The sequence below is a fragment of the Nocardia huaxiensis genome (assembly GCF_013744875.1).
GTDB classification, from domain to species: Bacteria; Actinomycetota; Actinomycetes; order Mycobacteriales; family Mycobacteriaceae; genus Nocardia; species Nocardia huaxiensis.
On the sequence record NZ_CP059399.1, the window covers coordinates 1,780,297 to 1,893,843 of the forward strand.

The 113,547-nt window shown below is 68.0% G+C and carries 112 protein-coding genes (2 of these 112 cut by a window edge); 70 read left to right on the plus strand and 42 right to left on the minus strand.

The window, feature by feature from the left end; all coding sequences use genetic code 11:
• The 3 genes from H0264_RS08045 to H0264_RS08055 form a co-directional block, all read left to right on the plus strand.
• Positions 1–863 carry the 3' portion of a 3-hydroxybutyryl-CoA dehydrogenase gene (locus H0264_RS08045; protein ID WP_181583385.1) on the plus strand. The gene continues 10 nt to the left of window position 1, outside the view, so the window shows 863 of its 873 coding nt (coding positions 11–873); its start codon lies off the left edge, out of view; it ends in the stop codon at positions 861–863.
• A gap of 179 nt (positions 864–1,042) precedes the next feature.
• Positions 1,043–3,355: a 5-methyltetrahydropteroyltriglutamate--homocysteine S-methyltransferase gene (gene metE, locus H0264_RS08050; protein ID WP_181583386.1), complete on the plus strand. Its 2,313-nt coding sequence runs from the start codon at positions 1,043–1,045 to the stop codon at positions 3,353–3,355.
• Between the two features lie 110 nt (positions 3,356–3,465).
• Positions 3,466–5,334, plus strand: a complete 1,869-nt coding sequence (locus H0264_RS08055; RefSeq protein WP_420832043.1) for a hypothetical protein — start codon at positions 3,466–3,468, stop codon at positions 5,332–5,334.
• Here H0264_RS08055 and H0264_RS08060 read toward each other — a convergent pair.
• Positions 5,297–5,545 carry a hypothetical protein gene (locus H0264_RS08060; RefSeq protein ID WP_181583388.1) on the minus strand — a complete coding sequence of 83 codons (249 nt, stop codon included), beginning with the start codon at positions 5,543–5,545 and terminating at the stop codon, positions 5,297–5,299. The genes H0264_RS08055 and H0264_RS08060 overlap by 38 nt on opposite strands.
• A 303-nt stretch (positions 5,546–5,848) precedes the next feature.
• On the opposite strand from H0264_RS08060, the gene H0264_RS08065 reads away from it, so the two are divergent.
• Positions 5,849–6,046, plus strand: coding sequence for an antitoxin (locus tag H0264_RS08065; protein WP_244976132.1), 198 nt, complete (start codon positions 5,849–5,851; stop codon positions 6,044–6,046).
• A 127-nt stretch (positions 6,047–6,173) separates the two neighbouring features.
• Here the strand turns inward: H0264_RS08065 and H0264_RS08070 are convergent, their stop codons facing one another.
• The 3 genes from H0264_RS08070 to H0264_RS08080 are packed head-to-tail and all read right to left on the minus strand — an operon-like array spanning position 6,174 to position 8,724.
• Positions 6,174–6,422 carry a hypothetical protein gene (locus H0264_RS08070; RefSeq protein ID WP_181583389.1) on the minus strand — a complete coding sequence of 83 codons (249 nt, stop codon included), beginning with the start codon at positions 6,420–6,422 and terminating at the stop codon, positions 6,174–6,176.
• A 57-nt stretch (positions 6,423–6,479) separates the two neighbouring features.
• Positions 6,480–7,625 (minus strand): AI-2E family transporter, encoded by a 1,146-nt coding sequence (locus H0264_RS08075; RefSeq protein ID WP_181583390.1) that lies wholly within the window; start codon positions 7,623–7,625, stop codon positions 6,480–6,482.
• A 46-nt stretch (positions 7,626–7,671) separates the two neighbouring features.
• A complete protein-coding gene (locus H0264_RS08080) occupies positions 7,672–8,724 on the minus strand; it encodes an NAD(P)-dependent alcohol dehydrogenase (RefSeq protein ID WP_181583391.1) in 1,053 nt (350 codons plus the stop codon).
• A gap of 106 nt (positions 8,725–8,830) precedes the next feature.
• On the opposite strand from H0264_RS08080, the gene H0264_RS08085 reads away from it, so the two are divergent.
• Together H0264_RS08085 and H0264_RS08090 are read left to right on the plus strand one after the other, a co-directional pair.
• Entirely contained in the window at positions 8,831–9,562 is a 732-nt protein-coding gene (locus H0264_RS08085) for a ZIP family metal transporter (protein ID WP_181583392.1), read from the plus strand.
• A 146-nt stretch (positions 9,563–9,708) separates the two neighbouring features.
• Positions 9,709–10,836, plus strand: coding sequence for a S1C family serine protease (locus H0264_RS08090; protein ID WP_181583393.1), 1,128 nt, complete (start codon positions 9,709–9,711; stop codon positions 10,834–10,836).
• 10 nt (positions 10,837–10,846) lie between these two features.
• Here H0264_RS08090 and H0264_RS08095 read toward each other — a convergent pair whose 3' ends face one another.
• From H0264_RS08095 to H0264_RS08125, 7 genes are all read right to left on the minus strand, one after another.
• A complete protein-coding gene (locus H0264_RS08095) occupies positions 10,847–11,413 on the minus strand; it encodes a vitamin K epoxide reductase family protein (protein WP_181583394.1) in 567 nt (188 codons plus the stop codon).
• Positions 11,410–12,240, minus strand: coding sequence for a thioredoxin domain-containing protein (locus H0264_RS08100; protein WP_244976133.1), 831 nt, complete (start codon positions 12,238–12,240; stop codon positions 11,410–11,412). Before H0264_RS08100 ends, H0264_RS08095 begins: the two co-directional genes overlap by 4 nt.
• Before the next feature lie 120 nt (positions 12,241–12,360).
• Positions 12,361–13,212: a polyphosphate kinase 2 family protein gene (locus H0264_RS08105; RefSeq protein ID WP_181583395.1), complete on the minus strand. Its 852-nt coding sequence runs from the start codon at positions 13,210–13,212 to the stop codon at positions 12,361–12,363.
• A 49-nt stretch (positions 13,213–13,261) separates the two neighbouring features.
• Positions 13,262–13,942 carry an ESX secretion-associated protein EspG gene (locus H0264_RS08110; RefSeq protein ID WP_181583396.1) on the minus strand — a complete coding sequence of 227 codons (681 nt, stop codon included), beginning with the start codon at positions 13,940–13,942 and terminating at the stop codon, positions 13,262–13,264.
• A gap of 264 nt (positions 13,943–14,206) precedes the next feature.
• On the minus strand, positions 14,207–15,448 hold the full coding sequence (locus H0264_RS08115; RefSeq protein ID WP_181583397.1) for a saccharopine dehydrogenase family protein: 1,242 nt from the start codon (positions 15,446–15,448) through the stop codon (positions 14,207–14,209).
• Positions 15,449–15,457: 9 nt separating this feature from the next.
• The gene (locus H0264_RS08120) at positions 15,458–16,894 is read right to left on the minus strand and encodes an ABC1 kinase family protein (RefSeq protein WP_181583398.1); all 1,437 of its coding nucleotides are present in this window, start codon (positions 16,892–16,894) and stop codon (positions 15,458–15,460) included.
• A 128-nt stretch (positions 16,895–17,022) separates the two neighbouring features.
• The gene (locus H0264_RS08125) at positions 17,023–17,688 is read right to left on the minus strand and encodes a TetR/AcrR family transcriptional regulator (RefSeq protein ID WP_231083535.1); all 666 of its coding nucleotides are present in this window, start codon (positions 17,686–17,688) and stop codon (positions 17,023–17,025) included.
• 203 nt (positions 17,689–17,891) lie between these two features.
• On the opposite strand from H0264_RS08125, the gene H0264_RS08130 reads away from it, so the two are divergent.
• The 6 genes from H0264_RS08130 (at position 17,892) to H0264_RS08155 (ending at position 23,463) form a co-directional block, all read left to right on the plus strand.
• Complete coding sequence (locus H0264_RS08130; RefSeq protein WP_181583399.1) at positions 17,892–19,232, plus strand: DUF445 domain-containing protein; 1,341 nt, start codon at positions 17,892–17,894, stop codon at positions 19,230–19,232.
• A gap of 130 nt (positions 19,233–19,362) precedes the next feature.
• Positions 19,363–19,902: a helix-turn-helix domain-containing protein gene (locus tag H0264_RS08135; protein ID WP_244976134.1), complete on the plus strand. Its 540-nt coding sequence runs from the start codon at positions 19,363–19,365 to the stop codon at positions 19,900–19,902.
• The gene (locus H0264_RS08140) at positions 19,899–20,573 is read left to right on the plus strand and encodes a heparin-binding hemagglutinin (RefSeq protein WP_181583400.1); all 675 of its coding nucleotides are present in this window, start codon (positions 19,899–19,901) and stop codon (positions 20,571–20,573) included. The genes H0264_RS08135 and H0264_RS08140 overlap by 4 nt, the downstream gene beginning before the upstream one ends.
• 105 nt (positions 20,574–20,678) lie before the next feature.
• On the plus strand, positions 20,679–20,969 hold the full coding sequence (locus H0264_RS08145) for a DUF2516 family protein (RefSeq protein ID WP_181583401.1): 291 nt from the start codon (positions 20,679–20,681) through the stop codon (positions 20,967–20,969).
• 226 nt (positions 20,970–21,195) lie between these two features.
• Positions 21,196–22,212, plus strand: coding sequence for an alpha/beta fold hydrolase (locus H0264_RS08150; RefSeq protein ID WP_181583402.1), 1,017 nt, complete (start codon positions 21,196–21,198; stop codon positions 22,210–22,212).
• 240 nt (positions 22,213–22,452) lie between these two features.
• Positions 22,453–23,463 (plus strand): alpha/beta fold hydrolase, encoded by a 1,011-nt coding sequence (locus H0264_RS08155; RefSeq protein WP_181583403.1) that lies wholly within the window; start codon positions 22,453–22,455, stop codon positions 23,461–23,463.
• Between the two features lie 126 nt (positions 23,464–23,589).
• On the opposite strand, the gene purU is transcribed toward H0264_RS08155, so the two are convergent.
• Together purU and H0264_RS08165 are read right to left on the minus strand one after the other, a co-directional pair.
• Positions 23,590–24,480, minus strand: coding sequence for a formyltetrahydrofolate deformylase (gene purU / locus H0264_RS08160; protein ID WP_181583404.1), 891 nt, complete (start codon positions 24,478–24,480; stop codon positions 23,590–23,592).
• Between the two features lie 164 nt (positions 24,481–24,644).
• On the minus strand, positions 24,645–25,196 hold the full coding sequence (locus tag H0264_RS08165) for a GNAT family N-acetyltransferase (RefSeq protein ID WP_181583405.1): 552 nt from the start codon (positions 25,194–25,196) through the stop codon (positions 24,645–24,647).
• Between the two features lie 72 nt (positions 25,197–25,268).
• Between H0264_RS08165 and deoC the strand changes: the two genes are divergently transcribed.
• A complete protein-coding gene (deoC, locus tag H0264_RS08170) occupies positions 25,269–25,928 on the plus strand; it encodes a deoxyribose-phosphate aldolase (RefSeq protein ID WP_420832044.1) in 660 nt (219 codons plus the stop codon).
• 50 nt (positions 25,929–25,978) lie between these two features.
• Here deoC and H0264_RS39170 read toward each other — a convergent pair whose 3' ends face one another.
• Positions 25,979–27,112 carry an LmeA family phospholipid-binding protein gene (locus H0264_RS39170; RefSeq protein ID WP_181583407.1) on the minus strand — a complete coding sequence of 378 codons (1,134 nt, stop codon included), beginning with the start codon at positions 27,110–27,112 and terminating at the stop codon, positions 25,979–25,981.
• A gap of 113 nt (positions 27,113–27,225) precedes the next feature.
• On the opposite strand from H0264_RS39170, the gene H0264_RS08180 reads away from it, so the two are divergent.
• Positions 27,226–27,828, plus strand: a complete 603-nt coding sequence (locus H0264_RS08180) for a hypothetical protein (protein ID WP_181583408.1) — start codon at positions 27,226–27,228, stop codon at positions 27,826–27,828.
• 117 nt (positions 27,829–27,945) lie between these two features.
• Positions 27,946–29,466, plus strand: a complete 1,521-nt coding sequence (locus tag H0264_RS08185; protein WP_181583409.1) for a hypothetical protein — start codon at positions 27,946–27,948, stop codon at positions 29,464–29,466.
• 6 nt (positions 29,467–29,472) lie between these two features.
• Here the strand turns inward: H0264_RS08185 and H0264_RS08190 are convergent, their stop codons facing one another.
• From H0264_RS08190 to H0264_RS08200, 3 genes are read right to left on the minus strand one after another with little or no spacing between them, the layout of a single operon-like run.
• Positions 29,473–30,291 carry a class I SAM-dependent methyltransferase gene (locus H0264_RS08190; RefSeq protein WP_338040136.1) on the minus strand — a complete coding sequence of 273 codons (819 nt, stop codon included), beginning with the start codon at positions 30,289–30,291 and terminating at the stop codon, positions 29,473–29,475.
• Positions 30,261–30,776, minus strand: a complete 516-nt coding sequence (locus H0264_RS08195; RefSeq protein ID WP_181583410.1) for a DUF2505 domain-containing protein — start codon at positions 30,774–30,776, stop codon at positions 30,261–30,263. Before H0264_RS08195 ends, H0264_RS08190 begins: the two co-directional genes overlap by 31 nt.
• A gap of 31 nt (positions 30,777–30,807) precedes the next feature.
• Positions 30,808–31,293 carry a DUF2505 domain-containing protein gene (locus tag H0264_RS08200; protein ID WP_181583411.1) on the minus strand — a complete coding sequence of 162 codons (486 nt, stop codon included), beginning with the start codon at positions 31,291–31,293 and terminating at the stop codon, positions 30,808–30,810.
• 41 nt (positions 31,294–31,334) lie between these two features.
• Between H0264_RS08200 and H0264_RS08205 the strand changes: the two genes are divergently transcribed.
• The 3 genes from H0264_RS08205 to H0264_RS08215 all read left to right on the plus strand — a co-directional run bounded on the left by H0264_RS08205 (position 31,335) and on the right by H0264_RS08215 (position 35,284).
• Positions 31,335–32,429: a UDP-N-acetylmuramate dehydrogenase gene (locus tag H0264_RS08205; RefSeq protein ID WP_181585368.1), complete on the plus strand. Its 1,095-nt coding sequence runs from the start codon at positions 31,335–31,337 to the stop codon at positions 32,427–32,429.
• 79 nt (positions 32,430–32,508) lie between these two features.
• Positions 32,509–33,729 carry a L,D-transpeptidase gene (locus H0264_RS08210; RefSeq protein ID WP_181585369.1) on the plus strand — a complete coding sequence of 407 codons (1,221 nt, stop codon included), beginning with the start codon at positions 32,509–32,511 and terminating at the stop codon, positions 33,727–33,729.
• Positions 33,730–34,066: 337 nt separating this feature from the next.
• Positions 34,067–35,284, plus strand: coding sequence for a non-ribosomal peptide synthetase (locus H0264_RS08215; protein WP_181583412.1), 1,218 nt, complete (start codon positions 34,067–34,069; stop codon positions 35,282–35,284).
• Positions 35,285–35,314: 30 nt separating this feature from the next.
• Here the strand turns inward: H0264_RS08215 and H0264_RS08220 are convergent, their stop codons facing one another.
• The 3 genes from H0264_RS08220 to H0264_RS08230 all read right to left on the minus strand — a co-directional run bounded on the left by H0264_RS08220 (position 35,315) and on the right by H0264_RS08230 (position 38,322).
• A complete protein-coding gene (locus tag H0264_RS08220) occupies positions 35,315–36,184 on the minus strand; it encodes a beta-ketoacyl-[acyl-carrier-protein] synthase family protein (RefSeq protein WP_181583413.1) in 870 nt (289 codons plus the stop codon).
• Positions 36,185–36,270: 86 nt separating this feature from the next.
• Positions 36,271–37,440 (minus strand): beta-ketoacyl synthase N-terminal-like domain-containing protein, encoded by a 1,170-nt coding sequence (locus tag H0264_RS08225; protein ID WP_181583414.1) that lies wholly within the window; start codon positions 37,438–37,440, stop codon positions 36,271–36,273.
• Positions 37,441–37,587: 147 nt separating this feature from the next.
• A complete protein-coding gene (locus H0264_RS08230) occupies positions 37,588–38,322 on the minus strand; it encodes an SDR family NAD(P)-dependent oxidoreductase (protein ID WP_181583415.1) in 735 nt (244 codons plus the stop codon).
• A gap of 48 nt (positions 38,323–38,370) precedes the next feature.
• On the opposite strand from H0264_RS08230, the gene H0264_RS08235 reads away from it, so the two are divergent.
• The 12 genes from H0264_RS08235 (at position 38,371) to H0264_RS08290 (ending at position 53,253) form a co-directional block, all read left to right on the plus strand.
• A complete protein-coding gene (locus tag H0264_RS08235) occupies positions 38,371–39,195 on the plus strand; it encodes an alpha/beta fold hydrolase (RefSeq protein ID WP_181583416.1) in 825 nt (274 codons plus the stop codon).
• 119 nt (positions 39,196–39,314) lie between these two features.
• Positions 39,315–40,664, plus strand: coding sequence for a D-inositol-3-phosphate glycosyltransferase (gene mshA, locus H0264_RS08240; RefSeq protein ID WP_420832084.1), 1,350 nt, complete (start codon positions 39,315–39,317; stop codon positions 40,662–40,664).
• A gap of 26 nt (positions 40,665–40,690) precedes the next feature.
• Positions 40,691–41,197, plus strand: a complete 507-nt coding sequence (locus H0264_RS08245; RefSeq protein WP_181585370.1) for a type III secretion system chaperone family protein — start codon at positions 40,691–40,693, stop codon at positions 41,195–41,197.
• Between the two features lie 7 nt (positions 41,198–41,204).
• Positions 41,205–42,086: an ROK family protein gene (locus H0264_RS08250; RefSeq protein ID WP_181583418.1), complete on the plus strand. Its 882-nt coding sequence runs from the start codon at positions 41,205–41,207 to the stop codon at positions 42,084–42,086.
• Between the two features lie 4 nt (positions 42,087–42,090).
• Positions 42,091–42,828 (plus strand): phosphoglyceromutase, encoded by a 738-nt coding sequence (locus H0264_RS08255; protein ID WP_181583419.1) that lies wholly within the window; start codon positions 42,091–42,093, stop codon positions 42,826–42,828.
• A gap of 264 nt (positions 42,829–43,092) precedes the next feature.
• Positions 43,093–45,144, plus strand: a complete 2,052-nt coding sequence (locus H0264_RS08260) for a CocE/NonD family hydrolase (RefSeq protein WP_181583420.1) — start codon at positions 43,093–43,095, stop codon at positions 45,142–45,144.
• A gap of 168 nt (positions 45,145–45,312) precedes the next feature.
• Positions 45,313–47,352, plus strand: coding sequence for a CocE/NonD family hydrolase (locus H0264_RS08265; RefSeq protein ID WP_181583421.1), 2,040 nt, complete (start codon positions 45,313–45,315; stop codon positions 47,350–47,352).
• Positions 47,353–47,445: 93 nt separating this feature from the next.
• On the plus strand, positions 47,446–48,936 hold the full coding sequence (locus H0264_RS08270) for a serine/threonine-protein kinase (protein ID WP_244976135.1): 1,491 nt from the start codon (positions 47,446–47,448) through the stop codon (positions 48,934–48,936).
• A 70-nt stretch (positions 48,937–49,006) separates the two neighbouring features.
• Positions 49,007–50,194, plus strand: a complete 1,188-nt coding sequence (locus H0264_RS08275; protein WP_181583423.1) for a DUF7373 family lipoprotein — start codon at positions 49,007–49,009, stop codon at positions 50,192–50,194.
• Positions 50,191–51,714 carry a serine/threonine-protein kinase gene (locus H0264_RS08280; protein ID WP_244976136.1) on the plus strand — a complete coding sequence of 508 codons (1,524 nt, stop codon included), beginning with the start codon at positions 50,191–50,193 and terminating at the stop codon, positions 51,712–51,714. The genes H0264_RS08275 and H0264_RS08280 overlap by 4 nt, the downstream gene beginning before the upstream one ends.
• Positions 51,701–52,900, plus strand: coding sequence for a serine/threonine-protein kinase (locus H0264_RS08285; RefSeq protein ID WP_181583424.1), 1,200 nt, complete (start codon positions 51,701–51,703; stop codon positions 52,898–52,900). Before H0264_RS08280 ends, H0264_RS08285 begins: the two co-directional genes overlap by 14 nt.
• Entirely contained in the window at positions 52,819–53,253 is a 435-nt protein-coding gene (locus H0264_RS08290; RefSeq protein WP_181583425.1) for a hypothetical protein, read from the plus strand. The genes H0264_RS08285 and H0264_RS08290 overlap by 82 nt, the downstream gene beginning before the upstream one ends.
• A gap of 3 nt (positions 53,254–53,256) precedes the next feature.
• Here the strand turns inward: H0264_RS08290 and H0264_RS08295 are convergent, their stop codons facing one another.
• Entirely contained in the window at positions 53,257–53,955 is a 699-nt protein-coding gene (locus H0264_RS08295; protein WP_181583426.1) for an NADPH-dependent F420 reductase, read from the minus strand.
• Between the two features lie 89 nt (positions 53,956–54,044).
• On the opposite strand from H0264_RS08295, the gene H0264_RS08300 reads away from it, so the two are divergent.
• From H0264_RS08300 to H0264_RS08310, 3 genes are all read left to right on the plus strand, one after another.
• Positions 54,045–54,428, plus strand: coding sequence for a winged helix-turn-helix transcriptional regulator (locus H0264_RS08300; protein ID WP_244976137.1), 384 nt, complete (start codon positions 54,045–54,047; stop codon positions 54,426–54,428).
• Positions 54,429–54,594: 166 nt separating this feature from the next.
• The gene (locus tag H0264_RS08305) at positions 54,595–55,845 is read left to right on the plus strand and encodes a sensor histidine kinase (protein WP_181583427.1); all 1,251 of its coding nucleotides are present in this window, start codon (positions 54,595–54,597) and stop codon (positions 55,843–55,845) included.
• Complete coding sequence (locus H0264_RS08310; RefSeq protein ID WP_181583428.1) at positions 55,842–56,531, plus strand: response regulator transcription factor; 690 nt, start codon at positions 55,842–55,844, stop codon at positions 56,529–56,531. Before H0264_RS08305 ends, H0264_RS08310 begins: the two co-directional genes overlap by 4 nt.
• 104 nt (positions 56,532–56,635) lie before the next feature.
• Here the strand turns inward: H0264_RS08310 and H0264_RS08315 are convergent, their stop codons facing one another.
• From H0264_RS08315 to H0264_RS08325, 3 genes are all read right to left on the minus strand, one after another.
• On the minus strand, positions 56,636–56,986 hold the full coding sequence (locus H0264_RS08315; RefSeq protein ID WP_181583429.1) for a hypothetical protein: 351 nt from the start codon (positions 56,984–56,986) through the stop codon (positions 56,636–56,638).
• A 201-nt stretch (positions 56,987–57,187) separates the two neighbouring features.
• A complete protein-coding gene (locus H0264_RS08320) occupies positions 57,188–57,760 on the minus strand; it encodes a hypothetical protein (RefSeq protein ID WP_181583430.1) in 573 nt (190 codons plus the stop codon).
• Positions 57,761–57,875: 115 nt separating this feature from the next.
• Entirely contained in the window at positions 57,876–58,682 is an 807-nt protein-coding gene (locus H0264_RS08325) for a DUF3109 family protein (protein WP_181585373.1), read from the minus strand.
• Positions 58,683–58,802: 120 nt separating this feature from the next.
• On the opposite strand from H0264_RS08325, the gene H0264_RS08330 reads away from it, so the two are divergent.
• From H0264_RS08330 to H0264_RS08370, 9 genes are all read left to right on the plus strand, one after another.
• On the plus strand, positions 58,803–59,798 hold the full coding sequence (locus tag H0264_RS08330) for a Ppx/GppA family phosphatase (RefSeq protein ID WP_231083515.1): 996 nt from the start codon (positions 58,803–58,805) through the stop codon (positions 59,796–59,798).
• Positions 59,795–61,813 (plus strand): hypothetical protein, encoded by a 2,019-nt coding sequence (locus H0264_RS39440; RefSeq protein ID WP_181583431.1) that lies wholly within the window; start codon positions 59,795–59,797, stop codon positions 61,811–61,813. The genes H0264_RS08330 and H0264_RS39440 overlap by 4 nt, the downstream gene beginning before the upstream one ends.
• A 14-nt stretch (positions 61,814–61,827) precedes the next feature.
• Positions 61,828–62,751 carry a sugar phosphate isomerase/epimerase family protein gene (locus H0264_RS08340; protein WP_420832046.1) on the plus strand — a complete coding sequence of 308 codons (924 nt, stop codon included), beginning with the start codon at positions 61,828–61,830 and terminating at the stop codon, positions 62,749–62,751.
• Positions 62,752–62,869: 118 nt separating this feature from the next.
• On the plus strand, positions 62,870–63,772 hold the full coding sequence (locus tag H0264_RS08345; RefSeq protein WP_181583432.1) for a thioesterase family protein: 903 nt from the start codon (positions 62,870–62,872) through the stop codon (positions 63,770–63,772).
• 27 nt (positions 63,773–63,799) lie between these two features.
• On the plus strand, positions 63,800–64,618 hold the full coding sequence (proC, locus tag H0264_RS08350; RefSeq protein WP_181583433.1) for a pyrroline-5-carboxylate reductase: 819 nt from the start codon (positions 63,800–63,802) through the stop codon (positions 64,616–64,618).
• Between the two features lie 218 nt (positions 64,619–64,836).
• Entirely contained in the window at positions 64,837–65,082 is a 246-nt protein-coding gene (locus H0264_RS08355) for a helix-turn-helix domain-containing protein (RefSeq protein WP_181585375.1), read from the plus strand.
• Positions 65,083–65,287: 205 nt separating this feature from the next.
• Positions 65,288–65,389, plus strand: a complete 102-nt coding sequence (locus H0264_RS08360; RefSeq protein ID WP_003402602.1) for a 30S ribosomal protein bS22 — start codon at positions 65,288–65,290, stop codon at positions 65,387–65,389.
• 145 nt (positions 65,390–65,534) lie between these two features.
• Positions 65,535–66,632 carry an NAD-dependent epimerase/dehydratase family protein gene (locus H0264_RS08365; RefSeq protein ID WP_181583434.1) on the plus strand — a complete coding sequence of 366 codons (1,098 nt, stop codon included), beginning with the start codon at positions 65,535–65,537 and terminating at the stop codon, positions 66,630–66,632.
• Positions 66,629–67,642: a lysophospholipid acyltransferase family protein gene (locus H0264_RS08370; protein WP_181583435.1), complete on the plus strand. Its 1,014-nt coding sequence runs from the start codon at positions 66,629–66,631 to the stop codon at positions 67,640–67,642. The genes H0264_RS08365 and H0264_RS08370 overlap by 4 nt, the downstream gene beginning before the upstream one ends.
• A gap of 229 nt (positions 67,643–67,871) precedes the next feature.
• Here the strand turns inward: H0264_RS08370 and H0264_RS08375 are convergent, their stop codons facing one another.
• A complete protein-coding gene (locus tag H0264_RS08375) occupies positions 67,872–68,837 on the minus strand; it encodes an HAD family hydrolase (RefSeq protein WP_231087173.1) in 966 nt (321 codons plus the stop codon).
• 182 nt (positions 68,838–69,019) lie between these two features.
• Between H0264_RS08375 and H0264_RS08380 the strand changes: the two genes are divergently transcribed.
• From H0264_RS08380 to H0264_RS08400, 5 genes are all read left to right on the plus strand, one after another.
• The gene (locus H0264_RS08380; RefSeq protein WP_181583436.1) at positions 69,020–69,280 is read left to right on the plus strand and encodes a glutaredoxin family protein; all 261 of its coding nucleotides are present in this window, start codon (positions 69,020–69,022) and stop codon (positions 69,278–69,280) included.
• A 285-nt stretch (positions 69,281–69,565) separates the two neighbouring features.
• Positions 69,566–70,333, plus strand: a complete 768-nt coding sequence (locus H0264_RS08385) for a redox-sensing transcriptional repressor Rex (protein ID WP_181583437.1) — start codon at positions 69,566–69,568, stop codon at positions 70,331–70,333.
• The gene (locus H0264_RS08390) at positions 70,330–71,781 is read left to right on the plus strand and encodes a glutamyl-tRNA reductase (RefSeq protein ID WP_181583438.1); all 1,452 of its coding nucleotides are present in this window, start codon (positions 70,330–70,332) and stop codon (positions 71,779–71,781) included. The genes H0264_RS08385 and H0264_RS08390 overlap by 4 nt, the downstream gene beginning before the upstream one ends.
• A gap of 8 nt (positions 71,782–71,789) precedes the next feature.
• Positions 71,790–72,869 (plus strand): hydroxymethylbilane synthase, encoded by a 1,080-nt coding sequence (gene hemC / locus H0264_RS08395; protein WP_420832085.1) that lies wholly within the window; start codon positions 71,790–71,792, stop codon positions 72,867–72,869.
• A complete protein-coding gene (locus H0264_RS08400; RefSeq protein ID WP_181583440.1) occupies positions 72,866–74,428 on the plus strand; it encodes a bifunctional uroporphyrinogen-III C-methyltransferase/uroporphyrinogen-III synthase in 1,563 nt (520 codons plus the stop codon). The genes hemC and H0264_RS08400 overlap by 4 nt, the downstream gene beginning before the upstream one ends.
• A 171-nt stretch (positions 74,429–74,599) precedes the next feature.
• On the opposite strand, the gene H0264_RS08405 is transcribed toward H0264_RS08400, so the two are convergent.
• Both H0264_RS08405 and H0264_RS08410 read right to left on the minus strand, forming a co-directional pair.
• On the minus strand, positions 74,600–74,908 hold the full coding sequence (locus H0264_RS08405) for a hypothetical protein (RefSeq protein ID WP_181583441.1): 309 nt from the start codon (positions 74,906–74,908) through the stop codon (positions 74,600–74,602).
• 130 nt (positions 74,909–75,038) lie between these two features.
• Entirely contained in the window at positions 75,039–75,377 is a 339-nt protein-coding gene (locus tag H0264_RS08410) for a DUF4189 domain-containing protein (RefSeq protein WP_181583442.1), read from the minus strand.
• A 367-nt stretch (positions 75,378–75,744) separates the two neighbouring features.
• Here H0264_RS08410 and H0264_RS08415 point away from each other — a divergent pair, with 367 nt between their 5' ends.
• Positions 75,745–79,857, plus strand: coding sequence for a serine protease (locus H0264_RS08415; RefSeq protein ID WP_181583443.1), 4,113 nt, complete (start codon positions 75,745–75,747; stop codon positions 79,855–79,857).
• 3 nt (positions 79,858–79,860) lie between these two features.
• Here H0264_RS08415 and H0264_RS08420 read toward each other — a convergent pair whose 3' ends face one another.
• Both H0264_RS08420 and H0264_RS08425 read right to left on the minus strand, forming a co-directional pair.
• Positions 79,861–80,214, minus strand: a complete 354-nt coding sequence (locus H0264_RS08420; RefSeq protein ID WP_181583444.1) for a DUF4189 domain-containing protein — start codon at positions 80,212–80,214, stop codon at positions 79,861–79,863.
• A 117-nt stretch (positions 80,215–80,331) separates the two neighbouring features.
• Positions 80,332–81,042 carry an RNA polymerase sigma factor gene (locus H0264_RS08425; RefSeq protein ID WP_181583445.1) on the minus strand — a complete coding sequence of 237 codons (711 nt, stop codon included), beginning with the start codon at positions 81,040–81,042 and terminating at the stop codon, positions 80,332–80,334.
• A 168-nt stretch (positions 81,043–81,210) separates the two neighbouring features.
• Between H0264_RS08425 and H0264_RS08430 the strand changes: the two genes are divergently transcribed.
• Both H0264_RS08430 and H0264_RS08435 read left to right on the plus strand, forming a co-directional pair.
• The gene (locus H0264_RS08430) at positions 81,211–85,467 is read left to right on the plus strand and encodes a serine protease (protein WP_181583446.1); all 4,257 of its coding nucleotides are present in this window, start codon (positions 81,211–81,213) and stop codon (positions 85,465–85,467) included.
• A 163-nt stretch (positions 85,468–85,630) separates the two neighbouring features.
• Positions 85,631–86,038 carry an ArsR/SmtB family transcription factor gene (locus H0264_RS08435; protein ID WP_181583447.1) on the plus strand — a complete coding sequence of 136 codons (408 nt, stop codon included), beginning with the start codon at positions 85,631–85,633 and terminating at the stop codon, positions 86,036–86,038.
• Here the strand turns inward: H0264_RS08435 and H0264_RS08440 are convergent.
• Positions 85,980–86,645: an RNA polymerase sigma factor gene (locus tag H0264_RS08440; RefSeq protein ID WP_181583448.1), complete on the minus strand. Its 666-nt coding sequence runs from the start codon at positions 86,643–86,645 to the stop codon at positions 85,980–85,982. The genes H0264_RS08435 and H0264_RS08440 overlap by 59 nt on opposite strands.
• Positions 86,646–86,826: 181 nt before the next feature.
• Here H0264_RS08440 and hemB point away from each other — a divergent pair, with 181 nt between their 5' ends.
• From hemB to H0264_RS08460, 4 genes are all read left to right on the plus strand, one after another.
• Positions 86,827–87,804 (plus strand): porphobilinogen synthase, encoded by a 978-nt coding sequence (hemB, locus tag H0264_RS08445; RefSeq protein ID WP_181583449.1) that lies wholly within the window; start codon positions 86,827–86,829, stop codon positions 87,802–87,804.
• A gap of 2 nt (positions 87,805–87,806) precedes the next feature.
• Complete coding sequence (locus H0264_RS08450; RefSeq protein WP_181583450.1) at positions 87,807–88,343, plus strand: hypothetical protein; 537 nt, start codon at positions 87,807–87,809, stop codon at positions 88,341–88,343.
• 274 nt (positions 88,344–88,617) lie between these two features.
• Positions 88,618–89,121, plus strand: coding sequence for a hypothetical protein (locus tag H0264_RS08455; protein ID WP_181583451.1), 504 nt, complete (start codon positions 88,618–88,620; stop codon positions 89,119–89,121).
• The gene (locus tag H0264_RS08460) at positions 89,121–89,357 is read left to right on the plus strand and encodes a hypothetical protein (RefSeq protein WP_181583452.1); all 237 of its coding nucleotides are present in this window, start codon (positions 89,121–89,123) and stop codon (positions 89,355–89,357) included. The genes H0264_RS08455 and H0264_RS08460 overlap by 1 nt, the downstream gene beginning before the upstream one ends.
• 143 nt (positions 89,358–89,500) lie before the next feature.
• Here the strand turns inward: H0264_RS08460 and H0264_RS08465 are convergent, their stop codons facing one another.
• Positions 89,501–89,893, minus strand: coding sequence for a hypothetical protein (locus H0264_RS08465; protein ID WP_244976138.1), 393 nt, complete (start codon positions 89,891–89,893; stop codon positions 89,501–89,503).
• A 275-nt stretch (positions 89,894–90,168) separates the two neighbouring features.
• Here H0264_RS08465 and hemL point away from each other — a divergent pair, with 275 nt between their 5' ends.
• The 7 genes from hemL to H0264_RS08500 all read left to right on the plus strand — a co-directional run bounded on the left by hemL (position 90,169) and on the right by H0264_RS08500 (position 97,263).
• The gene (gene hemL / locus H0264_RS08470) at positions 90,169–91,488 is read left to right on the plus strand and encodes a glutamate-1-semialdehyde 2,1-aminomutase (RefSeq protein ID WP_420832047.1); all 1,320 of its coding nucleotides are present in this window, start codon (positions 90,169–90,171) and stop codon (positions 91,486–91,488) included.
• Between the two features lie 383 nt (positions 91,489–91,871).
• Positions 91,872–92,477, plus strand: coding sequence for a histidine phosphatase family protein (locus H0264_RS08475; protein ID WP_181585378.1), 606 nt, complete (start codon positions 91,872–91,874; stop codon positions 92,475–92,477).
• On the plus strand, positions 92,474–93,097 hold the full coding sequence (locus H0264_RS08480; RefSeq protein ID WP_181583454.1) for a TlpA disulfide reductase family protein: 624 nt from the start codon (positions 92,474–92,476) through the stop codon (positions 93,095–93,097). Before H0264_RS08475 ends, H0264_RS08480 begins: the two co-directional genes overlap by 4 nt.
• A 2-nt stretch (positions 93,098–93,099) precedes the next feature.
• Positions 93,100–93,915 (plus strand): cytochrome c biogenesis CcdA family protein, encoded by an 816-nt coding sequence (locus tag H0264_RS08485; protein ID WP_181585379.1) that lies wholly within the window; start codon positions 93,100–93,102, stop codon positions 93,913–93,915.
• Positions 93,915–95,564 carry a cytochrome c biogenesis protein ResB gene (gene resB / locus H0264_RS08490; RefSeq protein ID WP_181583455.1) on the plus strand — a complete coding sequence of 550 codons (1,650 nt, stop codon included), beginning with the start codon at positions 93,915–93,917 and terminating at the stop codon, positions 95,562–95,564. The genes H0264_RS08485 and resB overlap by 1 nt, the downstream gene beginning before the upstream one ends.
• Positions 95,565–95,566: 2 nt before the next feature.
• Positions 95,567–96,547, plus strand: coding sequence for a c-type cytochrome biogenesis protein CcsB (gene ccsB, locus H0264_RS08495; RefSeq protein ID WP_181583456.1), 981 nt, complete (start codon positions 95,567–95,569; stop codon positions 96,545–96,547).
• Between the two features lie 125 nt (positions 96,548–96,672).
• A complete protein-coding gene (locus H0264_RS08500) occupies positions 96,673–97,263 on the plus strand; it encodes a Uma2 family endonuclease (protein ID WP_181583457.1) in 591 nt (196 codons plus the stop codon).
• A 156-nt stretch (positions 97,264–97,419) separates the two neighbouring features.
• On the opposite strand, the gene H0264_RS08505 is transcribed toward H0264_RS08500, so the two are convergent.
• Positions 97,420–98,019, minus strand: a complete 600-nt coding sequence (locus tag H0264_RS08505; protein ID WP_181583458.1) for an HD domain-containing protein — start codon at positions 98,017–98,019, stop codon at positions 97,420–97,422.
• 74 nt (positions 98,020–98,093) lie between these two features.
• The gene (locus H0264_RS08510; RefSeq protein ID WP_181583459.1) at positions 98,094–98,489 is read right to left on the minus strand and encodes a hypothetical protein; all 396 of its coding nucleotides are present in this window, start codon (positions 98,487–98,489) and stop codon (positions 98,094–98,096) included.
• A gap of 331 nt (positions 98,490–98,820) precedes the next feature.
• Here H0264_RS08510 and H0264_RS08515 point away from each other — a divergent pair, with 331 nt between their 5' ends.
• The gene (locus H0264_RS08515) at positions 98,821–99,219 is read left to right on the plus strand and encodes a peptidase inhibitor family I36 protein (protein WP_181583460.1); all 399 of its coding nucleotides are present in this window, start codon (positions 98,821–98,823) and stop codon (positions 99,217–99,219) included.
• A gap of 129 nt (positions 99,220–99,348) precedes the next feature.
• Positions 99,349–100,407, plus strand: a complete 1,059-nt coding sequence (locus H0264_RS08520; protein ID WP_181583461.1) for a DUF8017 domain-containing protein — start codon at positions 99,349–99,351, stop codon at positions 100,405–100,407.
• A gap of 12 nt (positions 100,408–100,419) precedes the next feature.
• Here H0264_RS08520 and H0264_RS08525 read toward each other — a convergent pair whose 3' ends face one another.
• Both H0264_RS08525 and H0264_RS08530 read right to left on the minus strand, forming a co-directional pair.
• On the minus strand, positions 100,420–100,608 hold the full coding sequence (locus H0264_RS08525; RefSeq protein WP_181583462.1) for a hypothetical protein: 189 nt from the start codon (positions 100,606–100,608) through the stop codon (positions 100,420–100,422).
• A gap of 71 nt (positions 100,609–100,679) precedes the next feature.
• Entirely contained in the window at positions 100,680–100,913 is a 234-nt protein-coding gene (locus tag H0264_RS08530; RefSeq protein WP_181583463.1) for a BldC family transcriptional regulator, read from the minus strand.
• Between the two features lie 226 nt (positions 100,914–101,139).
• Here H0264_RS08530 and H0264_RS08535 point away from each other — a divergent pair, with 226 nt between their 5' ends.
• Both H0264_RS08535 and cds1 read left to right on the plus strand, forming a co-directional pair.
• Positions 101,140–101,448, plus strand: a complete 309-nt coding sequence (locus H0264_RS08535; RefSeq protein WP_231083498.1) for a DUF4229 domain-containing protein — start codon at positions 101,140–101,142, stop codon at positions 101,446–101,448.
• Positions 101,445–102,530 (plus strand): L-cysteine desulfhydrase Cds1, encoded by a 1,086-nt coding sequence (gene cds1 / locus H0264_RS08540; RefSeq protein ID WP_181583465.1) that lies wholly within the window; start codon positions 101,445–101,447, stop codon positions 102,528–102,530. Before H0264_RS08535 ends, cds1 begins: the two co-directional genes overlap by 4 nt.
• Before the next feature lie 37 nt (positions 102,531–102,567).
• On the opposite strand, the gene H0264_RS08545 is transcribed toward cds1, so the two are convergent.
• Positions 102,568–103,446, minus strand: coding sequence for an MmyB family transcriptional regulator (locus H0264_RS08545; protein ID WP_181583466.1), 879 nt, complete (start codon positions 103,444–103,446; stop codon positions 102,568–102,570).
• A 176-nt stretch (positions 103,447–103,622) separates the two neighbouring features.
• Between H0264_RS08545 and H0264_RS08550 the strand changes: the two genes are divergently transcribed.
• The 4 genes from H0264_RS08550 to H0264_RS08565 all read left to right on the plus strand — a co-directional run bounded on the left by H0264_RS08550 (position 103,623) and on the right by H0264_RS08565 (position 105,180).
• On the plus strand, positions 103,623–103,874 hold the full coding sequence (locus H0264_RS08550; protein ID WP_181583467.1) for a hypothetical protein: 252 nt from the start codon (positions 103,623–103,625) through the stop codon (positions 103,872–103,874).
• A gap of 84 nt (positions 103,875–103,958) precedes the next feature.
• A complete protein-coding gene (locus H0264_RS08555) occupies positions 103,959–104,180 on the plus strand; it encodes a helix-turn-helix domain-containing protein (RefSeq protein WP_181583468.1) in 222 nt (73 codons plus the stop codon).
• Positions 104,180–104,767 (plus strand): Clp protease N-terminal domain-containing protein, encoded by a 588-nt coding sequence (locus tag H0264_RS08560; protein ID WP_181583469.1) that lies wholly within the window; start codon positions 104,180–104,182, stop codon positions 104,765–104,767. The genes H0264_RS08555 and H0264_RS08560 overlap by 1 nt, the downstream gene beginning before the upstream one ends.
• 35 nt (positions 104,768–104,802) lie before the next feature.
• A complete protein-coding gene (locus H0264_RS08565; RefSeq protein ID WP_181583470.1) occupies positions 104,803–105,180 on the plus strand; it encodes a phage holin family protein in 378 nt (125 codons plus the stop codon).
• Positions 105,181–105,191: 11 nt separating this feature from the next.
• Here the strand turns inward: H0264_RS08565 and H0264_RS08570 are convergent, their stop codons facing one another.
• Together H0264_RS08570 and H0264_RS08575 are read right to left on the minus strand one after the other, a co-directional pair.
• Complete coding sequence (locus tag H0264_RS08570; protein ID WP_181583471.1) at positions 105,192–106,064, minus strand: 1,4-dihydroxy-2-naphthoate polyprenyltransferase; 873 nt, start codon at positions 106,062–106,064, stop codon at positions 105,192–105,194.
• A gap of 39 nt (positions 106,065–106,103) precedes the next feature.
• Positions 106,104–106,562: an SRPBCC family protein gene (locus H0264_RS08575; protein WP_181583472.1), complete on the minus strand. Its 459-nt coding sequence runs from the start codon at positions 106,560–106,562 to the stop codon at positions 106,104–106,106.
• A 103-nt stretch (positions 106,563–106,665) separates the two neighbouring features.
• On the opposite strand from H0264_RS08575, the gene H0264_RS08580 reads away from it, so the two are divergent.
• Positions 106,666–110,523, plus strand: coding sequence for an AfsR/SARP family transcriptional regulator (locus tag H0264_RS08580; protein WP_181583473.1), 3,858 nt, complete (start codon positions 106,666–106,668; stop codon positions 110,521–110,523).
• Position 110,524: 1 nt separating this feature from the next.
• Here the strand turns inward: H0264_RS08580 and H0264_RS08585 are convergent, their stop codons facing one another.
• The 4 genes from H0264_RS08585 to menE all read right to left on the minus strand — a co-directional run.
• Positions 110,525–110,737 carry a response regulator transcription factor gene (locus H0264_RS08585; protein ID WP_181583474.1) on the minus strand — a complete coding sequence of 71 codons (213 nt, stop codon included), beginning with the start codon at positions 110,735–110,737 and terminating at the stop codon, positions 110,525–110,527.
• Positions 110,738–110,874: 137 nt separating this feature from the next.
• Positions 110,875–111,714: an ABC transporter permease gene (locus H0264_RS08590; protein WP_181583475.1), complete on the minus strand. Its 840-nt coding sequence runs from the start codon at positions 111,712–111,714 to the stop codon at positions 110,875–110,877.
• On the minus strand, positions 111,711–112,718 hold the full coding sequence (locus H0264_RS08595) for an ATP-binding cassette domain-containing protein (RefSeq protein ID WP_181583476.1): 1,008 nt from the start codon (positions 112,716–112,718) through the stop codon (positions 111,711–111,713). Before H0264_RS08595 ends, H0264_RS08590 begins: the two co-directional genes overlap by 4 nt.
• A gap of 367 nt (positions 112,719–113,085) precedes the next feature.
• Positions 113,086–113,547: the final stretch of an o-succinylbenzoate--CoA ligase gene (menE, locus tag H0264_RS08600; RefSeq protein ID WP_181585380.1), read on the minus strand. 675 nt of this gene lie beyond the right edge of the window; 462 of the gene's 1,137 nt are visible here — the last part of the coding sequence; the start codon falls outside the window, past its right edge — the gene reads right to left on this strand; the stop codon is at positions 113,086–113,088.

The window sequence follows — 113,547 nt, forward strand, 5'->3', positions numbered from 1 at the left end:
AAAAGATTCAGCGCGTCGGCATCATCGGTGCCGGACAGATGGGTGCGGGTATCGCCGAAGTCTGTGCTCGGGCGCATGTCGATGTCCTCGTTTTCGAACAGACCCGTGAGTTGGCCGCTGCCGGGCGTGCCCGCATTCTGCGGTCGCTGGACCGCGGGGTGTCCAGTGGCAAGATCACCGAGCGGGAGCGCGAGCAGGCCGCCTGGCGGCTGCGCTTCACCTCGGATCTGGGCGATTTCGCCGACCGTCAGCTCGTGGTCGAGGCCGTGCTCGAGAACGAAGAGGTGAAGACCTCCATCTTCGCCGAGCTCGACAAGGTCGTGACCGACCCGAACGCGGTGCTGGCCTCCAACACCTCCTCCATCCCGATCATGAAGATCGCCGTGGCCACCAACAACCCCGAGCGGGTCGTGGGCATGCACTTCTTCAACCCGGTTCCGGTGCTGCCGCTGGTCGAGCTGATCACCACGCTCAAGACCTCGGACTCGGTCACCAAGCGCGCCGAGCAGTTCGCCTCCGACATCCTCGGCAAGCAGGTCGTGCGCTCCGCCGACCGCTCCGGCTTCGTCGTCAACGCGCTGCTGGTGCCGTACCTGCTCTCCGCGATCCGCATGGTCGAATCCGGTTTCGCCACCAAGGAAGACGTCGACAAGGCCATGGTGCTGGGCTGTGCCCACCCGATGGGCCCGCTCGCCCTGACCGACCTGGTCGGCCTCGACACCGTGAAGTCCATCGCCGACTCCATGTACTCCGAGTTCAAGGAGCCGCTGTACAGCGCTCCGCCGCTGCTCATGCGTATGGTCGAAGCGGGTTTGCTGGGCAAGAAGACCGGCGCGGGCTTTTACCAGTACGACCGCAAGTAATCGGCACGCGGGTACAGGTTTGCTGGACCCCCGCGACGCATAAGCTGGCAAACAGAAGGGCCGGTGACACCGGCCGGCCCACTCCGGGCTGAGCAACGCCCGGTACACAGGGCGCAAACTGTGCGGCGTCCACCTCTGGTGGGCGCCGCACAGGCAACTAAAGGAGGAGTGGCGCGCTCATGGCCAACGTCACCGACGGCTTCGGATCGAGCATCCTGGGCTACCCACGCATCGGTCAGCATCGGGAACTCAAGCGGGCGCTGGAGTCCTACTGGCACGGCACACTCTCGCGCGACGAATTGGTCGCCGTCGGCCGGGAGATTCAAGAGAGCCAGTATCTGGAGCTGGCCGCCACCGGGCTCACCCAGGTGCCCGGCAACACCTTCTCCTACTACGACCACATTCTCGACAACGCGCTGCTGTTCGGCGCGGTCCCCAAGCGGTTCGAGGCCGAACGAGAAGCCTTGCACCCCTTGGACTTCTACTTCCTGATGGCGCGCGGCCGGCCCGACCTGCCGCCGCTGGAGCTGGTGCGCCTGCTGAACACGCCGTACCACTACCGGCAGCCCGAACTCGATCTCGACACCGAATTCTCGCTGCACCCCGAGGCACTGCTCGAGGAGTTCGACCGCGCCAAGGCCGCCGGCATCGAACTGCGCCCCGTGGTGCTCGGCCCGCTGTCGCTGCTGCTGCTGTCCAAGACCGGACACGTCCCGGGCGAAACCGAATTCGACAAGCTGGTGCTGCTCGACAAGCTGCTACCGGTGTACGAGGAACTGTTCGAGATCCTCGCCAAGCGCGGAGCCACCTGCGTGCAGTTGGACGAACCCTGCTTCACCAGCGACCGGTCGCCGTCCACCATGGAGCTGTTCGAGAAGACCTACCAGCGCTTCGGCAAGGCCCCGCTGCGCCCGCGCATCCTGGTCACCGGCCAGTACGGCGACTTCGGTGAGGCCATCGAGATCCTGGCGCGCACCAAGATCGAGGCCATCGGACTCGACCTGGCCAGCTACCGGATCGTGCCCGAGGAACTCGCCAAGATTCCGGGCATCTCGCGCAAACGCCTGTACGCGGGCGTGATCAGCGGCACCAATGTGTGGCGCGCCGACCGCTACGTGACGCTGGAGTACCTCAACGCGCTGTCCAAGGTGTGCCCGGACATGGTGGTGTCCACCGGCGCGACCCTGCTGCACGTGCCCTACGACCTGCTCGTCGAATACGACATCGAAGACAATGTCGCCGACCGGCTCGCCTTCGCCAAACAGAAGGTGCTGGAGGTGGTTTCGCTCGCGAAGGCCCTTACCGAAGGCCCCTCCGAGAAGTGGCGCAAGAAGCCGACTTCCGTGCACTTCAAGCAGAAGCACGCGGTGCGGCAACGCGTTTACAACGTGACCCCGCAGATGCGGGAGCGCGAACCCTACGAGACGCGAAAACTGGCGCAGCAGAACAAACTTCAGCTGCCGCTGGTGCCCGCCACCACCCTGGGTTCCTTCCCGCAGACCAATGCCGCCCGGCAGGCGCGCTACGAACTCGGCCAGGGGCGGCTGTCCTACGACGACTACCGCAAGGTCATCGAGGCCGAGATCGAGTCGACCATCCGCCTGCAGGAGGACATCGGCCTCGATGTGTTCGTGCACGGCGAGCACGAGCGCAACGACATGATCCAGTACTTCGCCGAACTGCTCGACGGGTTCGCGACCACCCACTTCGGCTGGGTGCAGGTGTACGGATCCCGGTGCGTGCGACCGCCGATCCTGTACGGCGACGTGGCGCGCCCGGAGCCCATGTCGGTGTCCTGGACCGCCTACGCGCAGTCGCTCACCGACAAGCCGGTCAAGGGCATGGTCACCGGGCCGGTCACCATGATCGCGCGCTCGTTCGTGCGCCAGGACCAGCCGCTGTTCGAGACCGCCGACCAGGTGGCGCTGGCCATCCGGGACGAGGTCGTGGACCTGGAGAAGGCGGGCATCGCCATCATCCAGGTGGACGAGCCGTCCATTCGTGAGCTGCTGCCGCTGCGCGCCAAGGGGCGCGCGGAATACCTGCGCTGGGCCGTCGGGGCGTTCAAGCTGGCCACGGCCGGGGTGCGGCCGGAGACGCAGATCCACACGCACATCGGCTATTCCAGCCGCAGCGACGTGGTCGCCGCCATCGACGAGCTCGATGCCGACGTCACCGCGATCGTCGCGACCCGGTCCATCGAATGGGTGCTCGAGGCGCTCACCGAGGACTGCGCCGAAGGCCACGGCCTCACCCACGGCGTCGGCCCGGGTGTGTACGAGAGCCGGTCGGCCCGCATCCCGGATATCGACGAACTGGACGAGTTGCTCACCGCTGCGGCGAAAGCCGTTACCCCGCAACGGCTCTGGGCCAACCCGGACGGCGGTCTGAAGACCCGCCACCACTGGCAGCTGGATCCGTCGCTGCGCAATCTGGTCGCGGCAGCGCGGCGCGTGCGCCGGCGGGCCGAAGCCCAGGAGGCGGGCGAGTAATTCGCTGAACCATCGACAGTGCGGCGGCACCGGACGGGATCCGGTGCCGCCGCACTGTTTCGTCGCACCGACGCATACCTCTCAGTCTTCTGGGCAGACGGTTACAGAGAATGCGAGTTACAGAGAAAGTTCGACCGATGAGCCCAGACATCACGGTGACCGCGGACGGCGGCGAGGGCGGCGGGGCCGCACTGGATCAGGTCGCGGTGCTGACCGGTTCGGCCATTCTGATCGCGGCCGGCGTACTGGCCGTGGGATACCTGCATCGCACCCGGCGGATCAGCTGGCTCGGCAACCTCGCCGACGGACTCGGCCGCTGGTCCAACCGGCCCGGATGGGTGGCGCTGCCGCTGACTGTCTTCATCACCACCATCCTCACCGCCATGCTCGGCTTCATCTGGGACGTCAGCCTGCACATCGGACAGGGCAGAGATGAAGGGCCGCTGGCGAATCCGGCGCACTACTTCATCATGATCGGGCTGTTCTTCCTGTTCGTCGCGGGCATGCTGGCCGTGCTGCTGCCGCTGGACGAGAAGCCGGGACCCGCCGCCGTACGGCTCACCCGGAACTGGCACGCACCGGTCGGCGGGCTGCTCATGGCGGCCGCCGGACTCTACGCGCTGCTCGGCTTCCCGCTCGACGATATCTGGCACCGGCTGTTCGGGCAGGACGTGACGCTCTGGGGGCCAACACATCTCATGCTGATCGGCGGAGCCGGACTGTCGCTGGTCGCGGTGCTGCTGCTGGAACTCGAGGGCCGCGCCGACCGACCCGACCCGGACCGCACGGACGGGGTGTGGCTGTGGCTCGCCCGATCCTTCGCCTTCGGCGGCCTGCTGATCGGGCTCTCGGTCTTCCAGGTCGAATTCGATTTCGGGGTACCGCAATTCCGGCTCGTCTTCCAGCCCATGCTCATGGTGGTCGCGGGCGCGGTGGCGCTGATCGCGGCGCGCTACACCCTCGGCAGGGGTGGCGCGCTGGTCGCGGCGGTCTTCGCGGTCGTGGTGCGCGGGGTCATCGCGGTGCTGGTCGGCCCCGTACTCGGGGCTCCGGACAATGTGTTCCCGCTGTACCTGGGCATGGCGGTGGTCGTCGAACTGCTGGGTCTGCTGCCGCTGCTCGGCAAACCGCTGTGGTGGGGTGCGCTCACCGGACTCGCGGTCGCCACCGTCGGGCTGTGGCTCGAAAACCTGTGGGTGGCAGCCATGTTCGTCGATACCTGGCCCACCGGAATGTGGCCGGAGGCGCTCGCCATGGCGGTGCCGGTGGGTGTGGCGGGCGGCGCGGTGGCGGTGCTGCTCGGCATGGTGCTGCGGGGTGAGGCCATGCCCGGTCCGGCGCTGCGCCGCGGAATCGTCATCGGTGCGGTGCTGATCGTGGCCGCCGCCACCGCCAATGGCCTGCGCATGCAGGTGCCCGAAAATGCCACGGCCACAGTGCGATTGACCGATGTGGCGGGCACCGGCGACGGCCGGATGGTGACCGCCGACGTCACGGTCGCGCCGGTCGACGCCATCGGATCGGATCCGGAGTGGGTGCAGATTCTGGCCTGGCAGGGCGGCACCGGATCGGCCAATCCCGGACGCGGTCTGGTCGTCGATCACCTGCGCGAGCTCGAGCCCGGCCACTACGCCAGTACCGCACCGGTTCCGGTATCGGGCACCTGGAAGACCGTGCTGCGCGTGCACGATGGCCGCACGCTCACCGCGATCCCGGTCTATCTGCCCGACGATCCGGCCATCGGCGCGCACGCCGTCCCCGCCCTCGGCGAATTCACCCGCCCCTTCGCCGCGGAAGTCACTGTGCTGCAACGGGAGCGAACCTTCGATCATCCCGCCTGGCTCTACACCGGCGCCTGCCTGATCGTCCTCCTCTGCTCACTGCTGCTGATCGGGGCGCTGTCCTGGGGCGCGGCGCGCCTGGCCCACGCGACGGCCGCGGCTACTGCGCATCCACGGCGAGCATCCCGAACCGGCTGACCTGCGCGTGATGCGCCCCGTCGGCGCTGGTGATCACGACTTCGGTCGGATTGGTGAGGGCGATGCAGCAGAAGTTGTCCCGATCCTGCTGCACGCTGACCGACAGCAGGCGACGCCTGTTGACCTGCTGCCACTCCTCCATGCTCTCGTACAGTCCGCGCATGGTCGGTTCTTCGAAGTAGACGAGGTTGTGCTTATTGGTTTCCGGCATGACCAATCATGGGCCGGATGCCGTCACGATTGCTTCACGAATCGCGGGATAGCTTGGGGTCCACAATATTTCGAGCCGATTCGACAGTAGGGGAACCATGAACGACAAGGGCGACCGCACCGAGGAGCCACAGCCGAACAAGGAGCACCACGAGTCGGCCGACGAGAAGGGCGATCAGGTGCACGGCCCGCAGCCGTGGAAGTCCACCCGGTAGTGGCGAACAACGCAGCCGGACCTGACCGGCCCCGGGCGTGGGGCCGGTTAGCCTGTGGGCGAATTCCGTTCGCAGACAGGAGTACCACCGTGGGACTGTTCGACAACCTGAAGGATGCCGCGGGCAAGGCCGCCGACCTGGCGGCGCAGCATGCGGACAAGCTGGATCCCCTGGTGGACAAGGCGGGCGACCTGGTGGACCAGCGCACCGAGGGCAAGTACGCCCAGCACGTGGACAAGGTCCAGGACGCAGCCAAGAAGGCGCTGCACGAGCAGGCCGAGAAGTAGGGCACAGGGCAGGCGGGGGCAGTAGGCGGGTTACTCCTCATCGAGCACCGACGGCCCCATCGCCGCCGGATCCCCTACTGCCGCAGCGCCTTTCGTGGCTTCATCGCCACGCTTTCGGAAAGCTCGCTCACCGGTTGTGGCCGCCGTTGTTGTTGTAGCCGTGGTCGCGCTGGTACCAGTCCTTGTAGTGGCTCCAGCAGTAGTCCCAGTTGTAGCCCCTGCTGTTCTTGTCGCAGTAGTAGTGGTACCAGTAGTTGTCGTCGCGATCGGTGGCGGCGGGGCCCGCGCCCGCCGGGAGGGCGGAGGCCACGCCCGCACCCACGGGGAGGGTGAACAGGGCCGCGGCCAGGACGGTGACGAAACGCTTGGCGGTCATGCGATGAGCTCCTAGTGCTTGCTTCGGGGGTGTTTCCCTTGCAAGCAATAGTGCTGATCAGCGCGACTTTTCTCTGTCATCCGGTTGGCGCTGGGAGTGTGCCGGCGCCGACACAACGTCATAGCGGCGGATGTAGGCGCCGATGAACGCCTGGGCGGTAGCCGTCACCGGAATGGCGAGCAGCGCACCGGTCGCGCCGAACAGCGCCGCCCCGGCTATCACCGCGCCGAAGGCCACCGCCGGATGCATGTCCAAGGTGGTGGCCGTGATTCGCGGTTGCAGCACGTAGTTCTCGAACTGCTGGTAGAGCACGATGAAACCGAGAATCCACAGCGCGGTGCGCGGACTCTGCGCCAGCGCCACGATCACCGGCAGCGCACCGGCCAGATAGGTGCCCACCGTCGGAATGAACTGCGAGACGACGCCCACCCACAGCGCCAGCGCGAACGCCTGCGGCATGTCCAGGAACCGCATGGCCAGGTAGTGCGCGATGGTCGAGCACAGGGCAAGCAGTGCACGCGAATACAGGTAGCCGCCGGTCTTGTCGACCGCGATGTCCCAGGCCCGCAGCACATGCTTCTGCTTGGCCGGCGGCAGCACCGAACACACCGCATTGCGGAATCGGGGCCCGTCGGCGGCGAAGTAGAAGGTGAACAGCAGCACGCCGAGACCCTGGAACAGCACGCCCAGCGCGGTCGTGCCGATGCCCCAGACGTCCCCGGCCAGACCCAGCACGTAGTCCTCCAGCGACGAGCTCATCTCGGTCGCCTTCTTGGTGATGTCGCTGCCCGAAAGATCGGTGTTGAACGTCGAATTGATCCAGTTCACCGCGTCTTCGGCGTACTGCGGCGCATTGTTGATGATGGCCGTCACCTGATCGACGATCAGCTCACCCATGGTCCACACGAACGCGACCAGCACCACCAGCAGCAGCAGGAACACCACGCCCGTCGCCGGTCCGCGCTTCCAGCCGCGCGCCGCCAGCCAGTTCACCGCCGGTTCGATGGCGAAGGCCAGGAACAGCGACACCACCAGAACCGTCAGCAGCCCTTGCAGTTTCGTGATCGCCCAGAACGCGGTGAAGATGCCCGCGACCGTGACCGCCGCGAGCAGGTAGGCCCGCGGCAGCCACGGCGGAATCAGATTCGAGACGGGGACCGGTGTCGGTTCGTCTGCGTCGGGTGCTGGATCTTCCTCGGCCACAGGGCCAACGTAGTCCGGCCCCGGCGATCCGTCCCGGAACGGCGTGTCACATGGTGGCGGCGTCGATGACGAAGCGGTAGCGCACGTCGCTGGCGACCACCCGGTCGTAGGCCGCGTCGATCTGATCGGCCGAGATGACCTCGATCTCCGCGCCGATGCCGTGCTCGGCGCAGAAGTTCAGCATCTCCTGGGTCTCGGCGATGCCGCCGATCATCGAGCCGGACAGCGAGCGGCGGTAGCCGGCCAGGGTGAACGGCTTTGCCGCGAGCGGGTTTTCGGGCAGGCCGAGAATGACCAGGGTGCCGTTGAGGCGCAGCAGCTTCAAGTAGTTGTCGATCGGCAGATCCGCCGACACGGTATTGAGGATCAGGTCGAAATGGCTGCGCAGATCCTTGAAGGTCTGGCGCTCGCTGGTGGCGTAGTAGTGCTTCGCGCCGAATTTCTCGCCGTCGGCCTGCTTGCTCAGTGAGTGACTGAGCACGGTGACCTCCGCGCCCATGGCGGCGGCGATCTTCACGCCGATGTGCCCGAGCCCGCCCATGCCGATGATCGCGACCCGCTTGCCCGGACCGGCGTTCCAGTGCCGCAGCGGCGAGAACAGGGTGACCCCCGCGCACAGCAGCGGCGCGGCCACATCCAGGCCGATGCCCTCCGGGATGGAGACCACGAAGTTCTCGGTCACCACGATCTGCGTGGAGTAGCCGCCGAGGGTGTATCCGCCGGGCTGGAGTTCCTCGGAGACCCGCGTGTTGTAGGTCATGGTCGAACCGGGGACGCAGTAGTTCTCGTCGCCCGCCATACACGCCTCGCACTTCCCGCAGGAATCGACCATGCAGCCCACGCCGACCCGATCGCCCACCTGATGCTTGGTGACGGCGGAGCCGACCGCCGCCACCAGGCCCGCGATCTCGTGGCCGGGCACGCACGGATAGCTGGTGCCGCCCCACTCGTCGCGGGCGGTGTGGATGTCGGAGTGGCAGATGCCGGCGAACTTCACGTCGATCAGCACATCGTGCGGTCCGAGTTCGCGGCGCTCGATGGCGAGCTTCTCGAAGGACCCGTCGGGCGCGGATACGGCATAGGCGGCAGCAGTGCTCATGGTCTATGCCTACTCGCGCATGGGTCGGATCTCCAAGGGTCCGTCCGAAATCTCACGCTCGGCGCGGCGTGTGAGAAACCCGGCAGACCCTCGGCATGCTGGGACGATGGCGATTCTGCTGGCATTGGTGTCGATGTGCTCGACGCTCATCGGCGGGCTGGTCGCGGTGCGCATCGGCGACCGCAAGCGGCTGGTGCTCGGGCTGGCGGCCGGGGTCATGCTGGGGGTGGTGGCGTTCGACCTCATGCCCGAGGCGCTCGAGGCGGATACGCGGGTGGCGCTCGGGGTGCCGGTGCCGCTGCTGGCCGCGGTGGTCGGGTTCTTCACCGTGCACATCATGGAGAAATCGGTGGCGCTGCACAGCGGGCACGAGGACGAATTCGGTTCGCACCACCACGATTTCGCGACCGTCGGGATTCTGGCGGCGTCCGGGCTGGTGTTCCACAGCTTCCTGGACGGGCTCAGCCTGGGGTTCGGATTCCAGGCCGGTACGACAGTCGGGGTGGCGGTGGCCATCGCGGTCATCTCGCACGACTTCGCCGACGGCTTCAATACCTTCACCATCACCACGCTGTACGGGAACGAGAAGAAACGCGGGCTGATCCTGCTCGCGGCCGATGCCGCCGCACCGGTAGTGGGGGCGATCGTGGGCACGCTGGTCAAGGTGCCCACCGAACTGGTTGGCATGTACCTCGGGTATTTCGCGGGGTTCCTGCTCTATCTGGCCACCGCCGACATCCTGCCCGAAGCGCACGCCGGGAAGCCGTCGAAATGGCCGCTGCTGTGCACGCTCGCCGGTGTGGGATTCATGTTGGCCGTGGCCGCTTTGAGTCACTGACGGCCAATGCCACCGAGCCACTGGTGAATTGCGGCGACGCAGAACGGGTATTGCCGCGAAGAACACCGAACGGGCACGCTGTCCTGGTACACCAGAAGGTACAGCCGTCCAGATGCCGGTGGGGCGAACGAGAGTCGGAGGCGTTCATGCGCGACGAGACCCTTCTTCGCACCCCTCCGCAAGGCCCACGCCGAGAAGGCCGGGGCGGACGCCTGCTCGCCCTGTTCTTCGCCGCCGTCCTCGGCGCCACCGCATTCCTCGGCTACCACGGTGATCTCGCCCGCTGGACCCTGCGCGAGGACTACACCACCGCCATTCTCATCACCCCGCCGCTACCCCCGCTCGACACCGAACTGGTTGCGGGCGTGGTGGAACCGGCCCTGGTGAACGTGAATTCGACGGTCCGCCCGTTCGGGCTCGGCGCGGCCGGATCCGGCATCGTGCTCACCGCCGAAGGACAGGTGCTCACCAGCCATCACGTCATCAAAGGCGCGGAGACCGTGTCGGTTTCCGATATCGGCACCGGCGCGACCTATCCGGCCCGGGTGCTCGGCTACGACTCCGGCTCGGATATCGCGCTGCTCGAACTCACCGGCGCGGACGGGCTGCCCGCGGCCCGCATCGGCACCTCGGCCGTGCTGCGGCTCGGCGACGAAGTGCTCGCCATCGGCAATGCGGGCGGCACCGGATCACCCACCGCGGTCGGCGGGCCCATCACCGGGCTGGACAACAGCATCGTCGCGCGCAATTCGTCGGATCTGAGCCGGAAACAGTTGCGCGGCATGATCGAAGTGTCGGCCGCCGTCGCGGCCGGGCAGTCCGGGGGAGCGCTGGTCGACCGCTACGGCGCGGTCATCGGCGTGGTCACCGCCGCCTCCGGGGACCTGCAGAAGACCCTGGGCCGCGGACCCAACGGCTACGCGGTGCCCATCGACACGGCCATGCACATTGTCGAGCAGATCCGTTCCGGCACACCGACGGACACCGTGCACATCGGCCCGACCGCGGTCCTCGGCGTCATGACCGTCGACTCGCAGCGGCCCGCCGGGGCGCGCATCGAATTGACCGTGCAGGGCCAGCCCGCACAGGCGGCGGGGCTGGCCGAGGGCGAGGTCATCACGGCCGTGGACGGCCGTGCCATCGAGAGCGGGCAGGCGCTCAAGGCGGCGCTCAATACCTACAAACCCGACGATGTGGTGCGGCTCAACGTCACCGAACCGGGTGGGGCGCAGCGGACGGTGAGCGTGACGCTCACCGTCGGCCCGCCCAATTAGCTTCCCGGAGCTAGAGTTTCGAACTCCAGTAATCCTGGAACTGGATGTACACGATCAGGATGACCACGGCGTAGTAGACGGCGACCATGGTCCACCGCCACTCCACCACCACCTGCACGAACCCGCGCGACCTACCCCACAGCAGGCCGGTCACCAGCGCCAGCAGCGGCGGCACGACCGCCCACACCACCATGCACCACGGGCACAGCGCGTGAATCGTGAAGACCGCGTGGTAGATCAGCCAGCAGACCGCCACCGTGCCCAGCAGCAGCCCGAACCACAGCCCGCCCCACACCCAGCGCGGGAAACCGATGCCGACCACCGCCAGCACCCCGAGCGTGACCACCACGCTGAACCCGACCACACCGATGATCGGATTCGGGAAACCGAAGAACGCGGCCTCCGACGAATCCATCACCGTCGTACACGAGACCACCGAATCGATGCTGCACAGCGGCTTGTAACCGGAATCGGTGAGGCTCTTGAACTTTTCGACGAGCAGCGTCACGGACGCTCCCCAGCCGAGCAGCCCGAGCAGCAGCACGGGCCACGCGGACCGGGGTGGAGCCGAGATCATCCCTTCGCCGCGCTCTCGATCACCGCGGTCATGCCGTCCTTGGTCATCGGCGGCTGGATCTGCTGGCCGTTGACGTACACGGTCGGCGTGGACTTGATGCCGGTCGCGAAGACGGACTTGGTGTGGTCCATGACCCAGGAGGTGTACTTGCCCTCCTTGATGTCCTTCTCGACAGCGGGATCGGTGTACCCGGCGGACTTGGTGATCTCCAGCAGCTTGTCCTCGGTCATGCCGTCACTGCCCTCGGCCGGCTGGGCCGCGAACATCTTGGTCACCCAGTCCTGGAACTTGCTGCGGTCGGCGGTGGCCACCACATAGGCGGCCGCGGCGGCGCGCTGCGAGTACAGATTGCCGTTCGACACCTGGTTCAGGAAGCTGATGATGTTGTATTCGACTGCGGCGGAACCGCTCTGGACGGCCTTGGTGAGGGCGTCCGAATTGGCCTGCTCGAACATCTCGCACGCCGGGCACTGCAGGTCGGCGACCAGCTGCACGGTCACCTTCTTCGAACCCTCCGGCGGGTTGGCACTCGCATTCTCGATGCGAATGGCGCCGCTGTCGGTGAGGTTCGGCGGGACCGCCGCGGCGGCCTCGGAATTCCAGTTGGCGTCGATGGCCTGGCCGTCCTTGTCGGACTTCTTGTTCATCACCCCGACGCCGATGGCCACCACCAGGCCGATGAGAACCGCGGCCACGCCCACCTGGATCAAGATCTTGCGGTTGCGATCGGCCTGGTCCGCCTTCGCCAGCGGATTCTTGCGATCACCCGGTTTGCTGCTCACCTGCGCGCTCACCACGCCTTTCGTCGTCACGAATCTCGGGCCCATCTTCGCCCGACAACCTGAGAACTCCTTGTGATGGTGCACCATGACGCGGCGCACGCCGAAGGGACATTTGTCAGTTTTGCCAGCTGGCAGGCCGAAATCCACCGCGGTGAGCGGCGTGTATCACGCCTTCGCCAGGCGCTTTTTCTGCTCGTCGATATCGAACTGCGCGGCGGGCCAGTCCAGTTTGAGATTCTGCAGAGCCTCGATGAGCAGTTCGGTGACGGCCAGCCGGGAGTACCACTTGTGGTCGGCGGGCAGTACGTGCCAGGGGGCGTAATCGGTGTCGGTGCGATCCAGCACCGCCTGATAGGCCTCTTGATACGCGGGCCAGAAGGCGCGCTCGTCGATATCGGCCGGATTGAACTTCCAGTACTTGTCGGCGCGCTCCAGCCGCTGCATGAGGCGCTTCTTCTGCTCCTCCAGCGAGACGAACATGGCCACCTTCACCACGGTCGTGCCCTCGTCGACCAGCTTGCGCTCGAACTTGTTGATCTCGTCGTAGCGCTTGCCCCACACCTCCGGCGGCACCAGCTCGTGCACCCGCACCACCAGCACGTCCTCGTAGTGCGAGCGGTCGAAGACGCCGATCTGACCGCCCTTGGGCAGCTGCTTGCGAATCCGCCACAGAAAGTGATGCTTCTTCTCCTCGGCCGTCGGCACCCCGAAGGCCGCGTGATCCACGCCCTGCGGGTCCACCGAGCCGATCACGTGCCGCACGATGCCGCCCTTGCCCGCGGTGTCCATGCCCTGCAACACCAGCAGCACACTGCGGGTGTCACCGGAACGGCCGTTGGCGTACAGCTTCTCCTGCAGATCCGACAGCACCGCCTGGCGTTCCAGCAGCAGTTCCGCACCGGCGCGCTTGTCGCCCTTGAAACCGGGAGTCGCCGAGGTATCGAGCTCGGCGACCCGCACACCCGCGGCGCGCAGGGCCTTCGAAGCCGGTTTCGACCAGGTAATCGCCTTCGCCATTCGTCGGGTTTAGCACGGTCCGCACGGGCGTGGTTGCGGACTCGCCGAATCAGACACGCGCAAGACGCATGAGGTGGTCGGCGAGTTCGGCATCGGTGACCGGGGTCAGGGTGAGATCGGCGGCCGTGGTGAGCAGATAGCGGCCGTCCCCGGAGAAATCCAGCCAGGTGCGGTGCCGGGTGGGCGGCGCCAGCGGATTCGCGGGTTCGACTGTGACCGTGATGAATCCGCGCCCGTCCACCGGCTGGCGGAGTTTGCTGCGGAAGCGGCCGGCGCCGTCGGCCTCACCGGCCCGCTCGTGCAGCACCGCGGCATGCGGTTCCCGCATGGTCTCCGACCGGCCCGCCGGCGCTGAACCGATGATCTCCACGAGTTCGCGGCCCAGACTCTCCGCCGGGCGCACCAGCACGGTGACGGCATCGGGCTGGGCGATGAGAATGCCCGCCCGCTGCTGGGCCACCGCCGCGAAGGCGAGAATCCGGCGCGGCTCCGGACCGGCGGTCTGCTCGCCGTACAGGGTTATGGTGGTGGTGTCGCTGCGCGCGCACAGAATCAGTGCGGCCGCCAGATCCGGATCGGTGCGGCGCAGGTAGCGATGCCGCAGCCGCGGGGAATCGCAGTCGGTCTCCGGGGACAGGGGAAGTCCGTCGAGCGGGTACGGCCGGCGTTCCATATCGGTCTCACGCGCCCAGACCAACGCGAACTCATCCGGGGTCAGAATCCATTTCACAGCGTCCGACCCCCAGTGGAATCGGGGCCTGCCGATCCTGACCCGATGTCCTGTGCGGACATATCGGGTGTCCCCCCTTTCTTCGGTTCGACCCTCCGTCCCGATCGCGACCCTACCGGAGAGAATCTGCGGGCGCGCCCCCTCGCAGACCACCCCCCATCCCCCACCCACAAAAATCCTGCAGAAAGCCGAGGGAGCTCTCATGGCGGGGAATCGGACAGATTCCCGCCACCAGAGCTCCCTGATCTCGAACGACCGCCGGGGTCAGGCGGGCGCGACCTCGATGGTGATGTCGGCGGCGCGCAGGCGCTCGGTGAGGGCGTCGCCCATGGCCGAGGCCGGAGTGAGGATGCCCGCGAGGTCGGGCAGCTTGTCGAAGGCCAGCGCCAGGCCGGACTGGCCGAGCATGACCGCGGTGGCCTGGTAGCCGGGGTCGCCCTGACCGGCGAAGGTGCAGACGTACTTCGCGCCGGAGGTGGTGTTGGCGAAGGTGCGCATGGTGAACCAGCCACTGCGACGGGACTTTTCGCTCGGGCCGGTCCCGGGCTTGGGGACCACGCGGTCGAGCAGCTTGCGGCCCACCGCGACCCGGGAGAGCACCGCGCCCGCGGCCATGGTCGCCACGATGCCGCCCGCGATGCCCGCCGCCACCAGCGGTGCGGCCGTGGAAGATCCGACGCTCATGACCTCGCGGTAGCGGAAGTTCTTGCCGTACGGCCAGCCGAGCAGGCCGTTGGAGCGGCGCACGACCTTGGTGTTGTGCGCGGCCATGACGAAGGTGGCCACCCAGCCGTCCAGACTCGGATCGATCGCCGACGCCCGGGACAGCGCCTGATCGGTCTGACGACCGACATCCGGGTCCATGGACTTGTCGGGGCTGAGCGAATACGGGTGCGCCATGATCGAACCCTTGGACGGGTCGGCGGCGATGGCCTCCATCATGGCGCGGCCGGAATCGACCGTGCCGCCGGAGACGCCGCCCTTGAGCCAGGCCACCAGGGTGGTGTCGGTGAGCTCGCCGGTGTTGTCCTCGACGCTGCGCTGGTAGAGCTGATAGACGCTCAGATCCGACGGAATCGAGTCGTAGCCACAGGAATTCACGATCTTCGCGCCGGTCTCGACGGCCCGGTCGCCGAAGCGGTCGATGCACTCGCGGATGAACAGCGGCTCACCGGTGAGATCGGCGTAGTGCGTGCCGTGCTCGGCGCAGGCCTGCGCCAGCGGCAAACCGTAGCGCAGGTACGGGCCGACGGTGGTCACCACGACCCTGGTCCGCGCGGCCAGCGCGTCCAGGCTGGCCTGATCTGTCGAATCGGCCTGCACCAGCGGCCAATTCGCGGCCTTCGCGCCCAGTTCGGCGCGCACGGCCGCCAGCTTCTCCGGTGATCGTCCGGCCAGCGCGATGCGCGCCCCGGCGGGCGCGGCCTCGGTCAGGTACAGCGCGGTCAGCTTGCCGACGAAACCGGTCGCACCGAATAGCACGAGATCGAATTCCCGCTCTGCCATTGTCTTCTCCTACGCTTTGGCGGCGCGCTTGCGCGTCTTCTTCGGGGCCGCCGTGGTGGTCGTGGGCTTGGGAGCCGGGCGGCTCGCCAGCCATTCGTGATGGGCGCGGCCGAGTTCGGTGACCGGGTCGTCCCCGTACAGCCATTCCCGCGCGATGCGATGCCAATTCCCGGTCGCCTCCAACTGCCCGAGCATGCCGAAGGTGAGGAAGTCGGCGCGCCGCGAGAACAGGTGCTCCGGCGGCAGATTCTGTTCCTTCATGCCCGCGAACTCACTGGCCCGCGGATCCACCGCGAGCACGAAAGCGCCCGAAGCCAATTCGGGAGTGATCGTCAGATCCTGATCCAGCAGCGCCCATTCACACGCCGCCAGCACGTATTCCAGGCACTCCTCCGGCGTGATCGCATCCGGGGATTCGATGACCCCGCGCTCCACCATCAGATCGCGCAGGTCCTCCGCGCGCTCCTCGGCGGCGGCCCGGATGCACACGGCCTCGAACTGCACATGCTCGGGATCCATCCGGTTGTAGAGCCCGAAGTCCAGGAACGCGACCTTGCCGTCCTTGCCCAGCAACAGGTTTCCCGGATGCGGATCGCCACAGAACTCGTTGAAGGTGAACAGCGAACCCACATAGAACCGGTAGATGATCTCGCCGATCCGATCCCGTTCCGGGGCGGGCAGTTTCCGGATCTCCTCGAAACCGGTGCCCGCGAAGTACTCGCTCACCAGCACGCGGGTGGTGGACAGCTCCGGCATGGTGTCGGGCACCACGATGAACGGATGCCCCTTGTAGATCGCGGCGATCTGCTTCTGGGTGTTCGCCTCGGCCACATAGTCGAGTTCGCTCTCCAGATTCAGCCGCAGCTCGTCCAGCACGGCCGGTGTCACCCACGGCATGGCCGACTGCAGGATGCGCCGGAACATGGCCAGGTTCTTCAGGTCCGCGCGCACGGCCGCGTCGATGCCGGGGTACTGCACCTTCACCACGACCTCGCGGCCGTCGTGCAGGGTCGCCTTGTAGACCTGCCCGATGGAGGCGGCGGCGATCGGCTCCGGATCGAACTCGGCGAACACATCCTCGAGCGACTTGCCGAAGTCCTCTTCGATGACCGCCTTCATGACCTCGAACGACACGCTCGGCGCACTGTCGCGCAGCACGGCCAGCCGACGCTGGAAACGCTCGCGATGCTCCGGCGGAACCAGATCCAGATCCAGCACCGACAGCATCTGCCCGAGCTTCATGGCGACGCCCTTCATGGTGCCCAGCACCATGACCATCTGCTCGGTGGCCCGGATCATGGACTCCTCGGCCATGCGCTCACGCACCGCCTCGGACCTGCCGCGCATCGATCGCCGAGTCTTCTGCGCGCGTATGGCATTTCCGGCGACCGCCATACCCAGCTTGGTCCCCCGCGCAAGCCTGGAAGTGGGCAGCTCTTTAGCCATCAGTGACCCTCCATTGGACCCGGCGCCCCCGTTGGTGCCGCGATGTGGCGAGAACTTTCGTGCCTACCGGTGCCCGCCAGGCTTCAGCCTAACCACAACCCGATCTTCCGGCCCAGTGGCCGAATCGGTCAGACCTTGTTCTCCGGATCGGGCAGCACATGCTGCTGGGAGGTGAACCAGTGCCGGTCGCCGCCGTTGCGCATCATGCCCTCGATGGCCGACCACGCCATCATGGTCAGGTAGTCGAGCATTTCCTCGGTGGACATGGTGCGGTTGGTGATCCACCAGTCCGTCGCCAGCTGCACGCCGCCGACCAGAACGTAGGCCCACAGCATGGCGCCTTCGGTCTTGACGCCGCGGTCGTAGGCCTTGTCCACGATGACCGCCGACACCACCTGCGCGAACAGCTTCTCGAAATCCGCGAGGGTGGAGGTGTCGGTGGACGAGCCGTTGCCCATGATGAACCGGTAGACGTCGGTGTCGGCGTCGACGGTGTGCACATAGGCGGCGAGAGTGTTGCGCACCAGCGTGTATTCGTCGAGATCGTCGCTGATGGCCGCGTAGATGCGGGGCATGAGCGTGGTCTCGATGAACCGCTCCATGGTGGCCCGGGTGAGATCCTGCTTATCCGAGAAGTACCGGTAGAGAACGGTTTTGGAGACACCGATCTCGGCGGCGATCTCGTCCATGCCCGCGTCGCCGCCGCGTTTGCGGATGGCGGCGAGGGTGCCGTCGACGAGTTCCTCGCGGCGATCGATCTTGTGCTGCTGCCAGCGACGTTTACGGCCGTCCACGCGGCCGCCAGTCCGGGCGGAAGCCGCGTCGACGGCCGCGCTTACGGTGCTCTTGGTGGACAGCGTGGGCTCCCTCGGTCGCGCGCGATGCTGGGTCGGTATCTGCGTGTATTCAGCTTAAGCCTCGCATGCGACCGCGTGTCGTAGTTCGAGACGGGCCCGGTAGCCGGGTGTAGTCGGTCACAAGCGCAAGAATGGAACATATGGAGCAACCTGCCGGCAGTGCCGGGGTACTCGAAGCGAAGCAACCGACGGCCGTCAAGACCACACCTCCGGGCGGCGCGTTTTCCGACCTCCTCGACGAAGAGGGCAAGAAGCGCGATCTGGTGCGGATGAAGATCATCGCCACCGGATTCCTCGCGGTGGCGACCCTCGTCTACCTGTTCTGCGCCTGGTACGAATCGCGCGGCAGCGGCGGGGAGTGGGTCGGCTATGTGAAGGCCGCGTCCGAGGCGGGCATGGTCGGCGCGCTGGCCGACTGGTTCGCGGTGACCGCGCTGTTCCGGCATCCGCTGGGGCTGCCGATTCCGCACACGGCCATCATCCGCAAGAAGAAGGACCAATTGGGCGCGGGCCTCGGCGATTTCGTGCGCACCAATTTCCTGTCCCCGGATGTGGTCGCGGCCAAGGTGAATTCGGCCCAGATCTCGTTCCGGCTCGGCCGCTGGATGGCCGATCCCGTGCACGCCGAGCGCGTGTCGGACGAGAGCGCCACCATTCTGCGGGCCGTGGTCGGGGTGCTGCGCGACGAGGACGTCGAGCAGATCATCGATCAGACCATCGTCAAGCGCATCGCCGAACCGGAGTGGGGCCCGCCCATCGGCAAGGTGCTCAACGAGCTGATCAAGGACAACCGGCAGGCCCCGCTGCTGGATCTGCTGGCCGAGCGCGCGCACCAGTGGGCGCTGGACAGTCAGGACACCATCGATCGGATCGTGAACCGGGATGCCCCGGGCTGGGCGCCGAAGTTCGTGAATACCCTGCTGGCCGAAAGAATTTATCGCGAGCTGGTGGAATTCACGTGGAAGGTCCGCACGCAACCGGATCACGAAGTACGTTTGGCGGCGAATCGTTTCCTCGAGGAATTCGCGCACGATCTGCAATTCGACGACGCCATGATCAAAAAGGCGGAGCGGGTGAAGGCCGAGCTCATGGGCCGCGAGGAGATCACCGGCATGGCGCACGCCACCTGGCGGGCGGCCAAGCGGATGATCCTGGAGTCGGCCGACGACCCCGGCTCGACGCTGCGCCGCAAGGTGTCGGAGAACGTGCAGCAGTTGGGCGAGCGGCTCTCGACAGATCCGGAGATGCGCGACAAGGTGGACGGGTGGCTCGAGCGCGGGGTCCGGTATCTCGTCGCCAACTACGGCGCCGAGTTCGCGACCCTGGTCAGCGACACGGTTGCTCGCTGGGATGCGGACGAGGCCAGTCGCAAGATCGAATTAGCGGCGGGTCGCGATCTGCAATTCATTCGCATCAATGGCACGGTGGTCGGATCCCTGGCGGGCCTGGCGATCTACGCCATTTCACATTTGCTGTTCTGAGGCTGAACAATTGACCAGAAAGGCTCGCCGGTAAGGCCGCCGGACGTTTGCCCGATGGGTGCTAACAGGGTGCTTGCAAGAGCTAGCACCCTTATCTAGAATTGACCGCACAACCGCCGGAAGGTGAGTGATGAAGCACGACACCGAGGTTCCCGAACCGAACGAAGGCGCCAACGCGGAGACGTCCGCCGACGCCGGAGATCGGGCGGGCCGCGTAGCCAACGCGGCACACGACATCGGGGGCTTCATTCGCGCACAACGCGAGGCCGCCCAGGTCTCGCTACGTCAACTCGCCCAGCTGGCGGGGGTGAGCAATCCGTACTTGAGTCAAATCGAGCGCGGGCTGCGGAACCCGTCCGCCGAGGTACTCGCCCAGATCGCGAAGGGTCTGCGGGTCTCCTCGGAGGTCTTGTACATGCGGGCGGGGTACCTCGAACAACGGCCGCATGGTCCCGTCCGGGACGCACTGCTCGCCGACGCCGGCCTCACCGAGCGTCAGAAGCAAGTGCTCCTCGACATCTACGAATCGTTTCGCCGAGAGAACGCGGCAAGCGAGAACGAAGGGGACGCAACGAACCTTGCAGGGGGCGTTCCCGGGGGGAATTGGGACAACGAGGTTCCGCCGAGCACAACCGAAGTTCCGCTACGCCAGGAGAGCGAACAGCAATGACCGAACCGAAGATCACCACCGCAACCGTGACCAAGCCGATCTACGCCACCGTCGGCGCCGGCGATGCCATCTACACCGCCGTCCTCGACGCCGTCTCGCAGATCCGTGAGCGCGCCGCCGCGTCCGACGTGACCGGCCGGGTCGAAGAGGCCCGTGAGCGCCTCGCCAACCTGCCGGCCGATGTGCAGGAGCAGGTCGAGGTGCTGCGTCAGCGGGTCGCCGCACTGCCGTCCGAACTCCCCGAGGACCTGGCCGAGCTGCGTGAGAAGGCCACCCCCGAAGAGCTGCGCCGGCTGGTCGACCAGTACTACCACCAGCTGCTCGACCTGTACGCTGACCTGGCCGCCCGCGGCGAGGAGACCGTCGAGAAGCTGCGCGCCAACCCGACTTTCGAGGGTCGCTACGAGCAGGTCGAGTCGGTCGTGAACGACCTGGTCGCGCAGACCCAGGACGTCATCGGCAAGGTGTCCGACCAGGTCGCGCCGCTGCTGGGCCGGGTCAAGGAAGACGCCGTCGCGGTCGAGGAGACCGTCGAGGCCGAGGTCGTCGGCGTGACCACCGAGTCCGAGCCGGCCGCGCCCGCGCCCGCCGCCAAGAAGGCCGCCCCGGCCAAGAAGGCGCCCGCCAAGAAGGCTCCGGCCAAGAAGGCCGCTCCGGCCGCCAAGAAGTAAGCGGCGCACCGCAGTTCGCGCTGACTCGCGGCCCTCGCACATTTCGGTGTGCGAGGGCCGCTGTCGTTCCGCCGCGGTGGCGTCCGGGCAATTAAACTCGGTCGGGTGAACACCGGAATCGCGAGCACAATCCTTCTGCTGCTACAGCTGGCGGCGGCCGGCATGACGGTGTTCGCACTCGTTCATGCCATCCGGCAGCGGCCCGACGCCTTCACCGCGGTCGACAAGCTGACCAAGCCCGCCTGGATAGCGATTCTCGCCGTGGCGCTGCTGTTCCTCTGGATCGGCATGGTGCCCTACAACCTGCTCAGCCTCGTCGCCATCGTGGCGACGGGCGTCTACTTGGCCGATGTGCGGCCCAAGGTCGACGAGATTCAGCGGGGCCCTCGCTGGTAAATCCCAACTCTTTGGGAGATTCTCAGGGGCTTCGCCCCCGAACCCCCAAAGGCGCTCGGGCGTCGCTCTGGAGCCCCGAAAGGGTGCTGGTTTTCGCCCCGGGCCGCCACGATTTTCGGCTGCCGCCCCTGTTCAAGGGGCGGCAGCCGAATTTTTTTGTGCTTGCTCTAGCTAGCACCCCGTGACGCGGGTTACTGTATCCATCAGTAACACAAAGGAGTGTCCTATGGCAGTGCTGCCTACCCGAGCGGACCTCACCCAGCGGGTCCGTGACCTGGTGCGAGAGCATCGGGCCGACCTGCGTACGCGGAGCTACGGCAATGCGGATCTGAACCCGCCCGCCGGGCCGTATGAGGTCATACCGGTCACCGCGAACGATGGTGCGTGCTTGCGGGTGCACGCATACGGTCCCGCCGATGGTGATGTGATCGTGCTGGTGCACGGCTGGACGTGCTGCCTCGAATACTGGAATCCGCAGATCAACGAGTTCGCGGGGGAGTACCGCGTCATCGCCTACGACGTGCGCGGGCACGGCGAGAGCGAAGAGGGCACCGCCGAACTCACCACCGATCAGCTCGCCGATGACTTGCAAGCGGTGCTGGAAGCCGCGCTGAAGCCGGGGCAGAAGGCCGTGCTGGTGGGACACAGCCTGGGCGGCATGACGATTCAGGGCTGGGCCGGTCGCTATCCCGAGCAGGTGGGGGAGCGGCTCGCGGCGGTGCTGCTCACCAATACCGCGCCGGGACAGCTGATCGCCGAGACCACGGTGGTGCCGTTCTTCAATCGCGGAATCGTGAAGCTGCCGTTCGTGGTCGGTCTGCTGGGGCTGAGCGCGCCCATCGTGTTCCCGCCCGTCGCGCCCGTTCAGTGGGTGTTCCGCCGCCAGATCATGAGCCTGAATTCCGTTGGGGACATTGCCGATTACGGTTTGAACATCGTGCGGTCCTGCCCGGCGGCGGTGCGCGGACGGTTCGGGACGCTGCTGTCGTATCTGGATGTGGGTCGCGGGGCCGCGAATCTGACCGTGCCGACCACCGTGCTCGCGGGCTCGCTGGACGACATGACGCCGCCGGTGCATTCCGAGCGGATTGTCGAAATGCTCACCGAGGCAGGGTCTCTGGATGCCTATCGAGTCTTGCCAACCGGGCATCTGGGCAATGTCGAGGCGTACCGGGAGTTCAACGAGGAGCTCGCGCGAGTTGCCAAGGCGGCGTTCGGAATCGCGCGGGCGGTGGGGGCCTGACAGGGGTGGGGTGGTCCCACCCCTTGGGGTCCTTATCCCGGGCATACGAACAGCCCAGGATGTGTTGTAGATAACAGCAGTTCGTTCGACCCGGCGGATTTTCATGCGAATGGCGTTGCGCCGGAACGGGTATCCCGGATAGGCGGGGCCGCACGCGGCAGGATCGAAATTTCTTGCCGCTTGCTCTAGCTAGCACCGCTGCTAACGCGGTAGTGTGCCCTGGAACACAAAGGAGTGCTCATGCTGGTGAAGCTGCCTGAGGCGGGCGCCGACGCGCTGACCGCCCCCTTCCGCGCCGCACTGCGGTCCCGCGCCTACAAGACCGAGGCGTTCAACACCCCGAGCCTGTCGCCCGAGGTCATCCCCGTCGCCACCGCCGACGGTGCTCGCCTCCGCGTCCACGCCTACGGCCCGGCCGACCGGGACGTGATCGTCATGATCCACGGCTGGTCCTGCGCCATCGAATACTGGAACCCTCAGATCAACGCCTTCGCCGGCGAATACCGCGTGGTCGCCTACGACCAGCGCGGCCACGGCGAGAGCACCATCGGCACCCGCGGTTTCAGTGCCGAACAGCTGGCCGACGATCTGTCCGACGTGCTCGACGCCGCACTGCGGCCCGGCCAGCGCGCCATCCTGGTCGGCCACTCCATGGGCGGCATGACCATCCAGGCGTGGGCGCAGTACTACCCCGAGCAGGTCACCCAGCGCGCCTCGGCGGTGCTGCTGGCCACCACGGCCGCGCGCCAGATTCCGGGCCGCGCCACCGTGCTGCCGTTCTTCAATGATGTTGTCCCGGCCCCGAATTGGCTGGCCAAGGTGATGTTCGGCACCCCGCTGCCGCTGCCCGGCGGCCGTGCGGTGAACCTGATCGCCAAGGCGCGGCTGGCGAACCCGCAGGCCACCGCCGACGCGGTCGACTTCGGTGTCTCCATCGTCCGCTCCTGCCGTCCGTCGGCGCGCGCGGCCGTGGCGCGGGGACTGCTGAAGCTCGACCTGCACGGTGCGGCAGCCAATCTCGCGGTGCCGACCAGCGTCATCGCGGGCGCGCACGACCGGCTGCTGCCGGAGATCCACTCCCGCGAGATCGCCGACGTGCTCGCCGAGGCGGGCTACCTGGACCGCTACACCATCCTGCCCACCGGGCACCTGGTGAATATCGAAGCGGCCCACGCCTTCAACACCGAACTGCACCGCGTCATCCGCATGAGCCGCCGGGGCCTGACCCGCACCGCGGCCGTCGCGGGCTGACAACCGACCACCCGAAGGGCGAAAGGGGCTGCGGCCCTGCGTAACCCCCCTGCATGCAGGGCTACGCGCCCTTACGCAGATGCCCCGCCGAGGCGAAAGCCTCGGCGGGGCATTGCGTTTCGTGGACTAGTTGAAGACGACCGTGCGGCGGCCGTGCACCAGCACGCGGCCCTCGAGGTGCCAGCGCAGGCCGCGGGCGAGCACCACGCGTTCGATGTCGCGACCCTGACGCACCATGTCGCGCACGGTGTCCGCGTGGTCGATGCGGCTGACATCCTGTTCGATGATCGGCCCGGCGTCGAGTTCGGCGGTGACGTAGTGGCAGGTCGCGCCGATCAGCTTCACGCCGCGCGCGAAAGCCTGGTGGTAGGGGCGCGCGCCGACGAAGGACGGCAGGAAGCTGTGGTGGATATTGATGGCCTTGCCCGCCCAGTGCTCGCACAGCTCCTTCGGCAGCACCTGCATGAAGCGGGCCAGCACCACGGCGTGCGGATCGTGCGCGTCGACGAGTTCGCGGACCAGTTCGAAGGCGGGGCCGCGCTCGGCCGGATCCTTCGGGAAGTTCACGTGGTGGAACTTCACGCCGTGCGCCTCGGTGATCTCGGCCAGATCGGGGTGGTTGCCGATGACGGCCTCGATGGTGGCGGGCAGTTCCCCGCTGGCGGCGCGCCCGAGCAGGTCGTGCAGGCAGTGACCGTCCTTGCTGACCAGCAGCACCGCGCGGCGGCGTTCCCCGGAGTCGAGCAGCTGCCATTCGGTTTCCGGGCCCAGCTCGGCCGCGACGGCGGTGAAGCGGTCGCGCAGCTCGTCGAGCGGGAAGGGGACGGTCGCGGCCTTGATGGCCTGCCGGGTGAAGAACCAGCCGGTCTCCAGATCGGAGTGGTAGCCCGCCTCCACGATCGACCCGCCGAAATCGGCGATGAACGAGGTGATGCGGGCAATGATGCCGGGACGGTCCGGGCAGCCCAGGGTAAGGATGTAACGACGGTCGTCAGGGCTACCGGGGGTGGAACTCATGAGGTAATCCTCCCAGCAGCGCGGGGAACCTCGTCCGGGAGGGGTGCTACCCGGTTGCCGCCACCCTTCTGTCCCAGCACCCGCTCTCGCCCTCCGGGCAAACCGGTAAGCCCGGGGCGTGGGGGCGGGCCCCCACCCGGGGGTCCGGGGGCCTGGGGCCCCCGCTACAAATCATAGAAAGCGTCTGCGTAGCGGAATTCGCCTTTGATTTCTGCGTCGTACGCGGCGAGTGGCCGGACCTGGAAGTGGGAGGTCCAGTCGGGTTGGTCGGGGACTATGCCGAGCCGGATGCCGGGCACGAAGCCGAAGCGTGGGTAGTAGTCGAGGTGGCCGAGCAGGCCGATGAGGGGTTCGTCGAGGGCGTCGGCCGCGCCGAGCACCGCGTGCATGAGGGCCCCGCCGACGCCGCTGCCCTGATGGTCCGCGCGGACGCCGATGGGTCCGAGCGCGAGGACGGGGAAGGGCCCGATGCCGGCGCGGGTGAGGCAGACGTGGCCGACGATGTCGTCGTGCACCTCGGCCACCATGGTGAGCGTGGGCATCCAGGCGGAGCTGTCGCGCAGTTGCCGCACCAGCGCCACTTCGACGGGTTCGACGGCGGTGTGGGCCGCGTCGTCGGCGCGGCCGTTGGCATTGGCGTATTGGGCGGCGAAGGCACTGCGGTGCACCGCGTCGATCGCGGCGGCATCGCCGGTACGTTCACGACGGATCAGCACACCATCGAGTGTCCCTGACGGTGGTGGCGGCTCGCAACGAAATTCGCCACCGATATGCCAAACTCGGTGCTCATGGCTGAGATTTCCCGGCGTGACGTCGCGGCGATGATCGATCACACCCTGCTGGCGCCCGAAGCGACCGCTTCGGATGTCGACGCGCTGATCGACGAGGCACGCGAGCTAGGCGTGTTCGCGATATGCGTCTCGCCGTCCATGCTTCCGGTTCGAGCGACCGGTCTGGTGGTCGCCACGGTCGCGGGTTTCCCCTCCGGCAAACATCATTCGCTGGTGAAGGGGGCGGAGGCGCGGCTGGCCGTGGATCAGGGTGCGGCAGAGGTGGATATGGTCATCGATGTGGGGGCCGCGCGCGCCGGGGACTACAACGCGGTGCTGAGCGACATAGTCACCGTGCGGGAGGCGATCGGGGATCGCGGATTGCTGAAGGTGATCATCGAATCGGCGGCGCTGAGCGATGAGCAGATCGTGGCGGTGTGCCAGGTCGCGGAGAAAGCCGGAGCCGATTTCGTGAAGACCTCCACGGGATTTCACCCCGCGGGAGGTGCGAGCGCGCACGCGGTGCGGTTGATGGCCGAGACCGTCGGCGGCCGGCTGGGCGTGAAGGCCAGCGGTGGCATCCGCGATGCCGAGGCCGCGCGGGCGATGATCGAGGCGGGCGCCACTCGCCTGGGTCTGTCGCGCTCTCGCGAAGTGCTGCAAGGCTTTCCGCTCTGAGGGAGAACCCCATCGTCATCCCGGCCAAAAGCATGCCGGGATGACGGAGCTCAGCAGCGGAAGTCCGTGTTGGACTGCGAACCGTCCGGTGCTTCGAGGGTGGACGGGCCGCCCTTCAGCGTCACGCGCAGGCCGTCGTTGGTGACCTCGACCTTGGTGGGCTTCAATCCCATCGGGTAGCTCTGCAGGCTCTCGGTCATGAGGTCGACGATGCCCGAGACCAGGTCGGTGGGCAGGCCGATGCCGAGCAGGGAGGCCGACTTGGTCTCCACGTCGACCTTGTCGCCGACGACCTGGGGGACCACCTGCAGCTGGGCGATGCCCATCAGGACACCGAAGTTCAGCGTGCCGGCCGCCGGGTCGGAGGTGGAGCTGGAGACCAGCCCGCCCAGGGTCTGCACGATGCCCTCGTTGCTCCAGGTGACCTCGGCTTCGGAGCTGCCGATGGTGCCGCCCTGCTTGCCGCCGTCCTTCACTTCGATGTCGTTGAAGGTGGCGTGCACGACCATGCCGACGGCGGGGCCGAACTTGGTGTCGTCGCTGTCGATGGTCACCTTGCCGACCTTGTTGTCGATCATGGTGAGCAGCATGGGTTTCGCGCCGAAGGAGACGTCGATCTTGGAGCCCATCTGCTTCTCGAAGCTGCTCGCGATGCAGTTCTGCACCTTGTTGCGGGCGTACGCCTCGCCGCCGGCCAGGCCGCCCACGATCACCAGCGCCGCCACGATGGCAACGATCAACGCGGTCCGGCGCTTTCGCGGCGCCCGCGGTGAACCTCCCTCTCCGTCAACGGAACTGCCCGGCGGCGGACCGGCGGGCGGCTGGCCCGCACCCGAAACCGATTGCGCCCCGGCGGCATACGCGGCGGCTTCACCGGCATCGAGGACCTCGGTGCGCCGCGGCGTGTTCGGCGGCGTCGCCCCGAGGACTTCGGTGGCCTGCGGGTCGGTCCCGCCCTGTGGCGTGCCGAGGACTTCGGTGGGGTGCGACGCGTCCGGCTTGCCTAGCACCGCGGTGGGTTGTTCGCCGGTCTCCTGCCACCATTCGTTCACGTTCGCGGCGTTCTGACCTGCGTCTTTACCGCTGCCGATGACTTCGGTGGCCGGATCGGGCGGCGAGGGCGAGTGCGCACCCGGGTCCTGGGCACGGTTGGTCGCGTCGTCCGGGGTGGGCTTCGAGCTCATGCGGCCGATTCTTCCCGAGGTTTCTGAGTGAGCTCTGTGCTTCCGATGAGGTGTCGCAGTACTCGCCGCGGAATGTGACGTAACCCACAGCGTGTCGGCGTAGCCTGAGTGCCATGGCTGGGAAGTCCGCGGCGGAGCCCGATCCGGAACGGGCTTGGCAGGCGTTGCAGGAGTTGGCCGGTCGGCACGCCGGGTATTTCACGACCCGGATGGTGCTGCGCACCGGATGTGAGGGCCGGATCCGGGACGGGTTGCGGGACGGGACCGTACTGCGGGCGGGTGTGGGGCTGCTGCGCCTGGGTGACTGGCCGGACGGACCACTCGATGAATACGCCATGTGGTCGGCGTGGTTCGACGGCGCGGCGGCGGTGTCCCATCACAGTGCGGCCGAATTACACGGCTTGGGGCGACTACGCCCGCGATTCGTGCACATGTCGGCCCGGGTGGGCCGGTTTCCGCTCTCGCCCCGGCTGGTGGTGCTGCGGCGCGCCTTCGCCCGGGTGGATGTGGAGTCGGCGGGCACGTTCCTGGTGACCACGCCGCTGCGCACGGTGCTGGACCTGGCCGAGGCCGGGATCAGTCAGACCGCGCTGGACGAGGTGGTGGCCGACGCGGTGGCCATCCACCGCTGCGCGCGTTCCGAAATCCGTTCCGCGAGTGCGTCTTTGCCGCCGCCTACGGCCGCCCGACTGCATCGCGCCCTGACCCGCGTCTGAACCGGGCGCGGGCGCGCGGCTCTGACCCAGCTGCGCTGGTCGTCTCGTATGCGCCGTCCATCCGGGTTGATCTGCGGCTGATCTCGGCGGTTTTCGAGTTTTGCCGGGCGGGTATTCATGGCATTGTCACTAACCATGGGGACGGTCGGTTTTGGCATGTGGGATCTGGCTTTTCCGCCCGGCCCGCCCGACCGCATCGCGGATATGGTCACGGCGGCCGTAGTCGCCGATGCCGTACGCCCGTACGACGCGGATCTGGCGCAGTCGGTCGAGACCAGCCGCGACTGGCGGCGCACCTATCACCGGGCCTTCCGCGGCATGACCGCCCTGGCGGTGAGCTCGCCGACCATCTCCACCGGCATCGCGACGCAGGGCCTGCACTCGGTGCGCACCATGCTGCGATTCGCCACCCTGCGCACCGTCACCACCCTCGACGAGGTCGACGTGGACGCGGCCGCCGCGGGCGCCGAACTCGACACCGAGAAGATCGACGGCGCCGGTACACCGGTGCGCCGCTTGGAGATTCCCTTCCATGGCCGCGTCCTGGCCGAGGACGAACTGCGCCGCCAACTCGACGACTGGCGGCAGTGCGGCATCCTCGAACCCGGTTTCGTCACGGCCGTGCACAGCGTCGTCGACAATCCGGAATGGTTGCGGCTCCCCGGTTTTCGCATGACCGTTCTCGGCGCGACCGCTGATCTGGGTCCGCTGCAACCCCTGCTGTCCTGGGGCGCGGAAGTGCTCGCCGTGGACCGGCCGGGCCGCAAGCGCTGGATCAGGCTGCGGGAGGTGGCCCGAGCGGGCGCGGGCACGCTGCGCTTCCCGGTCACGTCCTCCGGTCCGGGCGTGGACATCGTGAAAGCCTTTCCGGCGCTGACCCACTGGATCGTCGCGCACACCGACGCGCGCCCGGTGCTCGGCATGTACGCGACCGCGCCCGGCGCGGCGGGCGTGCGCCTCGCTGCCGCCACCGACGTGCTGGCGGATCATCTGCTGCGCCGCGACCCGGCGGCCGCCCTGGCCTGCCTGGGCGCTTCGACCGATTGCTACGGCGTCCCCGCCGCGGTGGTCGCCGCCGCCCGGGAACGCCTGTCGCCGAACGGATTCCGAGGAGCCACCCGGAACCTCCTGCACCGCCTCGCCCCCAGGTCGCTGTACAGCCCGAACTACACCGATCCGGTCGTGGACGCCGCGGGCGAATCCTGGGGCCTGTTCGACAATCTCCCGTTCCTGTCCGGCCCGGATTACGCACTGGCGCAACGCCTGCCCCGCTGGCGCGCGGTGCTCGCCCAGGCCGCCGCCCACCCGGTCTCCTACACGGTCATCCCGCCGACCTGGACCGACCTGCGACACGAAACCCCCTGGCGCCCAGCGGCCTACCGCGCCGCCACGCATTTCGGCATCGAAGTCTTCGAACCCGAGGTGATCCGCCTGCTCCTCGCGGCCAAACTGGTCGGGGACCTGTTCGCGCCGCCCGCCCCCACCCCCAACCCCGAATCACTCTTCGCCGACGGCGCGGCCCACGGCGGCCTGTGGCGTCAGCCCTTCGCCCCGCGTTCCCTGGTGGCCCCCGCCACCCTCACCGGCTATGTCGACGGCATCCGAGATTTCGGCGAACGGCACCTGCGCTCGCACTGAGCCGGTTCAGTCCAGCGGCGCGACGGCCGACCAGGGGACGGTGAGGATGTTGTCGCGGAGGCGGCGGCGGTAGTGGCGGAGGGGGAAACCCTGCTGGCGCAACAGATCTGCGGCGGCGCGCCAGCGGACGCGGGGGCCGTAGGGGGCCAGGGGTGCGGCGTGGGACCAGGCGCGGTCGGCGGCGGTGAGCAGGGTGTGGATGGGTTCGCCGGGGATGTTGCGGTGGATCAGGGCTTTGGGTAGTCGTTCGGCGATGTCGGAGGGGCGGTCGACGGTGAAGGGATCCCAGGCGAGGGTCAGGGAGAGGGGGCCGGTGGAATCCAGGATGACGTAGGCGACGCGGCGGCCGAGTTCGTCGCAGGTGCCGTCGACGAGGAGGCCGTGGGGTTGCAGGCCGGAGGTGATGGTCGACCAGGCTTCGGGGACAGCGGATTCCGGGTACTGGCGCAGCACGTTGAAGGCGCGCACCAGGACCGGGCGCAGGCCCGCGAGTTCGAAACCGCCGCGGGCGAATTCGACGCCGTCGCGGCCGGGGACCACGCGGGCGGGGTCGATTTCGAGGCCGACCACGCGGACGTCGGGGCGGACGGTGCGCAGGCGGCCGGCGAATTCGAGGGTGGTGACGGGGCTGGCGCCGTAGCCGAGATCCACCACGAGCGGGTCGGGGGTGGCGCGCAGGCGGGTGATCACGTCGTCGTCGTGGACGAGGCGGCGGTCGCTGCGGCGCAGGCGGTTGATGCCGGTGGTGCCGCGGGTGATGGTGCCGATGGGCGGCACCACCGTGCCGCGTCGGGTCAGCCGACGGGGTTCTGCTGGTCCAGCCAAGTTTTCGTCACCTCGGCCTCGGCCCGGAACAGGTCGATGAGGTTCACCAGCATGACCTGTTCGAGCTTGCGCCCGAAGAAGGGGATGCGCACCTCGGCCTGCGAGGAGGTGCGCAGGGTGCATCCGGTCTCGGTGGGGAACAGGCGCATGGTGCCGCCGAGAGTGCCTGGGCCGCCGGGGATTTCGGCGGTGTACTCGCCGGTGACCTCGGGGCCGAAGGGGCTGTAGACCTCGCGGCGGGTGATCACCATGTCCTTGTGCATGACGGCCTGCGCCATCTCGGGCAGGGTGTCGCGCGGGAGCACGTGCCGCAGCACCACCCGGATGCCGGAGTCGCCGGCGTCCAGGCTGAGGATGTCGTTGGGTGAGTACTTCCGCATCTCCTCGATCCGCGCGTCCCAGTGGTCGCGGTTCATGAGGGCCGCGTACACCTCTTTGGTGGTGTGCAGCGGATAGCGCGCGGAGTAGTCCAGTCGACGAGGCACGATCGCTCAGGTTACTGCGGGATTGCTCCCGTCAGTGCGAACTCAGCCAATTGTCGGTGAACTCGGCTTCGCGCTCGAGCAGTTCGGTGAGGTGCTGCTGGATGGCGGCCTCGATCTTCTTGCCGAACAGCGGGATCTTCACGTCGATGGAGGCGTCGACGACGAAGGTGGAGCCGTTGCCGGTGTCGGTGACCGTGAGGGTGCCGTTGACGTTCGCGGGCGCGCCGTCCACGTGGGCTTCCACGGTGCCGCCCTGGCCGTGCCAGGTCTCGGTGCGTGGAATGACCAGGCCCTCGGGCTTGATCGCGGTGATCTGCGCGGGCAGCTCGGAGGCCGGGATGGTCTGGGTCATGTCGACGCGCACATTGTCACCGTCGATGCTGATCGCGTCGATGCGGGCATTGGGGCCGCCGACCGCCTCGATGCGGTCCTTCCAGTACTGCTCGTTGGCGAAGGCCGCGCGCACGGCGGCCATGGAGTGAGTCGAGTGCGCAGTGAAGGCCAGAGGTGTCGCCATGGTCCGACACGCTACCGTCTGTGCCTGTGCGTACTTCTCGGGTGGTGGCGTTCGAACACGTGCGGGACCTGCTGGCAGGGACCGGGGCTCGGCTGCGGGACGCGGTGCCGCTGGCCGGGCTGACGACCCTGCGGGTGGGCGGCCCGGCCATCGTGGCCGAATGCACGACCACGGAGTCGCTGGTGGCGACCGTGCGGGCGCTGGACGCGGCCGGGATTCCGGTGCTGCTGGTGGCGGGCGGATCCAATCTGCTCATCGCCGACGAGGGTTTCCCGGGCGTGGTGGTGCGCATTGCCACGCGGGACGTGGAGATCTGGGAGGGCCGGGTCGTCGCCGAGGCCGGCGCCGACTGGGATGCGGTGGTGGCCGCGACGGTGGCCGAGGGTTTCGGCGGGCTCGAATGCCTTTCCGGCATCCCGGGTTCCGCGGGGGCGACGCCGGTCCAGAATGTCGGCGCGTACGGCGTCGAGGTGGCCCAGTTGCTGCGTCAGGTGCGGCTGCTGGATCGCAAGACCGGGGAGATCCGCTGGGTGCCGCCCGGTGAACTGGGTTTCGGCTACCGCACCTCGGTGCTCAAGCATTCGGCTGACGCGGTCGTGCTGGCCGTCGAATTCGCCCTGCGCACGGACGGTTCCAGTGAACCGCTGCGCTACCGGGAACTGGCCGCCGCGCTCGGCGCCGAGGAGGGGGAATCCCGTCCCGCCGCCGAGGTGCGCAAGGAAGTCCTGCGGTTGCGCGCCGGCAAGGGCATGGTCCTCGATCCGGCCGATCACGACACCTGGAGTGCGGGCTCGTTTTTCACCAATCCGGTCGTTTCGGACAGTCAGGTGGCGGCGGTGCGGGAGGCGATCGCCACACATGTCGGCGCGGATGTGAACGTGCCCACCTGGCCCGTCGAGGGCGGCGTGAAGTTCTCCGCGGGCTGGCTCATCGAGCGCGCCGGCTTCGGCAAGGGCTTCCCCGGCGAGGACGCGGCGGCCCGGCTGTCCACCAAACACACACTGGCACTGACCAATCGGGGCAATGCCGGGGCCGCGGATCTGGTCGGCCTGGCCCGCACCGTGCGCGCCGGAGTGGCCGAGCGGTTCGGCATCCACCTCGAACCCGAACCGGTGACCGTGGGCGTGTCGCTCTAGAACGTGGCCGGGGCCACTTCCGCGCCGACCTGGGCACTCCGTTCGCGGTAGTAGGGTCGAGGAAGTGAGCAATCGAGGAATGTCCCGGCGGCTGGCCATCCGTACCGCGCTGGTGGGGACGGTCGCCGTGGCGGCCGCATGCGGCACCGACAAGGGCGGCGCTCCCGACAAGCAGTCCGGCCCCGTCGCCGAGGTGAGCTTCGAACCCGCGGACGCGGCCGACAATGTCGACCCGACCGCCCCCGTCGCGGTGACCGTCAAGGCCGGGCGCATCGACCAGGTGGCCCTGACCAATCCGAACGGCAAGCAGGTCAGCGGCGATTTCAATGCCGACCACAGCAAGTTCACGGTCAATGAGCCGCTCGGCTACGGCATCACCTACAGCTGGTCCGGCACCGCCGTCGGCACCGACAACAAGCCGGTGCCGATCGAGGGCAAGTTCACCACCGTCAGCCCGAAGTCGACCAATCCGGCGACGATCAATATCGGCGACAACCAGGAGGTCGGCATTGCCGCGCCGATCATCCTGCAGTTCAAGAGCCACATCGACGACAAGGCCGCGGTCGAGCGCGCGCTGACCGTCACCACCACGCCGAACACCGAGGGCGCATGGGCCTGGCTGCCCGACAATATGGGCGGTTCCAGAGTGCACTGGAGACCTCGGGAGTACTGGCAGCCCGGCACCACCGTCAAGGTCGGCGCCAAGCTCTACGGCGTGAACATGGGCGAGGGCTCCTACGGCGACTCCGATCTCACCGTCGATTTCACCATCGGCCGATCGCAGATCGTGCAGGCGTCCGCGCCGTCGCATCGCATCCAGGTGGTGCGCGAGGGGCAGACCGTCTTCGACTTCCCGTGCAGCTACGGAGAGGGCAACGAGGACCGCAATGTCACCCGTTCCGGCATCCATGTGGTGACCGAGAAGTACGAGGACTTCCTGATGTCGAATCCGCCGTACTACACGAATGTGCGGGAACGCTGGGCGGTGCGCATCTCCAACAATGGCGAGTTCATTCACGCCAATCCGGAATCGGCTGCCGCGCAGGGCAATACGAATGTCACCAACGGCTGCATCAATCTCAGCAACGCCGATGCCGCGCAGTACTTCCCGACCGCGCTCTACGGTGATCCGGTCGAGGTGACCGGCACCCGCATCCCGCTCTCGGCCGCGGACGGCGACATCTACGACTGGACCATCGACTGGCCGACCTGGCTCAGCATGTCGGCGTTGCAAGGCGAACCGAAGTCGGTCGTCTCCGCCACCCCGATCGCGCCGCAGGCGCCCGGCGGCAGTCGGTAACTGATTGTCGCGGGCCCCAGGCCCCCGGACCCCCGGGTGAGGGCCCGCCCCCACACCCCCGGCTGGTGGCCCGGGTCCCTGATGGGTAGCCGGATTTCGGACAAATGCCCACCGGAATGATCGGGAACTCGGACTTCACCCGACCATGGACCGGTGATCGGGTTATCGTTTCCCGCGAGTGGACTAGTGGTGGAGAGGTCGGTTGGTGGTTGCGGGTTGGTCGGTTTCGGCGGCGACGGGGGACACACGTCCGCTCAGCCCTTCGGAACGCTGGTTCTGGCTCATCGACAACATTTCGCCCTCGAATTGCAGTGGGCGGGTGCGCATTCACGGGCGGGTGACATTACGGCAGCTGGAGCGGGCGGCCGACGCGCTGCTCGCCGAGTACCCGCTGTTGCGGGCCTGTGTGCAGGACATGCACGGCAGCAATCCGATCGTCGCGCCGTCCGAGTATCCGGAGATGCCGGTATTCCGGTTGCCCGCCAGGGAATCCGGGGCGTGGCTGCGGGCGCTCAACTCCGAGATGGCCACCCCGTTCGAGGTCGGTGAGGGTCTGGCGCGCGTGGTGGATGTGGTGAGCCGCGAGGACACCTCGGGCGAATACCACGACATCATCCTGACGTTGTCGCACGTGATCGCGGACGGGCAGTCGCTCATGGCGGTGCTGCGCAAGTTCGTCGAGTACGCGGCGGCCGAGCCGGGCGAGGACATGCCCGCCGCGAAGCGGGCCCCGGCCCCGCCCGCGGACGATCTCATTCCGCAAGGCGCGCGCGGGTATTGGCGCTACGCGTACACCACACTGTCGGATCGCCTGGCCGCGTGGATGCAGAAGCCGCGCCGGCTCGGTGAGATGTCGGTGGTGCCGCTGGAGGAACGCCGCACCAGGGTCGTGCACCGCGTCTTCGACGGCGCCCGTCTGCGGGCGCTGGCCGAGGACTGCCGGTCCGCCGAGGTGGCGGTGCCGGACGCGCTGGCCGGTGCGGTGGCGCTGGCCATCGGCGACACCGTGAATCCCGGTGCGGCCGGGGTGGCCGGGATCGGCGTGCCGGTCGACGTCCGGGAGGAACTGGAACCGGCTCCGGACGCCGATGAGATCGGGCTCTACACACCGGTTCTCGCGAGTTTCGTGAAGTTCGGCCCCGTCGAGTCGCTGTGGAAGGCGGCCCGGTCGGTGCGGCAGCAGCGGGAGCGCGGCGTGAAGCAGCGCCGCCATCTGGCCACCGCCTCCGGCATGCGGCACGGAACGCCGCGGACCATCGAAACCGCGCGCAAGGCGATCGAATCCGCGGATCGGCGGATGCCGTGGAATGTGGCGGTCACCGACCTCGGGCGAGTGGACTTCCCGGTGGCGGCCGGCTCCTGGCAGATCTCGGATCTCACCTTCGGCGCGTCGAATTCGTGTGTGGGCGGGCTGACGGTGGCCGTGGTGACCGCGCACGACGAGATGGCGCTCGGCTTCTGTTACGTCGACGGCGTGCTGTCGGCGGCCGAGGCGGAGGCGTTCGCCGATCGCGTGCTGGCCCGGTTGCAGGAGCGCACGGCCACCTGGGGGTGATTCACCTGTCGCGCTGATTCCGGTTGCGGCTCAGCGCAATCGGTAGGCGATGGCGCTGGCCGACGGTCCGGCTCCGGCCGCCACGAACAGCGCCAGATCGGCCTGGTCGAGTCGCCCGTTGTCGCGGGCGGCGAGGTAGGCGGCGGGCAGCGCCGAGGTGTGGCCGTCGCCCTCGGTGTCGTCGGAGCACACCGAGTCGGCGGGCAGACCCAGTCGCGCGGCGAGCAGGTACGGGAAATCCGGCGTGGATCGATTGCACAGCAGGATGATTCGCGCCGGGTCCGCATCGGCCACGTCGAGGGCTTCGCTCGCGGCGGTCTCGGCGTGATGCAGCAGTTCGGCCACGGTCTCGGGGGAGCGGTCCACAATGACGCCGGCGCGCACCGTGATTCCATTGTCCGGTAGCCGGACGTTCCCGGTGCCGCGGCCGTCGGTGGCGCTCACGTGCAGTGCGCCGAATCCGGCCGGGCCACTCGTCTTCTCCAGCACCAGCGCCGCCCCGACCGGTTTGATCGGGAATCCGGGTTGCGGCGCGGGCGATTTCGCCGGATGCGCGTCCCCGGACACGACGACCACCCGGTGCACGGTCGGCGCCTCCAGCAGCGCCTGGCTCACCTGGACCGCGTTGAGCACGCCGGAGGCCCCGTTCATGAGGTCGAAGGCCAGGCAGGGCGGCGCGTCGCCGCGGGCAGTTCCGATGCCGGCCTGCTGCTGGATGAGTGCGGACATGGCGGGCTCCACCATGTTCCAGTCCCGGTAGACGCCGGTGTTGATGAGCGCGTCGATCTGATCCGGGGTGCTGCCCGCTTCGGCGACGGCTCGCCGGGTGGCGGCCGCCGCCTGCTCGATGGAACTGCCTCCGCCGGTTTCCACGGCGACGGCCGAAATGACGATTCCCATATGCCTCACCCGCAGTTCTCCAGGGTCACGCTATCCGCTGTGCTTTCGGCGCGCCGGGCAATACCGGGAAATGCGAGGTCGGCGTGTCAGGCGGCGCCGAGTACGACGGCGGAATTGTTGCCGCCCATGCCGAGTGAGACCTTGATGGTGAGCCCGCCCTCGAAAGGCGTTGTGCCGTCGAGCAGATTCGGATGCGCCGGGGCGACGATGGGCGCGGAGGGAATCACGCCGCGTTCGTAGCCGAGTGCGGCCGCCGCGATCTCCACCCCGGCCGAGGCCGCCTGGCAGTGTCCCGCAAGCGGTTTGATGGCGTACAGGTGCGGTCGCCCGTCGAAAATGTGCTCGTGCACCGACAATTCGGCTTCGGTGCACTGGTCGGTGCCGGGGCCGTGGGTGTTGTAGTAGCGCACTTCGTCGGCGGTGACGCCGGAGAAGGTGAGCGCGCGGCGCACGCATTCCAGAATGCGTTCGTGGCCGGGATCCACCGAGATGACGTGGTGGGCGTCATTGGTCATGGCGCCGCCGAGGATTCCGGCATAAGGGTTTTCGGCGTCGCGGGAGACGACGAAGGCCACCGAGGCCTCGCCGAAGCTGAAGCCGCGGCTGCCCTCCTGGAAGGGCCGGGAGGCGTCGAGCGGGTCGGCGTCGACGACGGCCGCGCCCATCCGTTCGAAGTGGTCGATCTGTTCGGGCGCGCAGGACAGGTCGGTGGTCACACAGACGACGTCGTCGGCGAAGCCGCTGTCCAGCCACATCTTGGCGGTGATGAGGGCGGCATTGCCGGAGCTGCACGCGGAGGTGACGTTCATGGCGGGGCCGTGGAAGCCGTTCTCCTGCATGATCATCGAGATCGGGGTGGAGGGCAGCAGCGGCAGGTAGTCGCGGGTGCGGCGGGTCCAGCGTCCGGTGCGGTGCCAGTCGCCCCAGTCGTAGGCGTCGCCGAGCACGATGGCGTGGATGAGGCCGACGGTGCGGCCGGGCTGCCAGCCGCGGTCGCGGGCGTCGGCGACGGCTTCGCGGGTGGCCGAGAGCAGGGCGCGCAGGAATTTGCTTCCGGTCAGGTCGGGGTCGCCGCCCTCGGGAATCAGTGCGGCCCACCAGTCCTGGTCCTGATCGGGGCCGTAGCCGGAATGTAGCCTGGCCGCGGGCTTGCCGCTGAGCAGCCCGTTCCAGAGTGCCTCCCGACCCCAGCCGTACCCGGTGACGGCGCCGATGCCGGTGATCACCGCTCTATTGCGAATTGCGTTTTGCGACATCGTTCTCCAAGAACAGCTGGCCGTACTGGACGGTCTAAGAAGTCATTGTGAACGATCATAGGAACGACCTCGCCGGGTCGCAGCGCACGCGGCGGATCAATGCTGCCGGAAATTCGCGCTGCGACCCTCGCAACGGGGACTCGCAGCTCAGCTGCGACGTGCGAAACGACCCGGATCGGCCTGGTCGCGCGGCTTCACGATGATGGTGTCGAGATTGACGTGCGGCGGCCGCGACGCCACGAAACCGATGATCTCCGCGATGTCCTGGGCCACCAGCGGATCGATCCCGTCGTACACCTTCGCGGCGCGCTCGGCATCACCGTCGAAACGCACCAGCGAGAACTCGGTTTCGACCGCGCCCGGCGCGATCTCGGTGAGCCGCACCGGTTTACCGAGCAGCTCCCCGCGCAGCGTGCGGTGCAGGACGGCCTGCGCGTGCTTGGCCGAGGTGTAGCCGGAACCATTGTCGTAGGCGTGGAAGGCGGCCACCGAGGTGACGGTGACGATCAGCCCGTCCCCGGAGTCGATCAGCTTGGGCAGCAGCTCCTTGGTGACCCGCAGCGTGCCGAGCACATTGGTCTCCCACATCCACCGCCAGTCGTCCAGGTCGGCCTCGGCCACGGTCGCCAATCCCTTTGCTCCACCCGCATTGTTGACCAGCACATCCACCCGCGGCACCGCCGCGGTGAACGCCCGCACCGACTCCTCGTCGGTCACGTCCAGCGGCAGCGCCGTCCCGCCGATCTCCGCCGCCAGCTTCTCCAGCCGCTCGACCCGCCGCGCCCCGACGTACACGTGATACCCCTGCTTGGCCAGTTCCCGGGCAGTGGCCTCCCCGATTCCCGAACTGGCTCCGGTCACGACAGCGGTACGTGTGCTCATGTCCCAGAGCCTAGAACGTGTGAAACGCTGCCCATTAGCCTGGCGGCTATGGCTATTCGTGAGGTTGTCAGTGCGGATGGGACCGGCATCGTCTACCGGGTCAGTGGCCCGGAGGGGGCGCGACCGTTGGTTTTGCTGCACGGGTGGGCCGGAAACCTGCGCAACTGGGGTCGGGCCGAGGAGTTGCTGGCCGAAAAATTCCGGGTGATCGCTGTGGATCTGCGCGGGCACGGCTACTCGGGTGCGCCCGAGACCGGGTATGACGATCCGAAGAACTGGGCCGCCGATGTGGCCGCCGTGCTGGCGGGAGAGGACATCACCTCCGGCGCGGTACTGCTGGGCTGGTCCTACGGCGGCATCGTGCAGACCGACTACATCGCCACCTACGGCAGCGCGGCCGTGTCGGGCCTCGTTTACACCGGATCTCTGGCGGGCATCGGTCCCGGCGTCCCGGGTGCGGGCACCGGGCCGGCCATGCAGAAGGCCATCCCGGATGTGTTCGAGGAGAGCGCGGGCAAGGCCATGCGCGGGTTCGGCGCCTTCGGCAATGCCAATACCGGTCCCGGCCGTGACAAGGGCGGTGACGCGCAGCGGCTGTTCGGCGGCAGCATCGGCACGCTGCCGCGGGTGCGCAAGGCGCTGTTCTACCGGACCGTCGACAACACCGAGACGCTGCGGGCCCTGGATATCCCGGTTTTCGTGATGCACGGCACCGAGGACCCGGTGGTGCCGGTCGAGAACGGCCGCTACATCGCCGAGACCGTGCCGAATGCGCGCACCTCGTACTGGGAGGGCTCGCTGCACGGGCTGTTCATCGAGGATCCGGAGCGCTTCGTCGCCGAGGTCGTGGACTTCGCCGAAAACCTCGGCTGAACCGGGCGGGCGGTTCGGGAACCGCCCGTATTCCCGTTCGAATCATGTTGTGACCAAGCCCACTTGGTGGGGGAACTCATGATGGTCAGGTACCACCGCGCGTGCACACTGGACTGGTGGTGAGTCAACGCAGCGACCTACGGCCCGATCGGATTGCCGTGTTGTCGGTGCATACCTCCCCCCTGGCGCAACCGGGCACCGGCGACGCCGGTGGCATGAACGTCTACGTGCTGCAGACGGCCATCGAGCTGGCGCGGCGCGGCACCCAGGTGGAGATCTTCACCCGCGCCACCTCCTCCGCCGACGAACCCGTCGTGGAAGCCGCGCCCGGCGTGCTGGTGCGGCACGTGGTGGCCGGACCGTTCGAGGGTCTCGACAAGACCGATCTGCCCACCCAGCTGTGCCCGTTCGCGGCCGAGGTGCTGCGCACCGAGGCCCGCCATCCGGTCGGGCACTACGACCTCATCCACTCGCACTACTGGCTGTCCGGACAGGTCGGCTGGCTGGCGCGGGATCGCTGGCGGGTGCCCATGGTGCACACCGCGCACACCCTCGCCGCGGTGAAGAACGCGCACCTGGCCGAGGGTGACACCCCGGAACCGGCCGCCCGTGAGATCGGCGAGAAGCAGATCGTCGCCGAGGCGGATCGCCTCATCGCCAATACCGGCGAGGAGGCTCGCGAACTCGTGCAGCTGTACGGCGCGGACCCCGATCACATCGATGTGGTGCTGCCCGGCGCGGACCTGACCCGCTACCGGCCCGGCGACCGCACCGCCGCCCGGCTCGAACTCGGCCTGCCGCTGGATGAGCGCATTGTCGCCTTCGTCGGCCGCATCCAGCCGCTCAAGGCCCCCGATGTGCTGGTGCGCGCCGCCGCCGAGGTGCTCGCCGAGGAGCCGGACAAGCCGCTGCGCGTGCTCATCGTCGGCGGACCCTCCGGCTCCGGGCTCGAAAGGCCCGACGCCCTCATCGAATTGGCGGCCGAACTCGGCATCGCCGACCGCGTCACCTTCCTGCCGCCGCAGCCGCCGCACAAACTCGTGCAGGTGTACCGCGCCGCCGACCTGGTGGCGGTGCCCAGCTACAACGAATCCTTCGGACTGGTCGCCATCGAGGCGCAGGCCAGCGGCACGCCGGTGCTGGCCGCCGATGTGGGCGGGCTGGGAACGGCTGTGCGCGACGGGGTTTCGGGCCTGCTGGTGCCCGGCCACCGCACCCCCGACTGGGCTGCCGCGCTGCGCTCGCTCATCGACAATCCGGCGCTGCTGCGCGAAATGGGCACGGCCGCCGTCGAACACGCCTCGAACTTCTCCTGGGCGCACACCGCCGACGGCATGCTGGACAGTTACGCCGCCGCCCTGGCCGGGTTCCGTGGCGCCCGCACCCGGCGGAGTAGCGTGCTCACCGACAGCAATCAGGCCAGATCGCGCGCGCTCTGGCGGCGCCGGATGGGAGTGGCACGACTGTGAGTAACCCGGATATGCCCACGTCGACCATGAACGAAACGGCTCTGGCCACGGCCGAATTGATCGATGCGACGCTGCGCGACCGCGAGATCGAATACAGCCGTGAGCGTCCCGACATGTTCGTGGTGGTGCTGCCGGGCGAGCGCAAGCTCAAGACGAATGTCATCGTCACGGTCGGCAATCACGGCGTGCGCATGGAATCGTTCGTGTGCCGCAAGCCGGACGAGAACTTCGAGGGCGTCTACAAATTCATGCTGCGCCGCAATCGCCGGCTGTACGGCGTGGCCTACACCCTCGACAATCTCGGCGACATCTACCTTGTCGGCCGCATGGCCGCGCACTGCGTCACCCCGGACGAACTCGATCGCTGGTTCGGGCAGATCCTCGAGGCCGTGGACGCCGATTTCAATGTGCTGCTGGAAACCGGATTCGCCGAATCCATTCGGAAGGAATGGAAATGGCGGGTCTCACGCGGAGAGTCGCTGAAGAATCTGCGCGCGTTCGAACACCTCGTAGACTCCGCAGATCAGCCCTGAGCCCGGCATGACCGTGCTGGCACTGGATATCGGCGCGACCAAATTCGCTGCCGGAACCGTGGATTCGAATGGCGTCGTCACGAATGTGCGCCGCATCGCCGCCCCGCGCACGGGGGTGTGGGACGCCTGCCGCGAACTAATGCTGACCGTCGCGGACGGGGCCGAGGTGACCGCGGTCGGCATCGGCTCGGCGGGGCCGGTGGACGTGCGCACCGGGACGACGGGGCCGATCAATATCCCCGAATGGGCGCACGGGTTCGAACTCGTGGACGCGGTGGGAAAACTGTTCCCGCAGGCCGATATTCGCTTCGCCATCGACGGCGTCTGCCTGGCTCTGGCCGAACAGCGCTGGGGTGCGGCGCGCGGCATCCCGAGCGTGCTGGCCATGACGGTGTCCTCCGGCATCGGCGGCGGCATCATCTCCGAGGGCCGAGTCGTGGTGGGCCGCACCGGAAATGCCGGGCACATCGGCCACATCATCGTCCCCGGCAATGAAGAACCCTGTGCCTGTGGCGGTTCCGGCTGTGTGGAGGCGGTGGCCAGCGGTCCGTCCTCGGTGCGCTGGGCGCGCCGGCAGGGCTGGACCGGTGACACCGGCGTGGAACTCGCCGCGGCCGCGCAGGCGGGCGACGAGATCGCGGTGGCCGCCCTGCACCGGGCCGGTACCGCGCTCGGCCATGCCATAGCGTCTGCGGCGGCACTGCTCGACACCCATTTCGTGGTGATCGGCGGCGGCTTCGCGCAATCCGGTGAACCGCTGTGGCAGCCGTTGCGTGAGACGGTCGCCCGGCACGCCCGCCTCGCCTTCCTGCGCGAGCTCCGCGTGCTGCCCTCGGAACTGACTGATCAGGCCACCATCATGGGCGCGGGCCTGCTCGTGGGAGGATGACCCCATGACGTACACCCTCGTTTTGCTCCGCCACGGTGAGAGCGAATGGAATGCCCTCAACCTGTTCACCGGCTGGGTGGACGTGCGACTGACCGACAAGGGTGTCGCCGAAGGCAAGCGTGCCGGTGAATTGCTGGCCGAGCAGGGCATTCTGCCGGATATCGTCTACACCTCGCTGCTGCGCCGGGCGATCTCCACCGCGAACAATGCCCTCGATGCCTGCGACCGGCACTGGATTCCGGTCGTGCGGGACTGGCGTCTGAACGAGCGCCACTACGGTGCGCTGCAGGGCAAGAACAAGGCGGAGATCAAGGACGAGTACGGCGACGAGCAGTTCATGCTGTGGCGCCGCAGCTACGACACCCCGCCGCCGCCGATCGCCGACGGCGACGAGTACAGCCAGGAGGGCGACCCGCGCTACGCCGGCATCGACGTGCCGAAGACGGAGTGCCTCAAGGACGTCGTGGCCCGCATGGTGCCGTACTGGGAGGACACCATCTCCCAGGACGTTCGCGCTGGTAAGACCGTTCTCGTTGCCGCGCACGGCAATTCGCTGCGGGCGCTGGTGAAGCACCTGGAGAACATCTCCGACGAGGACATCGCCGGGCTGAACATCCCCACCGGCATTCCGCTGAAGTACGAGCTGGACGAGAACCTGCGTCCGCTCGGCCCGGGCGTGTACCTGGACCCGGAGGCCGCGGCCGCCGGCGCCGCCGCCGTCGCGAATCAGGGCGGCAAGTAACTCGTAACACCAAACGCGCTGTGGCCGAATTATTCGGCTACAGCGCGTTTTTCGTATTCCTGAGAGATTTGCCTGTCATTATGAAATGACAATGGCTGTGATCTGCATCTCACTACGGTTCCGTAAGGTATTTCTGCGCAATCCTATTCGAATTTGCCGAACAATTGCCCCTTAAAAGCAGTATCTGTAACCGGGGTTTGCAACTTACTGCGGAGTAGATATGCTCTGGACGTTCGACCATTTTCGAGAGGTGGATCACGTTCGATGAGGAACGCTCTACGGGCCACACTGGCCGCCGGCGTCGCCGCGCTGCTCGTGCCCTTGACCGGCATCACAGCCGACGCGGGTCCCACCGCGGGCACCCCTGACGGCGGGGCCGCGGGCGCGGCCTGGACCGCCACCCAGGACGGGGCCCAGCAATACCCGAATGTCTTCATCGAATGGGACGTGCCCATCACGATGAGCGACGGCACCGTCCTCAAGGGCAATGTGTACCACCCGGCCGATGCCGCCGGACGGCCCATCACCGAGCCGACTCCGACCGTCATCAACCTCACCCCGTACACGAAACTTGTTTCGAACGTGGCGGATTCGGCCTTCGCGATCCCCGGCCTGGGCGACGCGCTGCTGAATCTGTTCCAGAGCATCAACCTCACGGGCACCCCGATCTCCGGTTTCGGCGAACTGCTGAACGCGGCGGGCAACGGCGAACTCCGCAACTTCTCCGTCGACCGCCAGCTCATCAAGTCCGGCTACACGCAGGTCGTCGTGGACGTGCGCGGCACCGGCTTCTCGCAGGGCCAGTGGGACATGCTGCGCCAGCGCGAGCAGCAGGACACCGTCGAGGTCATCGACTGGGCGTCCAAGCAGGGCTGGTCCAACGGCCGCATCGGCATGAACGGCCTGTCCTACAGCGCCATCAACCAGGTGCAGGCCGCCGAGAAGCGGCCGCCCGCGCTGCAGGCCATCTTCCCGGTGGTGCCCGGCAGCGACCTGGTCGACGATGTGCTCGCGCCCGGCGGCGGCTTCGGCTTCAACTTCATCCCGCTGTGGCTGGCCGCCATCAACGGCACCAAGCTGCTGCCGGATCTGACCGCCATCGCGCAGGGCAGGTTCGACTTCACGTGGTTGCAGGATCGCGTCGCCGACCCGTTCACCTACATGGACGTGCTCATGGCCGCCTACACCACCACCGATATGGCCAATGCCGATCCGCGGCTGAAGGATCTGTTCAACGAACTGTCCGCGGCGCGGCAGGGCTGGCTGGGCGATCCGAGCCGGATCCAGGTGCCGACCTTCGTCGTCGGCGGCTGGCACGACCTGTTCACCTACTCGGAATCGCAGATCTACAACGAGATTCCGCTGCCCGCCGGGCAGAAGCAGCTGCTCATGGGCAACACGTACCACATCACCTCGGGCGCCGACGTGAACAAGCCCGGCGCCCCGCCGCGGCTGGACGTGCTGCAGCGCGCCTGGTTCGACAAGTGGCTCAAGGGCATCGACAACGGCATCGACGGCTACGGTCCGGTGACCCTCAAGCAGCAGGGCGGCGGCTGGGCCACCATGAACGGATTCGGTGACTCCGCACCGGTTTCCGAGGCCGCCGAACACCGGCGCATGTACCTGTCGGCGCAGCGCAGCGGCACCGCCAACAGCGTCTACGACGGCTCGCTCACCGGCGACGCCAATGGCGACGACGCGCGGCTGACGGTCTCGCCCGGCCTGACCACACTGTGCTCCAATGACGCGGCCCAGGGCACGGCGGGCTTCCTGAACCTGATCGACCTGTGCGCCAAGGACTCTCGCGTCGCCGAGACCAATGCGCTCACCTTCACCAGTGCCCCGGTGCTGGAGGCGACCACCATCTCGGGTCCGATCGCGGTGCACCTCGAGACCGTTCAGGACGCCGAGGACGGCTACTGGACCGTCACCGTGAACGACGTTGCGCCCGACGGCACGTCGACCGTGCTGTCCTCGGGTCAGCTGCTGGCCTCGCTGCGGGCCATCGACGAGTCCGAGAGCAGTCGCTCCGCCAACGGCGACTACACCGACCCGCGCTCCTACACCTCCACCGAGCGGGCGCTGCCCGTGGTGCCGGGTGAGGTCACCACGCTCGACATCGCCGTCAGCGCAACGGAAGCCGTGCTGCAGCCGGGCCACCGCCTGCGGGTGGACGTCTTCGCGGGCAACTTCCCGAAGGGCCTGCCCATCCTCCCCATGCTCCTCGACACGGGTCTGAAGCCGCAGCACGTGCAACTGGATCCGAACCGTCCGAGCTTCGTGAATATCCCGGTCCGCGGAAACTCCGGTTGGTGATTCCGCCCCATCGGGAATGAAATCCCCGGATGTGCCCAATGTCGTGCACATCCGGGGTTTCTCTTTTGTGCACTTTCATGAATTCCGGCCGGAACTGTCCCAGACTGTTCCGGGCTGTCCTAGGTTCGGAATGTTCTCTGTCCGAGATAGGAAAGTGGTTGGAGCACAATGCGTCTCCTGTTGAGATCTCTCGTTGCCGTCACGGCGGCGATCGCGCTCACCCAGTTCGTCGCTCCGGCATCGACCGCCGCGGAATCGACCGGGCCTGACGGCGGCGCGGCCGGCGCACAATGGACCGCGGCGGAAGACGGTCCACAGACCTATCCCAACGTGTACATCGAATGGGACGTGCCGATCACCATGAGTGACGGCACGGTATTGAAGGCCAATGTCTACCACCCGGCCGATGCCGCGGGGCGGCCCATCGCCGACCCCACGCCGACCATCGTGAACTTCACGCCGTACACCAAACTCGGCTCGATGATCGCGGATTCGATGCTCTCGATTCCCGGACTGTCGGACATGGTCGTGCAGCTGTTCCGGAACATCGACCTCACCGGAACGCCGATCTCCGGGCTCACCGATCTCACCAAGGCGCTCGGCGGCGGATTGCTGCGCACCTTCACCGTGGACCGGCAGCTCATCAAGTCCGGGTACACGCAGGTCGTCGTCGACGTGCGCGGAACCGGCTTCTCCCAAGGGATCTGGGACGTGCTCGGCCCCCGCGAACAGCTCGACACCGTGGAAACCATCGACTGGGCGTCCCGCCAGTCCTGGTCCACCGGCGATATCGGCCTGACCGGCATCTCCTACTCCGGCCTCAACCAGTTGCAGGCCGCCGCGAAGAACCCGCCGGCCCTGCAGGCCATCTTCCCGGTTGTGCCCAGCCGCAACCCTTTCCGCGATCTGGTAGCGCCCGGCGGCGCTGTCGGCGTCACCTTCATGCCCATGTGGCTGGCCGCGGTGAACGGCGGAAAACTCGTGCCCGATATGACCGCCCTGCTCCAGGGCCGCTTCGACATGGCCTGGCTCGCAAGCCGTCTGGCCGACCCGTTCACCTTCGTCGACGCCCTGCTGGAGATCTTCCTGCAACCGGACATCGACCAGCTCAGCCCGAAGGTACGCCAGCTCCTCGACTCCGGCGGCGACCTGCGCCGGTCCTGGGAGACCGATCCCGCCCAGATCACCGTGCCCACCTTCATCACCGGCGGCTGGCACGACGTCTTCGTCGCCTCCCAGGCCGACGTCTACCGCCGCCTCGCCGTGCCGCCCGGCCAGAAGCAGATCCTGATCGGCGACGGCTACCACATCTCCAACGGCAACGAATCCGGCCGCCCCGGTCAGCCCCCGCGCATGGACGTCCTGCAGCGCGCCTGGTTCGACAAGTGGCTCAAGGGCATCGACAACGGCATCGACACCTACGGCCCCGTCACCATGAAGGAGCAGGGCGGCGCGTGGATCACGGCCTCCGGCTTCCCCGACGAGGACGCCATCGAGCACCAGCGCATGTATCTGTCGCCCGTCTCCAGCGGCACCGGCGGGCACAGCGTCCACGATGGCTCCCTGTTCACCGCCCCCAGCGAGTGGCCCGAAACCCTCACCGTCGCACCGGGTCTCACCGGTCTGTGCTCCCGTGACGCCGCCCAGGAAACCATCGGCATAGTTTCGGTCATCGACGCCTGCGGCAAGGACTCCCGCATCTGGGAATCCAACGGCCTCACCTTCACCAGCGCCCCGGTCGGCTCGGCGACCACCATCTCCGGCCCAATAGCCGTGCACCTCAACACCGTTCACGACACCGCCGACGGCTACTGGGTCGCCACGGTCAACGACGTGGCCCCCGACGGCACCTCGGTCACCCTGTCCTCCGGCCAGCTCGTCGCCTCCCTGCGCGCGATCGACGAATCCCGCAGCACTCGTTCCCCCAACGGCGACTACACCGACCCCGTCCCCGACCTGTCCCTGGACACCCGGCAGCGCACCGAGCCGGGAGTCCCTGTCACCCTGGACATCTCGATCGCCGGCGTGGACGCCGTCCTCCAACCGGGCCACCGCCTCCGCGTGGACGTCTACGCCGGCAACTTCCCCAAGGGCCTCCCACCCCTGGCCATCCTCCTGGACAGCGGCCTCCGCCCCCAGCACCTGCTCCTCGACCCCGCCGAACCCAGCTACGTGAACATCCCGCTGCGCGGGAATCCCGGCTGGTGAACCGGCGGTATTGATCCGGCGGCTATCCAATCCTTATCGACGGCCGCGACCATGGTCTGCCTGGTTCGGGAGATGTGTGGTGGAGATCGAGCTGTGAGCAGTGACGAGGATGCGACGTTCGCGGGTTACCACCTCGAGCGTCGCATCGGCAGTGGCGGCATGGGCACCGTGTACGTGGCACGGCACCCACGCCTGCCACGCCTGGACGCGGTGAAGATTATGGCGGACCGGCACAGTGGTGATGCCGGGTTCCGCGCCCGATTCCTGAGGGAGGCCGAATTCGCCACGCGGGTACAGCATCCGAATCTGGTGCCCGTCTACGACCGCGGCGAATACGACGGCCGATTGTGGATCTCGATGCCGTATGTGAACGGTGTCGACCTGGCACGGGTGATCGACCGCCATCCCGCGGGGCTCGGCGTCGACCGCGCCGTGCGGATCCTCACCGAGACGGCGGCGGGACTCGACGAGGTCCATCGATCCGGACTGTTGCACCGCGATGTGAAACCAGCCAATATCCTGCTGGCCGAACAGGCCGACGGCACCGACCGGGTCCACGTATCCGATTTCGGAATTGCGCGCCCCACAGACGATTCCACCACCCTCACCGGTTCTGGCGGGCCGACCGGAACGCTGGCGTACGCGGCCCCGGAGCAGATCAGCGGGGGACCGATCGATCGACGCGCGGACGTATACGCGCTGGGCTGCACGCTTTTTCAGATGCTGACCGGCAGTGTGCCCTTCCCGGACGGAGGTCCGGCCGCGGTCATGTACGCCCACCTGTACCAGCCGCCGCCGCGCCCGTCCGCGCGTAATGCCTTGGTGCCGAGCTGTTTCGATTCCGTGATCGCCACCGCGCTGGCCAAGAGCCCCGCGGATCGGTACCCGAGTTGCGGTGCGCTCGCGGCGGCCGCGCACCGCGCCGCGACGGGTGCGGACGTGTCGCCTCGGGCAGGGCGGGCTCGGCGTGGGCGCCGGATGGTTCTCGCCGGGGCCATTGCCGCAGCGCTCGCCGTCACCGTGGCGGCGACGGTGTACGCGATACGCACCGAGACGCCGGGCGGCGTGGACGCCGGACGAATCCCCCGAACCGACATCGCCGAACCGGCGCACTGGGGCAAGTACGGATATATCGCCGAGACCTTTCCGGCCCTGTTGCCGCCCAGCCCGATCAGTGCCGGATACCAGAACATCACGGCGTGCTCGCCGGAGGACGACACCGACCGTGAGCTCGCACTCGACGACGAAGTCGCCGTCGGAACCCTGTTCTGCCTGGGCGATCTCGATCCGGTGCACTCGGTGGAGGTGACCTGCCGCGCCGACCGGCAGCCCATCGAACCCGAACGATCTTTCGCCACCGTGGAGGGTGACGCTGTGTGGACCAGGCCCTCCGGCTCGGGGCATCTGTTCTGGGGCACCCACCTCTACACCCACTCCGGAACCTATCTCGACGGAAAGGTGTGGGGGGAACTCGACGTCTACTTCGACGACGCGAATCGCAACTTCTGCCGGATCCATGTGGTGGGTATCGGGCCGACCGGAGCCGCGCTGCGGGATCGGTGGTGGAACGATGCGCCGATCTGACCCATCCGGTCGCGGCGTTCGTCGTCGCGATGCCGTGATATCCAGGGCGGCAGTCATATTCGCGGTCGCTGTGGCAGCGCTGGCCGCCACGGGCTGCACTGTTGCCGGACATCCCGGGCCGGTGCGTGTGGACGCCATCGCATTGGACACGGGCGCCTACGGCACGGACCCGCTCGCGGCGCCGACCGGCAGCGAACGCTACGGGCGGTTGCTGGAATCGGTCCGGATGGGCGAGGCGATGCTGGACCCGGTCGACGCGGATTCGGCGCTGACCCATTCGACCGGCGGTTTCACCCTCACGGTGGTGCCCACCCCGGCGAAGGCGACCGCCATGCTCTCCTCGGCAGTACGAGAAGTGCTGGAGCGCAATGGATTGCTGGCGGGTGCGGCGGTCGGCGGCAGCGACAAGGAGTGCGGAAGGCGGGGGCCGGTCGCCGGAGAGTCGCGCGTGCTGACCGTGCTGGCGCTGCGCTTCCCCGACACCGATTCCGCGGCACGCGCCGCCCGCGAGATCGACTCCGCCGACGCTGCCGTGAGTGCCGAGAACGTTGCCGTGACGATACCGGACTACCCTGCCGCACAGGCACATTGGCGGCCGCAGGTGCCCACGCTCGCCGCGACCCTCGCGCACGGGCCGTTCGTCGTCAGCGTCCTCGCCGGGCACACCGCCACCGATCTCACCGTTTTGACCGCCCTGGCGCGTACGGCATTCGGACTACAGCTGCCCCTGCTGGACGCCTTCGACCCCACCCCGCGCGACCGGATCGCGACACTGCCACTGGATCCCGAGGGCATGTTGCGGCTCATGGTGCCGGAAGCCCCGGCGCGCTGGCCGTATCCCGGCGCGACATCGCTGACCGGGCGGCAGGAAGCGGGCTGGTACAACGCCACCCACGCCACGGGCATGACGTGGGGACCGCGCGCCACCGGACTGATCACCGGTCGCAGACAGGACGGGCCCGAGCGTCTGGCCTTCAACGGCTACAACATGCTGACCCGATTCCCGGACGCGGTAGCGGCCCGCAGGAATCACGCGGCGGGCCTCGACCGCGGTCTGCGGGAGGTTCCGGCTCCCACCGGACTGCCCGATACGCGCTGCCTCGAGGAAATCCAGCCCACCGGCCTGGGAAACAACAGGTACGAGTGCTGGGTCCTGTACGGCCGCTACCGGGCCGTCGTCATCGGCCGTGACCTGGCCAATGTGCGGCAGCGCACTACGGCCCAGTACGCCCTGCTCGTGAACGGTTATGACCTGTGATATCCGGAAGCCTCACCCCCGGAACGATATTCGCCGGATATCGAATCGAGCGCGTGCTGGGCAGTGGCGGCATGGGCGCGGTGTATCTGGCGGCGCATCCCCGGCTGCCGCGCCGCGACGCGCTGAAGGTGCTGCCCGCCCGGCACGGCGACGATCCCGGATTCCGGGCCCGATTCCTCCGTGAGGCCGAACTGGCGACCCGCCTGGACCATCCGAATATCGTCGCCGTGCGCGACCGGGGCGTCGAAGACGGTTGCCTCTGGATCACCATGCAATTCGTCGACGGCATGGACGCCGCCGAGCTGCTGGGCGGACACCCGAACGGGCTGCCCGTTCCCACGGCGCTGCACATCGTCGCCGAAACCGCCTGCGGCCTGGACGAAGCCCACCGCGCCGGGTTGCTGCACCGCGATGTCAAACCCGGCAATATTCTGCTCGAGCCGCAATCCGCCGGTCCGGATCGCGTCTATGTCACCGACTTCGGGATCGCCCGGGCCACGCGGGAGGACACCAGGCTCACCGAGACCGGGACGGTGCTGGCGACGCTCGCCTACGCCGCCCCCGAGCAGATCGCGGCCTCTGCCACCCTCGACCACCGGGTGGATGTGTACGCCCTCGGCGCCACGCTCTACGAATTGCTCACCGGCCGTAAGCCTTTCCCCCGCCCGACAGCCGCCGCCGTCATGCACGCGCACTTGTGCGAGCCCGCACCGCGCGTGACCGAACACGCACCCCACCTCCCGTCCGCCATCGACGAGGTGATCGGCCGGGCGATGGCGAAGCGGCCCGAGGATCGCTATCCGACCTGCGGTGACCTCGTCGCGGCCGTGCGGGCGGCGATGCACGGGCAGGTCTTGCCGCCGTTGCCCGCGATGCGGCCGTCCGGCCGGAACCGGCGGGCGGGGTGGCGTATCGGTATCGCCGGGACCGTCGTGGCCATGGCCGCCGGAGCGGGTGTCGTTGCGCTGCAGAACTACTCGGAGGACGAGACCGGTGCGGCCCAGGGCATGCCGAATGCCACGACCACACCGGCATCGCCGGCGCCGAGCCCGGGTGGTGGCGGGATCGGCTGGGGCGGATATCAATTCGTGGTCGACGCACTGCCATCGCTCTTGCCGGCGACCCCGATGACCAGCGGTCACCAGGGCATCCGCTGCATCCCGGTCGACGCGGACCTGCGTCAGATCGCGATCTCCGCCGCCACCGGCTCGGAAGTCCGTCTGCACTGCAGGGGAAACAAGGATCCGCTGGACTGGATGCTCTTGAGCTGCAATGCGAATCGGTACCCCCGGTCCATGCCGCAGTACGCCGATGTCACGGTGCAGGGTGACGAGCGGTGGGAGCGCTCGTCCGGTCGCGGCCGGGTGGTGTGGGGCACCGCCCCGAGCCCCGCCGGCACCTCGGGCGTTCTGGACGTTCTATTCGATGATCCCGCACGGAACTTCTGTCTGTTGAACGTCTACGGCGGCACCGAGGGGCAGATCCTCGCTGACCGATGGTGGCGCGATGCGCCGCTCTGACCCGCCGCGGGTCGGCTCGCTGTTCGCCGGTTATCTCATCGAACGCGAATTGCACGGCGACCGAACAGGTTCGGTCTACATCGCCCGCCATCCGAGACTGCCCCGGCTGGACGTGCTCGAGGTGCTGTCGGACGCACACAGCGCCGACCCCGGGTATCGCGCACGGTTCATTCGCGAAACCGAATCCACCGCTCGCCTCAACCATCCGAATATCCGCGCCGTCCACGATCGCGGGATCGAGGACGGACGGCTGTGGATCACCATGCAGTTCGTCGACGGCACCGATGCCGGACAGCTGTGCGCGCACGCACCGCTGCCGCTCGCCCGCGCCCTGCACATCGTGGACCAGGCCGCTCGTGGGCTCGACGAGGCCCACCGGGCGGGCATCGTGCACCGCGGATTGCGGCCGGGCGCCATCCTCGTCGAGGCCAGGACCGGTCGACCGGACCGAATCCTGGTCACGGACTTCGGTATCGGACGATCCATGGGCGATCGGTCCGATCCGGCCGGCCTCACTTCGGCGCCGACCGGCCTCGCCTGCACGGCCCCTGAGCAATTGGCGTCCGCGGAGGTGGACCACCGCGCCGATATCTACGCGCTCGGCTGTGTCCTCTACCAATTGCTCACGGGCGCACCGCCGTTCCCGCGCCCGACCCCGGTCGCGGTTGTCAACGCACACCTGCACACGCCGCCGCCCCGGGCGACCACCGCCAATCCCGAACTCCCACCCGCCATCGACGCCGTGATCGCTCGAGCCATGGCGAAGAATCCGGAGGATCGATACCTCAGCTGCGGTGAGCTGGCGGCCGCCGCTACGGTCGCGCTCGGCGGTCTAGACGTGGATGGCCTTGTGCCACAAGATCTGCCGGACCTGTCGACATCGGCAACCCACCCGGGCATTGCCCTGGCGGAGGATCGCGCACCCCGCAGGAGCCGACCTCGGCTGGGGGTCGTGCTCGGTGCCGGGGTCGTGATTGCCGTGCTGGCCGCGTCGGCCCTCATCGCGTTCGACGATGACGCACCCGGCACCGTGGCTCAGCCCGCCACTTCTCCCGCGGTCGCACCCACGACCGCGGGCAAATCGTGGGCAGCTACACCTACATCGTGCAAGCCTTTCCGGATCTGCTGCCCGCGACGCAGAACGACTCCGGCTATCAGGGACTGCGCTGCGCGGCCGTCGACGTGAAGGGAACACCCGCCGACCTGACCGCACCCGCGACCGGAGACAATCGACTGTCCTGCACCGGAAACCGGGATCCGCTGAACCTGCTCGTCGTGGCCTGCAATGCCGATCGCACGCCCCGGGATCCCTTCTCGATGTTCCCGAACACGACCGTCGCCGGTGACGACCTCTGGGAACGATCAGGCCGCAAGGGCCGGATCGTCTGGGGTGAACGACCCGGCCCCGCCGGAACCACCTTCGGTTCGATCGCGGTCGTATTCACCGGGGCCGAGCGCGAGTTCTGCCAATTCGTTGTCGAGGGTGCTGCTTCGGGTCAGGAACTCATGGACCGATGGTGGCGGGACGCGCCGATCTGAATCTCACTCCCCGTCGGGTACGGCGAAGGCATTCTCCAGGGGCGGGAACACGGCGCGGGCGTCGTGACCCGCGAACCAGAGGCCGACCACGAAGGCCGACGTGGCCTCGAGGTAGCGCGCCTGGGCGAGGCCGCCCGCCCGAATCGGCTGCAGCTTCAGGTCTTCGGCCAGGGTCGCGACCCGGTCCACGGCGGCCGGGTCGTCGCCGCAGAGCGGGACCGCCAGGGGGCGGCCGTCGAAGTCGCGGTCTGCCGACTCCCACACTTCGGCCGCGCACAGATTGAAGGCCTTCACCACCTGGGAACCGGGGGCCATGGTGGAGATGCGTTCGGCGACAGCGGGTTCGGTGAGGGTGAAGCCGGTGCTGCCCGGCGCGAAGCTGTCGGGGGAGTAGGCGTTGGTGCAGTCGATGACCGTGCGGCCGGTGAGGTGCGCACCCAGCTCGCGCAGGACTTCGGTGAGGGCGAGGACCGGAAGGGCGAGCAGCACAACCTCACCGAATGCCGCTGCCTCCGCGATGGAGACCGCCCGCACTTCCGCTCCTAGCGCAGCAGGTCGCCCGGCGGCTCCGGTGATGTGTGCGGCTGCGCCGGCCGCCTGCTCCGGATCGCGCGCCCCGATGGCGATGTCGTGGCCTGCTGCCGCCCAGCCGGTGCCGAGGGCGCGGGCCATACTCCCGGCTCCGATGATTCCGATTCGCATGATGAACTCCTTGGTCGCAGTGACGGATTCGACGCTAGGAATTCCGATGGGCACCTGCGGGTGCGTAATGGCGCTGGCAGGGTGGAGGGGTGACGGTTGAAGCGGGGCCGGTGGAGTTCGCGCCGTATGGGGAGTACGAGTCGGATTGTCCGGCGCGGCTGGCGGTGGATCTGTTCTCGAATTCGTGGCTGATGGTGATCGCGTACACGCTGCGGGACGGGCCCATGCGGCCGGTGGAGTTGCGGCGGACCATCGGGGGGATCAGTCAGAAGATGTTGACGCAGACGCTGCGGCGGATGGAGCGGATGGGGTTGCTGGAACATCGCCGGTTCGCGGAGGCGCCGCCCCGGGTGGAATACGGACTGACCTCGGCGGGGCGGGATCTGCTGGTCCCGATCTTCGCGCTGGGGGAGTGGGCGGATCGGCACGGGGACAGCGTGCGGGCCGCGCTGTACGGGGAGCCGGAGGAGTGAGGGGCAGCCGGCCGCGGTGGTTGCCGCGCAGAAGCTGGCGCGCTGCCGGTTTGTGGCCGAACAATGCGTAAACAGCGGGCCAACGGGCGGGGAAGCCGCTGTGACCTGCGCGAAACTTAATGCACCCGGGGTTTGACAGCGGGTCGGCGACCGTACGATTCAAAGTGTGAGCGTTCCACAGGCCGTGCTGTTGGCAGTCCTGGCGGCCGTCGTAGGACTGGCTGTCGGCGGATTGCTCATTCCGTATGTCAATGCCAGGCAGGAGCGGTTGCGGGCCGCCGCCGACTCCGGGCTGACCATGTCGCAGGTGCTCGATCTCATCGTGCTGGCCTCCGAGAGCGGCATCGCCGTGGTGGACCAGTACCGCGATGTCGTGCTGGTGAACCCGCGGGCCGAAGAGCTGGGCATCGTGCACGATCGGTTGCTGGACGAACGCGCGTGGGCGGCCGTCGAACAGGTGCTGGCCACCGGCGTCGACGTCGAGTTCGAGCTGACCGCCAAGATCCCGCTGCCCGGCCGGGCGCGGCTGGCGGTTCGCGGGGTCGCCCGGCCGCTGTCGCAGGAGAACCCGAATTTCGTGGTGCTCTTCGCCGACGACGACTCCGAGCAGGCCCGCATGGAGGCCACCCGGCGCGACTTCGTGGCCAATGTCAGCCACGAACTCAAGACTCCGGTCGGCGCCATGAGCCTGTTGGCCGAGGCGTTGCTGGAATCCGCGGACGACCCGGATTCGGTGCGGCACTTCGGTGAGCGCCTGCACGGCGAAGCCCGCCGCATGGGCAAGATGGTCACCGAGCTGATCGCGCTGTCGCGACTGCAGGGCGCGGAGAAGCTGCCCGAACTCGAGGCCGTCGACGTGGACAGCGTCGTCACCCAGGCCCTGGAGCGCTCCCGCAATGTGGCCGAGGCCGCCGGCATCACCGTCAGCACCGACTCCGCCAGCGGACTCGAGGTGCTCGGCGATCAGACCCTGCTGGTGACCGCGCTGTCGAACCTGGTCGAGAACGCCATCGCGTATTCGTCCAAGGGGTCGCATGTCTCGGTGAGCCGGTCGCTGCGCGGCGGGTACGTGAACATCGCCGTCACCGACCGCGGCATCGGCATCGCCAAGGAAGACCAGGAACGCGTCTTCGAGAGATTCTTCCGGGCCGACAAGGCGCGCTCGCGCGCCACCGGCGGTACCGGGCTCGGGCTGGCTATCGTCAAGCACGTGGCCGCCAACCACAACGGTGAGATCACCCTGTGGAGCAAGATGGGCACCGGGTCCACGTTCACGCTGCGCATCCCGGCCCACCCCGCCGACCTCAACGGTGCGGCGGACAAGAGGCTTTCCGCCGGTACTGCGGCGGCGAAGAAGGAAACCGGCCCGCGCCCCCTCGGGCGGGCCAGAACCAATGGTGTGGAGGCAACCCGATGACGAGTGTGCTGATCGTCGAGGACGAGGAGTCGCTGGCCGATCCGCTCGCGTTCCTGCTGCGCAAGGAGGGGTTCGAGGTCACCGTGGTCGGTGACGGGCCTTCGGCGCTGGCGGAATTCGATCGCTCCGGCGCGGACATCGTGCTGCTCGACCTCATGCTGCCCGGCATGAGCGGCACCGACGTGTGCAAACAGCTGCGCGCCCGCGGCAGCGTCCCGGTCATCATGGTGACGGCGCGCGACAGCGAGATCGACAAGGTGGTCGGCCTGGAACTGGGCGCCGACGACTACGTCACCAAGCCGTACTCCTCGCGCGAGCTCATCGCGCGCATCCGCGCGGTGCTGCGCCGCGGCGCGGGCGACGAGCCCGACAGCAATGGCGAGACCAGCGTGCTGGAGGCCGGGCCCGTCCGCATGGATGTGGACCGGCACACGGTGCAGGTGAACGGCAAGGTGGTCACGTTGCCGCTCAAGGAGTTCGACCTGCTCGAGTACCTGCTGCGCAACTCCGGTCGCGTGCTCACCCGCGGGCAGCTCATCGACCGCGTCTGGGGCGCCGACTACGTGGGCGACACCAAGACCCTGGACGTGCACGTCAAGCGCCTGCGCTCCAAGATCGAAGCCGACCCGGCCAAGCCGGAGCACCTGGTGACGGTCCGCGGCCTGGGCTACAAGCTCGAGGCCTGAGAAGCCGGAAATCGATCGAGCCCGCTGCGTCCGACGCAGCGGGCTCGATCGGTCTGGCCTGCCGAATTCACAATGTGTGCAAGTGATTTCGTAGGGGAAGGGCGCTACGCGTTGGGGTCGGTCTCGCCGGTGTAGACCCACGCCTTGCCGAGGGCGGGCAGCTCGGTCTGGTTGAGCTTGATCCAGCCCAGGGAGTCGTTCTGCATGCAGTCGTAGTAGGCGACGTCCGCGCCGTTGCCGCGGCAGGCGATGGTGCGGCCGGTGCCGTAGGGGCTGACGATGATGAGCTTGCCCTGATCCTTGGCCTGCAGCACGTTCAGGTCGTTGTACGGCACGAACTGAGCGGTCACATCCGAGAACTTGGCCGGGTCGGCCGGGTCGGCGCCGGCCAGCGGAGCGAGAGCGAGAACGGCGCCGGCGGCCACGGCGGCGACCGCGAAGGTTTTCTTGATCATGGCCCGGGTTTCTAACACGCTCCGGTGAACCCGCAATAGCGCAGGGGTGTCGGGCGTACTTCCGGTTACTCACCGGGCGAGGTCAGCGGCCGGGAAGTCACGCGAAACCGCCTTTTGCGCAGAATGATTCGAATACCGCATGACCGGATTCGAATTCACCTGCTGTACATCTCGATTCGCGTCACTGTCCCGGCCGCGGTCTCACCTGCTGCTACCGCTGAACAGTCCGCGCAGCAGACCGCTGCCGCTGCTGCTGCCGGACCCGCTGCCCGATCCGCTGCTGCCGGAACCGCCGGTGCTCGGGCTGGTGGTGGCCGGGGCGGTCGTCTCCGGCGTGGTGGTGGGCACGGTCGTCGGCGGTGTCGTGGTGGGCGGGGTGGTCGGGTTCGTGGTCGGCGGGTTCGAATCGTCGGTCACGGTCACCACGATCGACTTGGTGCTGTCGCCCTGCGCGGCGGTGAGGATGTGCTGCCCGGCGGAACGCGGCGTCCAGTCCAGGCTGGCGTGCCCGACCGGCCACGGGACCTTGCCCACCGGCGTGAGGCTTTCCCCGTTGTCGCTCCAGTAGACGAGCAGCCCGACCGACGCGCCGCTGAGATCGGCGCTGAGCGTGTAGGTCTGGCCGACCTTGTAGTCGGCGGCGCCGGTGACGGTGACGGCGTCGACGGTCGCGCTCGCGGTCGGCGAGGTCGCGATCACGACGGCGGTCGCACCGGCGACGGTCAGACCGGCGAGACCGGCCCCGATCCGGCGGCCGGACTTGGTGATGCGCATGGTTTTCCTGTACTCCTGCTATGACTTTCGGAGAGCCCCCGAGAAGTTGGTCAGTCGCACAGTAAGTGAGCAATAGTCTGAAATTATTGGTTTTCAGAAAGTTACCGGCGGGTCGCTAACTCTTCGCGGCCTTGGCCTCCGCGATCGCCGTCGCCGGATGCACCGCCACGATGCCCAGGCCCGCCCGGCGCTTGCAGTGCCGCGCGAGTTCGTCGTAGGCCGGCTGCCCGATCAACTCGATCAACTCCGGTGCGTACGCCTGCCAGACCGGCCGCGTTCCCACATGCGCGTCCGGCGAGCCGGTGCAGTACCAGTTCAGATCCAGACCGCCCGGACCCCAGCCGCGCCGGTCGTATTCGCCGATGGCCGTGCGCAGGATCTCCACCCCGTCCGGCCGGTCCACCCACTCCTGGGTCCGCCGGATCGGCAGCTGCCAGCACACTTCCGGCTTCACCGTCAGCGGCTCCAGACCCTTGCGCAGGGCCATGGTGTGCAGCGCACAGCCGATGCCGCCCTCGAACCCGGGCCGGTTCAGGAAGATGCACGCCCCGTCCACGCGGCGGGTGCGCAGCGCGGGTTCGTCGTCGAGGTCGTCCTCTTCCAGGTACAGCTTCTTGCGGACCCGGCCCTGGTCGTCGGTGGCCTGGTCCATGAGGTGCCAGTCCTCGGCTGTGAGCATTTTCACAGCCTTGTGCAGCTTCTTGCCGTCCTCGGCGTCGGAGAGGAACGCGCCGTGCGAGCAGCAGCCGTCGTTCTCGCGGCCCTCGATGATGCCCTGGCACGCCGGGGTGCCGAAGACGCAGGTCCAGCGCGACAGCAGCCAGGTCATATCCGCCGCGATCAAATGCTCGTCATTTGCTGGATCCACGAATTCGATCCATTCGCGGGGGAAGTCGAGGTCTACCTCGGGGGCCGGGTCGATCTTCGTCGCTGGTCGAAGCCCGGTCGGACCACTCGCCGATGCACCTGCCGTCACAACGCGGAACGCTAACAGCTCAGTCGCCTGGCCTGAAGTCTCGACGCACCCAGTACCTTGTTCTATGTGCGGCTCGGTGTACTCGATGTGGGAAGCAATACCGTCCACCTGCTCGTGGTGGACGCGCATCGTGGTGGCCACCCGATGCCCATGAGCTCGACGAAGGCCGCGCTGCGCCTGTCGGAGAACATGGACGACCACGGCCGGATCACGCCCGCGGGCGAGACCAGACTGATCGCGACTGTGTCCGAATTCGCAAGTATCGCAAAGACATCCGGATGCGTGGAATTGATGGCCTTCGCCACCTCCGCGCTGCGCGAGGCCCGCAATTCCGAGCAGGTGCTGACGCGGGTGCGCGCGGAAACCGGGGTGAACCTGCAGGTGCTGTCCGGCACCGACGAGGCCGCCAGCACCTTTCTCGCGGTGCGCCGCTGGTACGGCTGGAGCGCGGGCCGCATTCTCAATCTGGATATCGGCGGCGGTTCGCTCGAGATGAGCAATGGCGCCGACGAGGTGCCGGATGTGGCGCTGTCGCTGCAACTGGGCGCGGGCCGGCTCACCCGGGACTGGCTCAAGCACGATCCGCCGGGCAAGCGCCGGGTGGCGGTGCTGCGCGACTGGCTCGACGCCGAGCTGGTGGTGCCGTCCAAGCAACTGCTGGAAGCGGGCAGACCGGACCTCGCGGTGGGCACCTCCAAAACCTTCCGGTCGCTTGCCCGATTGACCGGTGCGGCCCCCTCGGTTGCGGGCCCGCGAGTTCGGCGTACTCTCACCAGTTCCGGCCTGCGGCAGTTGATCGCGTTCATCTCGCGTATGACGGCCGCCGACCGTGCAGAATTGGAAGGCGTGAGTTCCGATCGGTCGCAGCAACTGGTGGCCGGCGCGCTCGTCGCGGAGGCGAGTATGCGGGCATTGTCCCTGGACACGCTCGAAATCTGTCCGTGGGCACTGCGGGAGGGATTGATCCTGCGAAAACTTGATACCGACCTGGACAGCGAACCGTTGGCGGGTCGTCCCGATGGGGACGGTCTGCCGGGACCGATCGAAACGGTGTCTCGATGACCGAGGATGCGAATCAGCTTTCCGTCGCCGAACTACTGGCGCGCAATGGGCAACAGGGCGCGCCGTCCGGCGGCGGAGGGCGGAGAAGACGTAGTGGCCGTGGCGTTTCCGTCGCGGAGCTCTCCGGAGAGATTCCGGCGGTGCGTGCGGGCGGTTCGTCCCACGCGGCCCCGGACGACGACCCGGCCGAGTCCGCACCCGAACCTGCTCCCGCCGAAACGGACTTTTCAAACTTTTCGAACTTCTCGAATTATTCTGATTACTCGAACTTTTCGGATTACTCGGGCTATTCCGCTCCCTCCGCCGAACCGCAGCCGGACTACTCCGGTTACTCGGTACCCGCCCCGGAGCCTTCGTATTCCCCCCTCTCCGGCCCGATTTCGTACTACGACCCGGAACGCGCCGAACCGCAGTCCCTACAGCAGGGCGGCTACGGTTCCGCCGGAGTCGACTGGCCGCCCACCGAAACACCGCCCTCCGGCCGTCGGGCGCGCAATGGTCACGCCGACCCGCTCGACGCCTACTCCGATCCGCTCAATGGCCGTGTCGATCCGCTGGGCGGCTCGAATCCCCTGAACGGGCACGCGGATCCGCTCAACGGCTACGCGAACCCTCTGGCGCCCTCGACGCCGTCGCGCGGCGGACGACGCCGCAAGCCCGATCCGCTCGACTCGGACCTGCCGCTCGGCGAACTGGACGGCACCGCCGCCCCCGCCCCCGCACCCACCGAGGGCGGCCGCCGGCGCCGCCGCTTCGATCCGGACGACGAGACCACCGAGGTGCGCCCCTTCCGCGGTGACGCCACCCGCGCGCCGCTCGACGGCCCCGCCTGGTCGCCCGCCCCGGAAGCCGAACCGCTACCGGGCAATTCGCGCAATGGTTACGGCGACCTCGCCCCGACGCAGGCCGCCCCCGCGACCCCGCTGTCGCGCTCGGCCCGCCGGCACGCCGAGGCCCAGCGCGAGGAGGACGAACAGCAGGCCCGTCTGCACGAGGAACTGCGCCGCGAGGCGAATCGCCCTGCGGGACAGCCCTGGAACGGCAGCCCCGCGCCGCAGGACGATCGTGCCGCGCGCGATCTCGACGCGGCCGAGGATTGGCGTGGCAAGCCGTCGGTGCGTGAGATCCCGGGCTGGCGTTCCGGCACCAAGTCGCGGCGCGACCGGCACGGCGACGAACAGCCGCAGCATGGCGAGACCCGCGGCTGGCAGGGCCAGGACGAACCGCAGCCGGGTCCGGCGGGCGGCCGCCGGACCGAGGCCCCGGAGCGGCCCGCGCCGAACGGCCGCGCCGAGGCCAAGGCCGCCGGCCTGCCCGCGTGGTCCGCGCGAAGACGTCAGTCGCCCGCACCCGAGCCTGCCGCCGACCGCGCGGATCAGGCGGCGGTGCCGACCGCGGCGTGGTCTCTGGCACAGCAGGATCAGCAGCTGCTGTCCGGCGAGACGGTTGCCGGTGATCTGCTACGCGATGCGCGCGAACGGGAAGACGAACGCACCGAACACGAGTCGCGACGGGGTGGCAAACGGCGGGCCGGTGGTTCGCGACGGCGCGGGGCCGCGACGGCGCACCCCGATCCCGACGAGCATCTGACCGATGTGTACGAACCGGTCGATGATTACGACGAACTCGACGATGATCACGACGGTCACGAAACCTCCCTGGCCGGAAGGCTTTCCGCGGTAGCCACGCGGGCCGCGCGCCGCACGCGCGGCGCCACCGCGAAATCCGGGCGCCGCCTTTCCGAGGACGACGAGAATCGCCGGCAGTGGATGATTCTGGGCGGCCAGAGCGCGGGCGCCGCAATCGCGGGCATGTTGCTGTTCAAGGGTTTCGAACGCATGTGGGAATTGCTCCCATGGGTTGCCCTGGCTCTGGCGATGATCGTGATTCTCGGGCTCGTCGCGCTCGTTCGCGTATTGCGGCGCACCGACGACATATTCAGCACTGTGATTGCCGTCGTCGTGGGCGTCTTTGTCACGCTCGGACCGCTAGCCTTTCTACTCAGTACGAACTGAGCAGGGAGCAGGACGTGGGGAACAGTGTGCACGGGGGAAACGAGAACGGGGCGGGGCGAAGGGAAGTCCGCGTCGGGCTTTCGACGGCATCGGTGTATCCGGAGAACACCGAGGCGGCATTCCGGTATGCCGCCGAATTGGGTTACGACGGCGTCGAGTTGATGGTGTGGGCCGAACCGGCCAGCCAATCGATCTCGACCGTGCAGGCGTTCAGCCGCAAATACTCGGTGCCGGTGCTGGCGGTGCACGCACCGTGTCTGCTGATCTCGCAACGCGTGTGGGGCGCGGATCCGAGCGCGAAACTCACTCGCAGCGTGCACACCGCCGAGGCGCTCGGCGCGGCCACCGTGGTGGTGCATCCGCCGTTCCGCTGGCAGCGCCGCTATGCCGACAATTTCGTGCGCCTGGTCGCGGAACTCGAAGACGCGAGCCCGGTTTCGGTTGCCGTGGAGAACATGTTCCCCATGCGCGCCGACTCGTTCTTCCGCGGTGACGGCTCCATCAAACGCCTGGAGCGCCGGGGTGGACCGGGCCCCTCCATCACCACCTTCAGCCCCTCCTACGATCCGACGGACACGGGCTTCCGCCACTACACCCTCGACACCTCGCACACCGCCACCGCCGGCATGGACCCGCTGGATCTGGCCTCCCGCATGGGTTCCGGCCTCACCCACCTCCATCTGGCCGACGGCCGCGGCGCCGCCACCGACGAACACCTCATCCCGGGCGAGGGCACCCAGCCCATCGCCGACCTCTGCGACATGCTGGTGCACAACGGCTTCGACGGTCAGGCGGTCATCGAGGTCAACACGCAGATGGCCCGCACCACCGCCGCCCGCGCCGCCATGCTGCACCGCGCCCTCACCTTCGCCCGCAAACACCTCAACGGCGCCGCCCCCGTTCACCCTTTGGAGCCGACCGGCGCGCACCGAGGCTGACCCCTCGTCATCCCGAGGGCGCTGTCCCGGCGCCCTGTGATTGATCCCACGACTCGGTTCTCCGCTCCGGCCACCGCTTGTACGCTGTACAAACCGACCGATCGGAGAGGACCAGCGGATGACAACGGAGTTGACCGTCGACGTCGAGACCAGCGCCGCGCGACTCGCGGACGATGCCCCGTTCAGCCGCGTCTGCGCCGTCACCGCACTCCCGTCGGACGATCCGGCCGTCGGCCGCTTCCTGGGCGATATCGACCCCATCTGGACCATCGGCCCGAAGGTGCACGGCGGCACCATGGTCGCCGGTTCCGCCGCGGCCGCCACCGAATGGCTGCGCCGCACCGCCCCCGGGCAGTCGGCCATGTTCCCGATCGCCGCGAGCACCGATTTCCTCGGCGCCCCCGATCCGGGCGAGGTCGAGTACGAGGTCCGCACCCGCAAACTCGGCCGCCAGATCTGCCTGGTGGATGCCAACCTCATCCAGAACGGTCGCACCCTCGTGCACACCGCTTTCACGTTCAGCCACCTGGACGACACCGAACCGGCCTGGTCCGCCGACCACGCCGCAGATATGCCCGCCGAGCCCGACCCGCGCGCCCTGCACTACGACTCCTCCAACCCCATGGGCGAGATGGTCCATGTGGCGCAAGGCTCCTCGGTCGCCATCGACGGCAAGTGGGCCCGATTCATTCGCGGCAAGCAGGGCGATCCGCAACTGCGCCTGTGGATTCGGCCCCGCCCGGCCGACGAGCAGAATCCGGACGTGGCCGCCTACTTCGCCATGATGGCCGCCGACATGAGCCCGCCGGTCCCGTTCAACCTGGGCCGATTCGGTTGGTCCCCAACGGTTCAGCTCACCACCTACCTGCGCCGCCGCCCGGCGCCGGGCTGGCTGCGCGTGATCGCCACCAGCCGTGAGGTCGGCGGTCGCATGTTCGACGAGGATCAGCTCGTCATCGACTCCACGGGCGCCATCGTGGCCCAGAGTCGTCAGCTGGCATTGATCCCGCAGTCGCAGTAGGTTTCGCCCCCACTACGCTGGAGTCCTATGACGAGGATTGCGGTGATCGGCGGAGGCCGGATCGGTGAGGCGTTGATCGCCGGCCTGCTCGAATCCGGGCGTGCCAGCAAGGATCTGGTGGTGTGTGAGCCGGTGGCGGCTCGCGGTGAGTTGCTGGCGCAGCGTTTCGGTGTGCGAGTTACCGGCGAGGTCGCCGATGCCGCGACCGGAGCCGATCTCATTGTCATCGCGGTGAAGCCGGGCGATGTCGACGGTGTGCTCACCGATCTGGCCAAGATCGAGCTGGGCAACGACAGCGACGCCGTGCTGGTGTCCCTCGTCGCGGGTGTGCCGACCCTCCGTTTCGAGAACAAACTGCCCGCCGGGTTCCCGGTGGTCCGGGTCATGCCGAACACCCCGATGCTGGTGGGTCAGGGCATGAGCGCCATCGCCGCGGGCCGCTACGCCCGCAAGGAGCAGTTGGCGCTGGTGACCGAGATGCTGGAGTCGGTCGGCAAGGTGGTCACCGTCTCCGAGCCGCAGATGGACGCGGTGACCGCGGTGTCGGGTTCCGGCCCCGCCTACTTCTTCCTGGTCGTCGAGGCCATGATCGACGCGTCGGTGGGCCTGGGCCTGACCCGCGATGTGGCGACCCAGCTGGTCGTCCAGACCATGCTCGGTTCGGCCGCCCTGCTGGAGGAGTCGGGCCAGTCTGCCGTGGAGTTGCGCGCGGCCGTCACCTCGCCCGCCGGGACGACCGCCGCGGCCTTGCGTGAACTCGAGCGCGGCGCGGTGCGTTCGGCCTTCCACGAGGCGCTGAATGCCGCAAAACGTCGTTCTGCCGAACAGGGCGCGGTCGCGGACTAATTTTGAGGGGGCGGCCATTCGAGTGCCGCCTGCCTGCGCGTACCGATACCGACCGGTAGCTGGTTTGCTGCCGACCGACGACTCGCCACAGCAAAGGCTGATTTCTCACACCCGTCGCAGCAATCCCACTGGTCACGATAAGCTGCAAGGAGCACGTGCGTGTCTGTTCCGCCGGTGGGGAAGCCGGCGGCGCGGACGTGCCGGAGGTCAGTGACGCGATGATGTCTGGAAACAGTCAAGCGAGGTCCGGAAACAGCCCAATCAGCACAGCAAACGTCATAGGCGGCGGAACGCAGTTCCTCACCGTCGCCGAAGTGGCGAATCTGATGCGGGTATCCAAGATGACGGTGTACCGGCTGGTGCATTCGGGAGAGCTGCCCGCGGTGCGGGTAGGCAGATCCTTCCGGGTTCATGCCAAGGCCGTGCACGACTACCTGGAGACGTCCTACTTCGACGCGGGGTAGGCGTCGAGGGAAGAGTCTCAGGAGTCTCAGGCCCACCGGTTTCGTTCGCCGAATGGTGGCCCGGTAGTATCGACCGGCATCCTGTACGTGCCGGTGGTGCCGTCGGGTCCGAATCGGCCCGTACCGGGTAGGTCTGTGCAGGGTCAGGAATGTAGACCCCGCGCGAGCGGGGTGTGACCCGCCGAGAGAACGCGAGGAAGACCCTATGGGTTCTGTGATCAAGAAGCGCCGCAAGCGCATGTCGAAGAAGAAGCACCGCAAGCTGCTTCGTCGCACACGCGTTCAGCGTCGCAAACTCGGCAAGTAAACGCTGGGTCGTAACTGGAAGCCCGTCACCTTCGGTGGCGGGCTTTCACTTTTCTTACGGTGACAGAACTCATCGTTAGATCCTGGTTAATACCCTTCGGTGACACACCCTGTGGCAGTTACCCTGAGATGCGGGAAAACAGGAAATGGGGGCTGGCAGAGTGGGATCCGGCGTGGCAGGGACCCGGGACGGGCAGGCGCCCAAGGTGGTGATGGTGACCGGTGCGAGCCGGTTCTTCGGTGGCACCGTGGTGGCCCGTCTGGCCGCTGATCCTGCCATCGAGCGCATCATCGCGGTGGACGCCAAACAACCCAGTCCGGACATGCTGCGCCGCATGGGGCGGGCCGAGTTCGTTCGAGCCGATATTCGAAATCCGTTGATACGCAAGGTCGTCGACGGAAACCAGGTGGACACGGTGGTGCACCCCGCGGCGTTGTCGCGTCCGCCGGCCGGTGGCGGCCGGGCCGCCATGAAGGATATGAACGTCCTGGGCGCCATGCAGCTTTTCGCGGTGTGCCGCAAGGCTTCCAGCGTGCGCCGCGTGGTGGTGCGGTCCTCGTCGGCCGTCTACGGGTGCAGCGCCAAGGATCCTGTGAAATTCACCGAGGAAATGTCCGCGCGCACACCACCGAGCGGCTGGTTCGCCAAGGACATGATCGAGGTGGAGGGATTCGTGCGCGGCCTGGCGCGGCGCCGTCCCGATATCTGCACCGCCATATTGCGTTTCCCGCCGATCGTGGGCCCGCAATTGGCGCATCGCGGGGTGCAGTATTTCCGTTCGCCGGTGACGCCCACCATCCTGGGGCGGGATCCGCGCCTGCAATTCCTCCACGAGGAGGACGCGATCGCCGCGCTGACGCATGCCACGGTGGCTGCGCCGGGCGGCACCTTCAATGTGGCCGGTGACGGCGCCATGGCGCTGTCGCAGGCCATCCGCCGGGCCGGGCGGGTCGAATTACCGGTCCCGTACACGGTTTTCCGCACCGTGGGGCGCACTTTCATGGGCCCGGTCATGCGGGAGTTCACCGCCGAACAAATCGACTATTTCCATTTCGGTTGTGGTCTGGACACCACCCGGATGCGCACCGAACTGGGTTTCGAGCCGCGCTGGACCACGGTGCAGGCTTTCGACGACTTCATAGGGGGCGCAGCGTTGCGGCCCGTGATCGATCCCGCGTGGATCGATGCCGCAGAGAACAAACTTCTCGGCCTGCTCGGGGCCGGGACGGGAGCACACCAATGAACGACGTAGCGAAGGTGATCCGGCTTCACGACGTGGATTTCGAGGCGCGGCATCGCCCGTCGCGGGTCTGGCCCGAGGAGCCGGTTCTGAAACCGGTGACCTCGCTGACCGATCGGCTCGCCGAAGTCGAGGCGCAGCAGCCGAAATCGCTGGGGGAGATGATTCGGGGGGCTGTCACCGAGGGGGTCGGTCACGCCGCGGATTTCGCTCGCCGCCGCCTCACCGGCGACTACCAGGTCGACGAATTCGGCTTGGACGAGCACCTTTTGGAAACCCTGATCCTGCCCATGCTGCGCCCGCTCTCGGACGTCTGGTTCCGGGTGCAGGTCAGCGGTATCGAGAATGTGCCCGAGGTGGGTGGCGCGCTGATCGTGGCCAATCACGCCGGCACCATTCCGCTGGACGGGCTCATGCTGCAGCTGGCCGTGCACGACAAGCATCCCAAGCAGCGGGCGCTGCGCCTGCTGGCGGCGGATCTCATCTTCCAGCTGCCGGTGGTGGGCGGTTGGGCGCGCAAGGCCGGCCACACCCTGGCCTGCCCGGCGGATGCCGAAAGGCTGTTGCGCGCAGGCGAAGTCGCGGGCGTGTTCCCGGAGGGCTTCAAGGGCATCGGCAAGCCGTACTCGGACCGGTACAAGTTGCAGCGTTTCGGCCGTGGTGGTTTCGTCTCGGCGGCGGTGCGCACGGGTGTGCCGATCATTCCGTGCTCCATCGTGGGTTCGGAGGAGATCTATCCGAAGCTGGCCGATCTCAAGCCGCTGGCGCGACTGCTCGGTCTGCCGTATTTCCCTGTGACGCCGCTGTTCCCGCATCTGGGGCCGTTGGGCGCGCTGCCGCTGCCGTCGAAGTGGCATATCGAATTCGGTGAGCCGATTCCGACCACGCAATACGAGCCGGCGGATGCGGATGATCCGATGACGATGTTCGAAATCACCGATCAGGTCCGCGAAACCATTCAGACCACCCTCTACAAAAATCTGACGAAGCGCCGTAATCCCTTCACCGGATAGCGTTGCGCCACAACAGGAAACGGCCCGGTCCAGAGGACCGGGCCGTTTGCGTTCGTACTTCTCGCCGATTAGTCCTTGGGGAAGCTGATGGAGAACAGCCCCGCGATGAGGACGGAGCTGACGACGGACGCGATCGGGATAAGCAGCAAACTCATGCGCTGGAAACTACATGGCCCGGCGCACACGATCCCAATTGTGTGACGCACTCGACTGCCGCCGCCGCGGCGCGTCAGCTTGCCTTCGACTCCCGCTTGCGCGAAATCACCGCCGCCGCCGCGCCACCCGCCGCACCGAGTGCGAGCGCCGTGGGCACACCGACCTTCGCGGCCTTGCGGCCGGTGCGGAAGTCGCGGATTTCCCAGCCTCGGTTCTTGGCGACCTCGCGTAGGTCCGCGTCCGGATTGATGGCCACGGCGGTGCCGACCAGCGAGAGCATGGGCACGTCATTGTGGCTGTCGGAGTAGGCGGTACAGCGCTTGAGGTTCAGGCCCTCGCGAATGGCGAGGGTGCGGACCGCGTGCGCCTTGCCGAGGCCGTGCAGGATGTCGCCGACCAGGCGGCCGGTGAACACGCCGTCGTGGCTTTCCGCGACCGTGCCCAGCGCGCCGGTGAGGCCGAGGCGTTTGGCGATGACCTGCGCGAGTTCGACCGGCGTGGCCGTGACCAGCCACACCTGCTGCCCGGCGTCCAGGTGCATCTGCGCCAGCGCCCGGGTGCCGGGCCAGATCTTGTCGGCGATGATCTCGTCGTAGATCTCCTCGCCGAGCGCGGCCAGTTCGGCGGTGGAGCGACCGGCGATGAAGGACAGCGCCTTCTCCTTGCCGCTGGCCATGTCGGCCGTGTTCTCCTTGCCGGTGACCCGGAATTTCACCTGTTTCCAGGCGACATCGACCAGGTCCGAGGTCTTGAAGTATTTGCGTGCGGCCAGCCCGCGCGCGAAATGCACGATGGACGCGCCCTGCACCATGGTGTTGTCCACATCGAAGAACGCGGCCGCGGTGAGATCACGCGGGACCGGTGGTCTGCCGGTGTCGTCGTGCAGCGCCTGTTCGGCGTCGACCAGGGCGAGCGCGGCGTCGGCGCTGGCTTCGCCGGCCAGATTGGCGCGGACCTCTTCCTCGCTCGGGCCGAACGGACTGCGCGTGATGCGGGTGAACTGATCCTGCAGATCCTGCAGGCCCTGTCCCCAGCGCAACGGGATTTCCCCGAATCGTCCCGCGATCAAACCCGTTCGTGAGTCCTTCGAACTCGCTGCGGCCTCTTTCGATCGTTCCGGCACCAGTACCTCCGCCTGTTAGCGCGACAACTCAACAGTAACGCCCAGGGGTGACCGGGACGTAGACGGCGAACGACATAACGGGGAGTTAAATGGCGGTTATGAGTGAGCCCACACATACGGTGACCCTGCTGACCCGCGCCGGCTGCGGCTTGTGCGCGGTCGCGCTGGACGAATTACGCGTCATCTGCGCGGATTTCGGGATCGAACCGGGAACCACCGATGTGGACGCGGCCGCCGCGACCGATCCGGGCCTGCGCGCCGAATATGGCGACCGGTTGCCCGTGGTGCTGCTCGACGGCCGTGAGCACAGCTATTTCGACGTCGACGAAGACCGCTTGCGCGCTGACCTGGCCCGCTGACCGGGTCTGCGGATTCACCGGCGCGTTGCGTAGCGGGTTCACGCCGATGGGGGTTGAATAATCCCGGGGTTGAAGCCCGGTACAAAGTGACTGAATTCACCGACTTTGTGCAGGGCTTCACAAGCGGTTACGGTGGTGGCACGCAACCCGCCTTCTCGGGCAGCGGAAGCGACCCCCTGACCTGACTCGACCTCGCCTGTACGACCGCCCCAGCCACGGTCCCGGCATCGGGTCGACAAAAGAACCCGGACATCTACCCCCGGCCGGACGAGGAGCGCAAGCGACGTGACAGAGCAGCACGAGACGCCGCCCAGTGGCGTCTCCAGGGCTCTGCAGAAGGACATCCCGCAGGCCACCGTCGCCCGGCTTGCCACGTATCTGCGCGTTCTCGCCGTACTCGCCGACGACGGTGTTGCCATCGTATCGAGTGAGGAACTGGCTGTCGCGGCGGGTGTCGGTTCGGCCAAGTTGCGCAAGGATCTCTCCTTCCTCGGACCCAATGGCGTGCGCGGCGTCGGCTACGACGTGATCAAGCTGCGCGACCGCATCGAGGATGTGCTCGGCCTGTCCGAGGGACATCGCGTGGTGCTGGTGGGCGCGGGCAATCTGGGCCGGGCGCTGGTCGGCTACGGCGGTTTCCGCCGCCGCGGTTTCGCCATGGTCGGGCTGTTCGACAACGATCCGGCGCTCATCGGCTCCGATGTGGGCGGACTGGTCGTCCGCGATGTCGCGGAATTGACTTCGGCGATGGCGGTATTGGAGCCGACCATCGCGGTGCTCACCGTTCCGGACGCGGCCGCGCAGGGCGTGTGCGATCTGCTGGTCGAGGCCGGAGTGCAGTGCATTCTGAGCTTCTCGCCGATCGCCCTGGACGCGCCGGAGACGGTGGAGGTGCGGCGCGTCGACCTGGCGGTCGAAATGCAGCTGCTGAGCTTCGAATTGGCTCGCAATGCCGAATCGGCCGCGGAACTCGCGGCGGGCGGTGAGCTTGCGGCGGTGGCGCGCATGACGGCGCCGGAGGCAACCAGCAAGGGAGCGGTGGTCCAGCCATGAGTGTGCTTCTCGTCGGGATCTCACATCGAAGCGCCCCGGTTTCGGTGCTGGAGAAGGTCGCGATCACCGAGCACGACCGGCCCAAGCTCACCGACAAGATGCTGGCCTCGAGCCACGTGTCCGAGGCGATGATCGTCTCCACCTGCAACCGCGTGGAGATCTACGCGGTGGTCGACGCCTTCCACCCCGCGCTCGGCGAGATCAGCGAACTGCTCACCAAGCATTCGGGTCTGCCGCTGCCGGAACTCACCAAGCACGCCTACGTGCGCTACGCGGAAGCCGCGGCCGAGCATCTGTTCGCCGTCGCCTCCGGCCTGGATTCCATGGTGGTGGGTGAGCAGCAGGTGCTCAGCCAGATTCGCGCCGCCTACGCCGCCTCGGATTCGCAGCAGGCGTCCGGGCGCACACTGCACGAGCTGGCCCAGCATTCGCTGCGGGTCGGCAAGCGAGTGCACTCGGAGACCGGCATCGACCGCGCGGGCGCGTCGGTGGTGTCGGTCGCGCTGGATCGGGCGCGCACGATTCTCGGTGCGGCGGAGCTGGATCCGGAGGACGCCGCCACCGTCTCCGAGACGGCCGCGCCGTTCGCTTCCGCGCTGGTCGGTCGCACGGCGCTGGTGCTCGGTGCGGGCGCCATGGGCGGACTCGCCGCCGCGCAGCTGGCGCGGGCCGGGGTCGGCCGGATCATCGTGGTGAACCGGACGCTGGAACGTGCCGCGCGCCTTGCCAATACGGCCACCGAGATGCACGGCGTGCCCGCCGAGGCCATGGAGATGGACCGCATGGTCGAGGCCATGGCCGCCGCCGACATCGTCATCACCTGTACCGGCGCGGTCGGCGCGGTGGTGACCCTCGCGGACGTGCATCGGGCGCTGGCCGCCAAGACCTCCGGTGACCATCTGGTCATCTGCGACCTGGGCCTGCCCCGCGATGTGGAGCACGCGGTGGCCGGGCTGCCGGGTGTGACCGTCATCGACATGGAGACGCTGCAGCGCGATCCGTCGGCCGGCGCGGCCGCCGACGACACCGCCGCCGCGCGCACCATCGTCGCCGAGGAACTCGCGAAATACCTTTCCGGACAGCGCATGGCCGAGGTCACCCCGACCGTGGCGGCGCTCCGGCAGATGGCCGCCGACGTGGTCGAATCCGAACTGCTGCGGCTGGATTCGCGACTACCCGGGCTGGCCGCCGGTGAGCGGGAAGAGGTCGCTCGCACGGTGCGGCGCGTGGTGGACAAGCTGCTGCACGCCCCGACGGTGCGGGTCAAACAGCTGGCGTCCACCCCGGGCGGCGACAGTTACGCCGAGGCGCTGCGGGAGCTGTTCGAGCTGAAACCCGGTGCGGCGCAGGCGGTTGCCGCGCCCATGGAGATCGCCGCCAAGGGTGGCGCGCTCGCCGACGATTTCACCCCCTCCCACCCCGGAGACGACAAGGGGCCGACCGCATGACCGGAGCGATGGTGCAGGAAACACAGGACGCGGTGCGCGAGACAAGCGAGAACACGGTGCGTGGTACGACTGAATTCCCTTGGCGTATCGGCACCCGCGGTTCACTGCTGGCGCTGACCCAGGCCGGAACCGTGCGCGACAACATCATCGCCACCGGCCAGCAGGCCGAGCTGGTGATCGTGAAGACCGCCGGCGACCTGTCCTCGGATCCGGTCGAGAAGATCGGCGTCGGCGTGTTCACCGCGGCCCTGCGTGCGGAGCTCGCGGCGGGGAACGTCGACATCGCCGTGCACTCGTACAAGGACCTGCCCACCGCGCCGGACCCGCGCTTCACCATGGCCGCGATTCCGCCGCGCGAGGATCCGCGCGACGCGCTGGTGGCGCGCGACGGCCTGGTGCTGGGCGAACTGCCCCCGGGCTCGGTCATCGGCACCTCCGCGCCGCGGCGTTCCGCGCAGATCAAGGCCCTGGGCCTGGGCGTCGAGATCGTCCCGCTGCGCGGCAATCTCGACACGAGACTCTCCAAAGTCGCCACCGGTGAACTCGATGCCGTCGTGGTGGCCCGGGCCGGTCTGGCCCGCATCGGCCGCCTCGATGCCGTCACCGAAGCGCTGGAGCCGGTGCAGATGCTGCCCGCTCCCGCCCAGGGCGCGCTCGCCGTGGAATGCCGCAGCGAGGACACAGAACTGGTGACCATCCTGTCCGCCCTCGACGATTACGGCACGCGTGCCGCGATCACCGCGGAGCGGGCGCTGCTGGCCGAGCTGGAGGCCGGTTGCACCGCGCCTGTCGGCGCGCTGGCCGAGGTCGTCGAATCCCTCGACGACGACGGCCGGGTGGTGGAGGAGTTGTCGCTGCGCGGTTGTGCGGCGGCGATCGACGGCTCGGATGTCATCCGGGCGTCTGCGGTCGGATCTCTCGCGGATGCCGCGGAGCTGGGCCGCTCATTGGCGCGCGAGCTCTTGGAGCTGGGGGCGCGCGACCTGCTCAGTGCTTCTGGATCAGGTGCTGAATCATCAAGCGCCACAACATCAGAGGCGGCAGACGAAACCGACAGCAATCCCAGCCCAATGGAGAACAAGCGATGAGCCGAGCGAGCAAGAAGCACCCCGGTCGGATCCTTTTCGTGGGGTCCGGTCCGGGTGATCCGGCGCTGCTCACCGTGCGGGCCCGCGAGGTGCTCGGGCGGGCGACGCTGGCGTTCACCGATCCGGACGTCGACAAGGGCGTGCTCGCCCTGATCGGCACCGCGGTGGAACCCGCCGCCGACGGGACGCTGCCCGTCGATGTGCGTCCCGCCCTGGGCGATGCCGCCGAGGTGGCCAAGACCCTGATCACCGAGGCCCGCAATGGTTTCGACGTGGTGCGCCTGGTGTCCGGCGACCCGATGACCACCGATTCGGTCATCCAGGAGGTCAATGCCGTCACCCGCTCGCACATGATGTTCGAGGTGCTGCCCGGCCTGTCCGCCGGCACCACCGTGCCCGCCTACGCGGGTATCGAGCTGGGCTCCAGCCACACCGAGGTGGATGTGCGCGGCGAGGTCGACTGGGCCGCCGTCGCCGCCGCCCCCGGCCCGCTGGTGCTGCACGCCACCTCCGGCCACCTGGCCGAAACCGCTTCCGCGCTGGTGGAACACGGTATGGCGCCGCAGACCCCGGTCGCGGTGACCGTGCGCGGCACCACCCGCCAGCAGCGCACCATCGACGCCACCCTGGCGACGCTCAACAATGCGGCCTCCGAGATGGTGGGTCCGCTCATCGTCACCGTGGGCAAGGAGGTCGAGAAGCGTTCCAAGACTTCGTGGTGGGAGTCGCGGGCGCTCTACGGCTGGACCGTGCTGGTGCCGCGCACCAAGGAGCAGGCCGGTGAGATGAGCGAGAAGCTCGTCATGCACGGCGCGATTCCGATGGAGGTGCCGACCATTGCCGTCGAGCCGCCGCGCAGCCCCGCGCAGATGGAGCGCGCGGTCAAGGGCCTGGTGGACGGCCGCTACCAGTGGGTGGTGTTCACCTCCACCAACGCGGTGCGCGCGGTGTGGGAGAAGTTCGGCGAATTCGGTTTGGACGCGCGCGCTTTCAGCGGCGTGAAGATCGCATGCGTCGGTGAGGCGACCGCGGAGAAGGTGCGCTCGTTCGGCATCAACCCCGAGCTGGTGCCGTCGGGTGAGCAGTCGTCGGAGGGCCTGCTGGCCGACTTCCCGCCCTACGACGATGTTTTCGACCCGGTCAACCGAGTCCTGCTGCCGCGCGCCGACATCGCCACCGAGACCCTCGCCGAGGGCCTGCGCGATCGCGGCTGGGAGATCGACGACGTGACTGCGTACCGCACCGTGCGCGCTTCTCCGCCGCCGGCGGAAACCCGCGAGATGATCAAGACCGGCGGTTTCGACGCGGTGCTGTTCACCTCGTCCTCCACCGTCCGGAACCTGGTCGGCATCGCCGGTAAGCCGCACGCGCGCACCATCGTCGCCTGCATCGGCCCCAAGACCGCCGAGACGGCAATCGAATTCGGCCTGCGCGTGGACGTGCAGCCGGAGGTGGCCCAGGTCGGCCCACTCGTCGAGGCGCTCGCCGAGCACGCCGCCCACCTGCGCGCCGAGGGCCTGCTGCCCCCGCCGCGCAAGAAGAGCCGCCGCAGCCGGTAATTCCGGCGCGGTGACCGTGCCGCGAGACAGCAGGCTGTGCCCCACACCTGGAAAGTGTGGGGCACAGCCCATTTCGGAGGTCGCCCCCGACCTGCCGCGGCCTCCGTCATGTCAGGCCGCAGCCTTCGTCATCCCGGCGTGTTTTTGGCCGGGATCCACTCCTGCGGCGACTCAGCGCTGAGCCTGCATCATCCGCCGGACCATCCGGCAGGTGGCGTCCGACGGCCAGTGCAGGCCGATGTCATCGGCTGTGCGCCTGATCTTTTCGTTCGGCGCCTGATCCGGTCCGAAGGCGCCGGCGTCCAGCAGGGCGATCGCCAACCGCATGGCCTTGAGCCGGCGATTGTGCGCGATGTACCAGGAACGCGGCCGACCCGCGGGTAGCGGCTGCTTGGTGAGCGGCATCCACGGATGATCGATCACATCCCCCTTCTTGGGCACCGCTGCCTTGTCATCGATATTGGGTACGGCAGTGAGCACGACCAATCCTCCCGTCGCGATCCGAGTCCGATGCGACGGGCCGCCGCATCGAACTCTCGAACACATCTTCGATTGTACCGGCGACCACCGACAAAAACCGCTGCTCACAATGAGTTTGCCGACGGACCGCTCACCCGTTGCACACCGACCGCACCACCCGCGAGTCGGCGTCCCACTGCGACGAAGCCTCCGCCTCGGCCCGAGTCCCGCCGTTTCCCCCGGTGTACCGGTTCGCCATATCCGAATGCGAAACCGCCCCGCACGCGGTGAAAGTGGTGAGCACAGTGCAGTTCCCGCCGCACTGATCCAGCGCCGACTGCTCGGCGGCCGCCGCCGAGGTGAGGTTCCAGGCCATGCCGAGCGCCCCACGCCCCGCATCGGTCGCCATCGCCCCGTAGTAAGTGGTGGCCTGCGCAGGGCCGACAGGCACCACCAGGGCCGCCCCCGCAGTGGCCAGCGCAGCAAGCAAGAACCGAACCTTGTACATGAGATTCCCCCCGGAATTCGTGTCGATTTACACCCTCGACCAATCACCTTGTGATGTGGAGGGTTCGGCGCTTATGAAGGCTTTCGACGGCCTCCGAAGGTTGCTGCCGGGGGTTAACACAGCGCGCGACCGGCCGGTGCGGGCGTCGCACCCAACCTTTGGCGGGGTGGTGCCGTTTTCGTAGATGTTCCGGCCGGAGCGGTCAGCGCGGATCGTGTGGCGCGCAACGGCGCGCGCAGTACCGACCGGGCTGGGGTCGCGAATCTAGTTGCTGTCGTGCATATTCGGCGCAGTCCGAAACTCGCGGTTCGCCCGGCGGGCGGCTGATTCGGGTGCGATTCTGGCGGATATGTCTGGCTCTTTCGCTGCCGCACCGCGATTGAACGCGACGGTGGCGCGCGTGTGGTCCGCGGACGGGGTGGCCGTGGGTTCCGGGTTCGTGATCGATGCCTCCCATATCGCGACGTGTGCACATGTCGTGCAGGCCGCTGTCGGCGAGCTGTCGGCCAATGCCCGGGTGGCGGTGGATTTTCCGCTGGTCGCGGGCGCGCCGCGAATCGTCGCCAGGGTCGGCCGGTACGTGGGGGTCGGCGCGGACGGGCGGGGCGATATCGCCATTCTCGAGATGGACGAGGAGATCGTGGGCGCGGTCGCCGCGCCGCCGCTGTGGCGGGCCGACCGGCCATGGGGGCGGGAGTTCCGGATGATCGGATTCCCCGCCGAATTGCCGGATGGCGCTTGGACTTCCGGAGAATTCCGGGACGGTCAGGGGACCGGGTGGCTACAGCTGCAGGGCTCGGTCGGGACGCAGCCCATCACGCCCGGATTCAGTGGCGCGCCCGTGTGGGATGTGGGCAGCGCCGCCGTCGTCGGGATGGCGGTGGCCGCCGACCGGAGGCGTCTGACCCGGACCGCCTTCATGATCCCGGTCACCGAGGTGCTGGGGCTGGATCCCGCGCTGCTGCCGAATCCCTATCGTGGCCTGGAACCATTCTCGGAGCACGATTCTCGCCTGTTCTACGGCCGCGACGCCGATATCGATCGGGTGGTGGCCGCACTGCGGAGCCAGTCCGTCGTCGCGGTCGCGGGTCCCTCCGGCACCGGAAAGTCGTCGCTGGTCCTGGCGGGCGTGGTGCCCCGCATGCGGGACGCCGGATGGCGAATCGAGTACCAGACCGCCGATTCGAGGTGGGTGAATCCGCGAACCCCGGCGGGGGAGAAGGTGCTGCTGGTCGCGGACCAGTTCGAGGAGGTGGTGGCCGCCGATGCCGGGGCGGCGCGACAGTGGTTGCGGGACTGGATCGACCGAGCGGCGGATCCCGCAGTGCGGGTGCTGTTCACGCTGCGCTGGGATGCGCTGAACGAGCTGTTCGAGAACGACCTGGTGCCGGTGCTGGAGGAGGCGCTGCTGGCACTGTCGCCGCTGGGCCGGGATCAGCTGCGCCAGGCCATTCGCGGTCCCGCCTCGCACGCGCCGGGCGTGGATATCGACGAGGCGCTGGTGGAGCGTCTGGTGGACGATATCGCCGGCGAGCCGGGCGGGCTCCCGCTGCTGGAATCGGTGCTGACCGAGATGTGGGACCAGCGCACGGGCGGCCTGCTCACCGTCGATGACTACGAAAAGGTCGGCCGCGCAGCGGGATCCATTGCCCGGCGGGCGGAGCGCGTGCTGGGCGAGTTCGACGCACCGGGTGCGGCGGCCGCCCGGCGGCTGCTCACCATGCTCGCCACCCCACGCGGCGACGATTTCGTCCGGACTTCGGTATTCCTGCGCGACTTCCCGGAATTGCACACCGCGACAGGACGATTGGCGCGTGAACGGCTGGTGGTCACCGGCCGCGACACCGATGGCACCGACACCGTCGAGCTCGCCCATCAGGCTCTGATCGACAATTGGCCGACCCTGCGGGACTGGCTCGAAGCCGACCGAGCCTTCCTGAGTTGGCAGCGGCAGACCGAAATCGCCCGGTCCGAGTGGGAATCCCGGGACCGGGACGAGGGCGGGCTGCTGCGGGGCAGCGCACTGTCCGCGGCCGAGGAGTGGATGGCGGTGCGCGGCAACGATATTCCCGCGCCCGTGCGCCGCTATGTCGATGCCGCGAGCCGGGTGCGGCGCCGGGAGGTGCGGCGCTGGCGTGTGGTGACCGCCGTGCTCGCGGTGTTCGCCCTGGTCGCGGGAAGTGCGGCCGTGATCGCCTACCGCAGCAGCGAACAGCGGGCCGAGACCCTGCGCCAGCGGGCCGGTGTTTCGCTGGCGCAGGAATCGCTGCGACTGGCGGCGTCACAACCCAATACCGCGCTCCAGCTCGCTCAGGCGGCCGCCCGGCTCGCACCCGATGACCACAATGTGGAGGCGGCGCTGCTCACCCAGCAGATCCGCCTCGCCTCGGCGGTGTCCATCCGAACCGATCTCTGGCGCGACGCAACCCTTTTCGCCTCCGACGATGCGGGGACCGTGGTCGTCGTGGGAGAGAACGACGGCACGGTCACCGTCTGGCCGGGTCTGCTGGACGGGCGGACGGACCCGTGGCGGCTGCCGACCGAGAATGTGGTCGCGCTCGAACTCAGCAAGAACGGTTCGAAATTGGTCACGGTGGGGACGCATGGCGGAGTGCGGCTGTGGAATGTGACCGAACGCAGCGGGCCGTTCCAGCTGGTACCGGACGGCGCGGCCGCACTGCCGGATACGGCTGTGCTGGCAAAGTTCTCGTTCGACGGTGCACGACTGGTGCTCTCGCGTGACGATCTGCGCTCCAGGTTGCCCTTCTCCGATGCACGGCGCCCGCAATCGGAGGTCGGTGGCGCCGATTCCGTGCTGCTCTTCGACACCGCGGCCGCCACGCCGGCGGAGCTGGCGGGTTTCACCAGTGCGCGCGCGGATCTGATTCCGCTGCGGGTGGATTCGCAGCGTCCGGAGATCTGGTTCGCCGAATACGACGGCACCCGCGGCCGCACCCTGATGCGGGATCCGGTGGGGCAACTCGTCCCGTGGACCGCGGCGACGGCCAAGGAGATCGGGTTCGCCGTCAAAGACTGCGGTGACAAGGCGGGAGTCGTGCTGGTGCGGGAAGCGGTGGGGGTTCGGATACATGGCTGGGAGGCGGGTTGCAATGCGGCGGATATGCACGGCATCGCGGGCGTGTTCGATGAAACGGGCCGATATCAGCTGACGGCGATATCGATCGACAATTCGCTCTTTCAATCGCTGGAGGTGACGGACTTCACCAACTTCGGCGATTCCGGCAACTATCTGCTGCAGACGAGATACCAGACCACCGGGGCCCGCGCGTATGTCGTGCGGCCCGGGCCGGACGGACCCGAGGTGTTCGTCATCGGAGCCGACGATCTCACCCGCTATCCGACTGGACGCCGCATCGCCGATCCGGGTACGCCGGGCGTGAACGGTCTGGAGTTCGGGCGCGATCCGGCGACGATGGCCTGGAGCCCGGATATCCGCTATGTCGCCGAGTTCCACACCAGCGCAGAGCCGTACACCTTGGAACTGCACCAGCTGCGGCCGCGCACCAATCCGGTCGCCTCGATCCCCGTCGATTGGAGTGCGACGGGAATCGATCTGACGTTCACCGCGGATGGACGATATGTCGTGGTGGGCCGCGACACTCATGAGCTGCTCGTGTACGCGGTGCCGGAGCTGAGTTTCGTCACGCGGATCGAACTGCCGGTGCCGGCCGAGCTGCCGGATCCGGTCAATCGCGTCTCGGCCGTCGATTCGACCAGTGTCGAGGGCGGTCCGTCGCCGGTCTCCGGAATTCCCTTGCGCGACGATGTGATCGCCGTATTGCACGCGGGGTACGTCACCCGGTGGCACGCGGGTTCCGGCAGCGAGATCGGTGCGCCGCAGCAGGTGTGGCAGCAGCCCGAGGAGCTGGCGCTGGTGGCCGAGTACGGGCGGGCGATCGGCAACGGCGCGAATCCGGACGAGTTGACCTTGTTCGTGCGGGATCGAATCACGGTGTGGGACACCGTCGGCGGACGTGCGGTACGAACCATGACCGGTGATGGCGGCAGCCCCATGTGGTCCGCGTTCAAGGACGGCGACCTGCCGTTCGCCTATGTGTGGACGGTGGAGCAGCGGGTTCAGGTGTGGAACACCGAGACCGGTGAGGTCTCGGTGTCACCCGTGGCGGTCCCGCGGTCGGAGGTGCTGGAACTGGCGCCCAACGGATTGCTCGTAATCGGCTGGGAGACAGGGCAGATCCAGATCGCGGACCGGATCGAGGGCACCCTCGTGGACGGCACGGTTCCGTTTCCGCAATTGGTGCGGCGGGTGGCGATGGAGGGGACCGACCTGCACATCCTGTCGGCCGACGGTCTGATGACGATGAATCTCGACCGCGTCGGCATGGCGGATCGGCTGTGCGCCGTCAATGATCGTGACTTCACCGCCGCGGAATTGGAACTCCTTCCGCCCGGCGCGGATTCGGGTCGTCCGTGCCGGTGAGCATCACCCGTTGCAGACCGACCGCACCACCCGGGAGTCCCAGTCCCAGCGGGAGGCGTCCTCGGCGGCGGCGCGGGTGGCGCCGTGGCCGCCGGTGTAGCGGTTGGCGCTGTCGGAGTGGGAGACCGCGCCGCAGCCGGTGAAGGTGGTCAGGACCTTGCAGGAGCGGCCGCACTGGTTGAGTGCCGCCGTGCGGGCCGAGGACTGGCTGGTGTAGTTCCACGCGTAGCCCATCGCACCGCGCGAGCCGTCGGTCGCGATCGCGCCCCAGTAGGTGGTGGCCTGGGCGGGGGCGGCGGGCAGGAGGAGGGCGGTGGCGGCGAGGGTGGCGGCGGCGAAGGCGAGGCGGGTGTGCATGACTGTTCCTGACGTCGATGACGTGACTTCGCCTTCGTCAATCAGTGTGCGGCGCTGAAGGTTAGGTGAGGTGGCGGGGATTCGGCGCAGGCCGAAAGTCGCTGCGCGGGCACGGGGTCACGCGGCTTCGAGGCCGGCGCGGATCTTCTGCAGGGCGTTGTGGACGTAGGCCTTGATGGTGCCGGAGGCGAGGCCCATGATCTCGGCGGTTTCGGCGTAGGTGTTGCCCTCGTAGGTGCGCAGGACGAGGGCTTCACGTTCGCGCTGGGGGAGGTGGTCCAGGGCGGCTATGAGGAAGTGACGCAGGGTGATCAGGTCGTCGAAAGGGAGGCCGGCCTGGGTGGCGAGCAGGGCCAGGCGTTCGTCGCCGTCGGGGGCCAGGCGGTCGCGGTCGGTGGCGGAGCGCCGCCAGGCGTCCTTGACCAGGTTCTTGACCGTGGTCCAGAGGTAGGCGCGCATTTCGTCGGGGTTGGCGACGGCGGGGCGGCGGGCGTAGACGCGCATGAGGGCGGTCTGGACGATGTCCTCGGCGTCGGTGCGGTTGCCCAATTGCGCTGTGGTCCAGCCGATGAGGGCGTCGGACGCGGATTCCATGGCCTCCAGCAGGATCTCGTCGAACCCGTCGGGGACGGGTTCGCGGTCGCGGGCGATGCGGATGACGGTTTCGCCGGCGGCGGAGGCTTCCAGCAGCAGCAGCGGGTCGCGGGCACATTCGCGCAGCACCTCGCCCAGCAGGGCTTCGAATGCGGTGGTGCGCAGCACTTCGCCGTCGTCGGGCAGGGCGGGCGCGGGCCAATCGGCGGAGGTGGGGACGAACCATTCGCGCATCTCGGGCCTACGCTTTCGTTCCGTGGGGACACGCCGGATGTGTGATCGACGCTAGACCGCCCGGTTCGCGCGGGCGCGCACTTTCGGTCTGCTCCGAAGCCGGAATCCGTGGTCAGCGGGTCTCGCTTTCGGTCGCATCGGGCCGCCAAGGCTGAGAGGCTGTCCGGTATGTCAGGGGTTTTTCCCGGTGCCGGGCGGCTGGGCGCCGCGGTGGCACGGGTGCTGGATCAGGCCGGATCGCCGGTGGGGGCCGGGTTCGTCATCGGGGCGGGACGCCTTGCGACCTGCGCGCACGTGGTCGAGGAGGCCGCGGGGGAGGGCGGCGTCGGGGTCGAGGTGACGGTGGATTTCCCGCTCGTCGACGGTGCGCCGCGAGTAGTGGCGCGGGTGCATCGGTGGGAGCCGGTGCGGGCCGATGGGCGCGGGGATATCGCACTGCTGGCCATCGAGGGGGAGGCGGTCGGGGGCATGTCCTCGCCGCCGCTGTGGCGCGCGGACCGGCCGTGGGGGCGGGAATTCCGGGCCATCGGATTTCCATCGGAATTGGCCGACGGCGTCTGGGTGTGGGGGGAATTCCGGGCCGCGCAGGGCTCCGGATGGCTGCAATTGCACGGGGCCAGTGGCGGACAGCCGATCACCGGCGGATTCAGCGGATCGCCGGTGTGGGACGCGGGCAGTGCGGCCGTGGTGGGAATGGCCGTGGCGGCGGATCGGCGGCGATTGACGCGGACAGCCTTCATGATTCCGGTGAATGTGGTGCTCGGCACGGAACCGGGCCTGCTGCCGAATCCCTATCGCGGACTGGAACCGTTCGGGGAGAACGATTCCCGATTGTTCTACGGGCGCGGCGCGGATATCGAACGCGTGTTGGAGGCGCTGCGGGAGCGCCCGGTGGCGGCGGTGGTGGGGCGCTCGGGGATCGGGAAGTCGTCGCTGGTGATGGCGGGTGTCGCGGCGCGCTCACGGGCGGACGGCGTGCGCGTGGAATACCTTTCGGCGGAATCGAATTGGGTCGTGCCCGAAGTGCCGCCGGGGGAGAAGGCGCTGCTGGTGGCCGACCAGTTCGAGGAACTGGTGGCGACCGCGCCGGAGGCGGCGCGGGAACGCTTGCGCGCCCTGCTGTCCCGCGCGGTCGATCCAGCGGTGCGCGTCCTGCTGACACTGCGCTGGGATGTGATGGAGGCGCTGGCCGACGACGATCTCGCCGCCGTCCTGGACCAGGCCACCGTGACCCTGTCCCCGATGGGCCGGGATCAGCTGCGCCAGGCCATTCGCGGCCCGGCCGCGCACGCACCCGGCGTGGACCTGGACGACGATCTGGTGGAACGGCTCATCGACGACACGGTCGGCGAACCCGGCGGGCTGCCGCTGCTCGAATCGGTGCTCACCGAACTCTGGGAGCAGCGCACCGGCGGCCGCCTGTCCCTCGCCGACTACGAGCGTGTCGGCCGCGCCGCCGGCTCCATCGCCCGCCGCGCGGAACGGGTGTACGGCCTGTTCCCGACGGGGCCCGGCGGTCCGGCCCCCGGCGCCGAGCCGGGTTCGCCCGACGTCGATCCGGCTCCCTCGGCCGAGCCGGATCAGCGGGCGGTGCGGCGGTTGCTGACGATGCTGGCCGCGCCGCGCGGGGACGGCTTCGTGCGGGTGCCCGTCTCCATGCGGGATGTGCCCGAATTACGGGCTGTGGCAGGACTTTTGGCGCGCGAGCGGCTCGTCGTCACCGGGCGGGGGGCGGATGACGCGGATGTGGTGGAGCTGGCGCATCAGTCGCTCATCGACAATTGGCCGCGGCTGCGTGAATGGCTCGAGCACGATCGCGATTTCCTGGCCTGGCAGCGGCGCACCGAGCGGGAACGGCGCAGCTGGGTCGCGCAGGGCGCCGACGACGGCGGATTGCTGCGCGGCAGTGCGCTGTCGGCGGCGGAGGAATGGGTGGCGCGGCGGCCGGAAGACATTCCGAATCCCCTGCGGCGCTATATCTTCGCGGGAACCCGGGTGCGCCGCCGGGAAGTGCGGCGGTGGCGGGTGGTGACCGCGGTGCTCACGGTGGTGAGCCTGGTGGCGGCCGGTACGGCCGTCTTCGCCTACCGCACCGGTGCGCAGCGGGAAGCGGCATTGCGGTCGCTGGCGGGGGCGGCGCTGGCCGAGCAGTCGTTGCAGCTGGCCGAATCGCAGCCCAGTCAGGCGCTGCAATTGGCGCAGGCCGCGGCACGTCTCGCTCCCGACGACCCCAAGGTCGAGTCCGCGCTGCTGGTGCAGCAGCTGCGGCTGGCGTCCGCGACGGCCGTGCGCTCCGGACTGGGCAAGGACATCCGCCTCGTCGCCACCGACGAGACCGGATCGACGGTGGTCACCGGCGACAGCGACGGCACCGTCACGGTGTGGCCGGGCCTCCTCGATGGCGGCGCCGACTCCTGGCGGCTGCCGCTGCGCAACGCGGTGTCGCTGACCATGAGCGGCAATGGAACCAAGCTCGCGACGGTGAACAGCCTTGGTGGAGTGGAAGTCTGGGATCTCACGACCCGCACCGGACCGCATCGTGTGCGACCCGACACGGAGGTCGCCCCGGCGAATTCGGCCGGTTCGAGCCCGGCGGCGGGTTCGCCGCCTTCCTCTAACTCGCCGCCGTCCTCTGGCGCGGCACCGTCCACGGGCGCGAATTCCGGTGCGGGACAGGGCGCGAGCGCCGCCGGTGAGGTGGCGCAGCTCCCGCCCACCGCGGTCAACGCGAGGTTCTCGGCCGACGGCACCCGCCTGGTCGTCTCCCAGGATCTGCGCCGCTCCCCGCTGCCCGCCGACAGCGCCAAACGCGTGCTGTCCGATGTCGGTGACGCCGATCTGGTGGAGACCTTCGACACGGCCGCCGACCCGCCCGCGCGGATCGGCGGATTCGGCACCACTTCACGCGCGGATATGCTTCCCCTGCAAGTGGATTCGGGAAGCTCCGAAACCTGGTTCCATGCCGTGGATGATCGCGGCGAGCAGCGCTATGAGCGGCGCTCGGTGAACGGCGCGGTCGTCACCCCGCCCTCCGGTGACGAGGCGCGCGGCACGGTCGTCGGCTGCGGCGACAATCTGATCGGCACCGTGCTGGTCCGGGAAAGCAACGAGCAGAAGACCTTCGGCGTCGGCGCGGGCTGCCTGGACGTGCCCGGCGGTGCGGTGGTGGATCGCGACGAGACCGGCCGCTACCTGGTGGTGTCGTATGTGCCGGAGGGCACGCTGTTCCAGCTGATCCACCTGGTGGACACCGTGACTCAGCAGCGCTACAAGGTGCAGGCGCGCTATCAGAGCACCGGCAGGCCCAGCTTCATCGTGCGCCCCGGTCCGGACGGGCCGGTGCTGTTCGTGGTCGGCGCGGACGATCTGACCCGGCACGCCCCCGCCGCGGCAATGGCGACCGTCACCGAATTCGGCGCCACTCCGACCACCATGGTCTGGAGCGACAATGGTCGCTGGGTAGCCGAATTCCACGCGAGCGCAGCACGATTGGAGGTGCGCGAGGTGCTGCCGCGGGTCCTGCCCGCCCGCACCCGCACGGTCGGCTGGGCCGCGCAGGCGCGCCGGGTGTCGATGGCGGTCACCGCCGACGACAAGTATCTGGTCGTCGGCTTGGATTCCCATGAGCTGCACTTCTATTCGCTGCCCGACCTGCATCCGGCCGGGGTGGTCCGGCTGCCGGTGCCGGCGGAATACCAAGGGACGCAAGCGCGGGTCGTACCGACCGCCGTGGTGGCCACCCGCGACGACGAGGTGGCCGTCCTGCACGCCGGTTATGTGACCCGCTGGCATGCCCGGGACGCCTCCGCCATCGGCGCGCCCCAGCAGGTGTGGCGGGATGCCGCCGAACTTCAGGCCGTCGCCGAGGTCGGCTTCGCCATCGGCAACGGCACCGAGCCGGGTGATCTGCTGATCTTCACGCGCCGTGCGATCACGGTGTGGGACAGCGTGACCGGCCGCCGCATCCGGGTGATGACCAGCAGTGCGACCGGCTGGATCGAGGCCCTGTTCAAAACTGTCGACGTCCCCATCGCCTACGTGTGGACCGAACGCAAGCGGATCGAACGCTGGAACACCGGCACCGGCCGCGTCGAGACGGTGGCCATCGCCGTGCCGTGGGCCCCGTATCTGGAGTTGCTGCCCAATGGTCTGGTGGTCGCCGGGTGGGACAACGGCAAGGTGCAGATCATGGACGGTGACTACGGCATTCTGGTGAACGCGAAAACGCCTGCGAGCCAGGCGCGGGCGTGGGTGAACCATGTCGGCACCACCTTCTATCTGATCACCGACAACGGTCTGCTCACCCTCGATCTGAATCGGGAGCACATCCTCGACCGGCTGTGTGCCATCAGCGCCCGCGACTTCACCGACGCCGAACGCGCGCTGCTACCGCCCGGCGCGAACGACACGCCACCGTGTCCGTGACCGGTGTAGTCCGCCGCGGCTGACCCGCACACAGCAAAAAATCCGGCACTTCCGAAAATTCGTACCCAACCTTTCGGCCCTCCCCGAAGTCCTTCCTCATGCAGGCGGTGCGCGCCGGCGGAGGGGTCCGGCGCGCGCCACTGCCACGAGTCGAGGAGGCATCATGAGCAACCTGGTCAGCCGCGACCTCTCCGCGCTGCTCGGAGCGACCCGCGCCGCAGTGCTGGAGGCCATCGCCGACGGCGGGAGCACCACGGAAGTGGCGCTGCGCCTGGGTGTTTCACCCTCCTCCGCCAGCGAGCACGCGGCCGTGCTGCGGCGGGCCGGGCTGGTGATCAGCGTGCGCGCCCGCAATCAGGTGCGACACCACCTGACGCCACTCGGCATCGCCCTGCTGGGTCTGGAAGTCCCCGACCAGCGGACCTTCGACCCGCGCGCCCAGCGGGCCCGCGACCTGCCCGCGCAGCGGGCGGCGGGCGACACCATGACCGCCCTGGCCCGTCACCCCGCAGTCAGGCGACCTGCAGATTCGCGCGCACCTTGGCCAGCGCGCCCGCCACGTACGCTTTGACCGTCCCCGCCGCCAGCCCCATCATCTCGGCGGTCTGCGCGTAGGTGTTGCCCGCGTACGAATGCAGCACCACCGCTTCCCGTTCTCGCGGCGGCAACTGCTCGAGCGCGTCGATGAGCAGCTGCCGCAGCGTGACCAGATCCTCGAACGGCAGTCCGGCGTGATCGGCGAGCTGCGTGATGCGTTCCTGCCCATCGGGATCTACCCGCGACCGATCGGAGGCATTGCGCCGCCATCGATCCCGCACCAGATTCCGGGTGGCCGTCCACAGATATCCGCGCATGGCCGCGGTATCGCTGGTGTCCGGCCGCGCCGCATAGGTCCGCATGAGCGCGGTCTGCACGATGTCCTCGGCATCCCCGCGATTGCCGACCTGCGCGATCGTCCAGCCGATCAGCTTGTCCTGCTCGGATTCGTATGCCTCGACGAGGATTTCGTCGAACACCTCGGCGGCGGCGACCCGCGCCCGCGCGATCCGCACCAGCGCACTGCCCGCTCCCGGCGGTTCGAGCAGCAGCAGCGGGTCGCGCGCGCATTCCCGCAGCAGTGCCCCGAGCAGGTCACCGAGTGAATTGTCGGCCGCCGCGGTGGCCTGGTCCGGTTCCATGCCCTACCTCGAACGTTCCACCAGAGTCGATGATTGGAACTGTACGACAGCGGGCCGATTCAGGCACAAATACGCGAGCCCCCAGAAATATGGACAGCGGGAACGCACCGGCCGGTCGGCCCGCGCGGCCCGACCACGACCCCTCGGGCACCGAAATCGGGCCGGGCATAGTATCGGGGCTATGACCGGAATGGACCGCCCACGGCGGTTGCGCCGTACTCCCGCCATGCGCCGCCTCGTGGCCGAAACCACCTTGCAGCCGCGGCAGCTGATTCTCCCCATGTTCGTGGCCGACGGCCTGGACGAGCCGCGTGAGATCTCTTCCATGCCAGGCGTTTACCAGCACTCCATGGATTCGCTGCGCAAGGCCGCGGTCGAAGCCGTCACCGCGGGCGTGGGCGGTCTCATGCTGTTCGGCGTCCCGCGCCAGGAGGACAAGGACGCCGACGGCAGCCAAGCCTCGGATCCGGACGGCATTCTGAATCGCGGCCTGCGCGCCCTGGTGCAGGAGGTCGGCGGTTCCACGGTCGTCATGGCCGACACCTGCCTCGACGAATTCACCGATCACGGTCACTGCGGTGTGCTCAACGATTCCGGCGCCGTCGACAATGACGCCACCCTGCGCCGCTACGTGGAAATGGCGCTGGCGCAGGCCGACACCGGCGCGGATCTGCTCGGCACCAGCGGCATGATGGACGGCCAGGTGGGCGCCATCCGCGCGGGCCTGGACGCGGCCGGCCACACCGACACCGGCATTCTCGCCTACGCCGCCAAGTACGCGTCCGCGTTCTACGGCCCGTTCCGGGAGGCGGTGGCCTCCTCGCTCGAGGGTGATCGCCGCAGCTACCAGCAGGATCCGGCGAACCGCCGCGAGGCCATCCGGGAGCTGGCACTGGATCTGGCCGAGGGCGCGGACATCGTCATGGTGAAACCGGCCATGTCGTATCTGGACATCCTGCGCGATGTCGCGGACCGCTCGACGGTTCCGGTCGCGGCCTATCAGATCTCCGGCGAGTACGCCATGATCACCGCCGCCGCGCAGAACGGCTGGATCGACCGTCGCGCCGCGATCCTGGAGTCGCTCATGGGCATCCGGCGTGCCGGGGCCGACATGGTCCTCACCTACTGGGCCACCGAAGCCGCGCACTGGCTGTCATAGCGGTGAGTGAGCGAGTACCGACCGTCGTGAATCCCATGCAACCCCCGGCGCCGCCGCGCGTCGTGCCCGAGGATGTCCGCACCGCCTGTCAGCTCTGGTACGCCGCGCTGTGCGTGGGCGTCGTGCAGGCGGTGGCCGGCATTCTGACCCAGCTCGGGCGGCGGGACGAGCTGGCGCAGCAGATGTTCGACGATATGAAGGACAGTCAGCCGGGTCTCACGCTCGCGCAGACCAAGCTGTACGTGGTGATCGCGTTCGGTGCGGCCGGATTCTTCTGGCTGGTGCTGACCGGTGTCGCGGTGCTGTTCGTCTATCAGCTCGGACGCGGAAAGAACTGGGCGCGAGCGCTGCTCACCGGTCTCGGACTGTTCTTCGTGCTCGGCGCGATCGGCACGCTGTTCATGCCGGGCTCCTCGCCGGGGGCCGCCGCGCTGGTGGCCAGCTGCGCCGGAATCGTCCAGGCGGTGCTGGCCGCCGGAGCCGTATTCCTGTGCTTCCGAAAGGATTCCGACGCCTACTTCCGTCCGGTCCGGCAATGAGTACTCCCGAGTTTGTTACGGCCGTACTACCGGGTATGGTGAGGGCTGTCACAGGGAGTTCGGGAACCGGAAGCCGTTCGTCATGCGTTGTGTCATGGTGCGTTTGCTTCCGGGAAAGCGGAGGCATCGATGCGAGTGGTGATCCAGCAGCCGCACAGCCTTCGGCGAGATGTGCTGGTGTTGAGTCTGCTCTTTCTGTTCGGACTGCTCACCCTCGCCGTGCTGTTGATTCCGGGACTCGTCGGCTGAGCCCCATGATCTTTTCGCCCGGCCTATGAGTGAGGTCGAAACACCCACGGCCGTGCTGTTTTCCGAGCCCGGTGCGCGCTGGCGCACCATCGCCTACGGGCCCGCGCTGTGCGCGATCATCCTGATTCTGGAGATCGTGCGCGGCGGCGACATCCACTGGTTCGGGCTCGTGTTCTGCGCCGCCCTGCTCGGCGGATTCGTCTGGTTGCAGGTGCTGGCTGGAAGACGCCACATCAGTGTCGAATTGACGCCCGAGCACCTGCGGCAGGGCGCCGAGACGCTGTCGCTGAGCAAAATCGCCGCGGTACTGCCCGAAGTCGACGAGGAATCCTGGGATGATGAGCCGTGGGAGTCGGCGCGGGCGCTCGGGGAACTGACCGGGGTGCCGCGGCGGCGCAAGGGCATCGGCCTGAAGCTGAAGAACGGCGATCTGGTGCAGGCATGGGCGCGCGACCATCGGACGCTGCGGGCGGAACTCACCGCGGTGCTGGAATCGGTCGGCGGCAGCGAGGCGAAGGAGGCGAGCTGATGCGGATGCTCACCGTGCTCGTCGAATTCGTGTTCGCCGCGCTGTTCGCGGCGGCTGCGGTGTGGTGCTGGCGCAACGGCATTCACACCACCTGGTTCGCACAGACCGGTGACGCGCCGGCTTTCGAGGCCACGCGGTATTCGGGTCCGTGGCTGGCCCTGGCCACCGGTGCGGCGATTCTCGGCGGATTGCTGCTGATCGACCTGATCGCTCGCGTGTTCCGCCGCGCCCGCTGATCTTCCGGCGGACAATGGGGCGATGATGATGCGCACCGATCAGGTCGCGACGTCCGGGCTGGATCTGCTCCCCCCGCAGCTGAATTGCCTGTTCACCACGGGGTGGGCGTTGTTCTGCCTGGGTCTGCCGCTGTCCTAGAGGCTCACTCCCAGTTCTGGTAAATATCCAGCACTCGTCCGCCGCGGGTGCCGGGCGCGTTCACGTAGACGACGACCGTGCCGCCGGGATGCTGCGCGGCCTCCATGACCACCTGGCGCAGGGAGGCGTGCACACCGCCCTTGTCGTCGCGGTAGATCTCGGTCTCCGGGTGCAGGCCCGCGCCCATGCGATTGAGTGGCACGAACATGCTCACGATCGCCGGGACCGGGCCGCTCGCGATCGCGCGCGTCTCCTCCGGGGACAGATGCATGCCGATCCGCCCTTGATCGGGCTGCGCGATGGGCTCGCCCGCCGCCGCTTCCCCCGCCGCGGCGCCCACCGCCGCCGCACCCGCCATCGCCATGATCAGACCCGCGCCGAACCGCTTGAACCGCAACGTCCCTCCCACTCTCGATGCCGCTTCCTGGGCCGAGAGATTACGCACCGGCAACCTGTTAGCGACTGAATTCGACCCAACCGGTTCCGGCGTGTTGTCCCGGCGGGTTGCCGGGCGGCGTGGCGGATCGGCGTGGGCTCCGTGCGGGGAGCGAACTGCGCGAACTCGTGCAAAGATCATGGGTTTCGCTGTGTGACAGCCCACTCGACTACACCCTGTCGTCGACGGGGGGAGGGGCGGCTGCCAGACTGGGTGCCGTGAGTTCTTCTCCGCGTGTGAGCCAGGCTTCCGTGCCGGTCTCAGCCCAACTCTTCGAGCGCGCCGCCGAGGTCATTCCGGGTGGCGTGAATTCACCGGTGCGGGCCTTCAAATCCGTCGGCGGGACGCCGCGATTCATCGCCTCCGCACGCGGCTGCACCCTCACCGACGCCGACGGCAACGACTACGTCGACCTGGTGTGTTCCTGGGGTCCGATGATTCTCGGGCACGCGCACCCGGCGGTCGTGGAGGCCGTGCAGCGGGCGGCCGTCTCCGGGCTGTCCTTCGGTGCGCCGACCGAGGCCGAGATCCTGCTCGCCGAGGCCATCGCCGCGCGGGTCGCTCCGGTCGAGCGGGTGCGGCTGGTCAACTCCGGCACCGAGGCCACCATGAGCGCGGTCCGGCTGGCGCGCGGCTACACCGGCAACTCCAAGATCATCAAGTTCAGCGGCTGCTACCACGGGCACGTGGACGCGCTGCTGGCCGACGCCGGCTCCGGCGTCGCCACCCTCGGCCTGCCCACCTCGCCCGGTGTGACCGGCGCGCAGGCGGCCGACACCATCGTGCTGCCGTACAACGATCTGCAGGCCGTCGCGGACACGTTCACCGCGTATCCGGGTGAGATCGCCTGCGTCATCACCGAGGCCGCCGCGGGCAATATGGGCGCGGTCGCGCCGCAGCCCGGATTCAACGAGGGCCTGCGCAAGATCACCCGGGAGCACGGCGCGCTGCTCATCATGGACGAGGTCATGACCGGCTTCCGGGTGAGCGCGTCCGGCTGGTACGGCATCGACGGCGTCGCGGGCGATCTCTACACCTTCGGCAAGGTCATGTCGGGCGGGCTGCCCGCCGCGGCCTTCGGCGGTCGCGCCGAGATCATGAACCATCTGGCCCCGCTCGGCCCGGTCTATCAGGCCGGCACCCTGTCCGGAAACCCGGTCGCCGTCGCCGCGGGCCTGGCCACCCTGCAGGCCGCCGACGCCGAGGTCTACGCGGCCCTCGACCGCAACGCCGACCGGCTCGGCAAACTCTTCACCGAGGCGCTGTCCGCCGAAGGCGTCCCGCACCAGGTGCAATTCGCGGGCAATATGGTGAGCGTGTTCTTCGCCGAGAGCCCGGTCACCGACTACGCCGCCGCCAAGGCCAGCCAGACCTGGCGCTTCCCCGCCTTCTTCCACGCGCTGCTCGACCACGGCGTGTACGCGCCGCCGAGCGCCTTCGAGGCATGGTTCGTCTCCGCGGCCCTGGACGAGAACGCATTCGATCGCATCGCCGCAGCCCTCCCCGCCGCCGCCCGCGCCGCGGCGGCCGCCACCCCCGAAGGATCCGCTTCGTGACCTCCAACCACCCCGACGCGTCCCTACCCGCCCCCACCCCAGCCCAGGCCCCGCTCTCGGTCGCGGAAGCCGCCCGCCTGCTGGACTCCATCCGTCAGACCGAGGACGTCGAAACCGACGCCACCGCAACCGAATCCGCGCCCACGGCCGACGCCGACGCCGCAGATTCCGCCGCCGTCGAGGAGCCGGTGACGGAACCCGCTGCCGCCGAGCCGGTTCCGGCCGACGCCGAGGAAGCCCTCGACGAGGCCCCGCTCGCGGAAGCCGCGGCCGCCGAAGCCGCGGCTGACGCGGAGGCTGTCCTGGCCGAATCCTCCGGTCCCGCAAGCGGTTTGATCCTGCCGGGCGATGTGGCCTCGGATGTGGAGACCATCGTGCATGTCATGCGGCACGGTGAGGTGCACAACCCGAATGGGATCCTGTACGGGCGGCTGCCCGGATTCCAGTTGTCGGTGACGGGGCGGTCGCAGGCCGCCGCTGTCGCGCGGTCGCTGGCCGATCATGACATCGCGCTGGTGGTGGCCTCGCCGCTGCAGCGGGCGCAGGAGACCGCGGAACCTGTTGCGTCGCAGCACGGTTTGGTGATTCGCACCGATGACAACCTCATCGAGGCCGGTAATACCTTCGAGGGCCTGCGGGTGTCGGTCGGGGACGGCGCGCTGCGCAAGCCCCGGCACTGGTGGAAGCTGCGCGACCCGTTCACGCCGTCGTGGGGTGAGCCGTACCTGCAGATCGCGCACCGCATGCTCGCCGCCGTCAACAAGGCGCGCGTGGAAGCCGCCGGGCGGGAAGCCGTGCTGGTGTCGCATCAGCTGCCGGTGTGGACGCTGCGCCGCTTCCTGCAGGGACAGCGGCTCTGGCACGACCCGCGTCAGCGTCAGTGCTCGCTCGCCTCGCTGACTTCCCTTGTCTACCAGGGCGATACGTTGATCGACATCGTCTACTCCGAACCTGCCGGCGCCACCGATCCCAAGGTGACCGGGGCATGAGACGGACCATCGCGTCCCTGCCCGCACCGGTGCGGGCGGTGGTTCTGCTGGCGAGCATCTGCCTGGTGCTCGCCGGTTGTTCCACCGCGGGCAAGGACGCGGTGGCTCAGGGCGGCACCTTCGACTTCGTCTCCCCGGGCGGCAAAACCGACATCTTCTACGATCCGCCGTCCGAGCGCGGGACCATCGGCAAGCTGTCGGGCCCGGATCTGATGGTGGACGGCAAGACCCTCTCGGTCGACGATTTCCCGGGCAAGGTCGTCGTCATCAATCTGTGGGGCCAGTGGTGCGGCCCCTGCCGCGCGGAAGCGCCCGCGCTGGAAAAGGTGTACGAGGCCACCCGCGATCAAGGCGTCGCCTTCCTCGGCATCAATGTGCGCGACAACCAGAAGGACAAGGCGCAGGACTTCGTCACCGACAACAAGGTCGGTTACCCCTCCATCTACGACCCGTCCATGCGCAGCCTGCTCGCGCTCGGCGGCAAATTCCCGACCAGCGTCATTCCGACCACCATCGTGCTGGACAAACAGCATCGGGTGGCGGCGGTCTACCTGCGCGCGCTGCTCGCCGAGGATCTGCAGCCCAAGCTGGAGGAGCTCGCGCGGGAGGGCGCGCAGTGAGCGTGACAGTGCTTGCGGGAGTGGGGGAGTCGTTCCAGCAGACCGCGCAGACCGGTCCGCTGCTGCTCGCGCTCGGGGCGTGCGTGCTGGCCGGGCTGGTGTCGTTCGCGTCGCCGTGCGTGGTGCCGCTGGTGCCCGGCTACCTGTCGTATCTGGCGGGCGTGGTCGGGGCCGAAGCGCCGCCGGTGACCGTCGAATCCGCGCAGCGCACAACGACTCTGGAGAAGCGCGGCCGCCTGCGGGTGGCCGGTGCGGCGGGGCTGTTCGTGGCCGGGTTCACCGTCGTGTTCGTGCTCGCCTCCGCCACCGTGTTCGGCGCGATCAATGCGCTGGAACTCAATCGTGAACTGCTGCAACGCATCGGCGGCGTGGTCACCATCATCATGGGGCTGGCGTTCATCGGACTGATTCCGGCTTTGCAGCGGGACACCCGCATGGAGCCCAAGCGGCTCAGCGGTGTCATCGGCGCGCCGCTGCTGGGCGCGGTGTTCGCGCTCGGCTGGACGCCGTGCCTGGGCCCGACGCTGTCCGGCGTCATCTCCGTGTCCGCGGGCACCGAGGGCACCACCGCCGCGCGCGGCGTCGCCCTGATCGTCGCCTACTGCGCCGGACTGGGCCTGCCCTTCGTGATCCTGGCGTTCGGTTCGGCCACCGCCCTGCGCGGTGTCGGCTGGCTGCGCCGCAACTCCCGCACCATCCAGGTGGTCGGCGGCATCCTGCTGGTGGCCGTCGGTTTCGCCCTGGTGACCGGGGCCTGGGACGACTTCGTCGCCTGGGTCCGCGACGCCTTCGTCTCGAATGTGACCCTGCCGATCTGATGACCGCGACCACCTCCGCATCCCCCGCCCCCGCGCCCGCCCGCCCGCCGCGTCAATCGCTGCCCGGCCGCGCGATCGCCCTGCTGCGCAATACCTGGCGCGGACTCACCAGCATGCGCACCGCGCTCATGCTGCTGTTCCTGCTGGCATTGGCGGCGATCCCGGGCGCGCTGCTGCCGCAGCGCAGCCTGAACGCCTCGAAGGTCGACGAGTACATCGCCAAGCGCCCGACCCTGGGCCCGTGGATGGATCGGCTCGAACTGTTCGACGTGTTCTCCAGCTTCTGGTTCACGGCCGTCTATGTGCTGCTGTTCGTTTCGCTGGTCGGCTGCATCCTGCCGCGCGTGTGGGATCACTACCGGGCGATGCGGACGCCGCCGGTCAAGGCGCCGCGCAACCTTTCCCGCCTGCCCTACAGCTATGCGGGCAGTGACACCGAGACCCCCGACGAGGTCATCGACCGCGCCCGCAAGGAGTTGCGCGGCTGGAAGACCTTGGTGCTGCCCGGTTCTCGCGAAGGCGAACTGACGCTGTCGGCGGAGAAGGGGTACACCCGCGAGCTCGGCAATATCGTCTTCCATCTCGCGCTGGTGGCGCTGCTGGCGGCCATCGCCATCGGCAAGCTGTTCGGCTACGAGGGCAATGTGGTGGTCATCGCCAATGACGGCCCCGGTTTCTGCACCACTTCCCCGGCGGTGTTCGACTCCTTCCGCGCCGGCAATGTGGTCGACGGCACCGGCCTGACCCCGATGTGCGTGCGCGTCAAGAACTTCAAGGCCGACTACCTGCCCAACGGTCAGGCCGAGATGTTCACCTCCGACATCCAGTACCAGGCCGGCGCGGACCTGAACACGAACACCTGGCGCGACACCACCATCAAGGTGAATCATCCGCTGCGTGTCGCGGGTGACCGTCTCTATCTGCAGGGCCACGGTTTCGCGCCGAAGTTCACGGTCACCTTCCCGAACGGGCAGACCCGTACCGAGGCCGTCCAGTGGCGGCCCGACGACGCGACCACCTTCCTGTCCTCCGGTGTGCTGCGCATCGACCCGCCCGGCGGGCTGTACCCGAACGAGGAAGATCGCCGCAAGAACCAGATCGCGATCCAGGGCCTGTTCGCGCCCACCGCGCTGCTGCACGGCTCCCTGCTCACCTCGGCGTTCCCGACCATGACGGATCCGATGGTGGCGGTCGACATCTACCGCGGCGAAACCGGTTTGGACACCGGCCGCGCTCAGTCCCTGTTCTCCCTCGACCCCGAGATGATCAAGCAGGAACGCCTGAAGAAAGAGCAGCGCGTCAACCTGAAACCAGGCGAATCGGTTTCGCTGTCCGACGGCACCAAGGTCACCTTCGACGGCGCCGAGGAATTCGTGAACGTCCAGGTCTCCCACGACCCGGCCCAGGGCTGGGTGCTCGTCAGCGCCCTGACCATGATGGCCGGCCTCCTGGTCTCCCTGCTGGTGAAGCGCCGCCGCATCTGGCTCCGCGTCTACCCCGACCAGACCCCTGGCGATCAACGACGTACCGTAGTAGAAATGGGCGGACTGGCCCGCACCGACCAGGCCGGCTGGGGCGCCGAATTCGACCGCCTCCGCACCCGCCTGCTGGCCACCGACCAACCCGCGACCCCTCGCACGGGAGACTGAACATGCCGATCGACGAAACCCTCGCCGGTTACAGCAACCTGGCCTTCAAAACGGCCTGGATCGTCTACACCCTCGTGCTGGCCATGCTCATCATCCAGTACTCCTCGCGCGGCAAGTCCAAGGCCGAAGAACGTGAACTGGTTGCCGCGGGCGGCGTCGAAACCCCTTCGCTCGTAGGCAAAGTAGAGGTGGGCAAGGTCGCAGACCGCCCGTCCCGCCCGCTTGCCGAGCGCCTCGGCAATATGGCCTTCGCCGTCCTGTTCGTGGCGACGGGCCTGCACCTGGCATCAATCGTGCTGCGCGGCTTCGCAACCCACCGCTTCCCCCTCGGCAACATGTACGAGTTCATCACCATGGCCACCGCCGCAGGCGTGGTCACCGGCTTGGTGTTCATGCACGACCGCCGCTACCGAGCCATGTGGGTCTTCCTCCTCGCCCCGGTCCTGATCCTGATGTTCCTCGCAGGCCAGGTCCTGTACGCCGAAGCGGCCCCCGTGGTTCCGGCCCTGAAATCGTTCTGGCTCCCCATCCACGTCACGATCGTGAGCATCGGCTCCGGCATCTTCCTCCTCTCCGGGATAGCCAGCCTCCTGTTCCTCCTCCGCCTCCGCCAGCCCGAAGGCGAAGAGTCCTCGAACCTGTTGGGCGCCTTGGCCCGCCGCCTCCCCGACGCCCGCACCCTCGACCGCCTCGCCTACAAGACGACCATCGTCGCCTTCCCCTTGTTCGGCACCGGCGTAATCCTCGGCGCAATCTGGGCCGAAGCAGCCTGGGGCCGCTTCTGGGGCTGGGACCCCAAGGAAACCGTCTCCTTCATCACCTGGGTCGTCTACGCCGCCTACCTCCACGCCCGAGCCACCTCGGGTTGGCGAGACACCAAAGCAGCCTGGATCAACATCGCCGGCTTCGTCGCAATGCTCTTCAACCTCTTCATCATCAACATCGTGGTCAGCGGCCTGCACTCCTACGCTGGCCTCAACTAAGCGGGACGCTCGACACAGCAGCCTGCATCTCACGCCAGGTGCGATGATTGAGGCTGTTCATATAGAACGATTCCTGTTCTGAACAGCCTCACCAGCGCGAGAACCGACCGGCACGGAGGCGGGCGATGACAGTGGAGATGCAGCCGATCCCGCACATGCGGCCGATCACGGTGGAAGAATTCGACGCTCTACCTGTCGACAACAGCGTGATTTACGAGATCGAGAACGGATTCTTGCTCGTGAATGCCCGGCCCGCTCCGCCGCACAGTCGCGTCCTGCGACGCCTCGCCAACCAGATCGACAACCAGCTCCCCAACGGCTGGGAAGCTTTCGAAGAACTCGACGCCGAACTACCAGTTGGAAAATCGCCCCGCCGCTCGCCCGACCTGGTTGTAGCGCCCGAAGCCGTCGACCAGCAGGTCCGAGTCCGGAGCGACCAAATCGTACTGGCCGTCGAGATCTCCTCGTCGGGAGAGTCCGCAGTCCGCGAATACTCGCTGAAAGCGGGCGAGTACGCCGCCAATGGCATTCCGCACTACTGGGTGATCGACCTTCTCGACCTCGAGGGCTCAGCGGTAGGTCTGACAGTTTTCGTACTGGGAGACAACGGCCGCTACGAGATCCAGCCGCGCGTAACGGGCACAGTTGACGTCGACGAACCCTTCCCGCTCACCATCGACCTCGATGCCTTGATCGTCCGCAAGTCCGATCGCTGACCGAGATGGATCTCTACGGTGCGGTCGCGATTTCCAGGAATGCGGTTGGTCAGCTCGACAGGAGCGTTGGGGGCTGAACTTTCCGGATGCGGCTGCTGCGGAATCGGCTGCGACGACTCGCGGTCGGGCCCCGTTGCGACTTGGTGCGGGCCGTGTTCAGTGGGGTTCGAGGGGGTTGGCGGCGATTCGGGTGGCTACGCCGCCCTGGATGAGGGTGGCGGCGGCGCAGGTGGGTTTGCGGGTGGCTTGGGATTGCATGTGGGAGAGGAAGTCTGGGCCGAAACTCAGGCGGGGGTAGTGGGTCATCAGGGTTTTGGTGAAGGTGGGGGTGAAGTCGGGGAGGCGGAGGCCGGAGACGTCGGCGCTGGTGCCTACCTGGAGGAGGTGGCTTTCTACATCCTCGGTGGGGGAGACGTCTTCGCGCATGTGCTGGATGATGATGTGGCGGGCGCGGTTTCGGCGATCCTCGGGCCAGCCCAGGCCGGCTGTGAAGACGTTGGCGAGGTGGCCGCCTGCTTCTTCGAAGGGGAGGGTGTGGCTGTCGAAGGGGGCGGTCAGGCCCAGGTCGTGGAGGAGGGCTGCGACGTAGAGGAGTTCGGCGTCGTAGTCGAGGGAGTGGGTGCGGGCGTATTCGGCTGCCCAGAAGTAGGAGCGGACCGAGTGGTTGAACAGGGCCTGGTCGGCGTATTCGGCGCAGATCGAGCGGGCAGCGGTGGGGGCGTGGCCCTCGGGGGTGGGGAGGCCGGCGACAGTCATCCGATGATTCTTGCCGGTGACTGTCGCCGGGCGATGAGGGGGTGGGGTCGGTTCCCGGTGGCCGGGAACACCCGTCACGCGGCGCCGAGAGCGGCGGCGATCTTGCCGGCCATGGCGGTCACGGCCGGAGACTTCGCTGTTCCGGTGGCCGATTCGACGGCGACCAGGACGGTTCGAACGAAATTCTCCGCCTCGGCGGAGGACTGGGTGCCGAGTACCGCAACGGCCGCGGTCAGCGCCGGCAGCACGTGGTCGGCGAGTTCGGCGGCGTTCTTGCCGGGCAGTTTGATATCGCGGGCCTTGGCGGACAGGAGGTGGCCGGTCAGCCCGGTGGCCGAGGTGAGGGCGATGGTGCCCTGGCTGATGCCCTTGTGCGGGGCGCCGGCGGCGGCCAGCAGGGACACCGCACCGTAGGCGGCGGTGCGGACGATGCTCTTGTCCTGGTCGGTCAGGGTGATGGTGGCGGACATGGTGTGCTCCTTCGAATGATGGTGTGTGGCAGGCGATCTGGCCGGGAGGGTTTCGGTCGCGCTGTTCGATGTACACACTGTCGCCCTCGCCGCTGACACGAACCTGACGCCCGGCTGACAGCGCTGCTGACACGGGAGCGGACCGCGTCGGCCCGCCGGTTGCCTGCGGATTCCGGTGCAGGCCCTGCCCGGCTCGCTGTTCGTCAGGTCGTGCGCAATCTGCTGAATCCACTCTGAGCTGCGCCGTTAGCCGGTCATTGGTCGGTCGTTGGTGATTTCTCCGAGAGTCGATGCGAGCCGCTGAGGGGCGGCACCGATCGAGGGAGTCATCATGGGAAATGTCAACCGCGCCAAGGATGTACGCCGTCTCGCCGCTGCCGCGCTCGCGGCCGGTGCGCTCGCGGTGGGCGGCACGGTCGCGCTGGCCGCTCCCGCCGCCGCGGGTTACGACTGTCCGGGCGGGGTGTTCTGCGGCTACGACGGCCGTGACGGCACCGGCAGCATGATCTTCCAGTACGACTCGAGCTGCGTGCTGCACGACATCGGCAATGGCGGTGTGGGCGACCGGCTGACCTCGTACTGGAACCGCAGCGGCAAGACCGCGTGGGTCTACAACTGGACCGGCACCTACTGGCAGGAACTGGCCACCATCCCGGACGGCAGCCGGGGCAATCTGCCTTCCAGCGTGGACAATATCGCCGATGCCGTGAAGTTCTGCACCCCCGTCTAGTCCGAGGTCGTTTCGATTCCCCCCGATTTCGATTGGCAATACCTACTTTCGGCCAGCAAGATTGAGCCCGAGGACCGCCTGGTGTGGTTTCGCGCGGCAGGCCGTGGGGTCGGGATGAGGGATGAAGGCATGACGGACAACAACGAGCAGCACCCGGGGTACGGCACTCCGCAACAGCCGTACGGGGGGACGGGTGCGCAGTGGCCGGTTCCGCCGCAGGGGTATACCGCGCCCGGACAGCAGACCGGCGGGTACCAGGCGGCTGACCCGACCATGCAGTGGGCCGCGAACGAGAATCCGGCGCAGGCGGGATATGCCCCGCCGGGTTACGCCCCGCAGGGATATGCGCCGCAGGGCCAGTTCCCGCCGCAGGATCCGTATGCGCAGCAAGGGTTTTCGCAGCAGCAGTACTACCCCGGTCAGCAGCCGGGGTTTCCGGGGCAGCCGGGGTACGGCCCGCAGCCGCCGCAGCGCAATCGGACCGGTTTGATCGTCGCGATCGCGGTGGTCGTGGTGGCGCTGGTCGGCGGCGGGATCGCGGCGGTCGCGCTCACCCGGGACTCCGACGACGGCCTGTCCGGGCAGGCCGCCACTTCGACCACCACGACCGCCACCTCGGTGAAAACCACGGTTCCGTCGACGAAGTCGACGACGGCCGCCGCCACGCCCGGCTTCAAGGGTGTGGTGGTGCCGTCCATGGGCATCGCCTACGACGTGCCCACTGGCTGGACCGTCGCGGCGGCGTCCGAGACCGAGTCGTCGACCGGCACCAGTGGAACGCTGGTCGGCTTCGGCCGGGCGTACGAGGGCTACAACTACTGCCCCGGATCCACCTACCGCGCAATCGGTTTCGTGGTGAAGTCGGATGTGGCCGACCTCGCGGCGGCCGCGACCAAGGTGGCCAAGATCGCCTCGGAGAGCGGCTTCTCGGAGAAGAACGCGCAGCCCAAGTCGCCGTCGGATGTCACCACCACGAGCGGGATCGCCGGGAAGATGGTGGAGGGCGCCGGCCCGTGGAAGCCGTCGAAGGAGGGCTGCACCGCGAACGCGTACGCCGTGTACACGTTCGCGTTCAAGGGCCCGCAGGGGGCGACGCTGGTGCTGGCCATCGAGGCCGACCGGAATGCCACGGGTGAGACCACGCCGGATCAGGCCATGCAGATCATCCAGAGTGTGCGGAAGATCTGAGAAAGTCCGTTTTTACGGGGATTCGCCGTCGTGTCGCTCTCGTGAGAGCCGGCGCAGGAATTCGGGGTCGTCGTCGGGCCCGATGATGCGGTGTTGCCGGGTCGGCGCTACACCGGTGCCGGACGGTCGCTGGGGTCCGAAGGCCTTCCAGCACAACATCGCGACTGCCACGATCGCGATGAGTGCCAACAGGTACGTCACGTCGCTCACCTCCTGCCAACGAGGGTAATCCGTCGACGTACCTGCGGCACCGTAGAACGGTAAATCGCGGTTTAGACGCGGGTCGCCTCGGTGGTGAGGGACTTGAGCAACTGCAATACCTCGGATTCACGGAACCGGCGGTGACCGCCGGGAGTGCGGAGCGAGCCGAGACGCCCGGCGTGCGCCCAGCGGGTAACGGTCTTCGGATCTACGTGGAACAGGGCAGCCACCTGGCCAGGGGTGAGCAGGGTGTCCTGGCCGGTGACGGAACCCAATACGCGGCTCGCCGCGGTGAACGCAGTCATTCGCAAACCTTTCCGTATCGACAGATCCCTCATCAGTAGCGACATCGTTGCACCGCACCCCCCGAGTGTTCGAACAGTCTCTTTTTGGTAAAGAGGAAGTAATAGACAAAACGGATATCCGTTATGTGTTCGCGATCACTTTTGACTGGCCAGTAGCGAATATCCAGCGACATTCAGGCGGAGGGCGCGGCGTATGCCCGAATCGGTGTCACCTAGGCTGTGGGCCGTGAGTGAACCGACCCAGTCGAACGGTGCGGGGCGACGCCTCGCGAAGAATCTGGCCCTCTACACGGTGGCCCGGCTGGGCCTGGTCGCCGTGATCGCCGCGATCATCATCGGGGTCGCCAAGCTGGTGAGCGTGACCGTTCCGGTCATCGTCGCGCTGCTGTTCGGCCTGCTCATCGCCATGCCGCTGTCGCTGGTGCTGTTCAAAAAGCTTCGGACGCAAGTGAACAGGGACATCGCCGCGGTCGACGAGAAGCGGCGCAAGGATCGCGAACAGCTCATGAAGCGCCTGCAGGGCGGCGACGCGTGAAGCGCTGCGATCGACCCGCGCCCCGCGACTGGGTCGACAATGCGGTGCGGCTCATCGACGCCGACACCCAGCGCAGCGCCGACACCCATCTGCTGCGGTATCCGTTGCCCGCCGACTGGGGTGTGCAGCTGTACCTGAAGGACGAATCCACCCACATCACAGGCAGTCTCAAGCATCGCCTGGCGAGATCGCTGTTCCTGTACTCGCTCTGCAACGGCTGGATCACCGAAGGCACCACGGTGGTGGAGGCTTCGTCCGGTTCGACCGCCGTCAGCGAGGCGTACTTCGCGAAACTGCTGGGCCTGGACTTCGTGGCCGTCATGCCGGCCAAGACCTCACCGGAGAAGATCGCGCTGATCGAGGCGCAGGGCGGGCGCTGCCATCTGGTGCAGAACGCACCCGACATCTATACCGAGGCAGCGCGTTTGGCGGCCGAGACCAACGGCCACTACATGGACCAGTTCACGCACGCCGAACGCGCCACGGACTGGCGCGGCAATAACAATATTGCCGAATCGATCTTCGAACAGCTGGCCCTGGAGACGCATCCGGTGCCCGAGTGGATCGTCGTCGGCGCAGGTACGGGCGGTACCAGCGCGACCATCGGCCGCTACATCCGCTACAAGCGGCACGCCACCAAGCTGGCCGTGGTGGATCCGGAGAATTCGGCCTTCTACGGCGGATACGAGCTTTCCGACATCGGCTATCAGACCGGAATGCCTTCGCGGATCGAAGGAATCGGGCGTCCGCGGGTGGAGCCGTCGTTCCTGCCGAACGTGGTCGACACCATGATCGAGGTTCCCGACGCCGGGTCGATCGCGGCCGCGCGGCGGGCCAGCGCGGCGCTGGGCAAGCGGGTGGGCGGGTCCACCGGAACCAACCTCTGGGGTGCGTTTGCCCTGATTGCCGACATGCTCGCAGAAGGCCGCACGGGCAGCGTGGTCACGCTACTGTGCGATGGCGGGGACCGTTATGCCGGAACCTATTTCAATGACGAGTGGGTTGCCGGTCAGGGGCTGAGCCTGGCGGAACCGGAAGCGGTGCTTGCCGAATTCATCGCTACCGGTCATTGGTCGGCTTAGTTTTCGCACGGCACAGCTGTGGGGTGAGTACTTATGGTCACCCATCCAGTTGTTTGCTGTTCGGTAGCTGTAAAGGCTGAGTTGGAGTCGGATCGCGTCGGGCAGTAGTGCTGGACGCCTGTCCGGCACGGGAATTCGGGTCTCCCGAGGTGTTAAGAGGGGTTGACGAAATCGGTCGCTCGCGCACGACTGGACGGGTGACCGCCGTCGGTTGATCGACGATCGCGCAGTGCGTGAACCACCACGATTGCAAGCCCGGCGCCTGCCAGAACTTCACATGCATCTCACGGATGGCCAGCGTCTGCGGATCACGGACGAGCTTGGTAGTACTACCCGGATCGCCGCTCACCGAATCACTCCGCCAGATCATCGCGAAGTCCGGATTGACCAGGCAGTTCTCCACAACCTCCCGGGCGCGGTCGTCCTCCCCGCGCCGGGCCAGCTGCAACCGGAACAGCCCGACCGAGTTCTGTGCCTCGCCCATCCAATCCACCAGGACCGTTCGGGAGAGGGGATTGAGGAACAGCCACTCCAGCATGTTGGTGCCCGGATCCAGCTGTTGGAAGATCGCCCGGTGCGGTTCGTTGACCGCGAGCATGTCCAGGGTCGCGGAGATGAAGGCCGCCGGTTTGGGCAGCAGCTGCAGGTACTCGAGGTCGCTCTCGGATGGATGATCGGCTTCGATGCGGGGCGCGGGGCCTTCGGCCAAAGTCAGCGCGTACTCGTGTTCGGCGCTGTTCAATTGGAGTGCGCTGCTGAGGGATTCGGTGACCCGGCGGGACGGGTTCGCACCGGCCTCTATCTTGGTGAGGTAGGGGACCGAGAGGTTGGCGAGCCAGGCCAGTTGGGGGCGGGTGAGATTGGCGGTCGTGCGGCGCTGGCGAATGAACTCGCCGAACGTGGGAACTCCGTTCATTAGTTAGCTTGACCTTACTTGTATAGCTGATAAGTACACGCGCGGTTGCCAACTGATACACGCACGGTGGTGCTGGGAGAGGCTGCGCGGTATCCCGTTCTGCTCCAATAGTTTGAAACAACAACAATCCAGGAGTTGAGTTGGGGCAGCATCCGCACTCGGTGATGGGAGTCAATGTGACCGTGGGACCTTGGGTCGTCACTCCCGAAGCCGAGGCAGCAATCCATACCGAAGTCGCCGGCATCATCCACGCGTGGGAGCCCGTCGCGGCCGGGCGCTACGAGGATCGCGACGGCGATATCTGGGAGAAGGATCCGCGCGGCTGGCGGCTGGTGCTGCAGGCCGGTGTCGCGGTCGAGCCCGACGCGGTGTGGGACTGGAACGACGGGCACGTCGTCGACTACGCACCCTTCACGCCTTGTAGCTGAACGGTTTTCCGCTCACGGAGAACATCCTTCCGGACATGTCAATTTTTGTTGACGCGCTCCGAGTGTCAACGTAAATTGACACTCATGAGTGAAGCAACGACTCTGGCGGCCGCGGCCGGCAGCCCCGATCCCCAGGTGGGACTGCGGGCCGTGCTGGCACTGCGCCGGCTGCTCGAGCGGCTCGAAGCCATCCAGGTCAGCAATGCCCGCGGGCAGGGCTGGTCCTGGCAGGCCATCGCGGACGCGCTCGAGGTCAGCCGGCAGGCGGTCCACCAGAAGTACAACCGGAAGGGCGGTATCCGCTGATGTTCGAACGATTCACCAAGGACGCCAAATACGCGGTCGTCATGGCCCAGGAGGAGGCGCGGGAACTGCACGCGCACTCCATCGGGGTCGAACACGTCCTGCTCGGACTGCTGGGCGCACCCGACGACGAGCTCGCGCAGATGCTCGCCGACAACGGCCTCACCGCCGAGAGCGTGCGAGAAGCGCTGGCGCGCAAGCGCGGTGGCGAACCGCTCGGCGCGGAGGACGCGGAAGCCCTGCGCTCCATAGGAATCGACCTCGACGCCGTGCGCGAGAGCCTGGAGGCCAGCTTCGGAGAAGACGCGCTCGACCGGGCGCTTCCGGAGCAGAGCGGTCGCTGGGGCTTCTTCCGCGGCGCGAAAGACCGCTCCTGGGGCCACATTCCGTTCACCGGCGAGGCCAAGAAGGTGCTCGAACTGTCCCTGCGCGAGGCGCTGGCCCGCAAGGAGAAGACCATCGAGGCCGGGCACATCCTGCTCGGCATCCTGCGCGCACCCAACGAGACCACCCGCCGGCTGCTCGGCGGCGACGCGGGAGTCACCCGGCTGCGCGACGCCACCAATGCCTACCTCGATCGCGCCGCCTGAGCGCCAGAACGTCCGGTCCGCTCTACGATCGGGGCATGACGCTCCTGATCCGTCTGGTAATCACCGGCTTCGCCATCTGGCTGGCCTCCGAATGGGTGGGCGGCATCGACATCCGCCCCGACGACACCACCTCCGACAAGCTCATCGTGCTCGCGGTGGCGGCGGTCATCTTCACCATTGTGAACGCGCTGGTGAAGCCCATCGTGAAACTGCTGTCGCTGCCGCTGGTGATCCTCACCCTCGGCCTGTTCCTGATCGTGATCAATGCCCTCATGCTGTGGCTGACCTCGGTCCTCACCGAGACCACCAAATACCAGCTGCACGTCGAGGGCTTCTGGGCGGCGGTCTGGGGCGGCATCATCATCGCCCTGGTGAACTGGGTCCTGGGCGTGCTCGTCCCCGACAACGACTAGCTGATCGCCGCCTAGGCGAAGACCAGCGCCACCGCTGTCGCCAGCGACCACACCAGCAGCGCCAGACCCGTACCGGCAAGCGCGGGAATCAGATTCGGCCCGCCCTTGCCGGTACGCACCGGCTCGTTGGCCTTGATCGCCAGCGGCAGCGCCACGAGGCCCGCCAGCGCGAACGGCGTGACCGTCACGGCCAGCACGATCGAGGCCAGGAACGGCACCGCCAGCAGCACCACATGCAGTGTGCGCGTACGCGTGTCACCCAGCCGCACGGCCAGGGTGAGCTTGCCCGACACGGTGTCGGTCGGAATGTCGCGCAGGTTGTTGGTCACCAGCACCGCGCTGGAGAACGAACCCACCGCGATCGCACCCGCCACACCCGCGATATCGATGCGATCCGCCTGCACGAACTCGGTGCCCAGCACCGCCACCAGACCGAAGAACACGAACACCGCGATCTCACCGAAACCGCTGTAGCCGTAGGGATTCCGGCCACCGGTGTAGAACCACGCACCCGCCAGGCAGGCCGCGCCCACCAGGATCAGCCACCAGTGACTGGTCGCCACCAGCACCAGCCCGATGACCGCGCCCGCCACCAGGCAGCCGATGGCGGCATTGCGCACCGCGGTCGCGCTGGCCAGCTTCGAACCCACCAGGCGCAGCGGGCCGACGCGCTCGTCGTCGGTGCCGCGAATGCCGTCGGAGTAGTCGTTGGCGTAGTTCACGCCGATGATCAGGGTCAGCGAAAGCAGCAGGCACAGCGCCGCTTTCCACCAGTTCACCCCGTCGATCGAGGCGGCGGCGCCCGTCCCCACCAGGACCGGGGCGATAGCGTTCGGCAAGGTGCGCGGCCGAGCGCCCTCGATCCACTGTGCTGCTGTAGCCATGTCTGGCAGCCTAGTGCGAGGGCGTGCGGCGGGGCGTGATCAGGATTCGGCGGCGGCCTTCAGCCGGGCCAGGCCCTGCTCCATGTCCTTGCCCACCATCTTGTCCATGGGGATGAGCTTGCCGACCAGACCCATGAGACCGGTCTGCTGTCCGGTCATGCGCCAGGTGACGGTGGTGGATCCGGCGGCGTCCGGGGCGAATTCGAAGCTGACCTGGTTGGTGGCCTTGAACGGCTTCTCGAAGTGCAGGCGGATGCCGATCTCCTCGCTGGTGGCGGAGGTGATCTCCATATCGCCGCGGCCGGCCTTGCGATTGCCGTTCCAGAAGTAGCGGGCGCCGATGCCGCGGTCGGCGCCGGTGTAGGTGCGTTCCATATTCGGGTCGAGTTCTTCCCAGGGCGACCACTTGTGCCACTGGTGGAAGTCGTCGATGAGTGCCTGAACCTGCGCGGGATCGGCCTTGATGACCGTATCCCGGTGTACGTCGAAGTCGGTCATGAAAAGAGCTTAGGCGCAGGCAGACAGGTTGGAGACGCATACCGCACCGACCGGTCCGGCGAATCGGGCGTTCGCCGACCCGCTCACCTACGATTGGCGAGGAATGGTTTCGGAAACAAGCAGTCCTGACACCACCGGGCACCCCCGGCCGACCGCGGACGCCCCGGTACTCGTGGCCCTCCTGGGCGAGATCGCGCTCCGCCGCGACGACGCCCTCGCACCCGTACCCGGAACCCGCGCCCGCCTGCTCGTCGCCGCCCTCGCCACCCACCCCGGCCGCAGCCGCAGCGCCCAGGCGTTGATCGACGACATCTGGGGCGACGACCCACCCCGCGCCCCCATGAACGCCCTGCACACCCAGGTCTCGCGCCTGCGCGCCACCCTCCCCGAAGGCGTCCTGGAAATCGGCCCTGCCGGCTACCGCCTCCTGCTCGACCCCGACCAGGTGGACCTCACCCGCGCCCAGCAGCTGGAAACTCGAGCCCGCCAAGCCCACAACGCGGGCGACGACACAACCTGCCTCGCCCTGATCGCCACCGCCCGCACCCTCTGGCGCGGTGAACCCGCCGCCGACCTGCCCGCAGGCTCGGTCGCCGATGAACTGACCAGTGTCGCCGCGGCCCGTCACCAGGCCCTCGACACTCTGGAACTCGCCGCCCGGGAATTGATCGGCGACCTCCCCGGTGCAATAGCCCTGGCCCGCAACGCCGTCGCCGCCCAGCCCTTCGACGAACCGGCCCACGGCACCCTCATGCGCCTGCTCGCCGCGTCGGGCCGCACCAACGAAGCCCTGGACGTCTTCGCCTCCCTGCGCACCCGGCTGGTGGAGCAATTGGGAGCGGACCCCGGCGCGGCCCTGACCGCACTGAACACGGCCATCCTGCTCGGCGAACCCATACCCGGCGTGCACTCCGCGCATGGTCAGTTCGCGGCCGCGGGTAGACCGGGGTACGCGCGCGACGACGCCCGTACGGGCGCGATCCTCGACGGGCCCCCGGTGAACCGCGCACCCGCCGCCCCGGGCAACGCTACCGACCGATCTCGCGCGGATGCCTTGCCGCCAGACTCCAGCCCACCCGACGGCTACGGTGATGTGAGCGGTCGTACCGCCTCCGATACAGCGGATCGCGCTGCGGTGCAGAGCCATTCGACTGAGCGTGGGACCGGGCCGGATAACCGTTGGCAATCGGATGTCGCCGAAGCGCGGGGCGAGACAACAGTGGAGCCCGCGGTCGCGCAAGGCAGCAGGCTCGCGCGCGGCGGTGCAGCTTCCATCAGCAACTCGGTGGAGCAGGGTGCGGCGGCCTACGGCAGCCCGGAATCCCACGGTATTCCAGCGGCGCGGGGTTGGATGTCCACGGAAGATGTTGCGACGGAACAGTATCCAGAGGACTCTCCACTGTCACCGGCGCGTGGCCCGGGGCAGCAGCCGTTCCCGGTGGAGCGGGCGGGCGGGGGCGAGCGGGCGGGGATCGGGTTGCGGGTGGCGCCCAATCCATTGCTCGGGCGGGAGGCGGATCTCGAAGCGCTACAACGGTTGCTGCGGACTTCGCGGGTCACGACCGTGCTGGGGCCGGGTGGGACCGGGAAGACCCGGGTGGTCAATGAGCTGGGGGCTCGGGTGGCTCGGGAGAAGCCCGTGGTGCTGGTGGAATTGGCTTCGCTGCGGGCGGATTCCAATCCGGCGGACACGCGGGCCGACGTGGAGACGGCGATCGCGGCCACACTCGGCGTCACCGAGATCAGCCGGGACACGAATGTCCTGCGGCCCGTCCCTGCCCGCGATATCCGGCAGCGGCTGCGGGATGCGCTGGGGACGCGGCCGATGCTGCTGATCCTCGACAATTGCGAGCATCTCATCGACGCGGTCGCCGAGGTGGTGGCCGACCTCATCGGGGCCACGGATCGATTGACCGTCCTGACCACGAGCCGAGCGCCGCTGGAGATCACCGCCGAGACCGTGTATCCGTTGCCGCCCTTGGTGATCGACGCGCACGGCTCGCCCGCCACCGATCTGTTCGCGGCGCGGGCGCGGGCGGTGCGGCCGTCGGTGCGGCTGGATCCGGAGGTGGTGGCGCGGTTGTGCCGGACACTGGACGGGTTGCCGCTGGCGATCGAGTTGGCGGCAGCGCGGGTGCGCACCATGAGCGTGGAGGAGATCGAGACCCGGCTCGAGCATCGATTCGCGTTGTTGCGCAGTGGAGACCGCAGTTCACCCGAGCGGCATCGGACTCTGCACGCGGTGATCGAGTGGAGCTGGAACCTGCTCGACAAGGAGCAGCGGGCCGCGCTGCGGCGGCTGTGCCGGTTCACCGCCGGATTCACCCTGCGGGCCGCCGAATCCGTCATCGAGGACGACGAGATCCGGGATGCCGCAACGGCCGTCGACGGTCTGGTCGGCCAATCACTGCTGACCGTGCTGGACGACGACCCCGAACTCGGCAGCGTGCGTTACCGGATGCTGGAAACCGTCCGCGAATTCGGCGAGGAGCAGCTGGAGCTCACCGGCGAAGCGGATCTGGTAATGGACCGGATGTCCTGCTGGGCAAGGGATTTCGTGTACGACGTGGCGCGGCGGTACCCGACCTCCGAACAGGTCGGCGTGGTGCTGGAGATGTCCACCGAGCAGGAGAACCTGATCGCGGTGCTGCGCTACGCGCTGGACCGGCAGGACGTCGCCACGGCCAATATGGTGTTCGCGGCGCTGGCCGGCCTGTGGGTCATGCGCGGCGCGCATATGGAATTGGTGTCCTGGTCCCCGCGCCTGCTCGCGCTGCCCCCGCAGCGCGGGTCGCTGACCACCGAGCAAGCCGATCTGCTCATGTTCGCGCAACTGCTGCTCGGCCTGCACCTCATGTTCGTGCAAACCGGCCTCCGCGACGCGGCGGTGGTGCGCACCCGGATCCGGCGACTGTTGAACGGGGACACGTCCCTCACGCCGGTATTCCGTTTCCTCGGTGAGCTGGCGGCCGGGACCAGCGCCGTCACCGCCGTGGCGCGCAAACTCGCGGAGGGCGCACGCTCCGACGACCCGCGCATCAAGGTGTCCTCGCTGCTGTTGCGCGCCAATATGCGTGAGAACGCCGGTGATGTATACGGCTCCAACCACGATGCCTTGCGCGCCCTGCGGGTCGAGGGCGCCTACGACCTGTGGGGCACCGCCATGGTGTGCCAGCATCTGGGCAGCATGTACGGGCAGTCGGCGCGGTACGCCGAATCCGTCGACTATTACCGGCGCACCATCGACATCATGCAACGGCTGCGTGCCCACGAGGAAGTCGTGGAAATGCGCAGCTACCTTGCGGTTTCGCTGGTCGGAATCGGCGATACCGCGCAGGCGCGGCGGGAGCTCGAGGCCACCCTCGGCATGGTCGGGCTCGGGCTGGTGGCCGACTACTCCTCGGCTCCACCCAACCAGCGGAGCGCGACCGTCGTCGCCGGACTGGCGGAAATCGAACTCGCCGAAGGGGATATCGAGGCGGGGCTGCAGCATTTCCGGCAGGTGCTGACCCTGCTCGACTGGCCGAACGGTCAGGTCGCGCCCGGTCCCGGTGACCTCATGCTGGCCTCCGCGGTGGTGGACGCGTATGTGCTGCACGGCCGCGCGCCGGAGATGGATCAGGTGGTGCGCGAGTTGCTCGACCTGGCGGTGCCGCGCCTGGTCCAGTACTGGGATCTCCCGCAGATCGGCGCGGTGGCCTGTGCGGTCGGTACGCACCTGCTGGGCGTCGGCCGGCACCCCGAGCGGGCGCTGAACCTGCTGGCGCTCGCGCCGAGAGTGTTCGGGCGGCAGGACTATCCGTCCATGCGCATGCGGCGGCATCAGGACCTGCATCGTGCGACCGTGGGTGATCAACGGATGACCGACGCTGTGAATGCTGTTGCCGGATTAGGGCGTCGGACGGCGGCCGCGCGAATCATGGACGATATGAAGGTGATCCACGCGGCCGACTGCCTCTGACTCAGATCGAATTGCGGATGTACAGCGCGACAGCGTGAGTCCTGTTGTTGGCGTTGAGCTTTCGCATGGTGTTGGCGATGTGCATTTTGACCGTCGATTCCGCGATGTAGAGCTGGGAGCTCATGATGCGGGTGCTCAGGCCCTGCGACATGAGTTCGAGGATCTCGGTTTCGCGTTCGGTGAGCCGTGTTTCCAGGAGGGCGGTCTCGTGCATGGTCGAATCTCCATCCCGTCGAATCGGTCGATACTTGATTGGACGGGCGTGCGTGCCGACCGGTTCCCCTCCTGTGAGGGGCGTCACAGCAGGCCCCGGCCGGTGGATTCCGGTCGGGGCCTTCGGATTCGGGGATTTCAGGCGTGCTTCATGTACGCCCGCACCGTGAGCGGAGCGAAGATGGCGATCACCACCACCGAGCCGAGCAGCGACCACGCCAGATCCGCGGTGTACGCGCCATTGTTCATGAGCTCACGAGCGGTATTGACCATGTAGTAGATCGGATTGACCTTGTTGATGCCCTGCAGCCAGCCCGGCATGGTGGACACCAGCGCGAACGCGCCGGACATGAAGGTCAGCGGGAACATGATCATCATCGAGATGCCCTGCACGCCCGAGGCGCTCTTGCCGTTCACACCCACCAGCGCCCAGATCCAACTGACCGCGAACGAGCAGAACACGACCACCAGACCCGCCAGCACCACGGCCAGGAAGCCGCCGCCGGGCCGGTAACCCAGCAGCAGGCCGACCGTCAGGGTCAGCACGGTCGCCAGGCCGTAGCGCACCACATCGGCCAGCAGTGCGCCCGCCAGCGCCGAAATACGGGCGATCGGAAGGGATTTGAACCGGTCGAAGACGCCCTTGTCCATATCCTCACGCAACTGGGTCCCGGTGACCACGGAGGTCAGCACCACGGTCTGCACCAGGATGCCGGGAATCAGGGTGGGCAGATAGTCGTGCATGCTGCCCGCCATCGCCCCGCCGAAAATGTAGGCGAACAGCGCGGTGAACAGGATCGGCTGGATCGTGACGTCGAACAGCTGCTCCGGATTGTGCTTGATCTTCAGAATGCCCCGGTAGGCCATGGTGAACGAGTTCGCCACCGTCTGCCGGAACGAAATGTGGTTGCTCACTTCGGGAATCGGCGCCGGGGCCGCGGCGTGGCGGCCGGCCGGCGCGGTGATGGTCGTGGTCATGCCGCGCTCCGTTCGGTGTCGTTCTCGTCCTCCGCGCCGTGACCGGTGAGGGCGAAGAACACCTCGTCCAGGCTGGGCTTGGCGACATTGATCTCTTCGACCCGGATATCGTTGTCGCGCAACCGGAGCAGAATGTCGGTGGTGACGGTGGGGTCGGGCAGCGGGGCCGTGATGCGGCCCGCCTCGGGGGTGATGGTGGCCTCCACGACCCGGCCCGACGCGCGAGACAGGAACTCGCCCACCAGGGTTCGCGCCTCCTCGATGCGGTCCCGGTCGGCCAGCGTGAGTTGCAGCGCCGAAAGACCCACGGACGCTTTGAGTTCGTCCGAGGTGCCGTCGGCGATGACCTTGCCGCGGTCGATGACCGCGATCCGGTCGGCCAGCTGATCGGCCTCGTCCAGATACTGGGTGGTGAGCAGGACCGTGGAGCCCTCGCGCACCAGGCGGCGAATGGTGTCCCACATCTGGGCGCGGGTGCGCGGATCCAGACCGGTGGTGGGTTCGTCCAGGAACAGCAGCGGCGGACGCGAGATCAGGCTGGCGGCCAGATCGAGGCGGCGGCGCATACCGCCGGAGAAATTCTCCAGCGGCTTGGCCGCGGCCTCGGTGAGCCCGAACTCCTCCAGCAGCTCCGCGCTCTTGCGCCGGGCATCCGCCTTGGACAGCCCCAGCAACCGCGAGAAGATCACCAGATTCTCGGTGGCCGACAGTTTCTCGTCCACCGACGCGTACTGCCCGGTCACCCCGATCAGCGAACGCACCGCGGTGGGTTCGGCCACCACGTCCCGCCCGAAGATCCGCGCACTGCCCCCGTCCGGGCGCAGCAGCGTCGCGAGCATCCGAATAGTCGTGGTCTTCCCGGCCCCATTGGGCCCGAGCACGCCATAGACAGCCCCCCGCGGCACCGCGAGACTCACGCCATCCACCGCCCGCTGCTCCCCGAAGACCTTGACCAAGCCGTCCGCCTCGATGGCGAGTGCCTCAGCAGGTGTGTAAGAAGTCATGCCACAGACTCTGCGGCCGAGGTCTTACACGCCCCTTGCACGGCGATTGCGTCATCGACGCAAGCCCTCTTGCACGAGGGGTGGCCAAAACTCTTTTGGAATTCTCAGGGGCTTCGCCCCCGAACCCCCGAGGAGAAGAGCGGGGCTTCGCCCCGAACCTCATGAAGTTGGGCCGGGCGGGTCGAGCGCGGCTGAGTCTGTGGGGTTGGGCACGGCGGGATTGGCGGGCCGAGCGCGGCTGAGTGTGTGGGGTTGGGCCCGGCGGGATTGGCGGGCCGAGCGCGGCGGAGCTTGCGGCTCGGGGCCGGTTGTTTGGCCGGGCGCAGCCCTATGGGGGTTTGGGGGCTAGCCCCCTTTCCTTCCGACCTCAGTTGGTGGAGCCGGCCTGGAGGTATTCGCGGACCTTGGCGCGGTCGGGCTTTCCCGGGCCGATGAGGGGTAGTTCGTCGAGGATGAGGAGTTCGCGGGGGGAGGCTATGGCGTCGAGTTCGGCGACGACGTGGTCGCGGAGGGCGTCCAGGGAGGGCGGGGCCATGCCCGGGGCGGGGACCACCGCTACCGCTACGCGTTGGCCGAGGCGTTCGTCGGGGAGGCCGAGGACCACGCATTCGGAGACCGCGGGGTGGGTGATGAGGGTGGCTTCCACCACCTGGGGGATTACCAGGAGGCCGCCGGTCATGATGGCCTCGTCGAGGCGGCCGGTGATGGAGAGGACGCCGTTCTCGATGAAGCCGGCGTCCTCGGTGCGGAACCAGCCGGGGGTGGCGAAGGCGGGGTGGTCGGGGAGGCCGCGGTAGCCCTTGGCGAGGGTGGCGCCGCCGAGCATTAC

Bases quoted from the DNA above. Each gene is read 5' to 3' on its own strand.
- metE (WP_181583386.1), top strand. From the start codon at position 1,043: ATGGCCAACGTCACCGACGGCTTCGGATCGAGCATCCTGGGCTACCCA.
- H0264_RS08055 (WP_420832043.1), top strand. From the start codon at position 3,466: ATGCGAGTTACAGAGAAAGTTCGACCGATGAGCCCAGACATCACGGTG.
- H0264_RS08060 (WP_181583388.1), bottom strand. From the start codon at position 5,545: ATGCCGGAAACCAATAAGCACAACCTCGTCTACTTCGAAGAACCGACC.
- H0264_RS08070 (WP_181583389.1), bottom strand. From the start codon at position 6,422: ATGACCGCCAAGCGTTTCGTCACCGTCCTGGCCGCGGCCCTGTTCACC.
- H0264_RS08080 (WP_181583391.1), bottom strand. From the start codon at position 8,724: ATGAGCACTGCTGCCGCCTATGCCGTATCCGCGCCCGACGGGTCCTTC.
- H0264_RS08085 (WP_181583392.1), top strand. From the start codon at position 8,831: ATGGCGATTCTGCTGGCATTGGTGTCGATGTGCTCGACGCTCATCGGC.
- H0264_RS08090 (WP_181583393.1), top strand. From the start codon at position 9,709: ATGCGCGACGAGACCCTTCTTCGCACCCCTCCGCAAGGCCCACGCCGA.
- H0264_RS08095 (WP_181583394.1), bottom strand. From the start codon at position 11,413: ATGATCTCGGCTCCACCCCGGTCCGCGTGGCCCGTGCTGCTGCTCGGG.
- H0264_RS08100 (WP_244976133.1), bottom strand. From the start codon at position 12,240: ATGGGCCCGAGATTCGTGACGACGAAAGGCGTGGTGAGCGCGCAGGTG.
- H0264_RS08105 (WP_181583395.1), bottom strand. From the start codon at position 13,212: ATGGCGAAGGCGATTACCTGGTCGAAACCGGCTTCGAAGGCCCTGCGC.
- H0264_RS08115 (WP_181583397.1), bottom strand. From the start codon at position 15,448: ATGGCAGAGCGGGAATTCGATCTCGTGCTATTCGGTGCGACCGGTTTC.
- H0264_RS08120 (WP_181583398.1), bottom strand. From the start codon at position 16,894: ATGGCTAAAGAGCTGCCCACTTCCAGGCTTGCGCGGGGGACCAAGCTG.
- H0264_RS08130 (WP_181583399.1), top strand. From the start codon at position 17,892: ATGGAGCAACCTGCCGGCAGTGCCGGGGTACTCGAAGCGAAGCAACCG.
- H0264_RS08135 (WP_244976134.1), top strand. From the start codon at position 19,363: ATGAAGCACGACACCGAGGTTCCCGAACCGAACGAAGGCGCCAACGCG.
- H0264_RS08140 (WP_181583400.1), top strand. From the start codon at position 19,899: ATGACCGAACCGAAGATCACCACCGCAACCGTGACCAAGCCGATCTAC.
- H0264_RS08150 (WP_181583402.1), top strand. From the start codon at position 21,196: ATGGCAGTGCTGCCTACCCGAGCGGACCTCACCCAGCGGGTCCGTGAC.
- H0264_RS08155 (WP_181583403.1), top strand. From the start codon at position 22,453: ATGCTGGTGAAGCTGCCTGAGGCGGGCGCCGACGCGCTGACCGCCCCC.
- purU (WP_181583404.1), bottom strand. From the start codon at position 24,480: ATGAGTTCCACCCCCGGTAGCCCTGACGACCGTCGTTACATCCTTACC.
- deoC (WP_420832044.1), top strand. From the start codon at position 25,269: ATGGCTGAGATTTCCCGGCGTGACGTCGCGGCGATGATCGATCACACC.
- H0264_RS39170 (WP_181583407.1), bottom strand. From the start codon at position 27,112: ATGAGCTCGAAGCCCACCCCGGACGACGCGACCAACCGTGCCCAGGAC.
- H0264_RS08180 (WP_181583408.1), top strand. From the start codon at position 27,226: ATGGCTGGGAAGTCCGCGGCGGAGCCCGATCCGGAACGGGCTTGGCAG.
- H0264_RS08185 (WP_181583409.1), top strand. From the start codon at position 27,946: ATGGCATTGTCACTAACCATGGGGACGGTCGGTTTTGGCATGTGGGAT.
- H0264_RS08200 (WP_181583411.1), bottom strand. From the start codon at position 31,293: ATGGCGACACCTCTGGCCTTCACTGCGCACTCGACTCACTCCATGGCC.
- H0264_RS08210 (WP_181585369.1), top strand. From the start codon at position 32,509: ATGTCCCGGCGGCTGGCCATCCGTACCGCGCTGGTGGGGACGGTCGCC.
- H0264_RS08220 (WP_181583413.1), bottom strand. From the start codon at position 36,184: ATGGGAATCGTCATTTCGGCCGTCGCCGTGGAAACCGGCGGAGGCAGT.
- H0264_RS08225 (WP_181583414.1), bottom strand. From the start codon at position 37,440: ATGTCGCAAAACGCAATTCGCAATAGAGCGGTGATCACCGGCATCGGC.
- H0264_RS08230 (WP_181583415.1), bottom strand. From the start codon at position 38,322: ATGAGCACACGTACCGCTGTCGTGACCGGAGCCAGTTCGGGAATCGGG.
- H0264_RS08235 (WP_181583416.1), top strand. From the start codon at position 38,371: ATGGCTATTCGTGAGGTTGTCAGTGCGGATGGGACCGGCATCGTCTAC.
- H0264_RS08245 (WP_181585370.1), top strand. From the start codon at position 40,691: ATGAACGAAACGGCTCTGGCCACGGCCGAATTGATCGATGCGACGCTG.
- H0264_RS08250 (WP_181583418.1), top strand. From the start codon at position 41,205: ATGACCGTGCTGGCACTGGATATCGGCGCGACCAAATTCGCTGCCGGA.
- H0264_RS08255 (WP_181583419.1), top strand. From the start codon at position 42,091: ATGACGTACACCCTCGTTTTGCTCCGCCACGGTGAGAGCGAATGGAAT.
- H0264_RS08260 (WP_181583420.1), top strand. From the start codon at position 43,093: ATGAGGAACGCTCTACGGGCCACACTGGCCGCCGGCGTCGCCGCGCTG.
- H0264_RS08265 (WP_181583421.1), top strand. From the start codon at position 45,313: ATGCGTCTCCTGTTGAGATCTCTCGTTGCCGTCACGGCGGCGATCGCG.
- H0264_RS08285 (WP_181583424.1), top strand. From the start codon at position 51,701: ATGCGCCGCTCTGACCCGCCGCGGGTCGGCTCGCTGTTCGCCGGTTAT.
- H0264_RS08295 (WP_181583426.1), bottom strand. From the start codon at position 53,955: ATGCGAATCGGAATCATCGGAGCCGGGAGTATGGCCCGCGCCCTCGGC.
- H0264_RS08310 (WP_181583428.1), top strand. From the start codon at position 55,842: ATGACGAGTGTGCTGATCGTCGAGGACGAGGAGTCGCTGGCCGATCCG.
- H0264_RS08315 (WP_181583429.1), bottom strand. From the start codon at position 56,986: ATGATCAAGAAAACCTTCGCGGTCGCCGCCGTGGCCGCCGGCGCCGTT.
- H0264_RS08320 (WP_181583430.1), bottom strand. From the start codon at position 57,760: ATGCGCATCACCAAGTCCGGCCGCCGGATCGGGGCCGGTCTCGCCGGT.
- H0264_RS39440 (WP_181583431.1), top strand. From the start codon at position 59,795: ATGACCGAGGATGCGAATCAGCTTTCCGTCGCCGAACTACTGGCGCGC.
- H0264_RS08345 (WP_181583432.1), top strand. From the start codon at position 62,870: ATGACAACGGAGTTGACCGTCGACGTCGAGACCAGCGCCGCGCGACTC.
- proC (WP_181583433.1), top strand. From the start codon at position 63,800: ATGACGAGGATTGCGGTGATCGGCGGAGGCCGGATCGGTGAGGCGTTG.
- H0264_RS08355 (WP_181585375.1), top strand. From the start codon at position 64,837: ATGATGTCTGGAAACAGTCAAGCGAGGTCCGGAAACAGCCCAATCAGC.
- H0264_RS08360 (WP_003402602.1), top strand. From the start codon at position 65,288: ATGGGTTCTGTGATCAAGAAGCGCCGCAAGCGCATGTCGAAGAAGAAG.
- H0264_RS08365 (WP_181583434.1), top strand. From the start codon at position 65,535: ATGGGGGCTGGCAGAGTGGGATCCGGCGTGGCAGGGACCCGGGACGGG.
- H0264_RS08370 (WP_181583435.1), top strand. From the start codon at position 66,629: ATGAACGACGTAGCGAAGGTGATCCGGCTTCACGACGTGGATTTCGAG.
- H0264_RS08380 (WP_181583436.1), top strand. From the start codon at position 69,020: ATGAGTGAGCCCACACATACGGTGACCCTGCTGACCCGCGCCGGCTGC.
- H0264_RS08390 (WP_181583438.1), top strand. From the start codon at position 70,330: ATGAGTGTGCTTCTCGTCGGGATCTCACATCGAAGCGCCCCGGTTTCG.
- hemC (WP_420832085.1), top strand. From the start codon at position 71,790: ATGGTGCAGGAAACACAGGACGCGGTGCGCGAGACAAGCGAGAACACG.
- H0264_RS08400 (WP_181583440.1), top strand. From the start codon at position 72,866: ATGAGCCGAGCGAGCAAGAAGCACCCCGGTCGGATCCTTTTCGTGGGG.
- H0264_RS08415 (WP_181583443.1), top strand. From the start codon at position 75,745: ATGTCTGGCTCTTTCGCTGCCGCACCGCGATTGAACGCGACGGTGGCG.
- H0264_RS08420 (WP_181583444.1), bottom strand. From the start codon at position 80,214: ATGCACACCCGCCTCGCCTTCGCCGCCGCCACCCTCGCCGCCACCGCC.
- H0264_RS08425 (WP_181583445.1), bottom strand. From the start codon at position 81,042: ATGCGCGAATGGTTCGTCCCCACCTCCGCCGATTGGCCCGCGCCCGCC.
- H0264_RS08430 (WP_181583446.1), top strand. From the start codon at position 81,211: ATGTCAGGGGTTTTTCCCGGTGCCGGGCGGCTGGGCGCCGCGGTGGCA.
- H0264_RS08435 (WP_181583447.1), top strand. From the start codon at position 85,631: ATGAGCAACCTGGTCAGCCGCGACCTCTCCGCGCTGCTCGGAGCGACC.
- H0264_RS08440 (WP_181583448.1), bottom strand. From the start codon at position 86,645: ATGGAACCGGACCAGGCCACCGCGGCGGCCGACAATTCACTCGGTGAC.
- hemB (WP_181583449.1), top strand. From the start codon at position 86,827: ATGACCGGAATGGACCGCCCACGGCGGTTGCGCCGTACTCCCGCCATG.
- H0264_RS08455 (WP_181583451.1), top strand. From the start codon at position 88,618: ATGAGTGAGGTCGAAACACCCACGGCCGTGCTGTTTTCCGAGCCCGGT.
- H0264_RS08460 (WP_181583452.1), top strand. From the start codon at position 89,121: ATGCGGATGCTCACCGTGCTCGTCGAATTCGTGTTCGCCGCGCTGTTC.
- H0264_RS08475 (WP_181585378.1), top strand. From the start codon at position 91,872: ATGCGGCACGGTGAGGTGCACAACCCGAATGGGATCCTGTACGGGCGG.
- H0264_RS08480 (WP_181583454.1), top strand. From the start codon at position 92,474: ATGAGACGGACCATCGCGTCCCTGCCCGCACCGGTGCGGGCGGTGGTT.
- resB (WP_181583455.1), top strand. From the start codon at position 93,915: ATGACCGCGACCACCTCCGCATCCCCCGCCCCCGCGCCCGCCCGCCCG.
- ccsB (WP_181583456.1), top strand. From the start codon at position 95,567: ATGCCGATCGACGAAACCCTCGCCGGTTACAGCAACCTGGCCTTCAAA.
- H0264_RS08500 (WP_181583457.1), top strand. From the start codon at position 96,673: ATGACAGTGGAGATGCAGCCGATCCCGCACATGCGGCCGATCACGGTG.
- H0264_RS08505 (WP_181583458.1), bottom strand. From the start codon at position 98,019: ATGACTGTCGCCGGCCTCCCCACCCCCGAGGGCCACGCCCCCACCGCT.
- H0264_RS08510 (WP_181583459.1), bottom strand. From the start codon at position 98,489: ATGTCCGCCACCATCACCCTGACCGACCAGGACAAGAGCATCGTCCGC.
- H0264_RS08515 (WP_181583460.1), top strand. From the start codon at position 98,821: ATGGGAAATGTCAACCGCGCCAAGGATGTACGCCGTCTCGCCGCTGCC.
- H0264_RS08520 (WP_181583461.1), top strand. From the start codon at position 99,349: ATGACGGACAACAACGAGCAGCACCCGGGGTACGGCACTCCGCAACAG.
- H0264_RS08530 (WP_181583463.1), bottom strand. From the start codon at position 100,913: ATGACTGCGTTCACCGCGGCGAGCCGCGTATTGGGTTCCGTCACCGGC.
- H0264_RS08545 (WP_181583466.1), bottom strand. From the start codon at position 103,446: ATGAACGGAGTTCCCACGTTCGGCGAGTTCATTCGCCAGCGCCGCACG.
- H0264_RS08555 (WP_181583468.1), top strand. From the start codon at position 103,959: ATGAGTGAAGCAACGACTCTGGCGGCCGCGGCCGGCAGCCCCGATCCC.
- H0264_RS08560 (WP_181583469.1), top strand. From the start codon at position 104,180: ATGTTCGAACGATTCACCAAGGACGCCAAATACGCGGTCGTCATGGCC.
- H0264_RS08565 (WP_181583470.1), top strand. From the start codon at position 104,803: ATGACGCTCCTGATCCGTCTGGTAATCACCGGCTTCGCCATCTGGCTG.
- H0264_RS08570 (WP_181583471.1), bottom strand. From the start codon at position 106,064: ATGGCTACAGCAGCACAGTGGATCGAGGGCGCTCGGCCGCGCACCTTG.
- H0264_RS08575 (WP_181583472.1), bottom strand. From the start codon at position 106,562: ATGACCGACTTCGACGTACACCGGGATACGGTCATCAAGGCCGATCCC.
- H0264_RS08580 (WP_181583473.1), top strand. From the start codon at position 106,666: ATGGTTTCGGAAACAAGCAGTCCTGACACCACCGGGCACCCCCGGCCG.
- H0264_RS08585 (WP_181583474.1), bottom strand. From the start codon at position 110,737: ATGCACGAGACCGCCCTCCTGGAAACACGGCTCACCGAACGCGAAACC.
- H0264_RS08590 (WP_181583475.1), bottom strand. From the start codon at position 111,714: ATGACCACGACCATCACCGCGCCGGCCGGCCGCCACGCCGCGGCCCCG.
- H0264_RS08595 (WP_181583476.1), bottom strand. From the start codon at position 112,718: ATGACTTCTTACACACCTGCTGAGGCACTCGCCATCGAGGCGGACGGC.